Annotated in this window: 91 protein-coding genes, 1 tRNA gene and 1 pseudogene (2 of these 93 running past the window's edge); 47 read left to right on the plus strand and 46 right to left on the minus strand. The window is 64.5% G+C overall.

The window, feature by feature from the left end:
* The 4 genes from SJY41_RS07505 to SJY41_RS07520 all read right to left on the minus strand — a co-directional run.
* On the minus strand, positions 1-40 hold the 5' portion of the coding sequence (locus SJY41_RS07505) for a reverse transcriptase-like protein (protein WP_380780452.1). Its footprint begins 350 nt before the window's first position; only the first 40 of its 390 coding nucleotides appear in the window; its start codon is at positions 38-40; its stop codon lies beyond the left edge, outside the window.
* A complete protein-coding gene (locus SJY41_RS07510; RefSeq protein ID WP_380780454.1) occupies positions 40-1,188 on the minus strand; it encodes a YihY/virulence factor BrkB family protein in 1,149 nt (382 codons plus the stop codon). The genes SJY41_RS07505 and SJY41_RS07510 overlap by 1 nt, the downstream gene beginning before the upstream one ends.
* 160 nt (positions 1,189-1,348) lie before the next feature.
* Positions 1,349-3,847, minus strand: a complete 2,499-nt coding sequence (locus tag SJY41_RS07515) for an ABC transporter permease (RefSeq protein ID WP_380780455.1) — start codon at positions 3,845-3,847, stop codon at positions 1,349-1,351.
* Positions 3,844-4,518 (minus strand): ABC transporter ATP-binding protein, encoded by a 675-nt coding sequence (locus tag SJY41_RS07520; RefSeq protein ID WP_380784083.1) that lies wholly within the window; start codon positions 4,516-4,518, stop codon positions 3,844-3,846. The genes SJY41_RS07515 and SJY41_RS07520 overlap by 4 nt, the downstream gene beginning before the upstream one ends.
* A 138-nt stretch (positions 4,519-4,656) precedes the next feature.
* On the opposite strand from SJY41_RS07520, the gene SJY41_RS07525 reads away from it, so the two are divergent.
* Both SJY41_RS07525 and SJY41_RS07530 read left to right on the plus strand, forming a co-directional pair.
* Positions 4,657-5,337, plus strand: a complete 681-nt coding sequence (locus SJY41_RS07525) for an arylesterase (protein WP_380780457.1) — start codon at positions 4,657-4,659, stop codon at positions 5,335-5,337.
* A 149-nt stretch (positions 5,338-5,486) separates the two neighbouring features.
* A complete protein-coding gene (locus SJY41_RS07530) occupies positions 5,487-6,224 on the plus strand; it encodes a Crp/Fnr family transcriptional regulator (RefSeq protein ID WP_380780460.1) in 738 nt (245 codons plus the stop codon).
* A gap of 14 nt (positions 6,225-6,238) precedes the next feature.
* Here SJY41_RS07530 and SJY41_RS07535 read toward each other — a convergent pair whose 3' ends face one another.
* The 3 genes from SJY41_RS07535 to SJY41_RS07545 form a co-directional block, all read right to left on the minus strand.
* A complete protein-coding gene (locus SJY41_RS07535) occupies positions 6,239-6,574 on the minus strand; it encodes a hypothetical protein (protein WP_380780462.1) in 336 nt (111 codons plus the stop codon).
* 89 nt (positions 6,575-6,663) lie between these two features.
* Positions 6,664-7,479 (minus strand): transglutaminase family protein, encoded by an 816-nt coding sequence (locus SJY41_RS07540; protein ID WP_380780464.1) that lies wholly within the window; start codon positions 7,477-7,479, stop codon positions 6,664-6,666.
* A 14-nt stretch (positions 7,480-7,493) separates the two neighbouring features.
* Complete coding sequence (locus tag SJY41_RS07545) at positions 7,494-8,408, minus strand: transglutaminase domain-containing protein (RefSeq protein ID WP_380780466.1); 915 nt, start codon at positions 8,406-8,408, stop codon at positions 7,494-7,496.
* Between the two features lie 15 nt (positions 8,409-8,423).
* Between SJY41_RS07545 and SJY41_RS07550 the strand changes: the two genes are divergently transcribed.
* From SJY41_RS07550 to SJY41_RS07560, 3 genes are all read left to right on the plus strand, one after another.
* Positions 8,424-9,218: an N-formylglutamate amidohydrolase gene (locus SJY41_RS07550; protein ID WP_380780468.1), complete on the plus strand. Its 795-nt coding sequence runs from the start codon at positions 8,424-8,426 to the stop codon at positions 9,216-9,218.
* Positions 9,219-9,365: 147 nt separating this feature from the next.
* A complete protein-coding gene (locus SJY41_RS07555) occupies positions 9,366-12,233 on the plus strand; it encodes a PAS domain-containing protein (protein WP_380780469.1) in 2,868 nt (955 codons plus the stop codon).
* A 141-nt stretch (positions 12,234-12,374) separates the two neighbouring features.
* A complete protein-coding gene (locus SJY41_RS07560) occupies positions 12,375-14,561 on the plus strand; it encodes a TonB-dependent receptor (RefSeq protein WP_380780471.1) in 2,187 nt (728 codons plus the stop codon).
* A gap of 51 nt (positions 14,562-14,612) precedes the next feature.
* Here the strand turns inward: SJY41_RS07560 and SJY41_RS07565 are convergent, their stop codons facing one another.
* From SJY41_RS07565 to glgX, 5 genes are read right to left on the minus strand one after another with little or no spacing between them, the layout of a single operon-like run.
* Positions 14,613-14,819 carry a molybdopterin-binding protein gene (locus tag SJY41_RS07565; RefSeq protein WP_056063255.1) on the minus strand — a complete coding sequence of 69 codons (207 nt, stop codon included), beginning with the start codon at positions 14,817-14,819 and terminating at the stop codon, positions 14,613-14,615.
* A gap of 44 nt (positions 14,820-14,863) precedes the next feature.
* Entirely contained in the window at positions 14,864-17,287 is a 2,424-nt protein-coding gene (gene treY, locus SJY41_RS07570) for a malto-oligosyltrehalose synthase (protein WP_380780473.1), read from the minus strand.
* Positions 17,284-19,257: a 4-alpha-glucanotransferase gene (gene malQ / locus SJY41_RS07575; protein ID WP_380780475.1), complete on the minus strand. Its 1,974-nt coding sequence runs from the start codon at positions 19,255-19,257 to the stop codon at positions 17,284-17,286. Before malQ ends, treY begins: the two co-directional genes overlap by 4 nt.
* Positions 19,254-20,960: a malto-oligosyltrehalose trehalohydrolase gene (gene treZ, locus SJY41_RS07580; RefSeq protein ID WP_380780477.1), complete on the minus strand. Its 1,707-nt coding sequence runs from the start codon at positions 20,958-20,960 to the stop codon at positions 19,254-19,256. Before treZ ends, malQ begins: the two co-directional genes overlap by 4 nt.
* The gene (gene glgX, locus SJY41_RS07585) at positions 20,957-23,059 is read right to left on the minus strand and encodes a glycogen debranching protein GlgX (RefSeq protein WP_380780479.1); all 2,103 of its coding nucleotides are present in this window, start codon (positions 23,057-23,059) and stop codon (positions 20,957-20,959) included. The genes treZ and glgX overlap by 4 nt, the downstream gene beginning before the upstream one ends.
* A 186-nt stretch (positions 23,060-23,245) precedes the next feature.
* Here glgX and SJY41_RS07590 point away from each other — a divergent pair, with 186 nt between their 5' ends.
* Positions 23,246-24,349 carry an NADH:flavin oxidoreductase/NADH oxidase gene (locus SJY41_RS07590; RefSeq protein WP_380780481.1) on the plus strand — a complete coding sequence of 368 codons (1,104 nt, stop codon included), beginning with the start codon at positions 23,246-23,248 and terminating at the stop codon, positions 24,347-24,349.
* Positions 24,350-24,488: 139 nt separating this feature from the next.
* Here SJY41_RS07590 and SJY41_RS07595 read toward each other — a convergent pair whose 3' ends face one another.
* From SJY41_RS07595 to SJY41_RS07605, 3 genes are read right to left on the minus strand one after another with little or no spacing between them, the layout of a single operon-like run.
* Positions 24,489-25,292 carry an SDR family NAD(P)-dependent oxidoreductase gene (locus SJY41_RS07595; RefSeq protein ID WP_380780483.1) on the minus strand — a complete coding sequence of 268 codons (804 nt, stop codon included), beginning with the start codon at positions 25,290-25,292 and terminating at the stop codon, positions 24,489-24,491.
* Between the two features lie 55 nt (positions 25,293-25,347).
* Positions 25,348-27,174, minus strand: a complete 1,827-nt coding sequence (locus tag SJY41_RS07600; protein WP_380780485.1) for a glycoside hydrolase family 15 protein — start codon at positions 27,172-27,174, stop codon at positions 25,348-25,350.
* Entirely contained in the window at positions 27,167-27,958 is a 792-nt protein-coding gene (locus SJY41_RS07605; RefSeq protein ID WP_380780486.1) for a glucose 1-dehydrogenase, read from the minus strand. The genes SJY41_RS07600 and SJY41_RS07605 overlap by 8 nt, the downstream gene beginning before the upstream one ends.
* A 170-nt stretch (positions 27,959-28,128) precedes the next feature.
* On the opposite strand from SJY41_RS07605, the gene SJY41_RS07610 reads away from it, so the two are divergent.
* Both SJY41_RS07610 and SJY41_RS07615 read left to right on the plus strand, forming a co-directional pair.
* Complete coding sequence (locus SJY41_RS07610; RefSeq protein ID WP_380780488.1) at positions 28,129-30,273, plus strand: catalase; 2,145 nt, start codon at positions 28,129-28,131, stop codon at positions 30,271-30,273.
* A gap of 17 nt (positions 30,274-30,290) precedes the next feature.
* A pseudogene (locus tag SJY41_RS07615) lies at positions 30,291-30,686 on the plus strand (glycosyltransferase); the annotation flags it as partial.
* Positions 30,687-31,196: 510 nt separating this feature from the next.
* Here SJY41_RS07615 and SJY41_RS07620 read toward each other — a convergent pair.
* Genes SJY41_RS07620 through SJY41_RS07630 form a run of 3 tightly spaced genes read right to left on the minus strand, consistent with a single transcriptional unit; the run spans position 31,197 to position 33,374 of the window.
* Positions 31,197-31,784: a class I SAM-dependent DNA methyltransferase gene (locus SJY41_RS07620; RefSeq protein WP_380780491.1), complete on the minus strand. Its 588-nt coding sequence runs from the start codon at positions 31,782-31,784 to the stop codon at positions 31,197-31,199.
* On the minus strand, positions 31,774-32,466 hold the full coding sequence (locus tag SJY41_RS07625; protein ID WP_380780493.1) for a PIG-L deacetylase family protein: 693 nt from the start codon (positions 32,464-32,466) through the stop codon (positions 31,774-31,776). The genes SJY41_RS07620 and SJY41_RS07625 overlap by 11 nt, the downstream gene beginning before the upstream one ends.
* A gap of 47 nt (positions 32,467-32,513) precedes the next feature.
* Entirely contained in the window at positions 32,514-33,374 is an 861-nt protein-coding gene (locus SJY41_RS07630) for an acyl-CoA dehydrogenase family protein (RefSeq protein WP_380780495.1), read from the minus strand.
* A gap of 411 nt (positions 33,375-33,785) precedes the next feature.
* Between SJY41_RS07630 and SJY41_RS07635 the strand changes: the two genes are divergently transcribed.
* A complete protein-coding gene (locus SJY41_RS07635; protein WP_380780496.1) occupies positions 33,786-33,941 on the plus strand; it encodes a hypothetical protein in 156 nt (51 codons plus the stop codon).
* A gap of 10 nt (positions 33,942-33,951) precedes the next feature.
* Here the strand turns inward: SJY41_RS07635 and SJY41_RS07640 are convergent, their stop codons facing one another.
* Positions 33,952-34,215 (minus strand): hypothetical protein, encoded by a 264-nt coding sequence (locus SJY41_RS07640; protein WP_380780497.1) that lies wholly within the window; start codon positions 34,213-34,215, stop codon positions 33,952-33,954.
* 129 nt (positions 34,216-34,344) lie between these two features.
* Between SJY41_RS07640 and SJY41_RS07645 the strand changes: the two genes are divergently transcribed.
* The 3 genes from SJY41_RS07645 to SJY41_RS07655 all read left to right on the plus strand — a co-directional run bounded on the left by SJY41_RS07645 (position 34,345) and on the right by SJY41_RS07655 (position 35,385).
* Positions 34,345-34,434: transfer RNA gene (locus SJY41_RS07645), tRNA-Ser, on the plus strand.
* A 206-nt stretch (positions 34,435-34,640) separates the two neighbouring features.
* Positions 34,641-34,997, plus strand: coding sequence for a hypothetical protein (locus SJY41_RS07650; RefSeq protein ID WP_380780499.1), 357 nt, complete (start codon positions 34,641-34,643; stop codon positions 34,995-34,997).
* Between the two features lie 13 nt (positions 34,998-35,010).
* Positions 35,011-35,385: a hypothetical protein gene (locus SJY41_RS07655; protein ID WP_380780501.1), complete on the plus strand. Its 375-nt coding sequence runs from the start codon at positions 35,011-35,013 to the stop codon at positions 35,383-35,385.
* A 1,073-nt stretch (positions 35,386-36,458) separates the two neighbouring features.
* Here SJY41_RS07655 and SJY41_RS07660 read toward each other — a convergent pair.
* The 8 genes from SJY41_RS07660 to SJY41_RS07695 all read right to left on the minus strand — a co-directional run bounded on the left by SJY41_RS07660 (position 36,459) and on the right by SJY41_RS07695 (position 46,835).
* The gene (locus tag SJY41_RS07660; protein WP_380780502.1) at positions 36,459-36,917 is read right to left on the minus strand and encodes a hypothetical protein; all 459 of its coding nucleotides are present in this window, start codon (positions 36,915-36,917) and stop codon (positions 36,459-36,461) included.
* A 313-nt stretch (positions 36,918-37,230) separates the two neighbouring features.
* Positions 37,231-37,632: a hypothetical protein gene (locus SJY41_RS07665; protein WP_380780504.1), complete on the minus strand. Its 402-nt coding sequence runs from the start codon at positions 37,630-37,632 to the stop codon at positions 37,231-37,233.
* 229 nt (positions 37,633-37,861) lie between these two features.
* Positions 37,862-38,608 (minus strand): hypothetical protein, encoded by a 747-nt coding sequence (locus tag SJY41_RS07670; protein ID WP_380780506.1) that lies wholly within the window; start codon positions 38,606-38,608, stop codon positions 37,862-37,864.
* 461 nt (positions 38,609-39,069) lie between these two features.
* Positions 39,070-41,019, minus strand: a complete 1,950-nt coding sequence (locus tag SJY41_RS07675; protein WP_380780507.1) for an AAA family ATPase — start codon at positions 41,017-41,019, stop codon at positions 39,070-39,072.
* A gap of 149 nt (positions 41,020-41,168) precedes the next feature.
* Positions 41,169-41,363, minus strand: coding sequence for a helix-turn-helix transcriptional regulator (locus SJY41_RS07680; protein ID WP_380780509.1), 195 nt, complete (start codon positions 41,361-41,363; stop codon positions 41,169-41,171).
* Positions 41,364-41,975: 612 nt separating this feature from the next.
* Positions 41,976-44,039, minus strand: coding sequence for an antiviral reverse transcriptase Drt3b (gene drt3b / locus SJY41_RS07685; protein WP_380780510.1), 2,064 nt, complete (start codon positions 44,037-44,039; stop codon positions 41,976-41,978).
* Positions 44,032-45,378: an antiviral reverse transcriptase Drt3a gene (drt3a, locus tag SJY41_RS07690; protein ID WP_380780512.1), complete on the minus strand. Its 1,347-nt coding sequence runs from the start codon at positions 45,376-45,378 to the stop codon at positions 44,032-44,034. The genes drt3b and drt3a overlap by 8 nt, the downstream gene beginning before the upstream one ends.
* A gap of 215 nt (positions 45,379-45,593) precedes the next feature.
* Positions 45,594-46,835: a tyrosine-type recombinase/integrase gene (locus SJY41_RS07695; protein ID WP_380780514.1), complete on the minus strand. Its 1,242-nt coding sequence runs from the start codon at positions 46,833-46,835 to the stop codon at positions 45,594-45,596.
* A gap of 394 nt (positions 46,836-47,229) precedes the next feature.
* Here SJY41_RS07695 and SJY41_RS07700 point away from each other — a divergent pair, with 394 nt between their 5' ends.
* Complete coding sequence (locus SJY41_RS07700; RefSeq protein ID WP_380780516.1) at positions 47,230-47,790, plus strand: DNA-3-methyladenine glycosylase I; 561 nt, start codon at positions 47,230-47,232, stop codon at positions 47,788-47,790.
* A 40-nt stretch (positions 47,791-47,830) separates the two neighbouring features.
* Here SJY41_RS07700 and SJY41_RS07705 read toward each other — a convergent pair whose 3' ends face one another.
* Positions 47,831-48,688 carry a LysR substrate-binding domain-containing protein gene (locus SJY41_RS07705; RefSeq protein WP_380780518.1) on the minus strand — a complete coding sequence of 286 codons (858 nt, stop codon included), beginning with the start codon at positions 48,686-48,688 and terminating at the stop codon, positions 47,831-47,833.
* A 115-nt stretch (positions 48,689-48,803) separates the two neighbouring features.
* Between SJY41_RS07705 and SJY41_RS07710 the strand changes: the two genes are divergently transcribed.
* The 9 genes from SJY41_RS07710 to SJY41_RS07750 all read left to right on the plus strand — a co-directional run bounded on the left by SJY41_RS07710 (position 48,804) and on the right by SJY41_RS07750 (position 58,819).
* Positions 48,804-49,613 carry an ABC transporter permease gene (locus tag SJY41_RS07710; protein WP_380780520.1) on the plus strand — a complete coding sequence of 270 codons (810 nt, stop codon included), beginning with the start codon at positions 48,804-48,806 and terminating at the stop codon, positions 49,611-49,613.
* Positions 49,610-50,368, plus strand: coding sequence for an ABC transporter ATP-binding protein (locus SJY41_RS07715; protein WP_380780521.1), 759 nt, complete (start codon positions 49,610-49,612; stop codon positions 50,366-50,368). The genes SJY41_RS07710 and SJY41_RS07715 overlap by 4 nt, the downstream gene beginning before the upstream one ends.
* A 27-nt stretch (positions 50,369-50,395) precedes the next feature.
* Positions 50,396-51,508 carry an LLM class flavin-dependent oxidoreductase gene (locus SJY41_RS07720; protein WP_380780523.1) on the plus strand — a complete coding sequence of 371 codons (1,113 nt, stop codon included), beginning with the start codon at positions 50,396-50,398 and terminating at the stop codon, positions 51,506-51,508.
* On the plus strand, positions 51,505-52,101 hold the full coding sequence (locus SJY41_RS07725) for a cysteine dioxygenase (protein WP_380780525.1): 597 nt from the start codon (positions 51,505-51,507) through the stop codon (positions 52,099-52,101). Before SJY41_RS07720 ends, SJY41_RS07725 begins: the two co-directional genes overlap by 4 nt.
* The gene (locus SJY41_RS07730) at positions 52,098-53,333 is read left to right on the plus strand and encodes a rhodanese-like domain-containing protein (RefSeq protein ID WP_380780526.1); all 1,236 of its coding nucleotides are present in this window, start codon (positions 52,098-52,100) and stop codon (positions 53,331-53,333) included. Before SJY41_RS07725 ends, SJY41_RS07730 begins: the two co-directional genes overlap by 4 nt.
* Positions 53,334-53,343: 10 nt before the next feature.
* Positions 53,344-53,988: a glutathione S-transferase family protein gene (locus tag SJY41_RS07735; RefSeq protein WP_380780528.1), complete on the plus strand. Its 645-nt coding sequence runs from the start codon at positions 53,344-53,346 to the stop codon at positions 53,986-53,988.
* Positions 53,989-54,139: 151 nt separating this feature from the next.
* Entirely contained in the window at positions 54,140-56,515 is a 2,376-nt protein-coding gene (locus SJY41_RS07740; RefSeq protein ID WP_380780530.1) for a TonB-dependent receptor, read from the plus strand.
* A 32-nt stretch (positions 56,516-56,547) separates the two neighbouring features.
* Positions 56,548-57,477: an ABC transporter substrate-binding protein gene (locus SJY41_RS07745; RefSeq protein ID WP_380780532.1), complete on the plus strand. Its 930-nt coding sequence runs from the start codon at positions 56,548-56,550 to the stop codon at positions 57,475-57,477.
* 19 nt (positions 57,478-57,496) lie between these two features.
* The gene (locus tag SJY41_RS07750) at positions 57,497-58,819 is read left to right on the plus strand and encodes an LLM class flavin-dependent oxidoreductase (protein WP_380780534.1); all 1,323 of its coding nucleotides are present in this window, start codon (positions 57,497-57,499) and stop codon (positions 58,817-58,819) included.
* 21 nt (positions 58,820-58,840) lie between these two features.
* Here SJY41_RS07750 and SJY41_RS07755 read toward each other — a convergent pair whose 3' ends face one another.
* On the minus strand, positions 58,841-59,725 hold the full coding sequence (locus SJY41_RS07755; RefSeq protein ID WP_380780535.1) for an HpcH/HpaI aldolase/citrate lyase family protein: 885 nt from the start codon (positions 59,723-59,725) through the stop codon (positions 58,841-58,843).
* 167 nt (positions 59,726-59,892) lie between these two features.
* Here SJY41_RS07755 and cysD point away from each other — a divergent pair, with 167 nt between their 5' ends.
* From cysD to SJY41_RS07770, 3 genes are read left to right on the plus strand one after another with little or no spacing between them, the layout of a single operon-like run.
* Entirely contained in the window at positions 59,893-60,798 is a 906-nt protein-coding gene (gene cysD, locus SJY41_RS07760; protein ID WP_380780537.1) for a sulfate adenylyltransferase subunit CysD, read from the plus strand.
* Positions 60,798-62,735 carry a sulfate adenylyltransferase subunit CysN gene (gene cysN, locus SJY41_RS07765; RefSeq protein ID WP_380780538.1) on the plus strand — a complete coding sequence of 646 codons (1,938 nt, stop codon included), beginning with the start codon at positions 60,798-60,800 and terminating at the stop codon, positions 62,733-62,735. Before cysD ends, cysN begins: the two co-directional genes overlap by 1 nt.
* An 8-nt stretch (positions 62,736-62,743) precedes the next feature.
* Complete coding sequence (locus SJY41_RS07770) at positions 62,744-63,481, plus strand: 3'(2'),5'-bisphosphate nucleotidase CysQ (protein WP_380780540.1); 738 nt, start codon at positions 62,744-62,746, stop codon at positions 63,479-63,481.
* A gap of 180 nt (positions 63,482-63,661) precedes the next feature.
* Here the strand turns inward: SJY41_RS07770 and SJY41_RS07775 are convergent, their stop codons facing one another.
* Both SJY41_RS07775 and SJY41_RS07780 read right to left on the minus strand, forming a co-directional pair.
* The gene (locus tag SJY41_RS07775; protein ID WP_380780542.1) at positions 63,662-66,100 is read right to left on the minus strand and encodes a TonB-dependent receptor; all 2,439 of its coding nucleotides are present in this window, start codon (positions 66,098-66,100) and stop codon (positions 63,662-63,664) included.
* Positions 66,101-66,443: 343 nt separating this feature from the next.
* Positions 66,444-66,641, minus strand: a complete 198-nt coding sequence (locus SJY41_RS07780; RefSeq protein ID WP_380780544.1) for a hypothetical protein — start codon at positions 66,639-66,641, stop codon at positions 66,444-66,446.
* 281 nt (positions 66,642-66,922) lie between these two features.
* On the opposite strand from SJY41_RS07780, the gene SJY41_RS07785 reads away from it, so the two are divergent.
* Positions 66,923-67,339, plus strand: coding sequence for a cupin domain-containing protein (locus SJY41_RS07785; protein ID WP_380780545.1), 417 nt, complete (start codon positions 66,923-66,925; stop codon positions 67,337-67,339).
* The gene (locus tag SJY41_RS07790; RefSeq protein WP_380780547.1) at positions 67,336-68,304 is read left to right on the plus strand and encodes an SDR family oxidoreductase; all 969 of its coding nucleotides are present in this window, start codon (positions 67,336-67,338) and stop codon (positions 68,302-68,304) included. Before SJY41_RS07785 ends, SJY41_RS07790 begins: the two co-directional genes overlap by 4 nt.
* Before the next feature lie 80 nt (positions 68,305-68,384).
* On the opposite strand, the gene SJY41_RS07795 is transcribed toward SJY41_RS07790, so the two are convergent.
* A complete protein-coding gene (locus tag SJY41_RS07795) occupies positions 68,385-68,570 on the minus strand; it encodes a hypothetical protein (protein ID WP_380780549.1) in 186 nt (61 codons plus the stop codon).
* 69 nt (positions 68,571-68,639) lie between these two features.
* Between SJY41_RS07795 and SJY41_RS07800 the strand changes: the two genes are divergently transcribed.
* A complete protein-coding gene (locus SJY41_RS07800) occupies positions 68,640-69,149 on the plus strand; it encodes an SDR family NAD(P)-dependent oxidoreductase (RefSeq protein ID WP_380780551.1) in 510 nt (169 codons plus the stop codon).
* Here SJY41_RS07800 and SJY41_RS07805 read toward each other — a convergent pair whose 3' ends face one another.
* Positions 69,150-69,992, minus strand: coding sequence for a PhzF family phenazine biosynthesis protein (locus tag SJY41_RS07805; protein ID WP_380780553.1), 843 nt, complete (start codon positions 69,990-69,992; stop codon positions 69,150-69,152). It lies immediately after the preceding gene.
* Positions 69,993-70,006: 14 nt separating this feature from the next.
* Positions 70,007-70,327 carry a UrcA family protein gene (locus SJY41_RS07810; protein WP_380780555.1) on the minus strand — a complete coding sequence of 107 codons (321 nt, stop codon included), beginning with the start codon at positions 70,325-70,327 and terminating at the stop codon, positions 70,007-70,009.
* A gap of 101 nt (positions 70,328-70,428) precedes the next feature.
* Between SJY41_RS07810 and SJY41_RS07815 the strand changes: the two genes are divergently transcribed.
* Positions 70,429-71,889, plus strand: coding sequence for a PLP-dependent aminotransferase family protein (locus tag SJY41_RS07815; protein ID WP_380780557.1), 1,461 nt, complete (start codon positions 70,429-70,431; stop codon positions 71,887-71,889).
* Between the two features lie 148 nt (positions 71,890-72,037).
* Here the strand turns inward: SJY41_RS07815 and SJY41_RS07820 are convergent, their stop codons facing one another.
* Positions 72,038-74,302: a TonB-dependent receptor gene (locus SJY41_RS07820; protein WP_380780559.1), complete on the minus strand. Its 2,265-nt coding sequence runs from the start codon at positions 74,300-74,302 to the stop codon at positions 72,038-72,040.
* A 161-nt stretch (positions 74,303-74,463) separates the two neighbouring features.
* Positions 74,464-74,799, minus strand: a complete 336-nt coding sequence (locus SJY41_RS07825; RefSeq protein ID WP_380780560.1) for a GFA family protein — start codon at positions 74,797-74,799, stop codon at positions 74,464-74,466.
* Between the two features lie 361 nt (positions 74,800-75,160).
* Here SJY41_RS07825 and SJY41_RS07830 point away from each other — a divergent pair, with 361 nt between their 5' ends.
* From SJY41_RS07830 to SJY41_RS07855, 6 genes are all read left to right on the plus strand, one after another.
* The gene (locus tag SJY41_RS07830; RefSeq protein WP_380780562.1) at positions 75,161-77,476 is read left to right on the plus strand and encodes an adenosylcobalamin-dependent ribonucleoside-diphosphate reductase; all 2,316 of its coding nucleotides are present in this window, start codon (positions 75,161-75,163) and stop codon (positions 77,474-77,476) included.
* Between the two features lie 200 nt (positions 77,477-77,676).
* Positions 77,677-77,997 (plus strand): HNH endonuclease, encoded by a 321-nt coding sequence (locus tag SJY41_RS07835; RefSeq protein WP_380784084.1) that lies wholly within the window; start codon positions 77,677-77,679, stop codon positions 77,995-77,997.
* Between the two features lie 488 nt (positions 77,998-78,485).
* Positions 78,486-79,445: an alpha/beta hydrolase gene (locus SJY41_RS07840; protein ID WP_380780565.1), complete on the plus strand. Its 960-nt coding sequence runs from the start codon at positions 78,486-78,488 to the stop codon at positions 79,443-79,445.
* A 68-nt stretch (positions 79,446-79,513) separates the two neighbouring features.
* Positions 79,514-80,185: a DUF6445 family protein gene (locus tag SJY41_RS07845; RefSeq protein ID WP_380780566.1), complete on the plus strand. Its 672-nt coding sequence runs from the start codon at positions 79,514-79,516 to the stop codon at positions 80,183-80,185.
* A gap of 103 nt (positions 80,186-80,288) precedes the next feature.
* Positions 80,289-82,037: an adenylyl cyclase gene (locus SJY41_RS07850; protein WP_380780568.1), complete on the plus strand. Its 1,749-nt coding sequence runs from the start codon at positions 80,289-80,291 to the stop codon at positions 82,035-82,037.
* 16 nt (positions 82,038-82,053) lie between these two features.
* A complete protein-coding gene (locus SJY41_RS07855; protein ID WP_380780569.1) occupies positions 82,054-82,869 on the plus strand; it encodes a family 16 glycosylhydrolase in 816 nt (271 codons plus the stop codon).
* On the opposite strand, the gene SJY41_RS07860 is transcribed toward SJY41_RS07855, so the two are convergent.
* A complete protein-coding gene (locus SJY41_RS07860) occupies positions 82,866-84,086 on the minus strand; it encodes an MFS transporter (protein ID WP_380780571.1) in 1,221 nt (406 codons plus the stop codon). The two genes, SJY41_RS07855 and SJY41_RS07860, sit on opposite strands and share 4 nt — an antisense overlap.
* 346 nt (positions 84,087-84,432) lie before the next feature.
* Positions 84,433-86,691: a glycoside hydrolase family 3 C-terminal domain-containing protein gene (locus SJY41_RS07865; RefSeq protein ID WP_380780573.1), complete on the minus strand. Its 2,259-nt coding sequence runs from the start codon at positions 86,689-86,691 to the stop codon at positions 84,433-84,435.
* Positions 86,692-86,893: 202 nt separating this feature from the next.
* Here SJY41_RS07865 and SJY41_RS07870 point away from each other — a divergent pair, with 202 nt between their 5' ends.
* The 6 genes from SJY41_RS07870 (at position 86,894) to SJY41_RS07895 (ending at position 96,066) form a co-directional block, all read left to right on the plus strand.
* On the plus strand, positions 86,894-89,941 hold the full coding sequence (locus tag SJY41_RS07870; RefSeq protein ID WP_380780575.1) for a TonB-dependent receptor: 3,048 nt from the start codon (positions 86,894-86,896) through the stop codon (positions 89,939-89,941).
* Positions 89,942-90,181: 240 nt separating this feature from the next.
* Positions 90,182-91,762 carry a tryptophan halogenase family protein gene (locus tag SJY41_RS07875; protein ID WP_380780576.1) on the plus strand — a complete coding sequence of 527 codons (1,581 nt, stop codon included), beginning with the start codon at positions 90,182-90,184 and terminating at the stop codon, positions 91,760-91,762.
* Positions 91,762-92,472, plus strand: coding sequence for a SapC family protein (locus SJY41_RS07880; RefSeq protein WP_380780578.1), 711 nt, complete (start codon positions 91,762-91,764; stop codon positions 92,470-92,472). The genes SJY41_RS07875 and SJY41_RS07880 overlap by 1 nt, the downstream gene beginning before the upstream one ends.
* The gene (locus SJY41_RS07885; protein WP_380780580.1) at positions 92,465-93,496 is read left to right on the plus strand and encodes a cupin-like domain-containing protein; all 1,032 of its coding nucleotides are present in this window, start codon (positions 92,465-92,467) and stop codon (positions 93,494-93,496) included. Before SJY41_RS07880 ends, SJY41_RS07885 begins: the two co-directional genes overlap by 8 nt.
* Positions 93,493-94,992, plus strand: a complete 1,500-nt coding sequence (locus tag SJY41_RS07890) for a tryptophan halogenase family protein (RefSeq protein ID WP_380780582.1) — start codon at positions 93,493-93,495, stop codon at positions 94,990-94,992. The genes SJY41_RS07885 and SJY41_RS07890 overlap by 4 nt, the downstream gene beginning before the upstream one ends.
* Positions 94,993-96,066 carry a LacI family DNA-binding transcriptional regulator gene (locus tag SJY41_RS07895; protein WP_380780585.1) on the plus strand — a complete coding sequence of 358 codons (1,074 nt, stop codon included), beginning with the start codon at positions 94,993-94,995 and terminating at the stop codon, positions 96,064-96,066.
* Positions 96,067-96,347: 281 nt separating this feature from the next.
* On the opposite strand, the gene SJY41_RS07900 is transcribed toward SJY41_RS07895, so the two are convergent.
* Together SJY41_RS07900 and SJY41_RS07905 are read right to left on the minus strand one after the other, a co-directional pair.
* Positions 96,348-97,913, minus strand: coding sequence for an alpha-L-rhamnosidase (locus tag SJY41_RS07900; protein ID WP_380780586.1), 1,566 nt, complete (start codon positions 97,911-97,913; stop codon positions 96,348-96,350).
* Positions 97,910-99,514: a glycoside hydrolase 43 family protein gene (locus tag SJY41_RS07905; RefSeq protein WP_380780588.1), complete on the minus strand. Its 1,605-nt coding sequence runs from the start codon at positions 99,512-99,514 to the stop codon at positions 97,910-97,912. The genes SJY41_RS07900 and SJY41_RS07905 overlap by 4 nt, the downstream gene beginning before the upstream one ends.
* A gap of 336 nt (positions 99,515-99,850) precedes the next feature.
* Between SJY41_RS07905 and SJY41_RS07910 the strand changes: the two genes are divergently transcribed.
* Complete coding sequence (locus SJY41_RS07910; RefSeq protein ID WP_380780590.1) at positions 99,851-103,006, plus strand: TonB-dependent receptor domain-containing protein; 3,156 nt, start codon at positions 99,851-99,853, stop codon at positions 103,004-103,006.
* A 25-nt stretch (positions 103,007-103,031) separates the two neighbouring features.
* Entirely contained in the window at positions 103,032-104,603 is a 1,572-nt protein-coding gene (locus SJY41_RS07915) for a glycoside hydrolase family 28 protein (RefSeq protein WP_380780592.1), read from the plus strand.
* A gap of 75 nt (positions 104,604-104,678) precedes the next feature.
* Here SJY41_RS07915 and SJY41_RS07920 read toward each other — a convergent pair whose 3' ends face one another.
* A complete protein-coding gene (locus tag SJY41_RS07920) occupies positions 104,679-105,155 on the minus strand; it encodes a GAF domain-containing protein (protein WP_380780594.1) in 477 nt (158 codons plus the stop codon).
* A 100-nt stretch (positions 105,156-105,255) separates the two neighbouring features.
* Here SJY41_RS07920 and SJY41_RS07925 point away from each other — a divergent pair, with 100 nt between their 5' ends.
* Positions 105,256-105,702 (plus strand): hypothetical protein, encoded by a 447-nt coding sequence (locus tag SJY41_RS07925; RefSeq protein ID WP_380780595.1) that lies wholly within the window; start codon positions 105,256-105,258, stop codon positions 105,700-105,702.
* A 165-nt stretch (positions 105,703-105,867) separates the two neighbouring features.
* Positions 105,868-109,065 (plus strand): diguanylate cyclase, encoded by a 3,198-nt coding sequence (locus tag SJY41_RS07930; protein ID WP_380780597.1) that lies wholly within the window; start codon positions 105,868-105,870, stop codon positions 109,063-109,065.
* Positions 109,066-109,149: 84 nt separating this feature from the next.
* On the opposite strand, the gene SJY41_RS07935 is transcribed toward SJY41_RS07930, so the two are convergent.
* Together SJY41_RS07935 and dinB are read right to left on the minus strand one after the other, a co-directional pair.
* Complete coding sequence (locus SJY41_RS07935; protein WP_380780599.1) at positions 109,150-109,731, minus strand: alpha-ketoglutarate-dependent dioxygenase AlkB; 582 nt, start codon at positions 109,729-109,731, stop codon at positions 109,150-109,152.
* Positions 109,728-110,822 (minus strand): DNA polymerase IV, encoded by a 1,095-nt coding sequence (dinB, locus tag SJY41_RS07940; protein WP_380784085.1) that lies wholly within the window; start codon positions 110,820-110,822, stop codon positions 109,728-109,730. Before dinB ends, SJY41_RS07935 begins: the two co-directional genes overlap by 4 nt.
* A gap of 163 nt (positions 110,823-110,985) precedes the next feature.
* Here dinB and SJY41_RS07945 point away from each other — a divergent pair, with 163 nt between their 5' ends.
* The gene (locus SJY41_RS07945; RefSeq protein WP_380780602.1) at positions 110,986-111,489 is read left to right on the plus strand and encodes a peptide-methionine (S)-S-oxide reductase; all 504 of its coding nucleotides are present in this window, start codon (positions 110,986-110,988) and stop codon (positions 111,487-111,489) included.
* Positions 111,490-111,546: 57 nt separating this feature from the next.
* Here the strand turns inward: SJY41_RS07945 and SJY41_RS07950 are convergent, their stop codons facing one another.
* Together SJY41_RS07950 and SJY41_RS07955 are read right to left on the minus strand one after the other, a co-directional pair.
* Positions 111,547-111,843, minus strand: coding sequence for a hypothetical protein (locus tag SJY41_RS07950; RefSeq protein ID WP_380780604.1), 297 nt, complete (start codon positions 111,841-111,843; stop codon positions 111,547-111,549).
* A gap of 164 nt (positions 111,844-112,007) precedes the next feature.
* Positions 112,008-112,307, minus strand: coding sequence for a hypothetical protein (locus tag SJY41_RS07955; RefSeq protein ID WP_380780606.1), 300 nt, complete (start codon positions 112,305-112,307; stop codon positions 112,008-112,010).
* A 273-nt stretch (positions 112,308-112,580) separates the two neighbouring features.
* Here SJY41_RS07955 and SJY41_RS07960 point away from each other — a divergent pair, with 273 nt between their 5' ends.
* Positions 112,581-114,902 (plus strand): GH92 family glycosyl hydrolase, encoded by a 2,322-nt coding sequence (locus SJY41_RS07960; RefSeq protein WP_380780607.1) that lies wholly within the window; start codon positions 112,581-112,583, stop codon positions 114,900-114,902.
* A 67-nt stretch (positions 114,903-114,969) separates the two neighbouring features.
* On the opposite strand, the gene SJY41_RS07965 is transcribed toward SJY41_RS07960, so the two are convergent.
* Positions 114,970-115,343 carry the end of a putative bifunctional diguanylate cyclase/phosphodiesterase gene (locus tag SJY41_RS07965; protein WP_380780609.1) on the minus strand. Its footprint extends 1,768 nt past the window's final position, so 374 of the gene's 2,142 nt are visible here — the last part of the coding sequence; the start codon falls outside the window, past its right edge; it ends in the stop codon at positions 114,970-114,972.

The following is a 115,343-nucleotide window of genomic DNA, read 5'->3' on the forward strand; positions in this document are numbered from 1 at the left end:
CGCCGTCGAAAAACACCTTGGTCCGAGGGGTAGCGGCCATCAGATCTTTGCCTTCGAGCCCGACGCGGGACTATCGACCGGCGGACGCTTGTGCCACGCCAACGCGGCGCCGACGCTGACCAGCATGATCCCAGCCACGGTCGAACCGCGTCTTAAAGATCGCAGGCCGCCTATCGTCAGCAATGTCGCCGGGAGTCCTGCATGTACACCGCTCAGGCGAACGATCGCCAATGCCGCTGTCCCGCCCGGCTCCGGCGTTTTACCTGAAGGATCAGTCTTGGGCGCCTCGGTAACGACGGTATCCGCAACGGTGGCGCCCCGCGCGCCCATCGGCTTTGCCGGGCCCGTTGTCGTATCGGCCTTGGTCTGATGCTCGAGCTCCGAATTGAGTTCAGCGCCTAGCAGGAAGACATAGGCGGACAGCCACAGCCAGGTCAGCAACACGACGACTGCACTGAGCGATCCATAGGTCGCGCCGTAATTGCCAAAGCGCGATACGTAGAACCCAAACCCGACCGTCGCCGCAAGCCAGATCAGAGTCGCCGCCAACGAACCAGGCGTCAGCCATGCCCATTTCGCCTTCTGACGGTCAGGACCGAACCGGTACAAGCACGCCGCCGCGCTCATCCCCAACGTTGCGAGAACCACGTAGCTAACCAGACGTATTGCAAACAGGACAATCGCCGGAGCTTGGGGGATCAATCCATCGAGCAACGCGAACGCGGCTGTCGACAGCGCTGCGAACAGCGCCAGGGCCACCGCGCCGAAGGTGATGGCGAACGCGAGCACGTTCAGCGCGATGAACCCACGCTTCTCCTTCTCCTCATACGCGATGTTGAGCGCGGTCACGATCGACGACGCGCCTTTGGTACCGCCGTACAAGGCGATGCCGAGCGCGATGACGAGGCCAAAACCCTTCTTGCCCTCCGAGGTACCGACGACGGTGGCGAGCTGATCGCCGATCAGACGCGCCGCGTCATCGGGAAGAACGCCGAACAGTGCCCGGATATTGGCGACCACCGTCGCCGTATCGGCAACCAGGCCGTAGATCAATACGACCGACGCTAGCAGAGGCACGATGGCGGCAAACCCGTAGAATGCCGTTCCAGCCGCAATGAGACTTATGTTGTCCTCGCCGGCTTCCGCCCATGTCCGTTTCAGAACTTTCCACCATTCGTCCGTCGACATGCCCCAGGGGCTGGTTGCGGCGTGCGGTAGTCGAACGTCAGTGTCGGCCAGTGTCTTGCTCCTCGGTAGCATCGGTTCTGGCGAAGCAAACCCGCCTCGCATCCCCCTAACGCCGCGCGCGTCGAAACGTGCCGAGCCTGGACGCCGGGGAACTGCCGGGTCAGAGCTGGCGCAACGCGCGCGCCGGCCGGGTGCTCAGGATCGGCCACGCCCCCGCCAGTCCGATGGCCATCGTCAACCCGGCCCCCGCCAACAACGTCGCAACGACCGTCCCATAATCCGGCAGCCATTCGAAGGAGAAGACTTGCGTCACGACATACCACGCGCCGCTCAAGCCGAGCAGAAGCGCGACCACCGAGAGAATGACGCTCAGGAACGCATACTCCAGCGCCTGAACTGCCAACACCTGCCTCCGGGTAGCGCCGAGCGTGCGAAGGATGACGCTATCGTAGGTCCGAGCCTCGCGGGCGGCAGCGATGGCCCCGATCAGAACCGCGATACCGGCGAGGATCGCCACCGATGCCGCGGCCGTGATCGCGGCCGCCATTTGCGACACGATCATTCGGACCTGCCCCAGCACGCCGCGAACCTCGATGACCGAGACCGATGGGAAGCGCGGCAGGAGGGCACGCATCACCCTGCCCTCCTGCCCCGGATCGAGGTCGATCGTCGCGGCCAGATTGTGAGGGGCGTCCTGGATGGCGTTCGGAGAGAACACCATCACGAAATTGAAGCCGAGCGTGTCCCAACTGATCCGGCGGAACGATGCGATCGTGGCGGTCCGCTCGATACCGAGCAAGGTATAGCTCAGCGGATCGCCGATTTTCAGATCGAGCGCTTTCGCCAGGCGCTCGTCGATCGAGACCAGCGGCGGCCCGGCATAGGAACGCGGCCACCAATGGCCGGCGGTCAGCGAGCTTCCCTTTGGCAGCACTGCGGAATAGGTAAGCCCGCGTTCGCCGCGCAAGGCCCAGGCACCTTCGGGCAGGGTCTTGAGATCGGCGACGCGCGTCTTGGCATAGCCGGTGATCGTACCGCGCATCGCCGGCACGGTGCGGACGAGCGAACGGGTCGCCATTGACTCGATGGTACGTCGGAAGTCGCCTTCGCGGTCCGGGGGAACGTCGAGCGCGAACAGGGCGGGTGCGCGTTTCGGCACGGTTTGCGCGACATTGGCATCGATGCTGGTACGGATCGCGGCCAAAAGGACGAACAAGGTGAGGCCGAGACCCAGTGCGACGACCAGGGTCGCCGTTCGTGCGCCGGGCCGATGCAGGCCAGCCACCGCCAAACGGAGCAACGGGCGCGAAGACCGCGGCAACAGTGCGGCGGCTCGCCGAACACCGAGCCCAAACATCGCCAGGATGACGAGTACGCCAGCGACTGCGGCTAAAAATCCGGCGCTCAGGCCAGGCTGCTCCGCGGTAGCAAGGGTCAGCGCGACGATCGTGACACCGGCGCCAACCACCCATGGCAAAGTCTTCGAATACGGCGCTCGACGCTCCCCCGGCACCCCGCGCAACAGCCCGGCAGCCGGAATATTGCCCGCGTCGATCAGCGGTGGGGCGGTGCAGGCCAGCGCGATCAGCATTCCATAGGCGGCCGCCAGCAACAGTGGCACGGTCTGGATCGTGAACCGCGGTGCTACCGGGAGGACGTCACCCGCTATCCAGACGATCAAGGGGACCGCGAGGACCCCTGCAACCAATCCTGCGGCCACGCCCATCGCGGCGACCACCGCAACCTGGAGAACGTAGATGCGCGCGATAATTCCCGAGGTCGCACCGAGCACCTTGAGCGCAGCGATACTGCCCCTACGTGCCGCGAGGTACGAGGACACGCCGTTGCCGACGCCGATGCCGGCGATCACCAGCGCCGACAGCCCGACGAGCACGAGGAACTGGCCCATCCGGTCGACGAACCGTTCGGCCCCGGGCGCGGCGCGATCGCGCGTCTTCGCTTCCCAGCCGCCAGTGGCGAACCCAGCCTTGAAACGGTCGGTTGCCGCGGACGGCGATGCCCCCGCCGGCAAGCGTACGCGGTATTTGCTTTCATACAGGCTGCCCGGCTGGACAAGGCCGGTTCGCGCGATCCCCTGCAGCGAAACGATCGCCACCGGGCCGAGCGTAAATCCCTCGCCCAGCCGATCCGGTTCGCTCTCGACAATACCGCCGATCTTGAAGACCGCAATTCCCAACCGGATGCCATCCCCGGAGCGGACACCGAGCCGCTCCGCCAGCGCTGGAACGATGAGGACGGTGTTCGCATCGAGTGGTCCGGCAGCGGTTCCACCCCGCAAGGTCAGCGCTCCGTACAAAGGATACGCGGTATCGACGCCCTTCAGTTCGATCGGCACCGAATTCAGGCCGCGCACGGCCATCGATTGCATCCGTATGGTCTCGGACACCGTGCCAAGCCGTGTCATGGCCCGGCGTTCAGCGGAGGTCGCGCTACGCTGAGACGCAGCGAATTCGACGTCGCCACCAAGGATCGCGCTTCCCCGTGACGTCAGTTCGTCGTCGATCGCGTGTGTCAGGCTGCCGATTGCCGCCAAAGCGCCCACGCCGAGGAACAGGCATGCCAGCAGCAGGCGCAGTCCACGGAAGCGGAGATCGAGTTCACGTCGTGCAAGTCGCCATGCCAGCCGCCAGTCGCTCATCGGGAACGGTCGGTGGCGATGCGGCCGTCGGCGAGTTCAATGGTGCGATCGCAGCGGGCCGCCAGCGCCGGATCGTGGGTGATGACGATCAACGTCGCACCGGTCGCCGCCCGGCGATCGAACAGCAGGTCCATGATCGACGCGCCGGTAGCGGCGTCGAGGTTGCCGGTCGGTTCGTCGGCAAAGACGAGGTCGGGCCGCGGCCCCAGCGCACGCGCGATCGCCACGCGCTGTTGCTCGCCGCCCGACAATTGCGTCGGATAATGGCCGACCCGGTGCGCAAGGCCGACCGCGACGAGTTCGGCCTCGGCGCGCGCGAACGCATCCGGCATCCGCGCCAGTTCCATCGGGACGGCGACGTTCTCGAGCGCGGTCATCGTCGGCAACAAATGAAAGGCCTGCAGCACGATGCCGATCCGGCCACGCCGCGCACGCGCCAGATCGTCCTCGTCCAGCGCCCCGAAATCCAGTCCCGCGACGCGAACCAGGCCGCCACTCGCCTGTTCGAGCCCCGACAGGATCGCCATCAACGAAGACTTGCCGGACCCCGAAGGCCCGAGCAGCGCAACGCTGGTCCCGCGCACGATATCGAGGTCGATCCCTTTCAGAATCGTCGTCGCCGCCGTCGCCTCGCCCAGTGTCAGCGTGACATCCCGCACCGAGATCACCATGTCGGTAGCGACGGCTTCGGGCACGGTGTCGCGCAACGGCGCGGCGGGCTCTGGCGCGGTATCGGGCATAGGCAGGGGATCTTCACGTTGGAGCAGAATCGAAACACCGGGCGGTGGTCACGTTATGGGGTCGTCGCCGTGCTTCTCCAAGCCGCGTTGCTCGGCGGTTGCGACCGCGCGAGCGACGCCCCCTCCCCTGCACCGACGGCGAACAGCGTCGCCCCGGTCGTAGCGGCGCCCGCCCCCGCCGGTCCGTCGCGACTGATCCTCGCGTTCGGCGACAGCCTGTATGCAGGATACGGCCTGGATCGCGGCAGCAGCCTGCCCGATGCCCTTCAGTCGCGACTGCGGCGCGACGGCATCAACGCGACGGTGGTGAACGCCGGCGTTTCCGGTGACACCAGCGCTGCGGGACGCCAACGGTTCGCGTTCGCACTCGACAACCTGCCGCGCAGGCCGGACCTGATACTCCTCGGGCTCGGCGGAAACGACGTGCTACGGCAGATCGCGCCCGACGAGACACGTGCGAACATGACCGCGATGCTCGACGAGGCGCAACGTCGCAAGATCCCGGTCATGCTTACCGGCATGATGGCACCCCCCAATCTCGGTCAAGATTATACCTCCAAATTCAACAGCATCTGGCCCGATCTTGCCAAGTCGCATCAGGCGACGCTCTATCCGTTCATCCTCGAAGGCGTGATCGGGAATCCCGCCTTGATGCAGGCGGACCGGGTCCATCCCAACCGCGTCGGCGTCGACAAGATCGTAGGCCGCGTTGCGCCATTGGTGGAAACCGCGATAGGGAAGACCGACTGACGCGGACCGTAGACACATGCATAAGCCCAGTCGCTAGGCCTGTGGACGGTCGACTGCGCTCTTGTGAAGAACCCAGCATTTGGCAACGCGGGATAAAACCCTCGTGCAGGGTGTTGTGATGGAAGGGGATTTCTATGCAATTGAGTGGCTTGACCGCGCGTCTTGGGCGCAGCCTGGATCTCAGCGACGGGGAACGCGCCGCTATTGCACATATCGAACGCGGCGAGCGTCGCCTGAAGGCCGGCGACGTGCTGATGGCCGAAGGCGGCGCCAGCAACGCATTGTTCATCGTCCGGCAGGGGTGGATGCATTCGTCCGTCCGCCTGAACTCGGGCGGGCGTCAGATCCTGCGCTTTCACTATGCCGGCGATCTGATCGGGACGTCGAGCATCGCCTGGTCGCAGGCATCGACGACGCTCACGGCGATCTCGGACTGCCTGATCACCGACGTGCCGAAGACCGAGCTGGGCATGTTGTTCCAGGCGCAGCCGCGGGTCGCGGGGCTGTTGTACGCCATCGCCGCGGCTGAGAACGTCGCGATGAGCGACCGGCTGACGTCGATCGGGCGGATGGGCGCGACGGAACGCCTGTCGACCCTGTTGCTCGATATCCTGGCGCGGCTGCGGGTCACCGCGGGCGGCGTCGTCGACTCCTTCGACCTGCCGCTCACGCAGAGCGACATCGGCGACGCGCTGGGCCTGACCAAGGTCCACGTCAACCGGACGATCCGTGGCCTGGAGCGTGCCGGCATCATCGAACGCAACGGCCGGCGGGTGAAGATCGTCGATGAAAAGACGCTGATCGAGACGACCGGGTTCACCGATCGGTACGGCGAGATCGCAACCGACTGGCTGCCGTCGCTACCCTACTCGACCGGGAACGATTGAGGATCCTACGCCGGTCAGCTGCGATCGACCACGAACAGCGTCACGCGATCGTATTTGATGTCGCCCGGGTTGAAGATCGCATCGGCGACGAACGACCGGTCGGTGACCTCGATGTCCTTCAGTCCAGCAAGCTTGAACGTCCCGAGCTTGATTTCCTTGGGCGGCTGGCCGTCCCGCTCCAGCGTCACGGCGTCCACGAAGACGTCGTCATGCTTGGTGTACAGGATGTGCGGTGCCAGCGTGCAGGCCATCCGGTTGTAGGTGGCGGTGATGCACTTGCGCAGCGCGATCGCCTGGAGAAGCAGGGCGTTCGCGTTGTTCGGCGCGGTGGGATCAGGTGTCGAAGTCATGTTGTGCATCGCAGCATAAGTTTGAGGATCGGTGCCGTTAGGCCGAACGCGCCATAACTCACAAGGCTTAAGTTGCCGCAATCCGTGGTTTAGCCGTCTGCGACGACCTCCTCGGTATGGACGTCGAACCCGGTGAGTTGCGCACGGCCGAAGGTCGTGGTGAGCGCCGTATCGGTAGCATCGCGACCCCGCGCCATCAATATCCGTCCAATCCGTGGGCGGTTGTGCCGCGCGTCGAACGTATGCCACGCATTCCCCAGATACACGTCGAACCACGCGGAGAAATCCATCGGCGCGTCGACCGGCGGGATGCCGATATCGCCGAGATAGCCGGTGCAATAGCGCGCCGGAATGTTCATGCATCGGCACAGGGTTATCGCGAGGTGCGCAAAGTCGCGACACACGCCTTGCCGCTCCTGGTGAACGTCCCAGGCAGTCTTGGTCGGGCGTGCGTAATGATAGCCGAACTCGACATGGTCGTGCGTGAAATCGACGATCGCCTGGACGCGTTGCCACCCAGGTGGGACGTGACCGAACAGCGACCATGCCGTCTCCGTCAGCCGGTCGGTCTCGCAGTAGCGGCTGCCCAGCAGGAAGATGAGGATGTCATCCGGCAGGTCCTCGACCGCATGCTGGACCGCGTCCGGCGTGATCGGATCCGGGATGCCGCTGTCCTCGATCGTGAAGTCGCACGATAACGTCAGCCCGCCCTTGGGTACGGTGACCCGCGTGCAGACGTTGCCGAACGCGTCGAGATAATCGTACGTGGGCACGTCGGGCGTGGCGACGATCCGGTGCGGCGTCACGAGATCCTTGTTCCGGGACGGGTGCAAGCTGAGCATCGCCATCATCGGCGTCGCTGCCTCGGTTTCGAAACGTATGTCGTAGCCGGTCCGGATCAGCATAGAAGAGCCCCTGTTCAAGCCGTTTGCGTCGAATGGTGGTGGATCGCAGCGTCGCCCTCGTCATCGACGGTGATGTCGACCGAGACACTCATGTCCAGGAAGCTGCCGGGAAAGCCGCTCCAGGTGCCGGAGATCGGGACGGCCTGGTATATGTCGCGCGCCACCGCGACCCGGACCAGTCCGCGGTTGCCGACGATCCCGTTGGTCGGATCGAACTCCACCCATCCGGAGCCGGGAAGGTACACGCGAACCCAGGCGTGCGTGTTGCCGCCACCGGTACGCTGCTCGCGCTTGCTGGGATTGTAGACATAGCCCGAGATGAACCGCGCGGCGAAGCCGAGTGCGCGGACCGCCTCGATCATCAGCATCGCATAATCGCGACAGGTGCCCTTGCGCATCGCGAGCGTCTCCATTGGCGACTGCGTGCCCTTTTCGGGGCGGGGCACGTAAGTGAACTCGCGGCGGATCGTCGCGGTCATGTCGGACAGCATCGCCAGCGTATCGGTCGGCCCGTCGGTACGGACGAAGCGCCGCGCCCATGTGTCGATCTGGCGCAGCGGATCGTGATGCTGGCGCTCGATCGAGCGAAGGAGGTCGGGCATCTCTTCCGACGAGTAGGTGAACGGATAGAGCCGTGCGTAATCCTCGATATCGACGTTCTGCAGTTCCGCCGGCGTGTGCAGCAGGCGTACGCGACTGTCGAAGACGAGTTCCTTCGCGCGTTTGTCGAACGTCGCGATCGCGACCGAATTGCCGAACACGTCCTGTAGCCACCGGACGTCGGACGGCTCGGGGCTGATCGTCAACTGGGCGTCGATAAGGTGCTGATCGTAGCTTTCCCGCGGCCGAACCATGATCCGATGCTCGCCAAACGCGACCGGATGACGGTAGGAGTATCGGGTTACATGAGAGAGCGTTAGAGATGGCATCGAGGATCCGGTCGCATGAACAGCACTGACGGCAATTTGCTGCTAACGACCGAAGATGCCGCACCGGTCACCATGGTCAACCCCAAAGGCTCGTCATCGTTCCTGCTGATCGGCGATCATGCCGGAAAAAGGGTACCATCGCGGCTGGGATCGCTGGGACTGGACGAACTTGAACTCGCCCGGCACATCGGCTGGGACATCGGTGTCGGCGAACTCGGCGCGCTGCTCACAGACCGGCTGGACGCGGTATTCGTCCGGCAGACCTATTCGCGGCTGGTCATCGACTGCAACCGAAGCCCCAGCCAGCACGACGTGATCGCCAGCATCAGCGACGGAACCGTGGTGCCCGGTAACGCGGTGTTGTCGGCGGCCGAAGTCGCGGCCCGGTTCGCGGAGATCCACGAGCCCTATCACGCGGCGATCGCGGCCGAACTCGCGAGACGCGACGCCGCCGGCAGCGCGACCACGATCGTGGCATTGCACAGTTTCACGCCGGCGATGCGCGGCGCCGCGCCGGGTGCCGAGCGACCCTGGCATATCGGCGTGCTGCACGATGGCGGCGATACCGGGTTCGCGCACGCGCTGCTCGACGTGCTGTGCGAGGAGCAGGACCTCGTGACCGGCGACAACGAGCCGTATCGGATGGACCTGATCGACTACACCATCCCGCGCCATGCATACCCTGCCCGCCCCTATGCGGAAATCGAGATACGCCAGGACCTGCTCGGTTCGCCCGACCAGTGTGCGGCATGGGCGGACCGTCTTGCGCGGGTCCTGCCGACCGCGTTGGCCCGGCTACGGCGCGGCTGACGGCATCGATGCGTTTTCGGGGTGCCGTGCCGGGATCGTCTTCCCGTTTGGCGCGTTCGCTCGCCGGCCTTGTATTGTTAGGTCGCGCCCTCCGACGTTCGAGACATGATGCAGCGACCGACGACACGAATTGACGCGCTAACCACGGTGACACGTTCGGCGGAGGAGCGGTATCCGGCACTGCTCGACGCGATCGACGCGGCGTTTTGCGTCATCGAGGTTCTGTTCGACGGTAACGATGCCGTCGACTACCGGTTTCTCGAGGTCAATTCGCGGTTCGAGGGCCAGACCGGTCTTGCCGCTCCGGTGGGACGGACCGCGAGCGAACTGGTCCCCGACCTCGAAGCGTTCTGGTTCGAGACCTATGGCCGCGTGGCGGCGACCGGCGAAGCGGCGCGTTTCGACCAGGGGTCGGAGCAGATGGGGCGATGGTTCGAGGTCCATGCCTTCCGCGTCGGCAAGGCGGATGCACGGCAGGTCGCGGTCCTGTTCACTGACGTGTCCGAGCGCCGACTGTCCGCAACCGCCGCGCGCACGAGCGAGGAACAGCTGGGCCAGGCGCTCGCGGTCGGCAACGGGATTGGTACGTGGGACTGGGACGTGCCGAACGACCGGGTGACCGCTGACGCCCGATTTTCCGCCCTCTACGGAGTCCCGATCGAACTGGGCTTGGAAGGCGCGCCGATCGCCGAGTTCTTTGGCGGCATCCATCCGGACGACCGCGCCGCGGTACAGGACGCGATCCAGGACACCGTGCGCAACGGCGGCGATTTTGCGGCCGAATACCGGCTCGTTCAGTCCGACGGCGCATCACGATGGGTCGCCGCGCAAGGACGGTGCCGGCTCGGCGCGGACGGCAGGCCGCTCCGCTTCCCCGGTGTCAGCTTCGACATTACCGACCGCAAGCAGGCCGAACGCCGGCAACGTGCGCTGCTCGAGCTCAGCGATGCGATCCGCGAACTGACCAATCCCGAAGATATCGCCTTTGCCGCATCGGCGATCCTCGGCCAGGCGCTGGAAGTCAGTCGGGTCGGTTACGGCATCATCGACAAGACGAACGAGACGATCAGCGTCGAACGCGACTGGAACGCGCCGGGCGCGACGACCTTGGCCGGCATGCTGCATTTCCGCGCATATGGTTCGTATATCGAGGATCTGAAGGCCGGCCGAACCGTCGCGATCGCGGACGTCGATCACGACGACCGCACGCGCGACACAGCAGACGCCCTGAAGGACATCAGCGCCTGGTCGTTCGTCAACATGCCGCTGGTCGAACACGACGACTTCGTCGCGCTACTCTATGCCAATCACGCGTCGGCACGGTGCTGGAGCGATGCCGACCTGCTGCTGATGCGCGAAGTTGCCGAGCGGGTCCGAGCCGCGACCGAGCGGCTGCGGGCCGAAGAGGCGCAACGGGCGAGCGACGAGCAATTCCGGGTCTTCGCCGAAGCGGTCCCGAACCAGATCTGGGCGGCGCGACCGGACGGGTATCTCTATTGGTTCAACGAGCAGGTCTATGCCTATAGCGGCGCCGCACCCGGCGCGCTGGACGGACAGACGATCTGGGGCGGCCTGCTCCACCCCGACGACGTCGTCGAGGCCGACGCGCTGTGGCGACACTCGCTGGCGACCGGCGACCGCTATGCGATCGAGTTTCGCGTGCTCGGCGCGACCGGCGACTACCGCTGGTTCCTCGTCCGCGCCGAACCGGTGCGAAGCGCGGACGGCACCATCCTGCGCTGGGTCGGGACGAACACCGATATCGACGACAACCGCCGGCAGGCCGCCGAACTCGTCCGCTGGAACGAGACGCTGGAAGAGCAGGTCGCCGTCCGGACGCGCGAACTGATGTCGGCCGAGGAGGCGCTGCGGCAGAGCCAGAAGATGGAGGCGGTCGGCCAGCTCACCGGCGGGATTGCGCATGATTTCAACAATTTGCTGACCGGCATTACCGGCAGCCTGGAACTGCTCGGGATCCGCATCGCGCAAGGCCGGCTGAACGATGTCGAGCGGTATTCGCTGGCCGCGCAAGGGGCGGCAAAACGTGCGGCGGCGCTGACGCATCGCCTGCTCGCGTTCTCGCGGCGGCAGACGCTCGATCCCAAGGCGACCGACATCAACCGGCTCGTCTCCGGACTCGAGGATCTGGTGCGGCGGACGGTCGGGCCGGAAGTCGAGGTCGAAGTGGTCGAATCCGTCGGCCTGTGGGCCACGCTGGTCGATCCGAACCAGCTCGAGAACGCGATCCTCAACCTGTGCATCAACGCGCGCGACGCGATGCCGGGCGGCGGGCGGCTGACGATCGAGACCGCCAACCGCTGGATCGACGCCCGTACCGCGCGCGACCGCGATCTCGATGCCGGGCAATATGTCTCGCTGTGCGTGTCCGATACGGGCACGGGGATGACCGCCGACGTGATCGCGAAGGCGTTCGACCCCTTCTTCACGACCAAGCCGCTGGGGCTCGGGACGGGTCTCGGCCTGTCGATGATCTATGGGTTCGCACGCCAGTCGGGGGGACAGGTCCGGATCTACTCCGAGGTCGGCGAAGGCACCAACGTCTGCGTCTACCTGCCCCGACATTTCGGCGCTGCGGAACAGAGCGAGCCGGACCTCGAACTGTCCGATGCTCCTCGTGCGCAGGCCGGCGAGACAGTCCTGGTGGTCGACGACGAACCCACCGTTCGCATGCTGGTGGTCGAAGTGCTGGAGGAACTCGGATACGCGGCGATCGAGGCGGCGGACGGCGCCTCCGGGTTGAAGCTTTTGCAGTCCGATCTGCGCGTCGATCTGCTGGTCACCGACGTAGGCCTGCCCGGCGGCATGAACGGACGCCAGATGGCGGATGCCGCACGCGTCGGGCGACCCGAGCTGAAGATCCTGTTCATCACCGGCTATGCGGAGAACGCGGTCGTCGGCAACGGTCACCTCGATCCGGGCATGCACGTGATGACCAAGCCGTTCGCGATGGAAGCGCTCGCCGGACGGATCAAGGAGCTGATCGTCTCGGCGTAAGATCGGCTAGCCAAGCCCCCATCCATGTTGCAATGCGGCAACAGCACGTCGCGCATCGCCAACATGGCGTGATTGTCACTTGATATGTTGTATCATCAAATATACCCGCGGCGTCATACAGGGACGACACAAGGGAATTTCATGAAGACGATGCTGTTCGGCGCCACAGCCCTGGCCGCGCTCCTTTCCTCGCAGGCTTATGCGCAAGCCGCCCCGCAGGCCGGTACCGACGATGCTGCGCAGGCAGTTGCCACGCCTCCCACCACGACGCCGTCCGTCAGTTCGGCCAATCAGCGCGACATCATCGTCACGGCACCGTTGCAGACCAGCGAGCGCGACGTGTTGCAGGGTACGACGGTGTTGACCGGCCAGGAATTGACGCGGCAGTTGCGCCCGACGATCGGCGAGACGCTCGCGCGCCAGCCCGGCGTGTCCGCCACGTCGTTCGGCCCGAGCGCGTCGCGCCCGATCCTGCGCGGTTTTCAGGGCGACCGCGTTCGCGTGCTGACCGACGGGATCGGCTCGATCGACGTATCGAACACCAGCGTCGATCATGCCGTCATCATCGACCCGCTGCTCGCAGAGCGCATCGAGGTGCTGCGCGGGCCGAGCGCATTGCTCTACGGCTCGTCCGCAGTCGGTGGTGTCGTCAACGTGATCGACACCCGGATCCCGCGGACCGTGCCCAAGGACGGGTACCGCGTGAACGGGATCGGCACGTACGGCTCGGCAGCGAACGAACGCTCGGGCGGCATGGCCGGCGACGTCGCGGTCGGCGAACACCTGGTGCTGCATGCCGACGGATCGTACCTGAAGTCCGGCGACCTGCGGACCGGCGGTTACATCCTGTCGCGCGATGCCCGCGCCCAAGCGCTCGCGACCGCGGCCCTGCCCGTCGACCCCGCCGCCGAGGATCCGATCGACTACGCGGCGTCGGCATCCCTGAAGGGCAAGCTGCCCAACACGCAGTCCGAGACGTGGACCGCCGGTGCCGGTGCGTCGATCATCACCGACAATGGCAGCCTCGGCGTGTCGTACAGCCATTATGACAGCCTGTACGGTGTGCCGGTCCGCTACGCGACGCTGCCCGGGCAGGAGCAGGAAGCACCGCGGCTCGACATCGTCCAGAACCGCGTCGACCTGCGGGGTGAGATCGATACCGGTGGCGACGTCCTGAGCAAGATCCGCGTCCGCGTCGGGCAAGCGAGCTATCGCCATTTCGAGCTCGAAGAGGATAATTCGGTCGGAACCGCGTTCTACAACAAGGGTCTCGAAGGGCGGCTCGAAGTGGTGCAGGCCAATCGCGGCGGCTGGCAGGGCGCGTCCGGCGTCCAGTTCTACAACCGGATCTTCAACGTGGTGGGCGACGAAGCCTTCCTGCCGAAGAACGAGACCAATCAGACCGGCCTCTTCACGCTCCAGCAATATGAGTCGGGACGGTTCCGTGCAGAAGGCGGACTACGCTACGAGATCACCGATCTGGCCGCGCGGACGCCCGAGGACGATCTGCGGTTCTTCCGCGGCAGCAAGAGCTTCGATGCGGTGTCGGGGTCGCTCGGCGCCTCGTACGGCGTGACGGACGGCGTCCGGGTCGGGCTGAACCTGTCGCGGACCGAACGCGCGCCCTCAGGTGAAGAGTTGTTCGCGAATGGTGCCCATGCCGGCACGCAGGCGTATGAACTGGGCAGCGCCGACTTCAAGCTAGAGAAGTCGTGGGGGCTCGAGGGCACCCTGCACGCGCATGGCGACGGCTTCAGCTTCGACGCATCGGCGTATTACAACTGGTTCTCCAACTATATTTCGGAAAACCAGGTCGCGTCCTCAGTATGCCAGACTGCCGCCGATCCGTCGGGCCGTGTCGTCGACCTGCCGTGTTTCCAGTATCAGCAGGCCGACGCCCGCTATTACGGGTTCGAGGCGGACGCGTCCGTCAAGGTCGCGCAAGTCGGCGGCTACGCGATCAACGCCGACGTGCTGGGCGACTATGTCCATGCCAATATCGTCGACGAGGGCCCCGTACCGCGTATCCCCCCGATGCGCGTCATGGGCGGAATCGAGGCGCAGGGCGACCGCGTGAACGGCCGCGTCGAGGTGGAACATGTGTTCGAGCAGAACCGCATCGCGACCTTCGAGACGCCGACGGGCGACTATACGATGGTCAACGCCTCGATCGGCCTCAGCCCGTTCGGCAAGGACAGCAAGACCAGCCTGCTGCTCAGCGCGAACAACCTGTTCGACGTGAACGCCCGCCGTCATGCGAGCTTCCTGAAGGATTTCGCGCCGCTTGCCGGTCGCGACTTCCGCGCGACGCTGCGCTTCGGATTGTAAATCGGCCACGGGTCGCCCGCTTCCCCGGCCAACCGGGGAAGCGGGTATCGGTTACTTGCCGATCAGGACGTCGCTGGCCTTGATGAGCACGGTGACCGTGTCGCCGGTCGCGAGCGCGAGATCGGCGATCGCTTCCTCGGTGATGTTGGCGGTGACGACGTTGCCGCCGCCGATATCGACCTTGATCGAACCGTTGACCGCGCCGGGCGTGATCGAGACGATGGTGCCGGAAATCTGATTGCGCGCGCTGATCTTCATGAGTTTGCTCCTGTTGATAAAGCCACCGCTTAGCAACGACCTGTTCAGCCCGCTACTGGCTCCAGCAGCGTGACCGAGACGGCATCCTCGCCGAGCAGGTCGCCGATCTTTTCGCCGGTCGACAGCGCGGTATCGCCCCACCAATCCTCGATGCCGTCGATATGACGGTCCGCACAGCGTAAGGGGATTACGCAGCGCAGGCTGACGCCCTCATGCACCCGGTGGAAGGCGATGACATGGTCGGCACGGATGCCGGTGATCGCGATCGGTTTGTAATCCCCCGCCGCGAACAACGCGGGGTGCTGACGCCGAAGGGCTAGCAGTTCTGCGATGAGCGTCGCCTTTGGACGCGCTACGGTCTGCAACGACACGTAGTCGACCGGGCGCCGGTTGTCGGGATCGACCAGGCTCAGGTCGGCGATCTCGGTACCCTGATACAGATCGGGGACGCCCGGCACGGTGTAGCGTAGCGCGACCTGCGTCAGGCTGTTGGCGGCCGCTGCCGGCGTGACCCGGTCGACGAAACTGGCGAGGTCGTCGATGAAGTCGCTCGATCGATCCGGGTCGAGAAGCGCCCTCGCAAGATCGTGGCACCGGGTTTCATAGTCTTCGTCCGGCGCCTCCCACGACGATCGTAGCTTGGCTTCGCGCAACGCCTTTTCCTGCCACGCGACGATGCGTTCGGCATAGGCGGACAGGCCCTTCGAATCCCAAGCGGACAGCTTTGCGGGCCATGCGCCGAACAGCGTCTGGAGGAGCATATAGACGTCTGCGGGATCGACCTGGTCGGCGAAGGGCGCGGCCAGGGTCAGCCAATGCTCGACGCGGGTGCGCCAGAGGTCCGGGATCTCGCTCAGCACCGCGAGGCGCGCGCGGACGTCTTCGCCGCGCTTGTGGTCATGCGTCGCAGTCGCCAGCATCGCCGCGGGCCAGTTGCGCGCGCGGTCGATCATCGCGGCGTGGAACGCGTCGATCTCGAGCGACATCCGCGCCGCGTCGAAGCCGACGTCGTTGCGCGAAAGCAGGCGGCCGTAGCGATAGAAGGCGGTGTCCTCGACCGCCTTGGCCGCGATCGGCGCGGAGAGCTGCTGGAATTTCCGGACCGCCTCGGCGGCGAGCGTAGCGTCGCCGGGGCCCTCGCCTGCCAGCCATGACAGGATCCGGTCGACTACCGCGCCCTCGCCCGGCGGCACGAACTGCGCGACGCGGCGGCGGACGGCCTCGCGTATCGCGGCATCCGCTGCTGGGGCTGCATCGCCCGTTCCGTAGGTTCGGTACACGGGGAAAACCCAGAGCAGGCGCTCGATCGCACGGTGGAGCATGCCGGTTGTGAGGCCGTCGCAGTCCGAGGTGGAGCGGGCCAGCGCCACGAATGCCTCGACGCAGCGGCGGTGTTGCGCGTCGAACTGCCACGCGAGCAATTCCTGTCGCGCGCCCAGTTCTTCGGGCGCGAAGTCGGCGGACCGTCCGCTTATGTCCGCCCAGAGTTCGGCGAGCGGTTCGGCGCCGTCGGGCGCGTGGAGCAACGCCGTGACCTGCTCCATGAAGTCGTAGCCGCTGGTGCCATCGACGCCCCAGTCGGTCGCGAGCGGTTCCCCGTCGGCCAGGATCTTCTCGATGACGATATAGGCTGGGCCGGGTGGCGCATCGGCGGGGCGCTCGATCGCGTCGAGCCGCGCGCGGAGTTGGCGGCAATAGCCGGCGGGGTCGGTCAGGCCATCGACGTGGTCAACGCGGACACCGTCGATCAGGCCCTCCGCGTAGAGGCGGAAATAGAGCGCATGTGTGGCGTCGAATACCACCGGATCTTCCACGCGCAGGCCGGCGAGATCGTTGATGGTGAAGAACCGTCGCCAGTTGAGGTCGTCGTTTGCGACACGCCACGACGCGAGGCGGTAATGCTGGCGGTCGACCAGCGCGGCGATGTCGTCGGTCGCCGCCGTGGCCTGGTCTTCGTCGCGGATCGGGAGGCGATGTTCGCCGTATGCTTCGAGGATGTAACGGCCGTCGACCTGCTCGACCTTGAGCGCGCCGCTCGCCAGTGTCGCGGGGAGCGGGTCGCCGAGGATCGGGAGGACCAGCTTCTCGCGCCAGTCGATGTCGAAATAGCGGGCGAACTCGCTGGCTTCGCCCTTTGCGAGCACGTCGTTCCACCAGGCGTTCTCGCCGCCGGCGACGCCCATGTGGTTGGGGACGATATCGATGATGACGCCCATGTCGCGCGCGCGCAGAGCCGCGACGAGGCTACGGAAGGCGTCCTCGCCGCCGAGCTCGGGATTGATGCGGGTCGGGTCGACGACGTCGTAGCCGTGGGTGGACCCGCTCCGCGCCGTCGTGATCGGCGAGGCGTACAGGTGGCTGATCCCGAGCGTGTCGAGATACGGCACCAGCGCCTCGGCATCGGCGAAGGTGAAGTCCTTGTGGAACTGGAAGCGATAGGTCGCGCGCGGCGTGGTGGAGGGCGTCATAGGGGTCTCTTGGCGTTTAGCGTGTCGAGGCGGGCGGCGACTTCGGGGCGGGCAAGCAGCGCCTCGGTCGTGTCGGGCATGCGGCGGCGCCAGTTGGGATGTTCGTCGATCGTGCCGGGCAGATTGGGTTGCTCGACCAACCCGGCGAGATCTTCGACGGGGATGATCGCGAGGGCGCAGGGCGTGCTGGCGACGTGCGCGATGGCGGCGTCGACGACCGGGTCCGTGTCGTCGGGGGCGGGTTGCGGCGTGCCGGTGTCCAGGACGGACCAGAGCGCCTCGCGGTCCTCGGCACGGGCAGCGCGGTCCGCCGGTTCATCGGCGGCGTCCGACTTGCGACCAAGCTCCCAGGTCCAGTCGATATCGCGGCCTTTCCACCAGCCGGCGACGGTGGCGAGGTCGTGCGTGCCGGTCATCGCAACCGCGTCCTGCGACCATGTGGCGGGTGGGACGAAGCCGTCCGCGTCGCGCTCGAACCAGAGGACGCGCATGCCGAGCATCGCGCGCGCATCCATCGCCTCGCGGAACCCGTCGGGGACGGTGCCGAGGTCTTCGCCGATGACGATCGCCCTCGCCCGTTGCAATTCCATGGCGACGATCCGCATCAGGTCGTCGAACGGCATATCGAGATACGCGCCGTCGGCCGCGGATGCGCCCTCGTGAACGACCCAGAGGCGGCGGAGGCCGAACGCGTGGTCGATGCGGATGCCGCCTGCGTGCGCGAGCGCTGCGCGGATCGTCGCGATGAAGGGGGCGAAGGCGGTGTCGCGCAGGGCTTGCGGGTCGAAGCCGGTGATGCCCCAACTCTGGCCGTCGGGGCCGAGCGGATCGGGGGGCGCGCCGATCGACAGGCCGGTGAGCAAGTCGCCGCGCCGGCTCCAGCCGTGGCTGCCGCCGGGATCCATGCCGACGGCGAGATCGGCGATCAGGCCGATCGCCATGCCGGACTCCCTGGCCGCCGTCTGCGCGGCGTCGAGGTCGCGGCGGGCCAGCCATTGGAGGAACGCATAGAACGTCACGTCTTCGGCGTGATCGGCGACGAAACGCCGGACGGTCGGGCTAGCGGGATCGTGAAATCCGGCCGGCCATTGCTGCCAGCCCTTCGCACCGGTGGTGGCGAAGAAATGCGCGTGGAGCGCGTCGAACTCGGCATGGCGTTCGAGATCTTCGCCGCCTTCACGCCGGAATGCGATTAAAGTTTCGCTCAGTTGCGCAGCGTGTTGCGCGAAGGCGTTGCGAAGTCGTTCGAGCTTCGCAGGGATGGCGTGCTGCCAGTCGATCAGGTCTGGCACCGGGTCGTCCGATGGGACGCCGAACGCGGACGGGTTGCCGTAGAGGCCGTTGAGGAATTGCCGGCTCGACGGTGCGTAGGGGCTGTAGCGGCTGGCGTCGGCCGGGAACAATGCGTGCGTGGGGCTGATCGCGAGGGCATCGGCGCCGCGCCGGCCGAACGCGCGGGCGGCATCGGCGAGCGTGCCGAAATCGCCGAACGCGGTTGGGGTCTCGTCGCGGAGGCTCGGGATCTGGACGGCGGGCGCCCAGAGTTTGTGCGCACCTACGGCATCGGCGATCGTGAAGCAGCGGCGTGGCGCGACCAGCAGGTCGATCACGTTTCCAGCGAATTCAAGCCGGTGATAGCCAGTCTGCGCGATCGGCTTCAGCGTACCGTGGTCGCTCGTGACCGAGGCGGACGTGCCGTCTTCCAAGATCAGCGCGGCCTCGCCCGAAGCCTCGGTCGAGAGCCGGATCGGGCGACCGACGTCCACCGAGAGGAAGCGCCCGCCGCGCGCGTTGCGTGCTGCGATCGCGGTCAGGCTGTCGGCGATCTGCTTCTCGTTGTCGGACGGATGCCCGAGCCGATCGAGGATCGTCCGCAACGCGTCGTCGGATACCGTCTGGCGGCGCCCCCCTGCGTCCTGCCATTCGGGTTGCAGGCCGGCGGCGATGGCGAGTGCCTGGATGTTGCTCATCGCTCCAGCCAGACCGTCACGCTGCCGGGCTGGCCAGGGTCGCCATCACCGAAAATAGGCGCGGCGCCGATCTCCGGGAAGGCCGCGGCACTGTCCCCGAGGTTCAGCGCAATCGTCAGGACCGCTCCGTCGCCCATCCGCCAGCGTGCGACGACGGCGCCCTCGCCGATCGCTTCGGCGCCGATCGACGTCGCGCCGCGCAGGCGAGGGATGATCGCTTCGTGGCGGATCTTCAGCAGGGTGCGGTACAGGTCCTGCCACGCCGCCGCATCGGGGCCGGGTTGCGCGCGCGATTGGTGGAACGTCGCATGTGCGTTCGGATCGGGGATCGCCTCGCGGGCTTTAGGATCGGCGAAGGCGGCGAACTTGGCGAATTCCTTGCGGCGGCCTTCGCGCACCGCGTCTGCCAGTTCGTCGTGGAAGTCGGTGAAGAACAGGAACGGGCTTTCGCTGCCGTGCGCGTCGCCCATGAACAGCAACGGGATCTGCGGGCCGAGCAGAAGCAGAGCGGTGGCGGCGCGGAGCTTCTGACGGTGGGTCAGCAGCGTCAGCCGCTCGCCCATCGCGCGGTTGCCGATCTGGTCGTGGTTCTGGAGGAACGCGACGAATGCGGTCGGCGCGAGGTGCGCGCTCGGTTTGCCGCGCGGCTTGCCGTCGTGGTTGGGTGAGCCCTCGCCCTGGTAAATAAAGCCTTCGCCGAGGCAGCGCGCCAGGCGTTCGGCGGGACGATCGGCGAAGTCGGCGTAATAGGCACTGGTCTCGCCGGTCAGCAGGACGTGCAGGACGTTGTGGAAATCGTCGTTCCACTGCGCGTCGAACGCCGCGGGGTGGAGCCGGTCGGCATCGTTCCCCTCGTTCTCGAGGACGAGGTGCACGTGGCGGCCGGCGGTCTTCTCGCGCAGTTCGGCGGCCATCGCGTCGAGGAAGTCGTCGTTCTCGATCGCGTGGACCGCATCGAAGCGGAGGCCGTCGAACTTGTACTCGTTCAGCCACATCAGCGCGTTGTCGACGAAATAGCGGTGGACCGGGGCCTGGTCGACCGCGACCGCGCCGCCCCAGGGGGTGTCGACTTCGGGGTGGAAGAAGCCCTTCGCATAGGCGCCGAGGTAGTTCCCGTCGGGTCCGAAGTGATTGTAGACGACGTCGAGGAACACGGCGAGGCCGAGTTCGTGGGCGCGGTCGACCAAGGCCTTCAGGTCGTCGGGCGTACCGTAGCTTTCGGCCGGGGCGTATGGGAGCACGCCGTCATAGCCCCAGTTGCGGGTGCCGCCGAACGCGTTGACGGGCATGAGTTCGATCGCGGTGATGCCGAGTTCGGCGATCGCCGAGAGGTGGTCCGCGACGCCCGCAAAGCCGCCAAGGGTGCCGACATGGACCTCCTGGATGATCATCTCTTCCCATGGTCGGCCGCGCCAGTCGGGAGTCCGCCACGCATAACTGTCGGGATCGGCGACCATGCTCCAGCCGTGAACGCCGCCGGACTGCGCGCGGGAGGCGGGATCGGGGACCGTCAGGTCGTCGGTCAGGCGGAACCGGTAGCGGGCCCCTGCCCCCACCGGCGCCTTCACGCTGAACCAGCCTTCCGGATCCCGGGTCATGGCGACCGGCTGACCGTCGGCAATCTCCAGCGTTACCGCGTCACGGGCAGGCGCCCATAAGCGGAAAATCGTCCCGTCTTCGGAAAGCGTCGGCCCCCAGGTCATGCTGCCGCGATCGTCCAGGCAAGCAACGCCGCGCCCTGCGGAGGCAGTTCGTAGCTGTTCTTGATCGGCGTCGCCGGCTGGTCGGGCTTGCTGCTGTCGATCAGGACGGTGCGCTCGACCTCTTCGGGCGGCGGCATGTGGAAGGTCAGCGGGCCTTCCGACGCATTGAGGAGGAGAGAGACCACCTGGACTTCACCGGATTCGAGTTCGCAGGCGCGACGCATCACCAGCGCGCGGCCGTTGGTGTTATCCCAATCCTCGGGCGTGAGCTGCTGGCCGCGCTCGTCCCACCATTCGATGTCCTTGAGACCCTCGGCCGGCGTGTCCTCACCGTAGAGGAAGTTACCGGCGCGCAGCATGCCGTATTCGCGGCGCAGAGCGATCAGGCGGGCGGTGAAGTCGATCAGCGCGTCGCCCTCGGGGGACTTGGCCTTGTTCCAGTCGAGCCAGCTGATCTCGTTGTCCTGGCAATACGCGTTGTTGTTGCCGTTCTGCGTGCGGCCGAACTCGTCGCCGGCGACCAGCATCGGCGTGCCGAGCGATGCAAATAGCGTGGTCAGCATCGAACGCATCACGCGCTGGCGGGTCTCGAGGATGTCGGGGTCCTCGGTCGGACCTTCGACGCCCCAGTTGCGCGAGCAGTTGTTCGAGTGGCCGTCGTTATTGTCTTCGCCGTTCGCCTCGTTGTGGCGCTCCTCGTAGGCGACGGTGTCGGCTAGCGTGTAGCCGTCATGCGCGCCGAGCAGGTTGACGCTCGCCCAGGGGCGGCGGGCCCGGCGGTCGAACAGGTCGGCCGATCCGGTCAAGCGGGCGGCGAGGTCGGCGCGCTGCGCGTGGTCGCCGCGCCAGAATTTTCGCACGGTGTCGCGGTATTTGTCGTTCCACTCGGCGAAACCGGGGGGGAAGTTGCCGAGCTGATAGCCGCCGGGGCCGATGTCCCAGGGCTCGGTGATGAGCTTCAGCTTGCCGAGCACGGGGTCCTGGCGGAGCACGTCGAAGAACCCTGCGCCGGGATCGAAGCCGGTGTCCGTCCGGCCGAGCGTCAGGCCGAGATCGAAGCGGAAGCCGTCGATCCCGAAGCTGGTCGCCCAGTAGCGGAGCGAATCCGCGACCATCTGGATCACGCGGGCCTTGGTAAGGTTCAGCGTGTTGCCGGTGCCGGTGTCGTTGATCGAGTAGCGCGGGTCGTCCTTGACGAGGCGGTAATAGCTCGCGTTGTCGAGACCGCGCCAGGAGAGCGTCGGGCCCTGCTCCGAGCCTTCGCAGGTGTGGTTATAGACGACGTCGAGGATGACTTCGATCCCGGCCGCGTGGAGACGGCGGATCGAGCGGCGCAGTTCGTCGTGGCTGTCGGTGGCAAAGAACGAGCGCTCGGGCGTGAAGAAATTGAGGGTGTTGTAGCCCCAGTAATTGCGCAGCCCCTTCTCCTGGAGGAAGCGGTCCTGGATGTAGGTGTGGATCGGCAGCAGCTCGATCGCGGTGACGCCGAGGCGCTTGAGGTGATCGATGACCTTGGGGTTGCCGAGCGCCGCGAAGGTGCCGCGTTCGGAGGGCTGGACCTCCTCGAACAGCTTGGTCAGGCCCTTGGTGTGCGCCTCGTAGATCACCGTCTCAGACCAGGGCGTGTTCGGGCGCACGTCGCGCGACCAGTCGAAATGGCTGTCAGTCACGACGCCCTTCGGCATCGTCAGGGAATTGTCGCGGCGATCGAAGCTCAGGTCGGCGCGCGGCGACTTTACCTGATAGCCGTACATCGCGTCGGTCCAGCGGAGTTCGCCGATCATCTGCTTGGCGTAGGGGTCGAGCAGCAGCTTGTTCGGGTTGAACCGGTGGCCTTCCTCGGGCGCGTACCGGCCATGCGCGCGGTAGCCGTAGACGAGGCCGGGCTGTGCGTCGGGGAGGTAGCCGTGCCAGACTTCGTCGGTCCATTCGGGCAGCGCGTACCGCTTCAGTTCGCGGCGGCCGGTCTCGTCATAGACGCAGAGCTCGATCTTCTCGGCATTGGCGGAATAGACCGCGAAGTTGACGCCGAGGCCGTCGAACGACGCGCCGAGGGGATAGGCCGAGCCGGCGTCGAGCGTGTCGGGCAGTAGATGCAATGCGAGGACCCTTTTCGTGCGTATCGTCTCGCTACAGGCGCGAGTTTATCGCGGTGCAGCATTCCTTGGCGTGAAACCCGCTCGCGGCTTCCTATGTTCCGCACAACGTGGCGAGTTTTCGCCGCATCCTTCCAGGTATCAAGGGGCCATCATGCGCATTCCTTCCACTCTCCGGCTGATCCTCGCATGAGCGGCCCGAAGCTGTTCGAGCCGCTTACGGTCGGCAATCTGACGCTCGCGAACCGCATCGTGATCGCGCCGATGTGCCAGTATTCGGCGGTCAACGGCTGCATGAACGACTGGCACCAGATCCATCTGGGACAGCTGGCACTGTCCGGCGCGGCATTGTTAACGATCGAGGCGAGTGCGGTGCTGCCGGAAGGGCGGATCACCTACGGCGACGTGGGACTGTACGACGATGCGACCGAGGCGGCGATGGCGGGCGTGATCGAGAGTGTGCGGCGCTGGTCCGACATGCCGATCGCGATCCAGCTTGCACACGCCGGGCGGAAAGCGTCGTGCGAGGTGCCGTGGAAGGGCGGTCTGCAGATCGCGCCGGGCGCGCCGAACGGGTGGCAGACCGAGGCGCCGTCGGCCGTGTCGTTCCTGCCCGAGGAGAACGCGCCGGTCGCGCTCGACCGTGAGGGGCTGGCGAAGGTGCGCGATGCGTTCGTCGCCGCGACGGTGCGCGCCGCACGGCTCGGGATCGACGTGGTGCAGTTGCACGGTGCGCACGGGTACCTGCTGCACGAGTTCCTGTCGCCGCTGTCGAACCGGCGTGAGGACGAGTATGGCGGCAGCCTCGAGAACCGGATGCGGTTTCCGCTCGAGGTGTTCGATGCGGTCCGCGCTGCGTTTCCGGCCGATCGAGCGGTGACGATGCGCGTGTCGGGCACGGACTGGGTCGAGGGCGGCTGGGATTCGGAGCAGACTGTGGCGTTCGCGAAGGCGCTGGAGGCACGGGGGTGCAGCGCGATCCACGTATCGAGCGGCGGGAATTCACCGGCGCAGCAGATCCCGGTCGGGCCGAGCTATCAGGTGCCGCTGGCGCGAGCGGTGAAGCAGGCGGTGTCGATCCCGGTCGTCGCGGTCGGGCTGATCACCGATTACGAGCAGGCCGAGGCGATCGTCGGGACGGGCGATGCGGACATGATCGCGCTGGCCCGGACGATCCTGTATGATCCGCGCTGGCCCTGGCATGCGGCGGCGCATCTAGGGGGCAAGGTGAAGGCGCCGAAACAGTATCTGCGGTCGCAACCGCGGCAGTTTAAGGACTTGTTCGAGGGGTAGGCAGCCAGGGGTAAGATTGAGAGCGGCCCGCCCCGCCACTTTCCCGTTCCCCCGCGGAGGCGGGGGTCCAGGGTTACGCACGGTACCGCCTGAGATCCTGGGCCCCCGCCTCCGCGGGGGAACAGGTTTGATCTTCGTGTTACCCAGCCACCGTCATTACCGAACCCGAGTCCACCCGAATGTCCGCGCCGTTGATGAAGCTCGCGCGCTCCGAGCACAGGAACAGGATCGCCGACGCCACCTCGTCCGCCTTGCCGCGACGCTTGAGCGTCATGCCGGGGCGTTCTTCCTCCAGGAACGTCTCGATCGCCTCGTCGAAGCTCATGCCCTTCTCGTCGGCGCGCTTCTGCATCATCTTGTCGGTCATCGGCGTCGCGATGAACGCGGGCGAGACGGTGTTCACCAGCACGTTGTCGCAGCCGTAAGCCTTCGACAGCCCCTTCGACAGGCTGGAGATCCCCGCCTTCGACGCGCAATAGGCGAGCTCGTCGACATAGGGCTGCACCGCGTCCTCCGAGCTCATCAGCACGATGCGGCCCCATTTGCCGGCGCGCATCGCCGGGATCGCCTCGCGGCAGACACGCACCGCGCCCATCAGGTTGATGTTCAGCGTCGAGTGCCAGCCCTCGTCGTCGACCTCCAGAAAGTCGCCGGTCGCACCGGTCACGCCCGCGCAGTTCACGAGGATGTCCGGATCGCCGAGCTGCGCGCGGACCTTGGCGAAGAGCGTCTTGACGTCGTCGAGCTTGGTCACGTCCGCCTCGACCGCGATCACCTCGCCGAGCGCCTTCAGATCCTCGATGCTCTTGGCGAGATCGCCGCCGGGCTGGTCGGTAATCGCGACGCGGACCCCCTCCTGCAACAGCATCCGGGCGGTCTCCTTGCCCATGCCGCTGTCGGCGCCGGTGACGAGTGCGATCTTGCCTGCGATATCGAGATTCATGGCGTATTCCTTAAAGTGTCGGAGAGCGTAACCCGTTCAGACGCCTAGAGTTTCCTCAGGCCCACGCCCTCGGCCCGCCATCGTTCAGCGCGCGGTCGAGGTAGAAGGCGGCGCTGATCAGTGCGAGGTGGCTGAACGCCTGGGGGAAGTTGCCGAGGAACGTCCCGTCCTGCGCGATCTCTTCCGCGAACAGGCCGAGGTGGTTGCCGTGCGCGAGCAGCTTCTCGAAATTGAGGCGCGCCTCGTCGAGCCGCCCTGCCCGTGCCAGACATTCGACGTACCAGAACGAGCAGGCGACGAACGTCCCCTCCTGCCCCGGCAGGCCGTCGTCGATCTTGTAGCGATAGACCTGTCCGTCGTCGGACAGGTCGTCGCCGATCGCCTTCAATGTCGCCAGCCATTTGGGATCGGTCGGGCCGATGAAGCGGACCAGCGGCATCATCAGCAGCGCGCCGTCGACTGCCATGTCCTCCGGCGTATCGCCTTTCGCGCGGACGAAACGGCCGAGATCGTCGTTCCAGAAATTCGCCCAGATCTCGTCGCTGATCTCGGTCCGCGTTTCAGACCAGCGGACCAGCGGCGCGGGGAGCGACCGTTTCTGCGCGAGGCGGACGGCACGGTCGACCGCGACCCAGTTCATCAGCCGCGAGTGGAGGTATTCCTTGTCTGGTCCGCGCACTTCCCAGATGCCCGAATCCGGATCGCGCCACGTATCGCAGACATGGTCGACGACGCGGATGATCGCCTGCCAGGAATCATGCGCAAGCGGCTCGCCGTATTTGCTGCCGAGATAGGTCGCATCGAGCAGCGCGCCGTAGATGTCGTGTTGCGTCTGTCCGTTGGCGTCGTTGCCGACGACGATCGGCGATGCGCCTTCGAACCCGGCGAGATCGAGCTTGCGTTCGGATGCTACGTCACCGCCGTCGAGCGCGTACATCACGCCGAGATGGCCCTTCGAACAGGACTGCGCGCGGTCCATCGCCCAGTGCATGAAACCGACCGCCTCGTCCTGGAAGCCGAGCCGCAGCAGTGCGTAGACGGTGAACGAGGAATCGCGGATCCACGTTGCGCGGTAATCCCAGTTGCGCACGCCGCCAGGGGCTTCGGGCAGGCCGAACGTCGCCGCCGCCGCGATCGAGCCGTGCTTGCGCGAGGTGAGCAGCTTGAGCAGCATCGCCGAGCGCTCGACGGTCTCGCGCCAGCGTCCGCGGTAGAGGGACTGGCGGCTCCACTTGCGCCAGTAGGCGATGTCCTTCTCGACGATGGCGTCGAGCGCGGTCGCGTCGAGCGACACGTCGTCCGGGTTGCCGAGCACCAGCGAAACGGTGTCGCCTTGCGCCAGCACGATCTCCGCGGTCAGGTCGCAGCCATCGGCGACCAGCGTGCCGTTGCCGTGAAAGGTCAGCGCGAGCCCGCATTCGTGATCGAACTTGCCGCGCGACACCTCCGTCTCGCGGCTCGTGACCGACGCGGTTCGCCCCTCGGTCCCGTAATCGAACCGCGGCGCACAGCGGATGCGGATCGTCGCCTCGCCGCGCGTGCACGTGATCCGGCGAACCAGCCGCGACGGCACGTCCTCGTCCGCGTTCCCCACCGGCATCAGGTCGACGAGGTCGATGCTCGCCTGCGCACCCATCCAGCGGGTCATCAGGATGTTGGTCTCGGGCAGGTACATCTGCACGACGCGCGCGTCCGGCAGGTCGGGTTCGATCGCGAAATGCCCGCCCTTGTCCGCATCGAGGAGGCGCGCGAACACTGTCGCGCTGTCGAGGCACGGCCAGCAGAGATAGTCGATGCAGCCGGTCGTATCGACGAGCGCGATCGTCTCCAGATTGCCGATCGCGCCGTGGTCGGCAATCGGCGTCGTGGCCAACTCAACCATTGTCGCGGAAGCCGGGATAGAGCGACATGCCGCCGTCGATCGTCAGCGTCGAGCCGACGATATAGTCCGCCGCATCCGACACGAGGAACAGGGCCGCGCGGGCGACGTCTTCCGGGTCGCCGATGCGGCCATAGGGGATCAGCTCCAGCAGCTTGTCCTGGTCGGCGGTCGCATCCTCGTTGATCTCGGTGGCGATCGCGCCGGGGGCGATGCCGTTCACGCGGATGCGGTCCCCCGCGATCTCCTGCGCGAGCGTGCGCATCAGCATCCCGCTGCCGCCCTTCGACGCAGCGTAATTGGCATGGCCAGCCCAGGGGATGACCTCGTGCACCGAACTCATGAACAGGATCTTCCCGATCGAGCGGCTGAACCCGCGGTCGCCCTGCTGGCGGAACCGACGCACGGCTTCGCGCGAGACGAGGAACTGGCCAGTCAGGTTGACGTCGATGACGCGCTTCCAGTCTTCCAGCGTCAACTCGGCATAGGCTGCATCCTTCTGCATGCCGGCGTTGGCGAAGACGATGTCGACCCCGCCGAAGCGCTCGACCGTCTCGTCGAACAGTTTGAGAACCGCCGCCTCGTCCGACGTGTCCGCTTCGCAGGCGAATGCCTCGCCGCCCGCCTGCTCGATCGCCTCGACCACCGCGCGCGCCTTGTCCGCGCTGCTGTTGTAGTTGACCGCGACCTTCGCGCCCGCCTTGGCGAAGGCGATGGCGGAGGCGCGGCCGAGACCGGAACTCGCGCCGGTAACGATCGCGGCCTGGCCGGTCAGGTCGATGTGCATGGCTGATCTTTCGCTGGGGATTATCGCGGGTTAACGCGCGCCCTTCGGCATTTCTCCCTAGCCCCCGCCCCCCCGGCCAATCTTGCTGATCTGCGTTAACCCGCCTTTTTCGGTGCAACTCTTAGCCCATGCCGCGCGCTGTGGGTCCTGAGACGCTACGAGGACGGCACATGACCAAGACCATCGCCAAGGATACCGGCACACCGCCGCAGGGCGCCACGTTTGAAACGCAGGTCGGCGAAGGCGGCGAGCTGCACCAGATCGCGAGTGGCGACGGCGACGTGCTGACCACGCAGCAGGGTATCCCGGTCGCCGACGACCAGAACTCGCTGAAGGTCGGCGACCGCGGCCCGACGCTGCTCGAGGATTTCCATTTCCGTGAGAAGATCTTCCACTTCGACCACGAGCGGATTCCCGAGCGCGTCGTCCACGCGCGTGGCTATGGCGCACACGGCACGTTCACGCTGAACGAGAGCCTGGAGGAGTTCACCAGCGCAGGCGTGCTCACCGAAGTCGGTGAGCAGACGCCGATGTTCGTCCGCTTCTCGACGGTCGCCGGCAACAAGGGCTCGGCCGATCTGGCGCGCGACGTGCGCGGCTTCTCGGCGAAATTCTACACCAAGGAAGGCAATTGGGACATTGTCGGGAACAACATCCCGGTGTTCTTCATCCAGGACGCGATCAAGTTCCCCGACCTGATCCATGCCGCGAAGCAGGAGCCCGACCGCGGCTTTCCGCAGGCACAGACCGCGCACGACAATTTTTGGGACTTCATCAGCCTGACCCCGGAATCGATGCACATGGTCATGTGGATCATGTCCGACCGCACCATCCCGCGCGGCTTCCGCTTCGTCGAGGGTTTTGGTGTTCACACGTTCCGGCTGATCAATGCCGAGGGCAAGGGCACTTACGTCAAGTTCCACTTCAAGCCGAAGCTAGGCCTGCAGTCGGTCGCCTGGAACGAGGCGGTCAAGATCAACGGTGCCGATCCCGACTTCCATCGTCGCGACCTGTGGGACTCGATTAGCCAGGGCAACTTCCCCGAATGGGATCTAGGTGTGCAGCTGTTCGACGACGAGTTCGCCGACAGTTTCGAGTTCGACGTGCTCGACGCGACCAAGATCATTCCGGAGGAGCAGATCCCGGTTCGGATCATCGGCAGCTTCAAGCTCGACCGGCTCGTCGACAATTTCTTCGCCGAGACCGAGCAGGTCGCGTTCTGCACGCAGAACGTCGTTCCGGGGATCGGCTTCACCAACGATCCGCTGCTGCAGGGGCGTAACTTCTCGTATCTCGATACGCAGCTGAAGCGGCTCGGTAGCCCGAACTTCACGCATATCCCGATCAATGCGCCGAAGATCCCGGTGAAGAACTACCAGCAGGACGGTCACATGGCGATGCGCAACCCCAAGGGTCGCGTGAACTATGAGCCGAACAGCTGGGACGGCCCGCGCGAAAGCCCCTCGAAGGGATACAAGCATTTCCCGTCGCAGGAGACGGGGCGCAAGGCACAGGTGCGTTCGGCGACGTTCGCCGATCATTACAGCCAGGCACGGCAGTTCTTTATCAGCCAGACCGCGATCGAGAAGAAGCATATCGGCGATGCACTGACGTTCGAGCTGTCGAAGGTCGAGCGCGTCGATATCCGTGAGCTGATGGTCGGGCATCTGCTCAACATCGACGAGAAGCTGGCAAAGACGGTCGCGACCGGGCTTGGCCTGAAGACGATGCCAAAGGCGGTGAAAGCTGCGGTCGAGCCGCGCACCGACCTGCCGGCTTCGGATGCGCTCAGCATCCTGAAGAACACCAGCGGCAGCTTCGAGGGTCGCAAGCTCGGCATCCTCGTCACCGACGGCGCGCCGGCGGCGATCGTGCAGGCGCTGGTCGATGGGATCGTCGCGGCGAAGGCCACGTACGAGATCATCGCACCGAAGGTCGCCGGTGCGACGCTCGACGACGGGACGCTCGCGGAGGGCAAGCAGAAGATTGATGGTGCGCCGTCGGTGCTCTACGATGCCGTCGCGATCGTCGTGTCGGCGGACGGTGCGAAGAAGCTCGGCAAGGACAAGCCCGCCAAGGACTTCGTCAGCGACGCGTTCGGGCATGCCAAGTTCATCGGCTTCAACGCCGACGCGAAGCCGTTCCTGGAGAAGGCCGGCATCGAGGACGAGGACATGGACGACGGCGTGATCGCACTTGGCGGCAAGGGTGACATCGACACGTTCCTGAAGACGCTGGGCAAGCTGCGGATCTGGGAGCGTGAACTGAACGTCGACCTGGATGCGGACGCGTTCGAAAACCCCGAGGCTGCTTGAACGCTTCGGTGATACCGATGACACCGCCATCGTACGCCCGGCGTACGGTGGCGGTCGCCATTCCGGTCAAGAACGAGGACGGGTACCTACCCGCCTGTCTCGACGCGCTGGACCTTGCCGCCGGGCGGTATGGTGGCCGCGTGACGATCGTCGCGATGGCGAACAACTGCACCGATCGCACCGTCGAGATTCTCGCTACATGGCGTCCGCGGCACGCAACGCTCGCGTGGGCGGCGGTATCGCTGCTGCCGGGCGCGCGTCATGCCGGCTGGGCGCGGCGGCTCGCGTTCGATGCCGCCGCCGACCTGTTGCCGCACGATACCGACCTGCTGTTGTCCACCGATGCCGACACGAACGTCGCGCCCGACTGGATCGTCCGGGCAGCCGCGCATATCGATGCGGGGAACGATGCGGTTGCGGGGCGCGCGCTGACGCTGCGCAGCGACCGGGCGATGCTGGGAACGACCGCACGGCGGCGGCTCGACCAGCTAGGCCGCTATTATACAGCGCTGGATTATTTGCGTGCGGTCGGCGCGCCGGTCGCGGACGATCCGTGGCCGCGGCATTATTATGAAGGCGGCGCGAGTATCGCGATGACCCGCGCAGTCTATCGGCGGATCGGCGGCGCACCGACCCCGCCCGTTGCCGAGGATCGCGCGCTGTTCGATCGTATTCGCCAGGTCGGTGGCCGCGTGCGTCATCCGCTCGACGTTCGCGTCTTCACGTCCTGCCGGATTGCCGGGCGGGCACCCGGCGGGATGGCAGACGCGGTCGCGCGGTGGATCGACCAGCCGTTGCACGCGCCGTTGCACGAGACCTATGCGGTCGGTGCCGCGCTCGATCCCACCGCGGCGACGGCCGGGGATCAGTTGAGTTTCGCGACGCTGCCCGTAGCGATCGCCGAGGCCCAGGGGTTGATCCGTCTATCCCGCCGGCCTCAACTGCCACAGGTCGAGCCGATACGCTTCGTGCCGGTCGCTGCGAAGAACCGTGACGTCGCCAAGCGCGGCATGGAGTTCGGCGACGGCATCGTCCCCGCTTTTGGGATAGTCGGTCTCACCGACCCAGTGGACCAGCAGCAGATGTCCGCCTGACGTCACCGCGCCGCGCAGATAGGCCGCGAGACGGACGATGTCGGTGCTATCCCAGTAATAGACGACCTCCGACAACAGCACGAGATCGAACCGGCCTTCGGGGGCCTCGTCAGGCAGGCGGCGCTGCTCGATCGTGATGTTCGGCTGATCCGCACAGCGCGCGCGCGCCGAAGCCAGCGCGGTTTCGGACACGTCGACGGCCAGCAAGGCATCGCACCGAGGACCGAGTTGCGCGGTGAGCACACCGTTCGCACAACCGACTTCCAGCAATTTCTCGAACCGGGAGGCAGGCAGTGCGGCGAGCGTCTCGGCGTATTTCGCGGCTTCGTATGCGCTGGTTTCGAAGTCCCAGGGGTCGCCCTTGTCCTTGTAGAGCGCCTCGAAATAGGCTGGCTCGATCGAGTGTTCACGGCGCACGGGCAATCTCCAACAGGAGGGTGGTCGGCCGGTCGAGCAACCGGAGCATCATCTTCGGCAATCGGAAGTTCTCTGCCGCCCCGACGATGCGACCGCCGCGCTGGCTGCGATGACAGGCCATCGCGCGGCGTTGCTGCGGCCGCCCTGCGCGCGTGTCGATCGAGATGACGCGGTGGTTACGGACGCGGCTGGCAAGGTCCGGAACGGTCCAGCCCCACACGAGATACTGGTACAGCCCTACCGAAATGCGCTGCGCTACCGCGGTGGCCAGCGCGGCGGCGGCTTCGTGATCGCAGTGCGGCTCGCCGTCCCACGTCACCGCGATCTGGCGGATACCGCGCGACCGGCACCATGCCGCCAGCCGATCCGCGGTCCGTTCGAACGCGGGGTCGCCGGGCTTGGACGGCGCGGCATCGGGCCAGTCGAGATGCAGCGCGGGTTCAGCGTTCAGGACGTGCAGTGCCGCCGCGGCCTCGGTTCTGCGCAGTCCGGCGATCCGCTTGCGGCTCCAGCCCGGGGCATCGGGATGCGAGCCTGCGCCGTCGGTGACGAAGGCGGTGTAAGCAATTCCGCCCTCCGCCGAGATGGCCGCGATCAGCGCACCACAGCCGAGCGTCTCGTCATCGGGATGCGGTGCGAGGATCAGCCAGGGGCCCTGCGCCGCCGCTGTCGCCGCAGCCATCGGTCGGGCGCGACGGAAAAGCGTTCTCCAGGCGCGGTGGCCCGGCGCTACCACCACCGATCGTCGCCCCAGCAATCATCCTCCAGCCACGCCGCCGCCGCCCGGTCGCGCGCCTGATCCGGCACCGGCTGGCGCAAATACAAGCCGAGGTCGCGCGTGATCCGGTCGATCCGGCTGGCAGCGAAGAACGACGCGGTGCCGACCGATCGCGCCGCCGCCTCCATCGTCTTCAGACCCGCCTCTTCGACGACCCCGCGGGTCATTAGCACGAACGGAATCGCCTCCGCTGCCTGCGTCTCGGCCAGGTTGGCGGCGCGGCGAACCCATAGGCCGGCGCTCCGCGTCTCGGTCAGGCAGGTCGCGAACCGGGCGCGCTGGATCGGATCGGCGCCCTTGCCGGTCTGGACGAGGTGATCGCGCAGATGGCGCACCAGCGCCTCGATCGCGCCGAGCTGGACCGCCGTGAACCGCCACGCGCCGGCGCTGAAACGCGGTTCCCGTTCATAGTCGCCGGGCCCGCCGATCAGCGCGTCATTGCCCAATACCAAGCCGGAAAAGTCGAACCGGCCGCTGCAGGTGCCGCGCATGCCACGGACCTGCCACCCGGCATTGTCGGCGCGTTCGGTTTCGCCGGCGATCGGCACCAGAACGAGCTGCTTCAGACCTTCCGGGTTGCGCGCGGTCACCAGGATGCGGTCGAGATGACCCGCCCCCGTCGCAAAACTCTTGGCGCCGCCCAATACCCAGCGCAGGTCGCCATCCGGGCGAATTTCGAGCCCCGGGTTGGGCTCGGTATTCCAGACCCCGTAAACGCTTCCCGCCGCCAGGTCGGCGTCCAACGTCTGTCGCTGATCGTCGGTGCCATAGGTCGCGACGAGCTGGACCGCGTTCACATGTCCTTCGAACACGCGCCCGAGACTGAGGTCCGCTCCACCGATCGCCCGCAGGACGTCGAGCAGCGCGTCCGTCTCGCCCGTCGTTGCGACCGTCGTGAATGCCGACAGCGCGCCGGCGCCGTACAGCGCGGTGATCCGTTCGGACGGAAACCCCTCGTGCGTGTTGTCCTGATCCCACGCCGCAGCGAGATGACGGACGGTTTCGAGGACGGTCCAGTCCGATGGATATGTGGTCAGCTGACGAGCCCCCGGCAGAGTGTTGGCGTATCGCCATGGTCAGCAGAGAACGCCGGAACGGCGCGAGCGTTGCACCATTGCAGCGACGCAATCGCAAACCGTCTCCCAGGGACAGAACGCTACCGAACCTTTGGTTAACGCTTGTCAGCCATAGCCGCGGCGATCGATCACAAGGGACAGAGTTCGATGGCACGCAAACAGGACAGCTTCGCCCTGATCGGCAGGCGCATGGCGATGGGATCCGCGGACCGTCATGGCAGGACCGGCGCGAGCGACATGCCGCCGATCGCCGACCTGATCCGTCGGATCGAGCGCGCGCTGCTCGAACGTCGCGCGGCCTAGTCCGGGCCGCCTAGTCCGGGCTGCCGGCGGCACCGATCGCGGCGGCATAGAGTTCGGCCGCACGTCGTTCGCGCGGATCCTTGAACGCCTTGGCCGGGTCCGGCGCGTCGCCCGTCGCCCGCAACACCGCCCATAGTGCGAACCGGCGACCGGACTCGCGTTCCGTCCCGAACGCGATCGAGACGCGGTCCCGACCGGCATCGAGCGCAGCCGCGTCGAGTGTGTCGATGTCGGTGGTACCGAAGAAATGCTGCGATATCGCGTCGAGGTCCATCGCCCGTGCATGGCGCCCCACCCGATCAAACGCAATCCGGCCACGCGCGCCGCCCGTCGTCGAACGGCGTAATCGGGCGGTTGCGATCCCCTCGGCGACCTTCTAGATGCGCCCCACACGCAAACATCCGGACGGGTGGCCGAGTGGTTTAAGGCAGCGGTCTTGAAAACCGCCGTAGGGGTAACTCTACCGTGGGTTCGAATCCCACCCCGTCCGCCAGTCAAGTCTGCTAAGTGTTGTGAAACCATAGCTTTCGTGATTTAGATGGCGAGTGACTCACCAAAATCACTAACCAACCGATACATCATCCTTCCTCTCCGTTCCAGCCATTCCGCTTACGCGCAGTTCCCGACATTAGCGGCTCACGCTATCGTCGCCGATTGCCGCCATACATTCAGGCGCACAAAGCGGGATTAATCTGCTCTATGGACCAAGCCGTATTCGTCAAACTGGTGCGCGCGTTGGTGGTCGAACCAGCTGCCAGTGACACCATTTCCCAGATTTCAAATCCGTCGGGCAGGAACTTATCAGAGGAAAGGAAGCGGCGTGCCGCTTGGTTTAACGGGCTCTCAGCCGACCAACGCGCGAACGTAGAATACGCGGTCGCCGACGGCGCGAGGGCTGCCGCATTCGGTCTGTTCTGCGTCCTCGACGGCGCGAGAGTGATCGAGAACGGGCCAAGCCGTGGCCATCTTGAACTGCGCTACATCAACGCGGTGTCTGACACGTTACTCGCTTCCAGCGCTGCTGATATGCCAACATCGCTACATGAGCTTATCTAATCGTTCGTAATCCATGATCGCGAAAGACCGCCCAGTTGTTGCCGTTCTGAACCGTGAGGCGCTTGCTCGAATGCGGCCATTCGTTCAGCATCGCTCGATGACGGATCGAGAGCCCTTCCATGCCTTGATGACAGAGGTTTGCGTAGAACGCGGTTGGTGCGGATCGGTCGTCGATGACCGCCCGATTCACGTCACCGATTTCTTCCCTGATAGAGGAATGGTGACGGTCGATCAGTTCGTCGGGTGGCTGTTCGAAGCCGATGGCGTTGATCCGAGCGGAGACCTCCCAAAATGGCAAAAGCACATCGATGGGCTTCGCGACGCGTTCATACGCCACATGGGCAGCACTTCCGTCGATGTCGAACGTTTGGCCTGGTTCGACAGCTAACGCCCACTTGCGGTCATTACGCTGTTGACCCACGATACCCCAACTGCCGATGTTTGTGTTAGCGAAACAGGAATTCGCGCGTGCTTCCAAAGTTGGCGATACTCGCAAGTGTAGCATTGTGCCTCGGCAACGCACCCGTTGCGCCGTTAGCCGAGGGAACTTTGAACGGTATCCTCAGTGCCGCAAAGGCGGCGCGTCAATGTGGATTGAAGCAAATGCGGATTCAAATCCACGAAGAAATAACGATGATCTTTGACGAAGGCGGACCAAGCTATGGGGGAACCCAAGCCAATCTATCATGCTTCGCCAAATGGACGGGAAGGAACGAGAAGAACTTGGCTATTTCGTGGGTTGGTCCGTCTACATATGACCGCTAACTCCGCTCGCCGAGCGACCGCTTTCCTTCCCATATGCGACATTCGGCCCTGAACTGCCCGCCTGTGTAGGTCGATCCGATCCGTAACAAAGTTGCGTGAAAATAATCTCTCTATTTCAGAGGGGTTTGGACAAAACGGGTGCGCAGGTCACTATTCGACCGTAATGTGCTACCTTTCCACTCGAAAGTTCAGCGTTGCGCTGGTCGATACCGTGAAGGACTGGTTCATGTAGACGCGACATCGTGACGCTGCTTGTTCACGTCCATGCGCTCGATCTACGCGAACGACGAAGTAGATGTTCTCCAAAGGGGGATTGGGCTTTTATCGCGACTTTGCGCCCTACACGCACTCAGTTCGTCGCGCGCATGTCGTTAACCCCGACCACACCCCCTTGTCGTTCGCTTCTCATTGGTTGATCAAGATGGGGTTGTGATCGGCATTGGACCCAATGTCCGATGGCAACTGGCTCCCGAAGGGGGCGGTGAGGTAGGCGTCAATTCCCTGCAAGGACGGATGCCATTAACGACGGCGACCGCAGCGCCTACCTCACCGCTTCCCCGGACATTGCCACGGTTACCCGCCAAGCGACAACCGCTTTCGAAAACGTGATGTCCGAACAACGGCGGCAGTGGTGTCAGCGTTGCGCTGGTTCGATCGACGCCCATCCCCTCCCATTCCGGCCATTCCGCTTACGTTTTATGTTCGGCTGATTTTGTCCGTTGTAAGTAGTCGTGCAATCATCAAATCGGCATATTCCGGTGCGTGCTGTTTCCATTGCTCACTGATAAACATCTTATGCTCGCCAGTAGCATCCAAAGTCCTACTTGCGACCACTCGACACACTGCAACTATTGTTTCTTGTAGCAAAGAACGATCGCCGCCATCGAACAGGGCCATGAAATGCTTACCAAACGCGTTGACCTTCAGCGTTGGGTTCGTCCGGTAAAACCATTCGGCCAAGTCAGTTATCATCAATCCGTCGACATATAACGTATCGTTCCGAACGCCCCAATCGCTCATTGGAGTACCGCTTAGGGTTTGGACTACCGTGGCGGCAGGGTTGATTGGTTTCTGCACGTTCCTTTGTATTCCGAATATTTTACCGTTATCTATAGCAATGTAGATATTCGGTTTGCGGACATAGATTATTTCCATTTGTTCACCTGTACGTGTGCGCGATATAATTCGCTCGCTTCGTTGATCGTTGCATCAGCGGGAATATCGGTGCTGATCAAATCTAGTGCCTCGCAAACGTCACTTCGCAGCCTGGGACCGACTGGAGCGGCAAGCGACCGTTCGTACGCCTCCCCGTCCTCGCCGCTATAATCCAGCTTCGGGCGAGCGCTCCGCCACCGTTCGTATTCGGCCCGTAGGTAGGGCGGCAGGCGTTCCACGCGTGCGGCTAGGCTGTCATATGGCTGGAGGGTTTCCCGGAGCGCCCGAAGGCGGCTCCGGAGGGCTGCACGGCTCATTTTGCAACCGCACGTTCTAGTTCATCGATCCGTGTCTTCAGATCGTCCAGTTCCGCTAGATCACGCAGCTTTGCCAACGCCGCCGCAAGGTCCTTAGCTTCGGCCGTCGTCAGATCCCCGTTTGCGACTGCATCGGATATCGCCAACGGATCGGTGGAGAACAATTCAACCGTGCGACCTTTCGGAAGGATGCGATCAAGGCAAAATGCGATGGCCTGCATGTCGCCCGCCTGGATACGAATGCGTAGGGCGGCGAGTGCTTCGCTCGACATGTCCTTGACCGCCTGCATTGCAGCGGACGATACCTTGTTCCGTGAACCCGGCACGCGCCCGCCGTTACCGGGTCCAAACCGCCCCAACGCATCGCGATCCGTTGAAATAGGGAGATTATCGGCCATGATTATATCCACCGAACGTCGACGCCATGCGCCGTCAGCCAAGCTGCAACGTCGGCGGTTTTTGTAACCGTCCTACGCCCGCGCCGCACGGACGGCGGGAAGCCGTGACGCAACCTCCAAAGCGATAGGAGCGCGCGAGATGCTCCACCGAGCGCCCGCGATAACATCCTACTGTCGATCGTCTGTGCGGTCGTCAGCGCGACTTCAGCGGGAAGCGTTGGACCGACACTCACGCGATCAACCGATTGAATGCCTGATCAACCCGTTCGCCAGTTGCCAGCGCGATAAATGGAATGATCGTGTTTAGCGATGCTTCCGCGTCCGCAACCACCGTGCGCCGCGCTTCGTGCCGTTCAACGGCGGCTTCCGCTGCCCGCATTGCGGCGGCTTCGTCCGGTCCGGTCGCGGTTAATTCGTTGATCGTTGCTTTGCGCTCATAGTCCGCCTGCAAACCGGTACGCTTCACATGATTTAGCGTGATGTAGCGCTGTTCGATCATGGTCCAAACAGCGTCCGGAAGGCGCGACACAGCTTGTCCACCTTCCATCAGCGCGGCTAATTCTTCGTGGGATGCGATCCCTACCCGATCCGATTGTTCGGCAAGCGATCGACCGCGCCAGTCCGTGCGAATTTCCGACCGTAGAGCGCTGTTTCCCGGCTCCACAGCGCGAAGGATCGTATCGGCGGCGGCAATGGCGCGACGTTCGGCCTGAACAGCCTGTATGGCCGCCTTGGCGGCTATGGTGACGGGCGGCAGGGTGCGGCGTGCTTCGTCGGTAAGCGCTTCGGGCTTTAAAAGCTGGTCTAACGTGACCAAATGATTTCCGTATCGATCGACCTCCATCCCGATAGCGGCGAATTGCGCGGCGAAAGGGACCGTATTCGGGAAGGTCGCGACGTGGGCGGTTGCGCCAGCGCTATCGCCGTCGAGATGCAGAGCGGTTCCGCGATCGGTATTTGTCTTCGAAAACTTCATAGCAATGGTCCTGTGTTAACCGGTTGACCATTCGTAATTATCGCAATCGAAAACTCTTAAAAGATACGGCATCTGTATCCATACAGGATCACTACCGAGGGTGAATTTATAGACAAACCGTGTGGCGGATCGTCCGACTTTGACTTTGACGCACCATTCAACGGACCATTCGGTTAGCTGACGTGGTTAGCTGCATCATCACCGACGTAATTTATCGTGTGGTCTGAATGCGATAATTCCGAACCGTGGCGGACGCTGCGTCCGTTTATCATTTGGATGGTTATAATTTATCGATCGTGATGGTTTAAAATTATGGTCCGTAATTATGGATTATGATGGTGTGGCGGCCCGAAGCCGCCCGCACTATCCCAGGGGGTATGGGGGATATGATGGGCGGGGGAGTTTCGGGGGAGATGCGGGGTAGTTGCGGGGGAGATGCGAAGCGTCCAAAATTCATAATTTCAGGCAATTTCGATAAATTTTCGGCTTTTACCGTTTTCCATAATTTCTGAAATTTTGATCCGCTTGGCTGAAAACAGATTTTCCATTGCTGATTTCAGCGCTCGCTTGGTCATGCCCTCGCTTCCGGGATGCGCGGCAAAGATGCTTGGCGCATAATTTGGGCCGCTACTCGCATTCACGAACCGCCCCTGTTCGGAGAACGTCCCTAGGAGCGCGAGAAAGACCTGTTCGGCCTTGGCTGCGTTGTCGGTGCCGCCGGACGTGGGATCGGCCACAAACATGCCCTCTCGATAGGTGACGGTAATTTCCGCTCCGGTCCGCCCGTAGTTAGATTTCAGGACCTTTAGCCGGCGGGCGTCCACGTTCGATTCATAGCCATCCACGGCGATGCGTTCGAAGTAGAGGCGCGATCGAACGGAATTGCTCCAGGCGGTCGATCCGGACGTTCCAGCGCCGCTATTAAGGCCGGACAGCGACGGGTGCGATAGAAGCACGACAGCGCATTTATGACGGATCGCCAGCCCCCTTAGCATCCCGATAAACTGCCGCGCTTGCGCACGGTCGTTCTCGTTGCCGGGGAACAGGTCCGCCAGCGTATCGAGAACAACTAGCCGAGGGGTGATCGCGGCAACTTGCGTTTCAAGGTCGTGGAACAGTTTGGACGGTTGCAGCACGCCATCGCGCCCCAACGTCGCCAAAAGCGCGTCCTGTCCGGCCAAGCTGGCGAGTGTAAGCGCCTTAAGATCACCTATCGTTACGCCGCAAAGTCGTGTGATATCTGTCAGGCGGCGATGTATTTCGTCCCGGTCGTCTTCAGCGCTGACGTACAATGCCGGCCCACCGACCACAAATCGATTGATCCATAGCCGGTTCAAGCATGACGATACGGCAAGTTGCAGCGCTAGTAGTGATTTACCTGTGCCGCCATCGCCGCCAAGTAGCGTAACGGTTCCGATCGGTACGATATCATTTACCAACCATTCACGTACGGCGGGCGTTGTTCCATCGAACGCGGTCGCAGGGAAGAATATGGAAAGCGGTTGAACGATATCACGGCTACGATCGATGAAACCAAGCGTGATTTCAGCCTTAATTACAGCCGGTGTACGTCCATACAGATATTGCCAACCTATCGCTGTGCCGTCGTCCATCGATCGCCACAGCTTTTCATTGTCGGCTAAATCGTTCTTTTCATATTGCGCGCACCATTCATTGAACGCGTCTTTAACCGTTGCTTCGTCAGCTAGGCCGGTTGCACATTGCCGATAGGCCATCCCGACGTTGCGCCATTCATCATAGCTATCAGGGTTATCGATGCCGAACAGCGCTCTATGCGCTGCGTCGAATGATGGTGCACATAGCGAGCCTAATGGCTGGCGATCGGTGCGAACCGTCCCGCCGGTCGTCAACCACAGTGGAGCGGGCGCAAGCGGGGTAGCAACATCAAAACCGTAATCGACGATATAGCCGCCGTCGCCGCGCCTATCGAGACCGGAGCCAAGCGCGCCGCTATCGGTCGGACAATGCGTCCCAGGCGGCGCACGGTACAGATAATGATGCCCGCCGGTTAGCGTCTGCTGCCATGCGGTCGAGGTAAGGGTGTAGCCGTTCGCCTGAATCGTCGCGCTACCGCTCTTGTCGTTCTTTTCGTCGCTATCGAGAACGATTAAGCCGCCCGATGCTGCGCCCGCTGCGATGCCTATCCACGCGTCGGGAAATGCCGTCCACAATCGCGCAATGGTCGTCGGGTCCAACGTTGCCAGCCTGCACCCGCCTAGGCCGGTCGGGGGCGGGGGAACGCCTAGGACGGTTGATACAGTGTCATCGCTGTACGGTGCCTTTGATCCATCCGGACGGACCGGAAAGACCGCATAGCCATGATGTGCGAGCAACAGCGCTCGATCGGATCGCGGGTTGTGCGCCGCGATCGGGTGAATTATCTCTGTCATGCTGAAGTTCCCGCCCGATGCGTCTTGCCGGACGCGTCGGGCTTTTTATTGGGTTCGAAGGAGCCTCGTTCCGCCGTTTCTGTTGAAAACGTTCGGAAATTATCGAGACTGACCAATGTAGCTAGCCAAATACGGCAACCGGGCAGGCATTACGCCCCGGCGGCTTCGTATCGGCTCGCCACGTAGGCTTCGACTTCAGATTTCAGGTAGCCGACCCGGCGCTGACCGATCTTGATTTTACGGGGAAAGTCGCTGGCGGTCTTTGCGTATCGACGGAGCGTCGGTTCGGAAATGGTCAGGCGTTCACAGACCTGATCGACGGTAAGAATGGTGCAGTCGGACATGGGATGCCGTCCTTGATTGTTCGTCACCGTTGGGCGCGAAGAATGTTGGGATTTGCCGGCATCCACCGACCTCACGTCCTAACCGCTGCGAAGGCCATCCAGCCCGCCACTTGGGCGCTTGTCGCAGTCCGTCAGGACTGTGCATGGCTATACAAATACGCTCGTGAACGGTCAACACGCTATCCCCGACGGTACTCTGATACTTGGAGGATAGCTGCCCACTCGCCTTGGCCACGCCGATCATGAGGCAAGGTCGCTTGCTTCTAGATAGGGCAGGTCGGGTATGACACGAGCTATCGGGCGATCCGGACGAGATGGCGATGCCCAGAAGATTGTTTAAACGCCCTTGAGGCGGGTCAACCTAACTCTCTCCAAACGCAAACCGATCACTCAAGTCGGCAGATGGACGGGCGGCCCATAACACCAGCTTTCTCGTTTTACGATGGAGCCGATTACGCTGTGTAACCTGCTAAGCCAGAAAGATTAATTAGCCGGAAATATGGCGGCCCGCTCCTACCGCCATGGCAAGATCCTCCCAATGTATACAGGAGGATCCAGGGCGCTTGTGTGTAAGCTGCCTACAGCCATAACGGGCAAAGCGGAGCGCCGTTATCAATATACCTGCCTGCCACGCTTGGCGTCCAGTTCTTTTCCTAGATCGAAATTGTTGCCCCAAGCGGTGAACCAATGGGAATTTTTGTCCGCGATCGACTGCCACATTGTGTCATCGATTTTAAACAACGCAGCCATTCCGAGCTTCGTACCGTCAGCAATGTAAGGGCAGACGAGTAGATCAAGAAATAGCATCATGGATTCCGCATCACCGTGACAGTGCTCCTTACTGTGAGTCAGTTTCTCTACGGCGTGAGCTTCTACGAAAGACCGCAATCTATTATAGCGAACCTTGTCCTTCATGTAAGTTAGCAAAACGGTAATAGAAAAATGGTTGAGAAACTTTTCTCTCGAAAATTGCTGCGTCTTATCGTCAACCTTTATACCGGCATATCGTCGTAGAACTTCCTCGGGAAGCCAGTACTCCTTACCTGTCGAGCCCAATGCAAGTAATAGATAGAGAGTCTCTACCTCCCGGTACCGGTCCATCTGATTTTTCTCCAACAGATGAACGATATTATCGTGAATATATTTAAGGACTACGTGGCGGAGGTCCTTCGAAATATTCCTTTTCTCCATGAAGGTCCCGATGGACGAACACAGCCTTGTTAGGCGGATGGTATGGTTAACCTTCGGACTACCCGAGTAGGCAAAAAAGGAGAATTCAAGAATCGCGCTTATGCCTTTTATAAGCCTGCGCTGATTGTCTATCGAATCATCGACCTCATCATAGAGTGCAAGAAGTTTAGCTGATTTCCGCTCGACAATTGCAAGAGTATAATTAAGCAAATCGTCATATGAAACTGATGTGCTATGCAAGATTGTCTTGTATCGGACAATTAGTCGGTTTGCGTTAAGAGACCCAACTAAGATTGTGACGTCGCCTTCTTCAGCAGAAGTCGCGGTAATTGTCTCAACGTCAAAATTAAAGTCCGCGTTGAAAAGTTCGGAAATAGCTTCTTTTGCGAGAGTAATCGGAGTTATTATCGGCCTCTCATACGTCTTCGTTTTAGCAGCGTTGATACTTAGCTTAAACTCCCTCAAAACGGCCTGAAGGGTTTCTAAGAACGCAAGTTTAGTAGATTCTTTATTAAAAAATACAAAGTAATCGTCCACATACCGATACGTGCGGTAGTCAATCTTATGCGTTATGTTGCAATCACGGAGCAACACGTTCTGCACACGTACATCTACTGCCTGCAAAATGATTTCAGCAAATATACGGGAGAACTCGGGGCCAATAACAATACCATTAGTTTCTTTGTTATTCATGTTTTGCAACAAAGCATCAAACCGGCCGCCGAAGGTCGATTTTGAAAGTTCCAACTCATTTTTGACCTGCTCTTTACCCATAGTAGCCCACGGCAAGGAGTGGGTGTAAATACTATCGAAGCAACGACTAATATCTATTTGCACCATTGAATCGAACTTTTTTTCGGAGCGATGGTACGAGTAAGACTCAAAAAATCGATGTATGTTGCGGTATTTTGTGTATGTGAAGTAAGAGCCTGTCTGATCATACTCACGATCATCTATTTCAATTCCAGATCCTGACTCTCTTCTCTGATCATGCAGTGAGTCGGAAAAGTAAGAGAACTTTGCCACCCCGGACGGGCGACGAATTGAATATTCGCTCAGACCAGTATGATACAAGATAAGCGACGAATACCAATGATAGAAGTCAGCTACTTGAAGCTGATTGCGCGGATGGACGACCGCTAGTACGCGGCCCTCAATATGATGGGCGATCTTGAATGCAAATGGGTTTGTGTCCATTCGACACTTATTGAGTGAAACAGATCTAACCGTCTTCACTTTTCCCCATTCAGACACGACGGACGTGGATATCAAGGCGTCGTCCTCGACCCCAAATAAAAGAAAAACTAGCCTGTCAATATCGGGGGAAACCCACCGTAGTGTACGATTAGATATTTCGATGGAGTTTCGCCGAATAAAGCGGTAGAATCCACGGTTAGAGAAAGTCGGCGGCACTTCGAAGGGCAGCATGTCCGTTAGAAGAGACCGTTGTTTACGATCTTCAAGTAGTACCGTTATCTTACTCATCGCGCCATGCTTTCGTTATTCGGCTTAGCTCTTGCGTCGTAAAGTTTGAATAGGGCCTATTCACGAATCCATTAGTGAATGTGAGTAGCTTCAAGCGATTACGCAGCGCCTTCCTTCTGATTCCCTCCACCCGCTTCTTTAGCATTTTATCCAGACGCCGAAATGTGACTAGATCATTTACTAGCGGGTTGCCGTAGTAAATTCCAACGGTTGCGCTAGCCTTATTGTTAAGTAGTCGGGCATTGGTAGTTAAGAAGCGGACTCTTGCTACTAGATTCCGATACGCCTTTTTGGCACTGACGTGGATGTCACGATCATATTGCTCAAATGAAGCCTGCACACGCCGTTTGTACTTCAAAAACTTTGTTGCACTCGGCCGGATAGAACATCCTTTAGAGTCGACAGCGAACCGGTATCCGAGATATGTGAACTTGGCAGGCTTCGAACTGCCTAACACTAACGATTGAGTCTTGTCAGGGTTAGTGGTTAAGCCACATTTTTCTACACCCTTTACTACCAAATCTTGGTAGGAACCGACTTCCTTCCCGGTGACAGGGCGAGCGAAAACCGCCAGAATATCGTCCACATACCTGCAGTAAAGAACCACCCCTGGAAGAGACCGAATTTGGTTATCGACCGGGCGTAGTGCAAGTTCACCAAGAAACGCACTGAGGCCAATACCTCTGGGTATCCCCTTAGCAGATCCCGACAGAACACCGTAGGCATCCAAGGTTTGCTTGATGTAGTTTTTTGATACAGTACTCAATAGTTGATCATCATCGATTTTTCTAATCAACTTTTTTCGGTCTACCGACTCATAAAATGTACGAATATCCGTACGAACCACCTCGAAGGGAAAATCGGTCGACAAAGTACGCGCCACTTGCGCCGCCATCTCGTTCCGATTGGACTGCTTTACAGCATAGATCCTCTTGATGTTCCGTTGGACCTGCTTGATGACAAAATAGGACTCTGGACTATCGTCGCTGACGTATATCGGCTTACCCTTCGGGCCAACTTTCTTCTTCAATGTGATCCGAAAACTCGATTTTGCAGCGTTACTGCTTACCGTTCGAAGTTCGGCGTCAATGACAGCTGAGCGGTCAAGCTTAAGCTTTTTTAAGTCATTTTTTGCAATATCTATTGCTGATTCGAGGTCAAGGTTTGGCAATGCTGCGGCATTACCGTTGATCTTCCTAATCTCGTGTATTTTGCTTTTTACGGCTTCTGTATACGGTTCGACGGACGGGAAGAATCGACCCGCTGGATCATAGCCTTTTCGATTTTCCTCGTCAAATATTACACGAAACGTCTCGGCCGTAAACATTTGATCCAGCAAGCTAGTCTCCCCTCGAACCGCGCGGCGAGCCAAGACGTAGCCTCATTCTCGACCGTTAGAAAGCGTGGCCCTTCGCTACACCGTATGTCGGCGGCGCTCGAAGCCCCCCCACGTTGGCACGCCCGCTTCATGCCTTTGTAGGTTGCATGCGCAATAGCCCCAGCAGCGCTGCGCGACGTCCCCCATGACGCGAATAGATCCTAACGACAGGCGAATTAAGTAGCTATCAAGACGGACCACTTTTCCGCGTAGAGCGCTTGGTCCATCATTAAGTAATCGCACCATTGTTGCATCAGCGCCTTGCGCCTCTCCAGCGCGTCACCACGGCGATACGCCTTTTCGGTCTTGTCGTTGATCGTATGCGCAAGCGCGAGTTCAGCGATGGTGTCGGAATGCGTTGTCGTTTCCGTCACCCAATCGCGAAACGCCGATCGAAAGCCATGCACTGTCAGGCCATCGCCTCGCATTCCGCGAAGCGCCTCCAACATCGCCATGTTCGACAGCGATTGTTCCTTTTTCATGCCGGGGAATAGGTGAGGGTTTCCCTCAATCGGTTTAAGCTGGTCCAGTAGTTGCAGCGCGACCGACGACAACGGAACACGATGGTCGCGGCCCGCCTTCATCCTTTCCGCTGGAATGGTCCAAACCGCGTCAGTGATTTCAGGTCGAGTTGCACCAAGCGTTTCATTGGTCCGTGTGGCGCATAGTATCGTGAATAACAGCGCTTTTGCGGAATAGTCGGTCTTAGCGGATAGTTCACGTGCGAACGCTGGAACCTCTTTCCAATCCATCGCCTTGAAATTGGACTTTACCTGTTTCTTGGTCCGTTCAAGACGTTTTTTAAGGTAGCCTTCCAAACGCGCTGGATTGCGATGGAATGTTTCGTCATCGGTCCATTCATTGTCGATCACGGCTTCCATCCGCATGCGGACACGTCGGGCAGTCTCCCGCGCTCCGTCCCAAAGCGACGTGCCTTTGTACGGCTGGTACAACACCGTCATTATGTCGTTCGTATCAACGTCGAGGATCGGTTTTTCTCCGATCAATGGGTAGGTGTAGGTTGCGAGCGTGTTTTCCCATTGCTGTTTGTGCTTCGGGTTTTTCCAACTGTCTGCAAACGTCGCGATGTAGTCGAGCGCTGCATCCTTAAACGTGCGTCCGGATGATTTGGTTGGTTCAGGTTCGATCGCTTGGCGATCACTCAAAGGATCGTCACCGGCCTTCACCCGCTTGCGAAGCGTTTCGGTTTCGAGTTCCAGTGCTAACAGTCCGGCCTTGTCGATCGTATCGGCTGGCGCGATCGTCATGACGCGGCGCTTGCCGTCCTTGAGCGAGTATCGGAACGCCCATGACGCGCTGCCGCTCTTGGCGATGACAAGATACAGTCCCTGACCATGCGCCCACATGCCGGGGGCTTCGGCTTTCACAAGTGCCTGAATGGTTTTGACGGTCAGCATTGGCGGATGATCCTATTGGTTAGTCGCCTTATCGACCACCCACCAATCGACCTAACCAACGCGCTTCAGGCATGACCGCTCATAAAGCGTCATACCCGAAGAAAGCTACGGATTATCAAGCCGATAGCGTCGCTAGTTAAGCCTTATGACGGCTAGTGACGCCTCGTATTTACGGACACCCCGTCCGCCAGTGCTGTGCATGGCCTGATCCAAGAACCGACGATAGGCGCGAAATACCGCGTCGCTCGGCGCGGTATATGACATACCCGCACGATCACGGCCGACGACGACGCGCGTTTCGGCCCTGTCCTGAGGCCTGTTCGGCGACGGTTTGCCGAAACCATCACCGCTCCGGCGATCGTCGGTCTTTTTGAACGAACGGGAGGATCCGCGGATGGACGGTAAACAGCGATGCCGGTGGGCGGGCTCGAACCCGTTGATGCAAAAGTATCACGATACCGAATGGGGCGTGCCCGAACGCGATCCGCGGATGCTGTGGGAAACCCTGATGCTCGAAGGATTCCAGGCGGGACTTTCCTGGGAGATCATCCTGCGCAAGCGCGATGGGTTTCGGGAAGCGTTCGCCGGGTTCGATCCGCGCGCGGTGGCGGCGTTCGACGAGGGGGACGTCGAGCGACTGATGGCCGATCCGGGCATCGTTCGCGCGCGCGCCAAGATCGAGGCGACGATCCGCGGCGCGCGGATCTTCCTCGACATGCAGGAGCGGGACGAGGATTTCGCGGACTATTGCTGGTCGTTCGTCGCGGGCACGCCACTCGAGGGCGACACGGCGACAACCCATACGGACCTTTCCGCGGCGATCTCCAAAGACCTGAAAGCCCGCGGCTTCAAGTTCGTCGGGCCTACGATCGTCTATGCCTGGATGCAGGGGGTAGGCCTGACCAACGACCACGAAGCCGGCTGCTTCCGTAGGCCACAGAGCCGCGAACAGTGAGACTTACGGTCGCGATGCGTGGCAGCAGGCCATCCACCGGTCAGTCGACGTGCAGGTCGAGCTCGCCGATATCCTGCACCCGCTCGGCAATCAGATCGCAGAGATGGACCAGCGCGGGTGGGAGCCGCGCGCGCTTGTGCAGGACATAGGACACCGATGGCAGGGCCGGCAGCGCGGGCCCGGCGATTTCGGGAAGGCCGCCGAACAGGTCGGTGCGGCAGGTAATGCCGACACCGCCGCGGACCGCCGCGCGCAAGACCGACAAGCTCGGCGTCTCGACCACCAGCTGGTACGGACGGCCCGCGGCCTCCAATGCCGCGATCGCCGCGTCGCGAAAACGACAGGGTCGCTCGAGGACCGCGAGCGGGATCGTGTCCCGCACAGGCAGCCCCGCATTGCCGAACCAGCGCATCGGTTCCTCGCGGATCGCCGCGGGATCGCCCGCCACGCCCATGCCCAGGATCACGTCGAGCCGGTCGCTCTCCAGGAGATCGAGCAGTTGCGGGGTTCCGCCGACGCGCACCTCCAGCCGAACGTCCGGATGCAGCGCAACGAGCTGCGCGAGCAGACCCTGCAACAACGTCTCGGCGAAATCCTGTACGAAGCCGATCCGCACCGGGCCGCCCAGTGCCTCGCCGGTGAGCGTCGCGACAATGCGATCGTTGAGCGCCAGCATTTCGCGCGCGAGGATCAATACGTCATCGCCCTGGGTGGTCAGCACGAGCCGCCGCCCTTCCCGCCGGAACAACGGGATCTGAAGTAGTTCCTCCAAGCGCTTGATCTGCAAGCTGATCGCGGGCTGGCTGAGGAAGACGCGTTCCGACGCACGCAGCATCGATCCGCCGTCGACCACCGCCACGAAACTGCGCAAGACATCGACGGGGAGATTGAGGGCCATGACGTCCTTATAAGCTCAACCAATCAGGCACGTGAGCAAATCTATATTGAATGGATAGGAGTTAAGCTGTCCTTTGTCGTCAGCCCGCTGGCATGCCGCCGGCGCTGGAGACGACATGGCCACGATCCTGCCCCATGACGACGCGCGACGGCCGCTTCTGACGCGCATCGGCGGTGCACGCTGGGTGTCGCCGCTGGTCCTTTTGTTGCTGTGGGAAGTCGGCGGGCGGACCGGCCTGATCCCGGCACGGACCCTTGCCGCCCCCTCGGCGGTGCTGGCGACGATGGGCGAGATGATCGCGTCGGGCGAGCTCGGGCACAACGTGCTCGTGTCGCTCGGTCGTGCAGGCGTCGGGCTGGCGATCGGCGTGCTCGTCGGCGGCCTGCTGGCGATCGCCGCCGGGCTTTCCCGCCGCGGCGAAGCGGCGATCGATTCGCCGGTCCAGATGCTGCGGACCTTGCCGACGCTGGCGCTGACGCCGTTGTTCATCGTCTGGTTCGGGATCGGCGAGACGCCCAAGATCGTGCTGATCGCGGTCGCGACGACGTTCCCGGTCTACCTCAACCTCTATAACGGCATCCGCGGCGTCGATGCGCGTCTGATCGAGGCGGCGCGCGCGTTCGGGCTGTCGCGGGGCCAGATCGTCCGCCACGTCGTATTGCCCGGCGCCCTGCCCTCGCTGCTGGTCGGCTTGCGCTACGCCTTGTCGATATCGGTGCTGATCTTGGTCGTCGCCGAACAGATCAACGCGGCGTCCGGCCTCGGCTACCTCATCAACAACGCGCGCGATTTCATGCGGACCGACATCATCGTCGTCTGCCTGATGGTCTACGCCACGCTCGGTCTCGGCGCCGATGCAGCGGTCCGATTGATCGAGCGACGCTCGCTCGCCTGGCGCCCGACGATCCTGGAGGCTCGCTCATGACCGCACCGATCCCATTCCCCACCCGCCCGCCGCCGGTCGTCGCGTTGCGTGGTTTCACCCGCCGGTTCGGTCGCAACACGGTGATCGACGCGCTCGACCTGGAGATTGCAGAGGGCGAATTCGTCGCGCTGCTGGGCCGCAGCGGATCCGGCAAGACCACACTGCTGCGCACGCTCGCCGGGCTCGACGGCCCGAGCGAAGGCGAGGTCCGCGTACCCACGTCCCGCGCGGTAGTGTTCCAGGATGCCCGGCTGCTGCCGTGGCAGCGGGTCTGGCGGAACGTGATGCTCGGCCTCGGCGGTCGCGATGCACGCGAGCGTGCGGAGAAGGCGCTGGCGGAAGTCGGGCTCGATCACCGCGCCGATGCCTGGCCGCTGACGCTGTCCGGCGGCGAGGCGCAGCGTGCGGCGCTTGCCCGTGCGCTGGTCCGCGAGCCGAAGGTGTTGCTGCTCGACGAGCCGTTCGCCGCGCTCGACGCGCTGACCCGGATCCAGATGCATGACCTCGTACTCGGCCTGTGGCGGCGTCACCGTCCCGCCGTGCTGCTGATCACGCACGACATCGACGAGGCGATCGCGTTGGCCGACCGCGTGCTGGTGCTCGACGGTGGCCGTATCGTCGCCGAGGAACGGATCGCCGACGCACGGCCACGCGCACCCGACCCAGGTCTCCGACACCGGCTCCTCGCCCGCCTCGGCGTCGCGCCCGCGTCGCCACCGGCCGTGCAGGACGAATGGGCCCAGGCCGCCGAATAATCCGCTTTTCCTTGAAGGAGTTTAGCCATGAGCCACCATCCCGACGCGCTCGAAATCCTCGGCATGATCTCGACCAATTACGCCTCCGAGACGCATGCGCCGACCGGCCCACAGATCGACCCTAGCTACACCGCGGCCTTTGCACTGGCGCATGAACAGGCCGGCTTCGACCGCATCCTGATCGGCTATCACAGTGCGGCACCCGACGGCTTCCAGGTCGCAGCCTATGTCGCGCAGCACACGACCAGGCTCAAGATCCTGCTCGCGCACCGGCCCGGCGTCATCCAGCCGACGGTCGCGGCACGACAGCTCGCCACGCTCGACCAGTTCAGCGGCGGGCGGCTCGCGGTGCATATCATCTCGGGCGGGTCGGACGCGGAACAGCAGCGCGATGGCGATTTCCTGACCAAGGACGAACGCTATGCACGCACCGACGACTATCTCGACGTCGTCAAGAAAACCTGGACGCAGACCATCCCGTTCGATCACGACGGCCCGTATTACCAGGTCCGCGACAGCGTGTCCGGCGTGAAGCCACTGCAAAAGCCGCATATCCCAATCTTCTTCGGTGGCGCTTCGGATGCGGCGGTTCGTGTCGCCGGGCGCCATGCCGAGACCTACGCGTTCTTCGGCGAGACGCTCGAACAGACAGCGGAGATCATCGGTCGGGTGCGCGCCAGCGCCGCCGCGAATGGCCGCCCCGCGCCGCGCTTCAGCGTGTCGTTCCGCCCGATCCTCGGCCGTACCGAGGCAGAGGCATGGAGCCGTGCCGAGCACATCCTCGCCGAGGCGACGGCGATCAAGGATGGCGGCGCGTCGCTCTTCCGCCGCGGCGGTACGCAATCCGAAGGCGCGCGGCGGCTTCTGGAAACCGCGGCGGGCGGCAAGGTGCGCGACAAGCGGCTATGGACCGAGATCGCCAAGCTGACCGGCGCGCCGGGTAATTCGACGTCGCTGGTCGGCACCGGCGATCAGGTGGTCGACGCGCTGCTCGACTATTACGACCTCGGCATCCGGACCTTCTTGTTCCGCGGCTTCGATCCGCTTGAGGATGCGATCGACTACGGCCGCAACCTGCTGCCGAAGCTGCGCGCCGCGGTCGCCGAACGCGAACAGCCGCTGGCGGTGGCGGCGGAATGACGACGGCACACACCCAGGCGGTCGACCGGCTGGTCGCCGCGATCGAGACGATCGTCACCGATCGGGACGTACGCGTCCCGGACGAGACGATCGTCGCCCGTGTTGCGACGCCGCTCGCCGCCCTTGTCGCCACCGACGACTGGATCGACCCGGCGTTCGCCGCGCCCGATCCCGACCGCTACCGCCAGTATCTGCTCCACCGCGATCCCGAAAACCGCTTCTCGGTGGTCAGTTTCGTATGGGGACCGGGACAAGCGACGCCGATCCACGATCACCGCGTCTGGGGCCTGATCGGCGTGTTGCGCGGCGCCGAAATCGACCAGCGTTATGCGCGGACCGACGATGGCACGCTCGTTCCGGTCGGCGCGCCCACCCGGCTCGAGGCCGGGGCGGTCGCCACGCTGTCCCCCGACACGGGCGACATCCACCGCGTCTTCAACGCCCATGACGACCGCGTGTCGATCAGTATCCACGTCTATGGCGCGGATATCGGCACCGTCGAGCGCGCGATCTATACCGAGGCCGGTACCGCCAAGCCGTTCGTGTCCGGCTACGCCGCCCCCGACGCCGAACCCGCAAAGGTTGCCGCATGACGCCGCAGGATATCCGCCACGCCTGGCTCGCCCGCAACGAGATCGCGGTGTTCGACCTGCGCGACGAACATGCCTTTGCCAGTGGCCACCCGCTCTTCGCGGCACAGCTTCCGCCGCACCGCATCGCGGTCGAGATCGCGCGCCGGGTACCACGCCTCGCCACGCCGATCGTCGTCTATGACGGAAAAGACGGCCTGATCGACGCGGCGATTACCCAGCTGCACGCGCTCGGCTACACCGACGTGTCCGCGCTCGACGGCGGCCTCGCGGCCTGGGCGGCGGCAGGGTATGAACTGTTCGAGGACGTCAATTCCTACAGCAAGGCGTTCGGCGAACTGGTCGAGGCGCGACGCCACACGCCCTCGCTGCCCGCTGTCGACGTGCAGGCGCTGATCGACGAGAAGGCCGACATCGCGATCCTCGACGCGCGCCGGTTCGACGAATATGCGACGATGAGCATCCCGACCGGCACCAGCGTGCCCGGCGCCGAACTGGTGCTGCGTGCCCGCGCCGCCGCACCCGATCCCGACACGCTGATCGTCGTCAATTGCGCAGGGCGAACCCGGAGCATCATCGGCACGCAGTCGCTGATCAACGCGGGGCTGCCGAACCGGGTCGTGGCGCTGCGCAACGGCACGATCGGCTGGACATTGGCCGGCCAGGCACTGGAGCACGGCCAGAGTCGCGACGTCGTGGCGATCGACCCCGAACAGCGCGACGAAGCGCGCGCCACCGCGCGATCCGTCGCCTATCGTGCCGGGGTCCGTCATATCGGCTCGGACGATCTGCGCGCACTCGCCGAAGACACAGGCCGGACGCTGTACCGGTTCGACGTGCGTACGCCTGCAGAACATGCCGCCGGTCATCCGCCGGGGTTCGTCGAGGCGCCTGGCGGGCAGCTCGTGCAGGAAACCGATGCGTTCGCGCCGGTGCGCGGCGCCCGCATCGTCCTGGCGGACGAAATCGGTCCGCGTGCCGACATGACCGCATCATGGCTCGCCCAGATGGGCTGGGACGTGCTGGTGCTCGACGGCGGTTTCGCCGGTGACGCAGCCGAGCCGCTCGAAACCGGCTCGACCGCGCTCCCGCCCCGCGGCCCGGGGGGTCGATACAAGCGCCCCTACGAAGGCACCGACAACGCGGCGGCGGCGATGCAGGCCTATCTCGACTGGGAATACGGCCTAGTCGATCAACTCGCGCGTGACGGCACGCACGGCTTCCACGTGATCTGAGGAGGGAAAAATGACGATCTCGCTCTATTTCGCGCCGAACAGTTCGGCGTTCGCGCCGCTCGTCGCGCTCGAGGAGGCATGCGCCGATTACCACGCCGTCCCCGTCAGCCTCGCCGCCGGCGAACAGCACGGCGCTGCCTATCGCGCGATCAATCCGCGGGGACGCGTTCCCACGCTTGTCGTCGACGGCACGCTGATCCCCGAGGTGATCGCGATCCTGACCTGGATCGCCGACCGCTATCCCGACGCCGGACTGTTGCCCGCGGACGCCGTCGAGCGGGCGCAGGCCTTTGCGGTAATGAGCTGGATCGCGAGTACGGTGCATGTCGCGCTCGCGCAGGTCCGCCGGCCCGAGCGCTACGCCGACGATCCCGCGGTCCGCCAAGCGCTCGACGCGCCCGGCCGCGCGGCTTTCGCCGCTGCGCTCGGCGAACTCGAAGCACGCTCGATCGCTACCGCATCGCCCTATTTGATCGGCGACCGGTTCGGCGCGGTCGATGGGTATGCGCTGGTCGTCCGCCGCTGGGCCGACGGGCTGGCGATCGACCGCAGCAGTTTCCCGAGTTTCGCCGATCGCACCGACGCGCTGTTCGCACGGCCATCGGTGCGCCGTGCCCTCGACCGCGAGGCGCTCACGCTTGCCGCCGCCGCCTGAAAGGACGCGCATGACCGGCGCCGCTGTACCCGCCGACTAGCGCCGCCCGCTGCGCCTGAGAACGACATACGACCCCGCGGCAGCCGCAGCGGGGAACGGAGACGCACGTCCGATCAACGGCGGCGCTCCCAGCATTCAGACAGGGATTTCGATGCACGCTCGCCTCTTCCATTCAGCCTCTTCCAGCCTCGCACTGCTCCTCGCAGTGGCCGCGTTCGGGCCTGCACATGCCGCCGAAAAACCTCGTGAGCCGGCCTCGCCTACCGTCGAGGCGGGTCCCGACGCCGTTCCGGCAGCGCCGTCCGACGACATCGTCGTCACCGCCCGGTACAAGAACGAGACGCTGCAGACGGTGCCGATCGCGATCACCGCGCTCTCGTCGGCGCAGATCGAGGCGATCGGCGGGCAGACCAGCCTCAAGAACCTGGCGGCGTTCACCCCGAGTGTCAGCATCCAGGGGTTCAGCGGTCGTAACCAGACGATCACGATCCGCGGGCTGGGCACCAATTCGGGCGGCACGAACGACGGCCTCGACCAGGGCGTCGGCCTCTATATCGATGGCGTCTACCGACCACGCACGGGCACGGTCATCAACGACCTGCTCGACGTCGACGGCGTGCAGGTCTTGCGCGGGCCGCAGGGTACGCTGTTCGGCAAGAACACCGTGGCGGGTGCGATCGACGTCCGCACCAAGCTGCCGACCTTCGCGCCGGAGTTCGCGTCCGACATCACCTACGGCAACTACAACTACATGCGCGCGCAGGCGTCCGCTTCGGGCGGGCTGACCGATACATTGGCGATCCGGCTCAGCGGCCTGGTCAGTGCGCGCGACGGGATCGTCTACAATACGACGCAGCACAAGGACTGGGACAATTACGAGAACGTCGCGGTCAAGGCGGACCTGTTGTGGAAGCCGAGCAACGCGCTGACCTTCCGCCTGACCGGCGATTATGCGCGCCAGACCGGCAACATGGGCTTCTATCTGTCGGGTCGGGTGCTTCCAACCACGCTTGCCAACGGTGCCGCGGTCAAGGGCTTCTACCAGCATGCGGCCGAGGTCGGTTACGTGCCGATCCCCGTCGATCCGTACCAGCGGCAGACCGACATCAACGGGTCGCAGGCGATCCAGATGCCGAGTGGCGGTGTCACCGCGCGGATCGACGCGACGCTCGGTGGGCATACCCTGACCTCCATCACCGCCGGACGCTTCTGGAAGTGGATTCCGAACTGGGACGGCGACCAGTTCGGCGCCGACGTGCTCGGCCAGGCGACGGTCGCCACCGACCAGAAGCAGTTCAGCCAGGAACTCCGCCTCACCTCGCCCAGCGGCGGGAAGCTCGAATACACCGCTGGCCTCTATTATTTCTGGCAAAAGGCCGATCTGGCGCAGGAAGTGTCATTCAAGAAGGACGCCGCCAAATGGTATCTTGGCCCCAATGCGCCCGATGCATTGCTGAACGGCCTCGACACGTTCAGCTACCTCGATCCCTCGACCAACAGCTATGCCGCCTATGGCCAAGCGACGTGGCACGTCACGCCGAGCACCAGCGTGACCGGCGGGCTACGCTACACCTACGAGAAGAAGGCCGGCAGCTATAACGCCGTGCAGGTCGGTACGGTCGCGCCGATCTCGAGCCTGCCGGTCGCATACCAGGCGACGGCGGCGGCGATCCGTGCGGCATACGCGCCATCGGGCGGCGCCTATGACGCGAGCCGGTCGAAGGGGACGCTGTCGTGGCTGCTCAGCGCCAACCAGGATATCGGCGACGACGCCCATGCCTATGCGAGCTATTCGCGCGGCTATAAATCGGCGGGTATCAATCTCGTCCGGAAGAACGCCGGTATCAACATCTTCGTCGAACCGGAAAAGGTCGACGCCTACGAAGTCGGCCTGAAGACGCAGTTCCTTGATCGGCGCGTACAGTTCAACACCGCGCTGTTCTGGACGATCGACCAGAATTACCAGGCCAATCTGTACGACGTGTCGAACCGGATCAGTTATCTGGGCAATGCCGGCAAGGTGCGCAGCCGCGGCGTCGAGGTCGACCTTCGCGCGAGCGTCGCCCGCGGGCTGACGCTGAGCGGTTCGGGCAGTTTCACCGACGCGAAATACGTCCGCTACACCAACGCGATCTGCCCGTTCCTCCAGTCCTACCAGACGTCGTGCGACATTTCCGGCCAGCGTCTGTCCGGCACGTCGAAATGGGCGGGCGCGGTGCAGGCTCGGTACGAGGCCCCGCTCAACGACACATTGGTCGCTTATACCGCCGCCGACGCCACCTACCGGTCCACCTTCTTCTCCGCGGTGAACGACGATCCGTTCTCGCGCATCAAGGGCTATGCGCTGGTCGGCGCGCAGCTCGGACTGCGCGCGGCGAACGGTCCGTGGGACGTCTCCATCTGGGGCCGCAACCTGTTCGACAAGGACTATCTGCTCACCTCCACGGTCAACGCGACCTGGGGCATCACGCAGGTCGGCGTCGGCGAACCACGCACCTACGGCCTCACGTTGCGCACGCGTTTCTGACGGTTCCCCCTTCCCTGATCGAGGATACTGCCATGCTTCACACATTGCTGACCCGCCGCACCGCGCTGGCTATCGGCGGCGCCGGACTGCTGGCCGCCTGCACCAAGGCGGCGGCCAAGACGCTGGTCATCGGCGACCAGCGCGGCGGGGTCCAGGCGCTGCTCGCCGCCTCGGGCGAACTCAAGAACGTGCCGTACGCGATCGAATGGGCGCAATTCCCCAACGCAGCGCCGCTGATCGAGGCCCTGGCGGCGGGTGCCATCGATACCGGCGTGGGCGGCGATGCGCCGTTCATCTTCAGCCTGCAGTCGAATGCCGGCGTGAAGGCGATCGCCGCGTTCCGCTCCAAGGGTCCGTCGACGACGATCCTGGTGGCGGGTAAATCGCCGATCCGGGACTTCGCCGGCCTGATCGGCAAACGGGTTGCGACGCCGCGCGGATCGATCGGCCATCATCTGCTGCTCGCCGGGCTGCAGCGGCTCGGCAAGCCGTTCGACGCGATCGACATCAAGTTCCTGTCGCCCGCCGACGGTCGCGCCGCGCTGACCAGCGGATCGGTCGATGCGTGGTCGATCTGGGATCCCTACGCGGCGATCGGCGAGCTGACCGACGGCCTGCGCATCCTCCCGGTGGACCGCGACCTGGCGCCGGGGATCGGCTTCGTGTTCGGCACCGAAAGCGCGTTGCGCGACAAGCGTGCGCAACTGACCGATCTCGTCGCACGCTTTGCCCGCGCGCGACGCTGGGCCGAAACGCACCGCGAGGCCTATGCGCAGATGCTGACGCAGCAGACCGGCGTGCCGATCGCGGCGACGCAGCGCTACATCAACCGTAGCGTCAACGTGCCCCTGCCGATCGACGCCAGGCTGATCGCCGAGGAACAGGGCATCGCCGACCTGTTCCACACCGCCGGGTTGCTTGCGAAGCCCGTCCAGGTCGCGCCGCACCTCGCGCAACTGTAACCAACGCCAAGGATTTTCGATGACCAAGCGACAATTGAAGCTGGGGCTGGTGACGACCGGCGTCGGCGGCCCTGGCGACAGCAACCGGTGGCTCGATCCCGAGATCCCCGTCGATGCGAGCGTGAGCATCGACTGGTATATCGATATCGTCCGCGAGGCGGAGGCGGCGAAGTTCGATCTCGTCTTCATCGTCGACAGCCAGTTCATCACCGCCGACTCCCCGCCGCATTACCTGAACAGGCTGGAGCCACTGACGCTGCTGTCCGCGCTGGCCGTCGCGACCAGCCATATCGGGCTCGTCGGCACGCTGACGACGTCGTACAACAACCCGTATAATCTCGCCCGCCGCCTCGCCTCGCTCGACCTGATCAGCAAGGGCCGTGCCGGATGGAACGTGGTGACGACCGGCGATGCCGGCACTGCGGGGAATTACGGTCGCGACGAGCATTTTGATTACGCGACGCGCTATGCTCGTGCGTTCGAATATCTCGACGTCGTGCGCGGGCTATGGCGCTCGTACGAGGATGGCGCGCTGGTCCGCGATCGCGCCACCGGCGTGTTCCTCGACAGGACGAAGCTGCACACGCTGAACCACAAGGGCGAACATTTCTCGGTCGTCGGCCCGCTCAACATCCAACGCTCTCCGCAGGGAGAGCCCGTGATCTTCCAGGCGGGAGACTCCGAACAGGGGCGCGATCTCGGCGCAACACTGGCCGACGCGATCTTTACGCACGCAAAGACCCTCGAGCAGGGGCAGGCCTTCTACGCCGACCTGAAGGCCCGTGCGGCCACGCTCGGTCGTGATCCGGACCATCTCGTCATCCTGCCCGGCTTCCACATCACGGTCGGCGATACCGACGAGGACGCGCGTGCGATCCAGCGTGCCTATCGGCGCGCGGACCAGAGTTTCGAACAGGCCCTGGCAGAATTCGGCCGCGCATTCGGTTGGCATGACTTCCGCCAATACGACCTCGATGCCCCCTTCCCGACCGCGGCGCTCGAACATGCGAAGACCAGCTTCTTCACGCAGGCGAAATCGATCACCGCCACCGCCATCGCGCGACGTTTCTCGCTACGCGAAACCGTCGAATTCGTGCGCGATCAGCACACCAGTCCGTTCGTCGGATCGGCCGAGACGGTGGCCACAGAGATCGCCCGCTGGTACGAAGGTCGCGCCTTCGACGGGATCAACGTCCATGCGGGCCACCCCAGCCAGTTCCGGCGCTTCACACAGGAGGTCGTCCCGCTGCTGCAGCAACGCGGGCTGTTCCGGTCGGAATACGAATACGCCACGCTGCGCGGTAACCTTGGCCTGCCGCCCTTGGCGCCGAACGTTCGCTGACCACGTGTGACGGGGCCAGGCCTATTCGCGAAAGTGCTCGAGGATCTTTTGCGCGCGCGCAAGATGGGGGCGGTCCAGCATGCCGCCGTTGAACGCGATCGTGCCTGCGTTCGGGTTTGCCGCGAAGAGCGCGACGATCTGCTGCGCTTCGGCGATTTCGTCGGCGCTGGGGGCGAACGCCGCGTTGATGACGTCGACCTGCGCCGGGTGAATCGCCAGCATACCGCGATAGCCATCGCACCGGACCTTCTCCGCGCGCGTCTTCAGGGCATCGAGGTTGCGGAAATCGGCCTGGATGGTCTCGATCGCGGTCACACCGGCGCTCGCCGCGCCGAGCAGGCACATCGATCGTGCGAGTTCGTAGGTGAAGGTGTAGGTGCCGTCGGGATTGCAGTTCGCCGTAGCGCCGATCGAGTCCGCGAGGTCCTCGGCGCCCCAGGTCAATGCGACCACACGCGGGGCATCCTTGTAGTCGCCGGTGTGGAACATCGATTCCGCGGTCTCGGTCACCAGCACGATGACGGGTGTCGATCCGGCCGGGATGCCGTGCGCCGCTTCAAAGGCCGACAGGTAGTGGTCGAGCCGGTCGACGTCCTGCCGCCCGGATACCTTCGGCAGCATGATACCGCCGGGACGCGCCGGCATGATCGCCGCGAGGTCGGTCAGCGTATGCGGCCCGTCGAGCGGATTGACGCGCACCCAGATCCGCGCGCGATCGGCGTCGTTGGCCTGTAGAAAGTCGTGGATCATCGCCCGGGCGGCCGGCTTGTTCGCCGGCGTTACCGCGTCCTCCAGATCGAGGAGGACGACGTCCGCCGCGCTCGCGACCGCCTTGGTCATCTTGCGCTCGCTGTCGCCCGGCGCGAACAACCAGGAACGCATGGTGAGCGGCAGGGCGTCGGTCATGGCAGGGGGTCCTCGATCGGTCGGCGTATCGTGTCAGCGGGTACGGCGTCGGCGATCACGGAGCAACCATCGCCGTCCGGGCGAATAGGCATATGATCATGGGCCCAACAATGGATTGATTGCTGGCCTCGGCGGTTCCGGGCAAGTCGGCCGCGGAGACACTATTCATGCGCAGACCCCTTACTCATCTCGAACGGCTCGAAGCCGAAGCGATCCACGTCATGCGCGAAGTGGTCGCTGAAGCGGACAAGCCGGTGATGCTGTATTCGGTCGGCAAGGATTCCGCCGTGATGCTGCACCTCGCGCGCAAGGCGTTCTATCCGTCGCCGCCGCCCTTCCCGTTGCTGCACGTCGACACGACCTGGAAATTCCAGGAGATGTACCGGCTGCGCGACCGGATGGCGACCGAGAGCGGCATGGAACTTCTCGTGTACCAGAACGCCGAGGCGGCGGCGCGCGGGATCAATCCGTTCGATCACGGCGCGCTCCACACCGACATGTGGAAGACCGAGGGACTGAAGCAGGCGCTCGACAAGTACGGCTTCGACGCGGCCTTTGGTGGTGCCCGGCGCGACGAGGAGAAAAGCCGCGCGAAGGAGCGCATCTTCTCGTTCCGCACCGCCAGCCATGGCTGGAACCCGAAGGCCCAGCGCCCGGAACTGTGGAACCTGTACAATGCGCGCAAGAACAAGGGCGAGAGCATCCGGGTCTTCCCGATCTCGAACTGGACCGAGCTCGACGTCTGGCAATATATCCAGCTGAACGACATCCCGATCGTGCCGCTGTATTTCGCCGGCGTGCGCCCCACCGTCGAGCGCGACGGGATGCTGCTGATGGTCGACGACGACCGCTTCCCGCTCGCACCCGGCGAGGTTCCGGTCGACCGCTCGATCCGGTTCCGTACGCTCGGCTGCTACCCGCTCACCGGGGCGGTCGAGAGCACTGCCTCGACGCTGTCCGAGATTATCCAGGAGACGCTGCTCACCACGACGAGCGAACGGCAGGGCCGCGCGATCGACAAGGATGCCGGCGGGTCGGGCATGGAAAAGAAGAAGCAGGAAGGGTATTTCTGATGACCGACATCCTGCAACACGACCATGCCTACCAGCCCGAGGCGTTGATCACCGAGGATATCGAGGTCTATCTCGATCGACACCAGCACAAGACGATGCTGCGCTTCATCACCTGCGGGTCGGTCGACGACGGCAAGTCGACGCTGATCGGGCGCCTGCTGTATGATTCCAAAATGATCTTCGAAGACCAACTCGCTGCGCTGGAGGACGACAGCAAGCGGGTCGGCACGCAAGGCGGCGCGATCGACTTCGCGCTGCTCGTCGACGGGCTGGCGGCAGAGCGCGAACAGGGCATCACCATCGACGTCGCCTATCGCTTCTTCTCGACCGAAAAGCGCAAGTTCATCGTCGCGGACACGCCCGGGCACGAGCAATATACCCGCAACATGGTCACCGGCGCGTCGACCGCGGACCTCGCCGTCATCCTGATCGATGCGCGCAAGGGCGTGCTGACGCAGACCAGGCGCCACACCTACCTCGCGCACCTGCTCGGCATTCGCAATCTGGTGCTCGCGATCAACAAGATGGATCTGATCGACTATGATCAGGCGCGCTACACGACGATCCTCGATGACTATACCGCGTTTGCCAAGAGCATCGGCATCGAGGCGTTCACGCCGATGCCGATATCGGGATTCAAGGGCGACAACATCTCGCAGCGCTCGGACGCCATGCCGTGGTATGACGGGCCGACGTTGATCGAGCATCTCGAAACCGTCGAGGTCGGCGTGGACGAAGCGCAGGCGTCGCCGTTCCGGATGCCGGTCCAGTGGGTCAACCGCCCCAATCTCGATTTCCGCGGTTTCTCCGGGCAGATCGCCAGCGGCATCGTCAGGCGGGGTGATGCGATCCGCGTGCTGCCGGGCGGCAAGCGGTCGACGATCAGCCGGATCACGACGCTCGACGGCAATCTCGACGAGGCGGTCGCGGGCCAGTCGGTGACGCTGTCGTTCGCCGACGAGATCGACTGTTCGCGCGGCAACGTCATCGCGACCGCGGATACGCCGCCGGAAGTGGCAGACCAGTTCGAATCGACGATCATCTGGATGGACGACGAACCGCTGATCGTCGGTCGCTCCTACTGGCTGAAGCTCGCCACGCAGATGGTGTCGGCGACGGTGCGCGAGCCGAAATACCAGGTCAACGTCAACACGATGGAGCATCTGGCCGCCAAGACGCTGGACCTCAACGCGATCGGCGTGGCCGAGATCACGACCGACCGCCCGATCGTCTTCGAGCCGTATTCGGACGGCAGCAAGGGGCCGAACAAGGAGCTCGGCGGCTTTATCCTGATCGACAAGATCACCAACGCCACGGTCGCCGCGGGGCTGTTGAACTTCAGCCTGCGCCGTGCCCAGAACGTGCATTGGCAGCCGACCGACATCGCCCGCGGCGACCATGCCGCGCTGAAGAACCAGACGCCGCGCGTGCTGTGGTTCACCGGCCTGTCGGGCTCGGGCAAGTCGACGATCGCCAACGAAGTCGAGAAGGCGCTGGCGCTGATGAACCGGCACACGTTCCTGCTCGACGGCGACAATGTGCGGCACGGCCTCAACAAGGATCTGGGGTTCACCGAAGCGGACCGGATCGAGAACATCCGCCGCGTCGGCGAGGTGGCAAAGCTGATGACCGACGCCGGCCTGATCGTGCTGACCGCCTTCATCTCGCCGTTCCGCGCCGAGCGGGACATGGTGCGGGCGATGTTGCCGGAGGGCGAGTTCATCGAGATCTTCGTCGATACGCCGCTGGACGTTGCCGAGGCGCGCGACGTGAAGGGCCTCTACCGCAAGGCGCGCGCCGGCAATCTGAAGAACTTCACCGGCATCGACAGTCCGTACGAGGCACCGGTCAATCCCGAGATCCGCGTCAACACCGTCGAAATGACCCCGGCCGAAGCGGCGGCGCACATCGTTCGCCAGATCATGCCCCTCAAGTGAAAGACGCCATGACCGACGCCGAACTCGCCGCCCACCTTGCCACGACTGCGGGCGAACTACTGTTGTCGGTTCGGAACTCAGGCGTGTTCTCCGCCGGCGCGCTCGGCAAGGCGGGCGACCAGACCGCGAACCAGTTCCTCGTCCACGCGCTGCGCGACCAGCGGCCCGACGACGGGCTGTTGTCGGAGGAGATGAAGTGCGACGGCCTGCGCCTGGCGCAACGCCGCGTCTGGATCGTCGACCCGGTCGACGGCACGCGTGAATATGGCGAGGGACGCGACGACTGGGCGGTCCATGTCGGCCTCGCGATCGACGGCGTCGCGGCCGTCGGCGCGGTCGCCCTGCCGGGGCTTGGCGTCACGCTTAGCACCGACGATCTGCCGCCGCTTGCGCCGATCCAGTCGCCGCCGCGGATCCTGGTCAGCCGTACCCGCCCCGCCCGCGAGGCGATCGCGGTCGCCGAGGCGCTCGGCGGCGAACTGGTGCCGATGGGCTCGGCAGGCGCGAAGGCAATGGCGGTCGTTCGCGGCGAGGCGGAGATCTACCTGCATCTCGGCGGCCAGTATGAATGGGACAATTGCGCGCCGGCAGCGGTGGCTCGCGCCGCTGGCCTGCACGTCAGTCGTGCGGATGGCACGCCGTTGCGCTACAACCGTGCCGATCCCTACCTGCCCGACCTGCTGATCTGTCGGACCGAATTCGCCCGACCCGTGCTCGATCTGGTCGCGCGCATGGCGTCTGAATGACCACCTTGCGCAACACCTGATCTCACCTTCAGCACGTCATCCGGGCGGAGCCGCGTTCGTTCCGGGAATGCCGGGCGCGTGTCGACCGGCGAGATCAGGGTATGCCTGATCCCGCCGGTCTCCGCGGTCGACGCGAGGATGGCGCAGGCCCGAGCGGCTCGCGCCTTCCGGGCATGTACGTCAGAACCCGACGCTGACTGTGCCGAACCACTGACGCGGTGCCAGCGGGAAGAAGTTGTACGTGCCCGACGCCTGCCCGACGGCCAGCGTCGATTCCGCCTTCTTGTCGGTGATGTTGGTCACGTTGAGGCTCAGCGTCAGCTTGCGCACGGCGAAGCCCTGCGACAGCGGCACGTCGACCGCGATCCGCCCCGACATCGTGAAATAGCTTTTGACTGCGAGGTCGTTGGTGAAGGTCGCGTAGCGCTTGCCGAGATAATCGCCGATCAACTGCACGTCGAACGGCGCAACCGACAGCGTCGCCACCGTCTTGTTCAGCCAGTCGGGCGAGCCCGGCACCTTCTTGTCCTTGGTCAGGATGGTCGTCGTGCCGCTCAGATAGTTATCGCCGAACCGCGAGTTGTTGTACGACAGCGCATTGTACAGCGAGAAGGTCTGGCCGAACCTGAGCGTACCGGCGACGTCGACGCCATCGGTTTTCACGCTGCCGACATTCTGCAGGATCGTCGCGCCGCTCGCGATCGCGGTGATCGTCTGCGTCGGGCTGATCGCGAGCAGCCGGTTCGAGAAATCGACGTGGTAGTAGCTGATCTGTCCCTCGAACGCAGTGATCGGGCCAAGATCCAACGCATGGTGCGTGCGCAGGCCCGCTTCGTACGTCCAGCTCGTCTCGGGCTTGGTGTCGTCCTTGAAGAACTCGAACAGGCTCTGGCTGCCAAGCGCGAACGGCGACTGGCCCGCAGCAGCGCTCGTCTGGAACTGGCGGATGTTCTTCTGCGCGTTGACGAAGATCTGTTCGTTGTCCGTCGCTTCCCACAGTGCGCCGGCCTGCGGCAGGAAGATGCGGCTGGTGTCCAGCTTGCCCGTCGGCAACTCGCGCGATCCGGTGAACGATCCCGGGATTGGCTGCACCGGCACGGTCTGGCGCGCCTTCTGGAAGGTGCTCTTGAAGCCGGCCTGCAGGGTCAGGGTCGGGATGACCTTCCACGCGTCCTGCACGTGCGTCTGGATCTCGTCGACGCGGATTTCGCTGTGATATTGCGTGATCAGCGGCTGGGCGAGGTCGAGCGGACGGTCATAGGGCGTCGACGGATTGGCGACGTCGAACGCGTACCAGCGGCGCTTGGCGGACGAACTCTGATGCTCGTACCAGCCGCCGATCTCGATCGTGTGATCGCCGATCTCCGCCCGCAGCGTCGAGATTCCGCCGACCCGGTCGATCCGGTATTCGGTCGTCCGCGTCGCGATCCCCGATCCGCCGAAAATCCGCGTGAGGCGCGTGAGGTTGGCCGCGGAGGTCGGGCTGCTGCCGGCTGCGCCCGAATAATAATAGGAGAACAGCAGCGGCAGGCCTGCCGCGGTGATCGGCCCCGCCACGACGCCGACGCCGTCGTTGTGATGGAAATACGCCTGGTTCGACCAGGTGAGGCCCGGCGCGACGTTCCAGTCGTACTTGGCATAGCCGAGGTAATCGGTCCGCTGCGCGTCGCTGTAGTAATTGCGATAATTGGCACCGGGCGCGGCGTTGATCGCGGCATATTCCGGTGAATTATAATAGGCGGTAGCGGCGGCGGCATTGGGGTAGATGAACGGGCGAACATATGGCGCGACGCCGCGGTTGTCGACTGCCGCGGTCGTCGCGGTCGCGGGCCGCACGACGATCGAGGTAGCATCCTCGTTGGGCTCGGTCTTGTCCGAATAGGCGAAGTACGCGGTCAGCTTGCCGTTCGAGTCTTCGCGCACGAGCTTGGCGTTCGCCTGATAGCCGCCCTGCTTGGCATCGAAGTCCCAGGCCCGTGCCTTCTGCCGAACGCCCGAGACGTAGAGCCGCGTGCCGTCGCCGAGATCGCCCGTGTCGATCCGGCCATAGGTCCGCAGCGCCGAATAGCTGCCGACCGTCTGCTGTACGCTGACGCCGAGATCGCGCTTCGGATCGTCGGAGAACACGTCGATGGTGCCGCCGAGGTTGCTGGTCGACGGCGTTCCCAGATCGCCCGCGCCGGTCGCCAGCGTGATCCGGCCGACATTCTCCGAAATCACCGCGCGCTGCGGCGACAGGCCGTTGAAGTTGCCATAGGTCTGGTCGCCGAGCGGTATGCCGTCGAGCGTATAGCCCAGCTGCTGCTGGTTGAAGCCGTGGATGAACAGCGAGATATTCTGTTCGTTGTTGCCCCATGGGTCCGCGGTTAGAAACGTGACGCCGGGCAGCGTCTGCAACGCCTTCAACGGGCTGACGCCGGGCAGGACCTTCTGGATTTCCACCGCGCTGACCTGGCTGACCGAGCGGGTCGTCTTGCCCGTCACGACGATCTCGGCGTCGGAACCGGTCTGACCCTGTCCGGGCTGGGGATCCGTCGTCTGTGCGGCGGCGGACGAGATGAACAACGCGGTAACGGCAACGCCGCAGAGAAGCGGCGCGATGGCCGACTTGGATAGCATGATGATGTCAGTCCCCTGGGTGCGGACTCCGATCCGCTTGTCCGGCGGTTAGGGGACGTTTGCGACCGGGGTGCTACAGCGCGGTGACACTCTTGTGTCAGTCGACGATCGACCGCGGCACGACGCGCTTCGGTGGCTCGCGCGGTGAACCGGACGGCCACGCAGTTCGCCCGTCATAGGGATCCAGCCTTGCCGGATACACGTCACGCGCGCCGCCGGCCCAGATCCGTCTGCGCGCGGAACTGGTATCGTATGGATGAAGTTCGACGTTGATTGGTCGGCACAGTATTGGCGGACCGACGACTGCTTGCAGCAAGGCGACAGGCGCGCCCGCCTGCAAGCGTCACAGCGTGATGTTGCGCCTGTCCATTTCAGCGGCAGCAAGAATGCTCAGCGGAGTCTGTTTGTTGCCCGCGAATATATCAGCAAGATCGAGTAGGTCTTCGTTGCCGAGCGAAGTGATCGATTCTTCGATACTGGCGAGGCGGCGTAGTGCGAGGGCTTGGTCGGCGTCACGGCGTTTTATTCTGGTTCTGAGCATATCGCACGACGATAGCAGACGTTCCCATTAATGGCAGCGCAGAATCGTGGCGAATTTGCAACCCGGCAAAACTACCCGGATGCGGGAATTTCGTCAGCGACTCTAGGCGATTAGCTTGCAGCGGTCGCGCATTTGAAAATCCGCGTTACGATTTCCTGCAATATCGACATGAACCCCGGCGTGGAGCAGCGCACGCGCGAATGATCCGACGTCGGGCTCGCTCGGGTTGGAACGCCCCTGCCCTTCATTCGTCCAGACATCGAACAGAATGGGAGTTGGAAATGGCGATCTTCAACAAGGACATGGTCGAACTCGCAGGCAAGAACGAGCTTTGGCAAAAAGAGGTCTACCGCGATCCGAAGGTACAGATCGTGTTGATGAGCATTCCTGCCGGCGAGGAGATCGGCCTGGAGACGCATCCGGCCGACCAGACCACCTTCATCGTCGCGGGCGAGGCGCAGGTCGTCATCGACGGGCACTCGACCAAGGCGGGACCGAACCATCTGGTCGTCGTACCCAAGGGCGCGGAGCACAATATCGTGAACAAGGGTGCGGGCGCACTCAAGCTGTTCTCGGTCTACGCCCCGCCCGCCGAACCCGAAGGCGCGGCGTTCAAGACCAAGGCAGACGCCGAGGAAGCGGAAAAGGGCATGGTGGCGAAGGTGGTGGATGCGGTGAAGTCGGCGATCGGCCAGTGAGCGAGCCTTTGCGGATCGTCATCACCGGCGCCTCCAGCGGCATCGGCGCGGCAACCGCGATCGCCTTCGCCGAGCAAGGCGCGCGACTGGTACTCGGCGCGCGCGGCGAGACGGGCCTCGAGGATATCGCCCGGCGATGTCGCGAGGCCGGGGGATCGGCGGAGGTCCGCGTCGTGGACGTCACCGATGCCACAGCCGTCGCCGCATTCGCCTCGCAGGCGCGCGAAACGCTCGGAAGCATCGACCTGTGGTTCAGCTGCGTCGGCGTTGGCGTACTGGGCAGATACCAGGACGTGCCGATCGCCGATCATACCAGGGTGATCGAGGCCAACCTCACCGGCCACATGAACGATGCGCATGCCGTGCTGCCGATCTTCCTCGCGCAGGACCGGGGCATCTGGGTCAACATGATCTCGGTCGGCGGCTTCTTCGCCACGCCCTATGCGGCAGCATATTCGGCGAGCAAGTTCGGGCTGCGCGGCTTCAGCGAGGCGCTGCGCGGCGAAGTGTCGAAACACCCGCATATCCACGTGTGCGACGTCTATCCGACGTTCGTCGACACGCCGGGCATCGATCATGCCGGCAACTATACGGGCGCAAGGCTGTCGCTGCCGCCGGGTGCGCTCGCGCCCGAGACGGTCGCCAAGGCGGTGGTGCGGCTTGCCCGGCGACCGCGTAACACGACGGTGGTCGGCGCGCCGGCGATCGCGTTGAAGCTGGGACAGTTCGCGGTGCCCAGTCTGGGTGCCGCGATGATGAACGGTTTCATGGACATATGGTCCGACAAGGCCGATCCTGGCGCCGATACGAGCGGAGCCCTCTTCGACGCGCCCACTGATGTCAGCGGCGTTGACGGAGGCCGACGGCATCCGGAACGGCGTCGCATCGCGATCGCGACGGCGGGCGCCACGGCGGGACTGGGCGTGGCGGCGATCGCCGGATGGTTCTGGCAACGCCGACGATAACCTAGGAAGCGCGCCTCAACCGCGGCGGTGCCGCCGAGCGGCGTCGCGGTCGAGGCTTACACGGCACACATCGCAGGCAATCAGTGATAGCCGCCCTCTCCACGTTCCTCGGCACCGTCCTTCTGCGCATCCTCGAGGTCGGCTGCGTCCTGTTCGCTGGTACGAGGGTTTTCCTCGAGACTGTCTTCCGACCCCTTGTCGGTTTGCGGCAGTTCGTTGACGTCGGTTTCAAAACCGGGCTCTTCGTCGCGCGGCGTGGTCGCCATGATCATTCTCCTTCGTCCGTCGAACGATCGGGGGCGCCGGTCGGTTGCTCCCGGTATGGCTCGGCCCGGATGCCAACGACCTCGCCACGGCTACACGGCAAAGCCGGCTCATCCGTCCGGCGCGACAAGCGAGTTGCGCCAGCCGGCCAGGAAGAAATCCACGGCGCGATGCGCCCTGGCGCGCTCTACGGCATGAAGTATCAGATTCCCGCCATGCTCGAGGCGGGCGGCGGCGCGATCGTCAACATGGCCTCGATCCTGGGTGCCGTGGCATGGGCAGGGAACGCGGCGTATGTCACCTCGAAGCACGCCATGATCGGCATGACCAAGACGGCGGCGCTCGATTATGCATCACAGGGCATCCGCATCAACGCGGTCGGACCGGCGTTCGTCGATACGCCGGCCTTGCTCAAGGATATGTCGGAGGACGAGCGCGCGGCGCTGGCCGGCCTGCACGCGCTGAACCGCCTCGCGCGTCCCGAGGAGATCGCGGGCTTCACCAGCTTCCTGCTGTCGGATCGCGCGTCGTTCATGACGGGGACCTATTACCCGGTCGATGGCGGCTATCTCGCCCGTTGATCACGTCTGGGATTGGCCGTCGAACAGCGTTGCGGTCCGACCGCCGACCCAGACCTGACCCTGCAGGTCGTGCGAGACGTGCACGCGTCCGTTGCGGCCGATGCAGCTGCCCTGCGCGGCCACGTAACGCTCACGCGCGCGACCGCTTGCGAACAGCCACTGGCCAACCGAGGCGTTGAGGCTCCCGCAGACCGGATCCTCGATCAGTGCGCCATGCGCGTCGCTGAAGATCGCGCGGATCTCGAACGCGGCGTCGCTACCCGCCGGGTGAGGGCCGACGATGCCGATGTCGATGCGACGAGCGTGATGGCGGGCATGGTCGACCGCCAGCACCGCCGCGGCGGAACCGAGCATCACCGCGAGCCAGCCCGGACCATTGTCGACCCACTGCGCATCGACGATCACAGCGCGGTCGATGCGCAACAGTCCGGCGACTTCGGCGATCTCGGCCTCTGTGGGCGTGCCGCTGCGGATCAGCGGCGGGGCCGCGAACGCGAGCCGATCATCGTCGCGACGGACCTCGACCAGGCCGATGCCGCATTCCTGGACGATCATGCCGCCGCGTTTCGGCGTGCCGCCTGCCTCCAGCCACGCGTGACACGTACCAAGCGTCGGATGCCCGGCGAAGGGCAGTTCGCGGGCGAGCGTGAAGATGCGTACGCGGTAGTCGGCCCGGTCGTCGCTTGGCGGCAGCAGGAAAGTGCTTTCCGACAAGTTGAGCCAGCGCGTGATGGCCTGCATCTCGTCGGTCGAGAGGCCCTCGGCACCGGCTATGACCGCGAGCGGATTGCCGGTGAACGGGGCAGTGCCGAACACGTCGACGAGCTTGAAGGATCTGGTCATGGGCATGTCTCCGGTCAGCGGCGATCTTCAAAGGCTTGCGACAGCAAAGGCGCGTCGATCTGGCGGACCGCATTACCGACCGCCACGCGCCAGCAGGCGGAGGCCTGGACCGCCTTGGTGACTTCGTGGAGGCTGCCCCCGCCCCCGCCGCACGCAGCGGTCGCCGCCCGGTCGATCCGCCGCAGCGCGCGGCGCGCCGCGGCCGGCGTGGCCGACTGAAGATGTGCGCGTGCCACGCTCACTGCATAACGATGGGGACCGACCTCCACCCCCTGCGCCATGGCCGGGACGGACAACGCGGCAGCGAGCAACGCGGTGGGAACGACAATCTTCATGGGAACCTCCTGTGCGAAGACCAATGTCGGATCGTGACTGGTCATGACAGGGACGGAGGCGTACGATCAGGCCGAACTGTATTGGTCAAGAGAACGGTACGATGGCGACGAACACGCTACCCGAGACGCGGACCGGACAGGTCATGCACGTCATCCGCGACCGGATCGAGCGGCGGACGCTGACGCCCGGTGCCCGCCTGCCGTCGGTGCGCGCGATGGCCGAGACGATCGGGTTCTCCAAGTCCACCGTGGTCGAGGCGTATGACCGGTTGGCAGCCGACGGCACGATCCGATCGCGGCCGGGCTCCGGGTTCTACGTCGCCTCGCCGCTCGCCCCGCTTGCGCTCGACCGGCTGGGCGGCGCGGTCGAGCGCGAGGTCGATCCGCTGTGGATGCTGCGCCAGTCGCTGACCAGCCAGGCGCTGCGCATCGATCCGGGGACCGGTCAGTCGGAACCCAGCCGTTCGGGCGCCGATGGCGGCAAGCGACTGATGCCCGGCTGCGGTTGGTTGCCGGAGGAGTGGCTGGCGGGCGATGCGATCCGAAAGGGGTTGCGTGCCGCTGCGCGCGACACACGCAACGGATCGTTGACCGGCTATGCCTCACCCCAAGGATCGCTGCCGCTGCGTGTCCTGCTCGCCCGGCGGCTTGGTGGACAGGGTATCGATGCCGCGCCCGAGCAGATCCTGCTGACCGACAGCAGTACCCACGCGCTCGACCTCGTCTGCCGGTTCCTGCTCGAACCCGGCGACACCGTGCTGGTCGACGATCCGTGCTATTTCAATTTCCTCGCCCTGCTGCGGGCGCACCGCGTCAACGTCGTCGGCGTGGCGATGACCCCGACCGGACCGGACATGGCAGCGTTCGCAGCGGCGCTCGCCGAGCATCGTCCGCGCTTCTACCTGACCAACTCGGCGGTCCATAATCCCACGGGTGCGACGCTCGCCGCCGCGACCGCGCACAAGCTGCTCAAACTCGCCGACGCACATGACCTGGTGATCGTCGAGGATGATATCTTTGCGGATTTCGAGCACCTGACGGCGCCGCGGCTCGCGGCATTCGACGGGCTCGACCGCGTGATCCGGATCGGCAGCTTCTCCAAGTCGCTGTCTGCGGCGGTGCGCTGCGGGCATATCGTCGCGCGTCCCGACTGGATCGAAGCGCTCACCGACCTGCGGATCGCGACCTCGATGTCGGGCAACCCGCTATCCACCGACCTGCTTCACGGCGTCCTGACCGACGGCAGCTATCGGCGCCATGTCGAGACCGTCCGGGCCCGGTTGGCACGCGCAATGGCAGCCACAATAAAGCGGCTGCGCGCGGTCGGGATCGCGCCGTGGTTCGAGCCCGACGCGGGGATCTTTATCTGGGCACGCCTGCCCGACGCGATCGACGCGGTCACGCTCGCCCGCGCGGCACTGGCGGAGGGCATCGTGCTCGCGCCCGGCAACGTGTTCAGCACCAGCGGCGCGTGGAGCGACTATCTGCGCTTCAACGTGTCGATGTGCGACGACGAGGCGCTGTTCGTTTTCCTGGCGAAAGCCTGCTGCCCGACCCGCTGACGCAGCTGGTCGTCGCGCCTGTCATCGACCCTGGGCGTGCGACGAATATCTCGCATGTCCGCCAAGCATGTTCGACCGCCACGACGCCTTGAGCCACGTCCCGCGCCGAAATGGCGATCGAACACTGTCCGTCAGGCCGACGGCCTCGTCAGAACGCGACCTTGAACTGACCACCGATGATCCGAGGCTCGTTGATCATGCCAGTCAGATTATTGAAATCGATCGCGCTGATGCTGCGATACTGGTTCGTGATATTGCGAACGAACGCGCCGATCTCATAGCCCTGCGGCGACTTGTACGCGGCTTTCAGGCCACCCTCGAACGACGACTTGCCGCGAAACTCGACCGCATCGTACAGGAAGAAGTTGATGCTGCTGCGGTAAACCCAGTCGGTATAGGCGTATATCTCGCCGCCATTGGCGAGCGGGATGCCGTAGCGTGCCGTCCCGTTGGCGATCCACCGGGGTGCCTGGGGCAGGTCGTTGCCGTCGATTACCGCGCGGCCGTCGACGATCGGATCCAGCACGGTGCAGGTGGCGCAGACGCCGACGCTGATACCCCGATCGCGGATTTCGGTGAAGTTGTAGCTACCGCTCGCGGTCAGCGTGAGTTCGGGTAGCGGACGCGCTTCGAACTCGCCTTCGACGCCGTAGCCGATCGCCTTGTTCGCGCTGATCAGGCGCGCCGAGTTGGTGTTGCCACCGACCGCGGTGATCTGCAGATCCTTCGTGCTGTACCAATAGGCGTCGAGCGAGAAGTTCACCTTCCGGTCGAGCAGCGTCCCCTTGAAGCCACTCTCACCCGAGATCGTCGTCTGCTTCGGCGCGGTGCTCTGGACGCTGCCGAAGGTCACCCGGTCCTGAATCGCCGGGCCCTGATAGCCGGTCGCGAGCCTGGTATAGACGTTGATCGCAGGCGTCAGTTCGTAGGTCGCGCTGGCGTCCCACGTCACGTTCGAGGCGCGGACCACGGCGCGGGCGGGCAGCGTGTCGCTGATCCCGCTTCCGGGGAGCGGCGCGGTGACGCGGTCGTTGCGGTAATCATGCGAGTACCGAACACCCGCACGCAGCGTCAGCTTGTCGGTTGCCTTGGCCTCGACCGATGCGAACGCGCCGTAATTCTCGTTGCGGTTGTCGTGGAAGATATCCTGGTCGAGATCGGTGTCGCGCGACCCCGTTCCCCCGAACGCATAGTCGTATTGATTGTAGCGCAACGTCTGATGGAAGTAATACAGCCCGCCCTGCAGGCGGATGCCGTTCATATCCTCGCTGGCGTACCGCAGTTCCTGGCTGAACTCCCTGGGCTTGGTGATCCCGCCGGTGTTCGACGGGAACAGCCCGACATTGATCGCGCCGATCGTGCCGCCGAGGAAAGTATAGTTGTTGCCGCCATCGACATCGCCCGTGCTTTCGACCCTGGCCTGCTCATAGGCGGTGACCGAGTAGAAGGTGCCGATCCCTTCCGCATGATAATCGAGCCGCAGATTGGTGCCCCACTGCGTCAGGCTCTGGCTGGTATAGCCGTCGAGTGCGACATGCTTGGGGTCGAAGCCGGCGTTGAAATCGTTGGTGCCCGGCTTGAACAGCCCGGCGCGGAAGATCCGCGGCGAACCATTGAGATCGCGGACGTGCACGTTCAGCAACGCGTTGAAATCGCTGCTCGCGTAACTGAGCTGGAAGCGCCCGGCCACGTCGCGATAGCCCTCCAGCTTGCGGTCGGCATTGCCGGTCGCGGAGTCGTTGGTCACCCAGTCGTCGCGCGACTGGATCAAGCCCGATGCACGGAACGCAAAGCCGTTGCCGATCGGCAGGTTGATCGCCGCCTCGCCGTTGATCGTGTTGTAGGTCGCCCAGGATCCGGTCGCGTAGCCCGACGCCTTGTCGGCGTTCGGCTTGGCGGAGTCTATCTTGACCACACCGGCCGGGGTGTTGCGGCCGAACAGTGTCCCCTGCGGCCCGCGCAAGACCTCAACGCTTTGCAGATCGAAGACCGGGAACGACTTCAGCATCGGGTTTTCGAGCGCGACATCGTCATACACGACCGACACCGGCTGGGCGGCGTTCGGATCGAAATCCGTGTTGCCGAGGCCGCGGATATAGAAGCGCGGGAAGGTGCGGCCGAACGAGGATTCGACCTGCAAGCTGGGCGTGCGGCCGGCGAGGAAACGGATGTCGAGGCCGCTGGAGTTCAGCACATCGAGCTTTTCACCGCTGATGGACGTCACCGCGAGTGGCACGTCCTTCGACGATTCCTGACGGCGCGTGGCGGTGACGACGATTTCGCCCAGCCCCTGATCGTCGGCGGCGGCTGGTTGCGTCTGCTCCTGCGCAACGGCGGGGGTGGCGGCTAGAAGCAGAGTCGCGCCGACCAGCAGACGGCGGATGGCAGACGTACGAACGGACACGCGGCTCATGGATGTTCCCCCCAAAGATCCCCGGACATCCTCCCGTATCGGTCCGCGTGACCCGGACCTGTATCGGGATGGTAACACGCCTGTAACACGCGACAATAGCCTAATGAGTCGTCGTACGGCTTTTGCGGCGTACCGTGCCTCGCGACCCGATCTTCACGCGTTCAGTCCGCGTTGTCGACCTGTCGACGTGGCAGGCCGTGCCATAAAGCGGGTTCGAACATCCTGATATTGACCCCCATGCGCGGGTAGGTGGGATCGGTCGGCGTCCAGTGGGTCGTGCAACCACACGTCGCACAGTGCCACAGGTCGAGTGCGCGATCGCCCTGCTGGTAGGACTCCCCCTCTCCTTCCACGACGACGGCATCGGGACTGCAATAATGCCACAATCCGGCGGTCCGCCTGCACACCGAGCAATTGCATTCGACGAGCTCTACTGGCTCGTCGCGCAGGAGAAGTCGGATACGTCCGCAATGACAGCTACCGCGATGCTCACTCATGATGCATTCCAAACCGGGGTTGCGAACCGCAACGGCGACCGAGCCGCAGTCCTGGTCCGGGCCTCACTTGCCGACGCCACAGCCTATAGGGTCTGGCGACATCCGCAACCGAGCGACCCGACCAAGTCAGGTTTTGCACAATGGCCGATCGTTAGGCTGATGTACCGCTTTTCAACCGTTTCGCCCCGGCGTCGCAACAGCGAACGCTGCTTTCGCCTTCAACTGGTGGCGTTAGTGTCGCGGGTCATACACAACATGTTGCGCATCAGCCCGTTGAGAACCATAAAGGGTTAGAGGCCATTTCCGCCCTGGCGCAAGGGGCTGCCGAACGCTGGCCCGTACAATGAACGAAGGTTCGTCTATGACTTCCGATACCGCCATGGGCCCGCTCGACCAGCCCGTCACCGTCCATATCTGGCGCGAGAAATACCGCCACGGCAGCGAGGCGACACCGTCCGATACGTTCGCGCGCGTCGTCGGCGGAGTCTATGTGAACGATGCCGCGGCGCAGGGGGCGAAAGCGCTCGCCGCGCTCGAAGCCCGCGACTGGGTGCCGGGCGGCCGCATATTCGCCGGTGCGGGCACGACCAAGCGCGTGACGTGGATCAACTGCTTCGTCAGCCCGACGATCCAGGATTCGATGGACAGCGAACCCGGCCTGGACGGCGTCGGCATCATGCCCGCGCTTAACGTCGCGGCGTTCACGCAGCAGCAGGGCGGCGGCATCGGCATGGATTTCGGCACGCTGAGACCGGACGGCGCGGTAGTCGGCCGGACCGGATCGATCTCGTCGGGCGTGATCCCGTTCATGGCGATGTGGGACGGGATGTGCGTCACGATCCGGTCGAGCGGGTCGCGGCGCGGCGCGATGATGGGCGTGCTGCCGGTCTGGCACCCCGACGTGCTGGCCTTCATCGCTGCCAAGACGCGCAAGGATTTTCTCAAGAACTTCAATGTGTCGGTGACGGTAACGGACGATTTCATGGCGGCGCTGGAGGCTGGCGCGGACTGGGACCTGGGCTTCCACGTGCCGCGCGCGGACGGCGAGCATGTCGCGGTCGGCGAAAAGGACGGCCGCCCCTGGTACGTCTATCGTCGCCTGCCCGCCGCCGAGCTGTTCGACCTGATCACGCGCACGACCTATGACTATGCCGAGCCCGGCGTGATCTTCATCGACCGCGTCAACCGGCTGAACAATCTCAATTATTGCGAGACGATCGCCGCGACCAACCCGTGCGGCGAGCAGCCCTTGCCGCCCAATGGCGACTGCGATCTCGGCCATGTGAACCTCGCCAACATGGTCCTGCACCCGTTCACGGCCGACGCGGCGGTCGACTGGGACAGGCTGCGCAGCGCGGTGCAGGTCGGCGTCCGATTCCTCGACAACGTCCTCGACACGTCGCCCTTCCCGACCCCGGAACAGCGCGGGGAAGCACTCGCCAAACGTCGCATCGGTCTCGGCTATACCGGTCTCGGCAACCTGCTGCAGCAGATGCGGGTGCGCTATGGCCGTACGGCAGCGGCGCTGGTCGAGGAGATCGGCAAGGCGATCGCGATCGAGGCCTACCGCACATCGGTGGCGCTCGCGCGCGAACGTGGCGCCTTCCCGGCCTACGACACGGAGGCCTTCGCCCGCGCACCGTTCCTGACCAAGCTGCCGGCCGACCTGGTCGCGGACATCCGCGCTTACGGCATCCGCAACGGCGTGCTGCTGACGCTGGCGCCGACCGGGACGACGTCCATCTTCTACGGCAATGTCAGTTCTGGCGTGGAGCCGACCTTCAGCTGGCATTACGACCGCGCCGTCGTGATCGAACAGACCGCGACCGAGCAGACGCTCGAACGCTTCGAGGTGCAGGATTACGGCTGGTACCTCTATAGCCGGATGCCGGGCTTCGACCCCGCCGCCGCCCTGCCCGACTACATGGTCACCGCACTCGAACTGTCGGTGGACGATCACATCGCCGTCGCCGCCGCCGCGCAGGCGTGGGTCGACGCGGCGATCTCGAAGACGATCAACTGCCCTGCCGACATGCCGTACGAGGCGTTCCGCGAGGTCTACCTCACCGCCTACCGCGAAGGCATGAAGGGCTGCACGACCTATCGCCCGAGCGGCATTCGCGGGTCCGTGCTGTCGGTGAAGAGCGACGCCGCCGAAGCCGAGCCGGTCGTCGCGCCGCCGTCGACCGCGGCGTCCGACGTGCTCACCCGCCCGCAGGTGCTGAGCGGCAAGACGGTGAAGATCAAATGGCCGATCGATGGCGAGAATTACTACCTTACCATCAACGACTATGTGCACCCCGATGGCCGCCGCGTGCCGTTCGAGATCTTCATCTCGACCAGCTCGGTGGAGAATTTCGAGACGATGGCCGCGCTGACCCGGACGCTGTCCGCGGCATGCCGGCGCGGCGATGCGACCTTCCTGTTCGAAGAGCTCGAGCGCGTCCATTCGCCTAAGGGTGGCGCGCTCGTACGCCTCGATCACGAGACCAAGGGCAGCTATGCCCCCAGCCTGATCGCGCTGATCGGCCGCATCCTGCGCCAGCATTCGGAGCCGGAACCCGCACTCGCGTTCGAAGCGACCGGCGAACAATGCCCGAACTGCAAGCGGCATACCGCGCACATGCTCGAGGGATGCCTGACCTGCTATCAGTGCGGGTACAGCAAGTGCGGGTGAACGCGGTGCCTTCGCGCGTCCCGTGTTCCGAGCGAGGTAGCTGATCGGAGGAACGCGTCCTCCGTCGACGTGGCCGATCGGCCGTCGCGACGGAGGGCCACGTTCCGCGCTTCTGGAAAGTGACACCAGCTCGCGACATCCGCCCTCGTAAGTGACTGCGTAACCATCATATAATGTGCATGGGTGGTCGCGTAAAACGGATGGTCGGACTGGCCGAAGCGTCGGCAAGGGCGGCACGAGAACCGCTGGACGTCAGTTGCGCGCTGTGCGGCCGGCTACTCGGGCAGCGCGTGGAGCGGCATCACGTCGTGCCGAAGAGCGAGGGCGGCACGCAGACCGTGCCGGTCCATCCTATCTGCCATCGTACCATCCATGCCTTCGTCGCGAACCGCGAGCTCGCGACGTCGTATGCTACGATGGAGCAGTTGCGGGAACGCGACGACATGCGTCGATACCTGCGGTGGATCGCCGACAAGCCGCCGGATTTCCGGGCGCCGACACGGCAGCGGACCACGCCTTGACCCAGCCCCGCTGAGCGCTCCCTCTCTTGCCACCGGTTCGGCATGCATCGCGAGCACGGAACGGCGTGTACGGTCCCGGGCTATCCCAATTCGATCGTGACGGATCATACGCATCACCGCGCGCTGCGGCACGATCGTCATAGGCATAGGCGCCCTTTCTCGACGTACTCGGTCCGGGAAGCCCCGCGCAGCGACGGCGATCGGCTGCACCTGCGGACCTCGTCACTGCACGCCAGCAATGATCCCGGACGAATTAATGCATCCTCACAGGACAGAAAGCGCGGCACCGTTATCGGCGTCCGGCTGGGCGGTATGCGAAGCCCGCCTTGCGTGAGACTGGCCTTGTCACCGCGACTGGTATTTTGCGAAGCGGTGCTATCGACGGTCAAGCGGGTTTCCTGCATTCGTTCATGCGCAGGGCGTGGTACGGTCGCCACGACCGATGGCAGAGCTGTGCTCGAATGCCACCAAGGCGAACTGGAGCGGAAATGCGCGTGATCCTCCTTTTGGCGGCCCTGCTGGCGACATCAGCGAACGTGGCGTCGGGCACAGATACACCGACGCACGCCCGATCATCGCAGGCGGTCGCGCTGCGCGGACGGCTCGAAGGTCCCTTCGAGCTCCACGCGCGGATCTATCCGGGTACGGTGCGGCGGTACTGGGTGTATGTGCCGGCGGCCTATAGTCCGACGCGCCCACCCAATTTGCTGGTGTTCCAGGATGGGCAGAGGGCGGTCGCACCGGGAGGATCGCTGAACGTGCCCGCCGTCCTCGACTCGCTCATCGCGCAAGGCGCCATTCCGCCGACGCTGGGGGTGTTCGTGACGCCGGGCAACGCCTCGCCGCATTATCCCGCTACCCTGGGCATGGACAATCCCGATCACCGGGTCGAGGAATATGACGCGCTGTCCGACGATTACGCCCGGATGACGCTGGACGAGCTGCTGCCCGCCGTCGCCCGCACGTGGCGCTTCGCGTCGGATCCGAAACGTCGGGCGATCGGGGGTACGTCGAGCGGCGCCATCGCGTCGTGGACCGTAGCGTGGCGGCATCCCGAGGCGTTCGGCAATGTCATCAGCTTCATCGGCAGCTATACCTCGATCGGCCTGAAGCTAGGGCCCGACGGACGGCCGCTGGCCTATGGTGGCGACACCTATCCCGGGCTCATCCGCAAGAGCCCGGTCCGGCCGCTGCGGATCTTCCTGCAGGACGGAAGCAGCGATCTCGACAACGAACACGGCAACTGGTTCCTCGCCAACCAGCAGATGCTGAAGAGCCTGGAATGGGCCAACGTGCATGCGGACGCGGGCGGGAGCGGCGGAGCGCGTTACGATGTCGATCATCGGTGGACGAGCGGTGGGCATTCGGACGCGGATGGCGGGGCGATCCTGCCCGACGTGTTGCGATGGGTATGGCGTGACCAGGTTCCCAGCCGAGCGGCGCAGTAAGCCCATATGGTACGGTATGATGACCAACCGGGGTCGCAGCGGCCGTCGATCATGATCGACGGTCAGCCATGACCATGCACGCTGTCACCAGACGACGGATCGGGAACGAAGCGGAGCCGCTGGTCGTCATCGACGGCTTTGCCAGCGATCCCGACGGATTGCGCGCGGCAGCCGGACAGTCCACGTTCGTATCTGCCGGACAGCATTACCCCGGCCTCCGCGCGGGCCTGCCCGATACGTATCTGCGCGATCAGCTTCCCCTGGTCGCTCGCGCGCTCGGGCGAGAGTTCGGGCCGTGCCGCCGCATCCGGGTCGTCGATGCGCAATTCTCGATCGTCACGATCGCGCCGGACGCGCTCGATATCCGCCAGCGCCTACCGCATGTCGATGCCTATGGACGCGACCGGATCGCGCTGGTTCATTATCTCTCGCCGACCAACCGTGACGGTACCGCATTTTTCCGCCATCGCGAGACGGGGTTCGAGACGATCGACGAAACGCGCGCACCCGCGTTCTTTGCGCGGCTCGGGAGCGAGGTGGAGGCGATGCAGCCGCAAGGATATATTACCGACGACACCGCACTGTTCGATCGCACGGCCCTAATCGATGCCGCCTACAACCGGGCATTGCTGTACCGCAGCTACGTCCTCCACAGCGGCGCGATTGCGGGCGATGCGGTACTTTCGGCCGACCCTGCGCTGGGGCGACTGACGGTTACCGCGTTCCTCGCGATCGAATGAGGCGGTTGAGCCGATCGCTCGCTTCGCCTAACCCGGTCGCGCTACCGGATCGGGTCCGCACGACGCGGCGACGGTTCCGGAGCGGATATTGGGGAGGCCTGCCTTGAACCACACGCGCCGGGCGTTTCTCGAAGGACTTGGCGGAACCGGCCTCGTCGCTGCGTTCCCGATCTCGGCCGCGACCGCACGCGAGGCTTTGCCGGATTTCGGCCCCAACGTCTTCGTCGTCGACCCCGCCATGCCGGCAGGCGCCGTACAGGCTCGGATGGACGCCATCTTCCGCGACCAGGAGCGCGCGCATTTCACCGACGCCCGTCATGCGATCCTGTTCAAGCCGGGACATTATTCGGTCGACGTGAACGTCGGGTTCTTCACGCAGGTCGCCGGGCTTGGCGCACTACCGGGTGACGTCGTGATCGACGGGCACGTCCATGCCGAGGCGGACTGGGCCAAGGGCATGGCGCTCGTCAATTTCTGGCGCGGTGTCGAGAACCTGGCGGTGCGTCCCGCCGACGGCGCGGACCGCTGGGCGGTGTCGCAGGCCGCACCCTATCGCCGCGTGCATCTGCAGGGCGACCTGGCGCTCGACGATGGCGGCTGGTCGAGCGGCGGGTTCATGGCGGACTGCCGGATCGACGGAACGGTGCGGTCGGGCACGCAACAACAATGGTTCACCCGCAACAGCCATATCGGAGCGTGGCGCGGATCGAACTGGAACATGATGTTCGCGGGTGTCGACGGCGCTCCGCCCACCAGCTTTCCCGAACCGCCCTATACCAGCCTGCCGACCGTGCCCCTGGTGAGGGAGAAACCCTTCCTCCATGTCACGCGCACCGGCGAATGGGGGGTTTTCGTCCCTGCCGTGCGACGCGACACGCGCGGGACGAGCTGGGGCGATGGCGCACCCGCGGGCACGTCCATTCCCCTGTCGCGGTTCCTGATCGCCCATCCCGATACGCCCGTGTCGGCGATCAACGCCGCGCTGGCCACGGGAAAGCATCTTCTGCTCACCCCCGGTATCTATCGCATGCAGGAGCCGTTGCGGATCGAGCAGGCCGGCACCGTGGTGCTGGGCCTGGGACTGGCGACCTTGCTCGCCGAACGGGGCTCGTCCGCGATCATCGTCGCGGACGTCCCGGGCGTCGCGATCGCCGGCCTGCTGATCGACGCAGGGCCGGTCGAAACGCCGGTTCTCGTCCAGGTCGGTCCCCGCGGTGCAAGGCGCGACCACAGCCGCAACCCGACGCTGCTCGCCGACCTGTTCTTCCGGGTCGGCGGCGCGACCGTCGGCAAGGCGCAGACCTGCCTGGAGATCAACAGCCACCACGTGATCGGCGATCATCTCTGGATCTGGCGTGCCGACCACGGCGATCATGACGGCGGACGCGTGCACGTCGGCTGGACTGAAAGCACGGCCGACCACGGCCTGATCGTCAACGGCGACGACGTGACCATCTACGGTCTCTTCGTCGAGCATTTCCAGAAATATCAGGTAACGTGGAACGGCGAACGCGGCCGGACCTATTTCTACCAGTGCGAACTCCCCTACGATCCGCCGAGCCAAGCAGCCTATATGGCCGGAAAGACGCGGGGCTGGGCCGCGTACAAGGTCGCGGATACCGTCACGGCACACGAAGCGACCGGCCTCGGGATCTACGCCAACTTCACTGCCGACCCTTCGATCGTGCTGGAAAGCGCGATCGAGGCACCGCGGCGGCCCGGCGTCCGCTTCGCCAGTATCACGACGATCTCGCTCGGCACCGGCCAGGGTACGATCGCGCATCTGGTCAACGATGCCGGCGCCGCTGCTCGACCGGGCGCCGTTCGCCAGACGCTGACACGCTATCCATGATGAAAAGGGCGATCCGATGATCCTGCTGATACTCGCCGCGCAAGCCGCCACCCTGGGCGCGACCAACTACAGCGCCACCGCGCCGATGGCCACGCCCAAGGGCACACCGAGCTTTGCCGACGAGTTCGACGGCAAGGCGATCGACCAGAGCAAATGGCGCTTCGACGTGTCGCGCAACGCCGAAGGCTGGTACAATCACGAGCGCCAATATTATGCGAAGGACCGGCCCGAGAACGCGCGGATCGAGGACGGCGCGCTGGTGATCGAGGCGCGGCGCGAGACGCTGGACAAGTCGCGGTTCGCCGATTGGGGCGGCCAGGCGTACACCTCCGCCAAGCTCGTTTCACGCGAGCCCCGCGGCAACGGCTTTTACGAGGTCCGTGCGAAACTGCCGTGCGCTCGCGGCAGCTGGCCGGCGATCTGGCTGCTGCCGTCGGGCGGCAAATGGCCCGACGAAGGCGAGATCGACGTGATGGAGATGGTCGGCTGGGATGCCGGCACCGTCCACGCGACGCTGCACACCGCCGCCTTCAATCACGTCAAGGGTACGCAGCGTGGCGCCCAGACGCAGATCGCAACGGCGTGCACCGCCTATCATCGCTATCAGCTCGACTGGCGGGCGGATGCGATCACCATCGGCGTCGACGGCCACGCGATCATGCGCGTCGCCAACGACCAGCCCGGTGGCAAGGCGGCATGGCCCTTCACGCGGCCGTACGATCTGATCCTCAATCTCGCGGTCGGCGGCGACTGGGGCGGCCAGAAAGGGATCGACGATACCGCCTTCCCACAGCGCATGGCGGTCGATTACGTCCGGTACTGGCGCGGTTAACGCCGACCCCGCGCAGCGAGAATTATCACGCCGCCGCACAGCGTCAGTGCGGCGAGCACCAGCATCACGGCATCGAAATCGGTCGGCGTCGCGAGCGCCCAGGTAAGCGTCGGCCCCAGCAATCCCGGCAGCGTGTTGGTCAGGTTGAGCAAGCCCAGGTCACGCCCGCGGTGACGGGGGTTCGGTAACAGCTGCATCGCGAACGACGCGTGCAGTGCCAGGAACACCGACGCGCCCGCGGTATAGACGCAGAACGCGACCGCGCCGCTCGTGAAATCCTCCGCGACGGCCATCCCGCACAGCCCGGCCGCGGCGACGACCGTCGCTGCGAACAGGAACGGCTTGGTTCGCCCGAACCGATCCGCAAGCCGTCCGACCAGCACCGCGATCGGCAGCGGCACGGTGTAGGCGACGATCATCACCGTCCCCATCCGCGCCGCGATCGTGACCGGTGCCACCGTCGGCGCGACGCTTTCGAGATAGTAGAAGAGATAGACGAACAGTGCGCTGCCCGCGACCTGCACGAACAGGCGCGCCCCCCAGGCGATCGCCAGATCCCGGCGGAGCACGGCCTTCAGCGGCGATGCGGGATCGATCCGCGCGACCGGTTGCGCCCGTGTCAGCAATAACGGGACGACACAGCAGGCCACCACGACCGGAACGATCGCCAGCCGCGCCGTTTCGCTCAGCGAGGCAATCGCCAGCAGCACCGCCGCCAAGGCCGATGCCGCCGGGCTCGCCATCGCCAGCAATCCGCCTGCCACGCCCTTTTGCGTATCGGGCACCTCGTCGGCCATGATCGCCAGCAATGGTGCCAGCAGCGCGTTCACGGAGATCTGGAACGCGACGACGGCGAGGATCAGCGCGGTCGATGTCGTCGCGACGGTCATCGCCGCATAGGAAATCGCCGTCGCGACCACGCCGCCGGCCAACCAGCCCCTGCGCCCCCCGCCCCGCGCGACCGACCGATCGCTCAGCCACCCGAACACGATGTTCGATGCGCTCGCCGCAACCGCGCCGACGACGACGATCGCGGTGAGCACGCCCAGCCGCCCTGCCCCTGCGACCACACCGACCTTGATCGGCAGCAACAGGGTCAGCAGCGGGAAATAGCCGACGACCCCACCGACATACGCGAGCGCGAAGATCAGCAGGAAGCCGCTGGAGCGATGGTCTGGAGTGGGCAAGACGTCGCGGGAAACGGGGGGACGCGCCATTCGCGCACCTAAGCCGGTCCCGGCCGGACAGGCAACTGCGCGCCTGTCCTTCGACCACGCTGCGGATACCGACTTGAGGACGGTCACGCCCGCGTCGTGTTCTCCCGCGAAGGCGGGAGCCCAGTCTGGATCCCCGCCCTCGCGGGGAAACATGAGTGTAGAAGGCAAGAGCACGTCGACGGTCGCCGGACTTTACTATCCTGCCCCGCCAGGGGGAGGTGGCTGGCGCTTGCCAGACGGAGGGGGCGGTATGCGATGACCTATCGTTCCGTGTCCTCCCCCTCCGTCGCCTTCAGCGCCACCTCCCCCTTGCGGGGGAGGATCGTACCGTGAGCGCACTGCGAACCTACGGCTTCATCGTCGTCGCATCGAGCTTGGCGGACAGCACCAACGCCCGGTCCTGCGCATCATGCGCCAGCGCCACGCGGTACGCGCCCCCCGCGATCCGCCAGCCGGGCAGTTTCGTGTCGTAATCGGCGACGATACGCGGTTCGGCGGTCAGCGTGATCCGCCGTGTCTCGCCCGGTTCGAGCATCACGCGCGTAAAGCCGGCGAGCCGCATCGGCATGGCTGCGCCGTCGCGCGCAACGTACATCTGCGGCACGTCGGCGCCAGCGCGCTTGCCGGTATTGGTGACCTCGAACGTGACGCTCAGCGCGCGCCCGCCCGTCACTACCGGGTTGCGATAGGCAAAGCTGGTGTAGCTGAGGCCGTGCCCGAACGCGAAGAGCGGACGCTGGCGCTGCTTCTCGTACCAGCGATAGCCGACGTTCGCGCCCTCGACATACTCGACCGGGAAGCTTGCGAGCTGGAAGGTCGACGCGTTCGCCGGATTGGCCGCCGCCTGCGCCTCGACCGACGTCAGCCGATCGAGCCCGACCGGGGCCGCCCGCGGCGCCTGCGAGGCAGCGGCGGGGAAGGTGATCGGCAGCCGGCCCGACGGGGAGACCTTGCCCGTCAGGATGTCGGCGATCGCCTCGCCGCCGCGCTGGCCGGGATACCAGGCCTGGAGCACGGTTGGCACCGCGCCGATCCACGGCATCAGCACCGGCCCGCCGGTTTCGAGCACCGCGACGGTTCGCGGCTGGGCCTTGGCGACCGCGGCGATCAGCGCGTCCTGGTTATCGGGAAGCGACAGGTCGGCGACGTCCTGCGCCTCGGTCGTCCACTGCGTCGCGAACACTATCGCGATGTCCGCACTGCGTGCCGCCGTCGCAGCCGCGGCGACGTCCTTGCCGTCGACGAACGTCACGGTCGCACCCGGCAGCGCGGCCTGGAGCGCCTTCAGCGGCGACGATGCGTGATAGGTGTAGCGCGCGAACGACATCGCCGCGCCTGACGTCAGCGGGATCTCGATCGGCGCACCGCCGACCGAGCGGACCTGGCTCGATCCGCCACCCGACAGCACGCCGACATCCGCCCGCCCGCCGATCAGCACGATGCGCTTCGCCGTCCGCGCCACCGGCAACAGGTCGCCGTCGTTCTTGAGCAGCACGATGCCGGCCTCCGCTGTACGCTGCGCGACTTCCGCGTGCGCGGCATAGGGCGGGGTCTGCGCGGTCGCCGGGACCGCGTCGTCATATGCACCGGTCTCGATCAGCCCGGTCAGATAGCGCGTGATCATGTCGTCGAGCCGTGCCGCCGGCACCGCGCCCGACTGGACCGCGGCCTTCAACGGCGCAGCGAAGTACATCGCCTTGTCGAGCTCCTGCCCCGATTGCTGATCGAGCCCCGCATTGGCCGCCTTGGCGGTCGAATGCACCGCGCCCCAGTCGCTCATCACCCAGCCGCGATAGCCCCAGTCGCCCTTCAGCACGTCGGTCATCAGGTGGCGGTTCTCGCACGCCCAGTCACCGTTGATCTTGTTATAGGCGCACATCACCGACCCCGGCCGCCCCTTCTCGATCGCGATCTGGAAGGCCAGAAGGTCGCTCATCCGGAAGCTCGCCTCGTCGATCCGCGCATCCACGACCATGCGTCCGGTCTCCTGCGCATTGAGCGCGAAATGCTTCACGGTCGACACGATGTGGTTCGACTGCACCCCGGCGATGTGCGCGCCGGCCATCTCGCCCGCGAGCAGCGGGTCCTCGCCCAGATACTCGAAATTGCGACCGTTCCACGGATCCCGCGTCAGGTTCACGCCGCCTGCGAGCAGCACGTTGAACCGCTTGGCGCGTGCCTCCGCACCGATCATCGTGCCACCCGCACGGGCGGTGGCGACGTCGAAGCTCGCCGCAGTCGCAAGACTCGACGGGAGGGCGGTGGCGACGTCGCCCTTGCGCTGCTCGACCTGGTTCGCGACGCCGAGCGACGCGTCGCTCTCTCGCACCAGCGGGATACCAAGGCGCGGGATGCCGTCGATATGGCCGGCCGACGGAATCAACGCGTTGGTGGTCTTGCCGGCGGCCATCGGCGGGAACAGCCCGTGCGCCAGCGCAATCTTTTCATCGAGCGTCATTCGCGCGACGATCGCCGCGGCGCGCGCCCGCGCATCGGTGGCGGCAGATGCCTGCGCCGCCGGTTGTCCGGTATTCCGAGCATCGACGGTACCGGCGATCGCCAGCAACGATGCGCCCAGCAGCGCCATTCTAAAGGTCTTCGACATGCCTCGGTCCTTTCCTGATCCGGCGACGGCTCTCAACGGCAGTCGTCCGGCGGCGTGTTGCGCCATAGTCACTATCAACAGCATATTTTGAGAACGTTCACAACGGTAGCGCTATCGTTCTTGACACTAATCGACGGACAGAGAAAGTGAACGTTCACGGGGAAGGCGCAGATCATAGCGTCGACTACAGGGGAGGATTACCATGCGTAGCTTCGCAGCTCGCTCGCTTTCGCGATTCATCATCGGCACGTCGGCACTGGCTCTGGTCGGCATGCCCGGTATCGCCATGGCGCAGGACGCCGCCGCAACGGTCGGCAATCCAGGCCCCTCGGACATCGCACCGCAGGCCACTCCTGCCGATCCGAACGAAACGACGGACGACATCGTCGTGACCGGCATTCGGGCGTCGCTCCGTGAGGCGATCGATATCAAGCGCAACGGCCAGGGTGTCGTCGACGCGATCTCGTCCGAAGACATCGGCAAGTTCCCCGACACGAACCTCGCGGAGTCGCTCCAGCGCATCACCGGCGTGTCGATCGACCGCTCGAACGGCGAAGGCTCGACCGTCACCGTCCGCGGCTTCGGTCCTGAATATAACCTGGTCACCTTGAACGGCCGCCAGATGCCGACCTCGACGCTCGGCGACGGTGCCAGTGCGCCTGCAACGCGTTCGTTCGACTTTGCCAATCTCGCATCCGAAGGCGTAGCCGCAGTCGAGGTCTACAAGACCGGCCGCGCGGCGGTGCCATCGGGCGGCATCGGCTCGACCATCAACATCCGCACCCCCCGTCCGCTCGACAAGCCGGGCACGCGCGGCAGCATCGCCGCCAAGGGCGTGCTCGACAGCTCGCGCAACGGCAAGGACCAGATCACGCCGGAAGTCTCCGGCATCCTGTCCACGACCTTCGCCGACGACCGCATCGGCGTCCTGTTCAGCGGCGCGTATCAGCGGCGCAAGGCGAGCAACAACTCGGCCAGCGTCGGCTTCCGCGACGGTTTTCTCGGTGCGGAGAACAACTGGGGCACGCTGGCGCAACCGGGCACCCCGGGCGCTGCGAACATCACCAACCGTCCCGGCCCGACCGACGTCTACGAAATCCCGCAGAGCGCCGCGTATGATGTCATCGACATCGACCGCGAGCGCATCAACGGCCAGCTGGTGCTGCAGGCCAAGCCGACCGACACGCTGACGGCGACGCTCGACTTCACCTATTCGAGCAACAAGGTCGAAGTACGCGACAGCAGCGTCGGCATCTGGTTCAACTTCGGCGACACGCGCAGCGCATGGACCAACGGTCCCGCCGCCGGTCCGGTCTTCTATTCGGAGAATTTCGCTCCCGGGAAGGATCTGTCGTACAGCAGCTCGCTGACCGCGAACAAATCCGAGAACAAATCGCTCGGCGGCAATTTGACCTGGGAGGCACCGGGCAACGTCACGATGTCGCTCGACGCGCATCACTCGACCGCGACGTCCAAGCCGACCAACGATTACGGCAGCAGCACGTCGATCGGCGGCGCGATCTTTGGCGTCCAGTCGCAGACGATCAACTTCGAGAAGGACCTCCCGGTCATCTCGTACCAGATGTATCCGGGGATCGACCCGCTCAACGCCGCGCTGATCACGCCGACCGGCAACGCGTTCCGCAACGCGTATTTCAAGGACGAGATCAACCAGCTCCAGTTGAAGGGGCATTACGACCACGACGGCGACTTCCTCGACAGCATCGACTGGGGCTTCTCCTACGTCGACAACAAGGTGCGCTCGGCCTACGGCTTCATCCAGAACGAGACCTGGGGCGGCATCGATCCGCGCGGCGCCTCGTTCGGCGCGGCCGCGGTGCCCGACGATTTCTTCCACCTCACCAGCTTGCCCGACAAGTTCAACGGCGTTGCCGGGTCGAACGATCCGGCGCTCCCGCCGTCGATCTACACGTTCAAATTCGAGCAGATGGCCGAGCTGCTGCGCACGCAGTATAATATCTGTAGCAAGCCGCAGACGGGTACGGCTGCACCGGGCACCTGCCTCGCCGACTATACCAATGATCGACGGATCCGCGAGCAGACGATCTCGCCGTACATTCAGTTCAACGGCAAGTTCGAGGTGCTCGGCCGGTCGGCGCACATCATCGGCGGCGTCCGCTATGACGAAACGCAGGTGAATTCGTCGGCGTTGGTACCGATCCCGACCGGAACGCGCTGGACGGGCGCAAACGAATTCGCGCTTACCTATGGCGCCAACTCGTTCACATCGCTGAAGGGCCGGTATCACAACTGGCTGCCAGCGGTAGATTTCGACATCGAACCGGTCCGCAACGTGAAGCTGCGCGCATCGTACAGCCACACCATCACGCGCGCGGACTATGGCAGCCTGCAGGGTGGCCTCAACATCGACTCCAACCCGCGTATCGGCGGCGGCACGGGCAGCCAGGGCAATCCGAACCTCCTCCCCTTCAAATCGAAGAACATCGATCTGTCGGCGGAATGGTATTATGGCCCCGAAAGCTACATCTCGGTCGGATACTTCAAGAAGGACGTCGAGAACTTCATCGGCACGACGCAGCTCAATACGCCCGCGTTCAACCTGCGCAACCCGGGCTCGGGCCCCCGCTACCGTCAGGCGGTGGCGGCGCTGGGGACGACCGACAACCTGCGCGTTCGCGATTACATCCTGCGCAACTTCCCGGCCTCGTCGCAGGTCACCGGCACGAGCGATGCCGGCCTGCTGAACGGCAACATCTTCGGCCTGCCCGAAGACGATCTATTCAACTTCCAGTTGAGCCAGCCGTTCAACAGCGACCAGACCGCGAACATCAACGGCTGGGAATTCGCGATCCAGCACCGGTTGTGGGAAACCGGTTTCGGCGTCATCCTGAACTACACGATCGTCAACGGCGACGCGAAGTACGACAACGCGCTCGACCCCAATCTCGGCCAGTTCGCGCTGACCGGGCTCAGCGACAGCGCCAACGCGGTCGCCTATTACGACAAGAACGGCATCCAGGCGCGCGTCGCGTACAACTGGCGCGGCGAGTTCTACGCCGGCGGCGCGTTCGACCCGACCTATGTCGAGGCGTACGGTCAGGTCGATGCGAGCGCGAGCGTGCAGATGACCAAGGGGCTCGCGGTGTTCGGCGAAGTCATCAACCTCACCGGCCAGGGTCGCCGCGGACATCGGCGCTCCGACAACTTCGTGACGTTCGCGCAGCCGGGCTACGCACGCTACTCGGCTGGCCTGCGCTTCAACTTCTGAGTTGGATCTTTGTGATCCTCCCCCGCCAGGGGGAGGTGTCGCCGAAGGTGACGGAGGGGGAGGTCACGCAACGGCGGTTGCTCCTTTCCTCCCCCTCCGTCTGGCAAGAGCCAGCCACCTCCCCCTGGCGGGGGAGGATCGTGAGATCGGTGACTCACCCCAAACTGACGAAACTATGGCTTTCATCGCGCCCGCAGCGCAGGTTGGAGCGGACTCACATGAGAGAGCAGGCAGCAAACGATGGCCGGAGATACGGGGCCTAGAGTAGCCGTAGACCACCCAATCGCCGAGGTCGTGATCGTCGGCGGCGGGACCGCGGGGTGGCTGGCTGCGTGCTTGATCGCCGCGCGCGCCGACCGCAGTGCCGCCCGCCCCCTCAATGTCACGCTGGTCGAATCCCCCGACGTTGCGACGATCGGGGTCGGCGAAGGTACGTGGCCGACGATGCGGCGCACGCTTGAACGCATCGGCATCACCGAGACAGACTTCCTCCTCGCCTGCGAAGGCGCCTTCAAGCAGGGCTCGCGGTTCGATGGCTGGCGGACTGGCGCACCCGGCGACAGCTATCTCCACCCCTTCACCGCGCCCGTCGATGGCGACCCGCGCGATCTCGTCGCGGCATGGACCGAGAGCGGTGGCAGATTCGCCGACATCGTCGGTGCGCAAGCCGAAATCTGTCGCCATGACCTCGCGCCGCGGCAGCGCGCGATGCCCGATTACGCCGGCACGTTGAACTATGCGTACCATCTCGACGCCGGCAAGCTCGCCGCGCTGCTGATGCGCCACGCCACCGGGCGGCTAAACGTTCGCCACGTTCTTGACCATGTCGTCGGTGTCGATACGCGCGAAGACGGTGACATCGAGGCTGTCCGTACGCGCGCATCGGGCACGATCGCCGGCGACCTGTTCCTCGACTGCACCGGCCACGCCGCGCTGCTGATCGGCGACCATTACGGCATAGGCACGGTCGATCGCGGCGGCGAACTGTTCAACGATTCCGCACTCGCGGTGCAGGTGCCCGTCGCGAGCAACAGCGCCATCGCGTCGCAGACCAATGCCACCGCACACGCGGCCGGCTGGATCTGGGACATCGGCTTGCCAACCAGGCGTGGGGTCGGCTGCGTCTATTCGTCCGCGCATCTGAGCGACGATGCGGCGGCGGACACGCTCATTCGTTATCTGCGTGAGACCATACCGGACGTGCAGGCGCCTTCGTTCCGCCACCTCACATTCCAGTCGCGCCACCGCGAACGGTTCTGGGAACGCAACTGCCTCGCGGTCGGGCTTTCGGCGGGGTTCCTCGAACCGCTGGAGGCGTCGGCGATCGTGCTGATCGAACTCTCGCTCGACGCGCTGCTCGACAATTTTCCGGCAACGCGCGGGGCGATGGACATCCACGCGGCGCGCTTCAACACGCTGTTCCGCTACCGGTGGGACCGGATCGTCGAGTTCCTGAAGCTCCATTACGTGCTCAGCGTCCGCGACGAACCCTATTGGCGCGACCACCGTGACGCCGCGTCGATCCCGCCGCGCCTCGCCGAGTTGTTGACGCTCTGGCAGCACCAGCCGCCATCGCGCGCCGACTTCCCGATGATCGACGAGATCTTTCCCGCGGCCAGCTATCAATATGTCCTGTACGGCATGGGCTTCCCCCCACCGTCGCGCGGCGCAATCGGCTCGGAAAGCGGATCGCAGGTGCGGGGATTGCTCGGGCACCTCGATCAGCGCAGGCGGACGCTCGCGGCTGGCCTGCCGAGCAATCGTGCCTATCTCGATGCCCTGCGGCATGCCACCTTACCCGCCATGGAACAGACCCACTGATGCCCGACCACGTCATCCTCACCGCCGACGACCACCGCGACCTGCGTATCCGGACCGAGCGCTCGCCCGAACTGGGTGACGCGGTGATGGCCTGCATCACCGTGCCGAGCGAGTTTCGCCGCGTGCAGACGCATTATCCGATCCTGTTCCAGCTCGACCAGGAGCGCGACGGCTTTACCGCGCTGGCGATGTTCGGGTTCGAGGCAGGCGAAAACCTGTTCCTCGCGGACGGCCGGTGGGATGCGCGCTATCGTCCGCTCGCGATCGACAGCCAGCCCTTCCTGGTGGGGCGCGGCGCGAACGACGTCCGCCAGGTGCATATCGACATGGCCAGTCCCCGCATCGGGACCGGCGAAGGCACGCGCGTGTTCGACGATACCGGACGGCCGACGCCGTATCTCGAACGGATCGCCGATCAGCTCCGCGCGCTCGATACCGACTATGTCGCATCCGCCGACTTCTTCGCCGCCCTGCGCCGCCACGAGCTGCTCGAACCGCTCACGCTCGACGTCACGCTCGATGACGGCGCGAAGAACCGGCTGGTCGGCTATCATGTCATCGACGAGGATCGGCTCACCGCGCTCGACGATGCCGCGGTTGCCGACCTGCATGCCGCGGGGCATCTGATGCCGATCTTCATGGCGCTCGCGTCGCTCGGCAATATCGGCGACCTGATCGCACGCAAGAACCGTCGGGCCGGTCATGGCTGACGCCGAACCCGGCATCTTCGCGAGCATGCCGCGCATCCGCGAGATCTCGGTCGGCGATTCCGCGGACCTGGACGCGCATCTGCGCGAGGCGACCACGCCGTTCATCATGCGCGGACTGATAGCGGACTGGCCAATGGTGCAGGCCGGCCGTCGATCGTCGCGAGCGGCACGGGACTATATCCAGGCGCACGCGCGCGACCTGCCTTTCGCCGTCTCCGTTGGCACGCCCGACAGCGGCGGTCGGCTGTTCTACGACGACGCGACCGGCATGAATTTCCAGATGCTGCGTGCCAAACTGCCCGAGATCTTCGCGCGGATCGATGCCAACGAGGGCGCGGCCGACGCGCATGCCATCTATCTCGCGTCGATCGACCTGCATCAGTTCTTCGTCGGATTGCACGAGGCGAACCATGTCGATCTCGGCGCCAGAACCCCGATCGCCAGCATCTGGATGGGCACGCCCACGCGGATCGCCGCGCATAACGACGTGCCCGACAATCTGGCCTGCGTCGCGGTCGGGCGGCGGCGCTTCACGGTCTTTCCGCGCGAACAGTTCCGCTACCTCTATCTCGGCCCCGTCGACAACACGCCGGCCGGGCGCGCCGTCAGCATGGTCGATTTCCATAACCCAGATTTCGCCGCGCACCCGCGGTTCCGCGAGGCGCTCAAGCATGGCCAAGTCGCGGAACTCGAGGCTGGCGACGCGCTCTACATCCCGGCGATGTGGTGGCATCACGTCGAGGGACTCGCGGCGTTCAACGTCCTGGTGAATTACTGGTGGCGCGAGACGCCGCGATGGCTCGGCCAACCGCAGGATGCGCTCAACCACGCGATGCTGGCGATCCGCGACCTGCCCGCGGACGAGAAGGCGCATTGGCGCGATATGTTCGAGCAGTATGTCTTCGCCAATGGTCCCGACGTCACGGACCATATCCCCGAGGCGGCGCGCGGCGTGCTCGCGCCCCTCACCGCCGACACCGCGGGTCGCCTCCGTGCCTTCCTCCTGAGAGCGCTCAGCCGATGACAACCACATCTGTTCGACGCGTCGTCATCGCCGGCGGCGGCACCGCGGGCTGGATGGCTGCCGCCGCGATCGCGCGCACGATGGGCAGCACGATCGAGCTGACGCTGGTCGAATCCGACGCGATCGGCACGATCGGCGTGGGGGAATCGACGATCCCGCCGATGATCACCTTCAACCGGCTGCTCGGGATCAACGAAGCCGAGTTCATGCGCGAGACGCAGGCGACGTTCAAACTCGGCATCCTGTTCGACGACTGGAAGGACCGCGGCGACAGCTATTTCCACTCCTTCGGGATCACCGGCAAGGATCACTGGTCCGCGGGCTTCCAGCATTTCTGGCTGCACGGCCTGACCAAGGGCCACGCGCAGCCCTATGACGATTACTGCCTCGAGCTGCGTGCGGCGTTGCAGGGCAAGTTCGCGCACCTGCCCGACGACCGAATGAACTATGCGTATCAGCTCGATTCGACGCGCTATGCCAAGTTCCTGCGGCGGATGGCGGAGGCCGATGGTACGCGCCGTGTCGAGGGCAAGATCGCGCAGGTCGAGCTGAACGGCGAGAGTGGCGATATCGCCGCGCTCGTGCTGGAGTCTGGCGCGCGGATCGAGGGCGACCTGTTCCTCGACTGCACGGGTTTTCGCGCGCTGCTGATCGAGGGCGCGCTCCACGCCGGCTTCGACGACTGGACGCATTACCTGCCATGCGACTCCGCGATCGCGATCCAGACCGAGAGCGTGCGGCCTGCGCTGCCCTATACGCGGGCGATGGCGCATGATGCGGGCTGGCAGTGGCGGATCCCGCTCCAGCATCGCACCGGCAACGGCATCGTCTATTGCAGCCGCTATCTCGACCGCGACGCCGCACTCGACCGGCTGCTCGGTAACATCGAGGGCAAGACGCTGACCGAGCCGAACGTGATCCGTTTCGTGACCGGCGCGCGGCGCCAGCAATGGCATCGCAATTGCGTCGCGATCGGCCTGTCGGGCGGGTTCATGGAACCACTGGAATCGACCAGCATCCATCTGATCCAGCGTGCGGTGCTGCGGCTGTTGCGGCTGTTCCCGTCGGGTGCGGTCAGCCCGCGCGACGTCGCCGAATTCAACGACCAGCAGCATACCGACATGCTGCAGATCCGCGATTTCCTGATCCTGCATTACAAGGCGACCGACCGCCGCGACAGCGCGTTCTGGCGGCAATGCGCGGCGATGCCGATCCCCGCCTCGCTCGAACAGAAGATCGAGCTGTTCCGCGAGACGGGCCGCGTGTTCCGCAAGAACGAGGAGCTGTTCGCGGAGAATAGCTGGGTGCAGGTGATGCTCGGCCAGGGCATCGTGCCGCAGAGCTATCACCCGATCGCGAGCAAGCTCCGCGATGACGAACTGGCGCGGCTGCTCGGCGGCTTGCGAGACGGCACCAACGCAACGGTCGCGGGATTGCCCGAGCATGCCGCGTACGTCGCGCGCTATTGCGGCTCCGTGCCCGCCACGGCCGGTTGAATGGCGAGGCGGCGGCAGGCGGTCACGATCAAGCACGTCGCGGCCGATGCGGGCGTGTCGCTGCAGACCGTCAGCCGCGTCGTGAACAAGGAATCGGGCGTCCGGCCCGAGATGATGCGCCGCGTCCAGGCGTCGATCGACAAGCTAGGTTACGTCCCGTCGATCGCCGCGCAACGGATGGGCGGATCGCGCTCGTACCTGATCCTCGCGCTGAACGACCGCGAACGGACGATCGCCGACTGGCGGGCACGGCAGGGTACGGACTGGGTCGACCAGATGTTGTTGGGCGGGATGCTGACGTGTGCCGAACACGGCTATCGGCTGATCGTCGAGCTGGTCGACACGCATAGCGACCATATCGAGCGCGAGTTGCTGGCGGCGATCGCCGCGCTGCAGCCTGATGGCGTCATTTTGACGCCGCCGCATTCGGGCAATCCGCTGATCATCAACCTGCTCGAAGCGCATGGCATCAGCTTTGCCCGGATCGGCTCGCTGACCGAAGGGCCCGGCATCCGGCTGATCATGGACGACACGCGCGCCGCCCGGATCGCGACCGAGCATCTCGTCGCGCTCGGCCATCGCCGGATCGGCTTCATCGCCGGCCCCGACGACTATGAACTGAGCGCGTGGCGGGTCGATGGCTGGCGCACGGCGATGCACGCCGCGGGCCTGCCGACCGACGACCTGCTTGCGCAAGGCGACTTCAGCCACGCGTCGGGCCGTGCGGCGGCGACCGCACTGCTGGCGCTGCCCGAGCCACCGACCGCAATCATCGCCAGCAACGATCAGATGACGCTGGCAACGTTAGAGTTGGCGCGGGAGCGGGGTTTGAGCATCCCCGCCGACCTATCGCTGATCAGTTTCGACGACACCCCGATCATCCGCCTGGCGCATCCGCCACTGACCGCCATCGTCCAGCCGATCGCCGAAGTCACCGCGCAGGCCGTCACTCTCATCATCGCCGATCAGGTCAAGGGATCCGCGCTGGCAACGCCGGTAACGGTACCCGCTGCGATGACGATACGCGAGTCCACGTCCTGGCCAGTTGGCCACGAGAGCGTCAGCCGGTCCTGAAATCGCGCCGCTCAGTACCGGGGGACGATGTGAGGCGTGCGTTGACTTGGAAGATCGTGGGAAGCGTCTCAGTCGCGTCCCGGCTCTCATCCGTTCGTGCACGAAACCGCATCTAGCCCGTCTTGAACGGCTCCGTTACACCGACCTCAGAACCGCCAGCCCATCAGCCATGCGCAGGCTCCTGCCCTTCCTCGCTTGTTTGCTTATCCTGACCGCGTGGGTTGGCGTGGCACACGGCCGAGGTCGATGGTTGTATCAAGACCAGCTAGTATGCGACGACGTCAAAGCGTAACCTGCTGATTGGCTCGAAGATCGACCGACAGGGAAGGCCGACCGGGTATCTTCAGGACGACGTGCTGTAACGCAGGGTCGACCCCGATCAGTGATTTGGGGACGCCGCGGCGGTCGGTGACCAACCGCGCGCTGCCACCTGTGATCCGGGCAATCGAACGGGCGTCCAAGGTCAGGTCGGCGCCCCCGATGCGATAGACGATCCGCGCTTCGGCGTTGCCGTCGGTCCGCATCGACAGGGTGGCACCGCTGGCCGCGACATGATCGGGCCGTATCGTCCATTCCAGCGTCTCATTCTCGTCGCGCACGCCGATCAACCGCCAGGTATAATCGACCATGACGAGCGCACAGGGCGAATAATCGGGCGCATCCGCACCGGCAGTGAATACTCCGGTCTCCGGATCGATCTGCTGGCGGAAACTCATGTCCGCCTGGATCGCCTCGCACCATTGGTTCATCATCGTCGTGAATTCGGCGGCACGACCATAGTGATCGAACCAGCGGCCGGCGCGCAGCGCGGTCAGCGCCTGGGCGGGGCCACCCCAGCTGTTGGCAACGATCGGCCGGACGAAACTGGGGTCGTCGGCAGCGATCGACGGTAGCGGGAAGCGCGTCCAGAACGCTTGCGGGTTGCCCAGCTGGCGCTGCCATATCTGGTCGAACATCGCTTGGTCGGGGACATGCTCGCCGCACATCCGGGTCAGGATATCGGAGCGGATGCGAACGAAACGGTCCTGCGCATCCCGATCGTAGAAGGCAGCGTCGTCGGCGAACCAGAGCCGCGCGAGGATCACCTTGCGCAACCTTTCCGCGCGTTCGGTCCAGGCATCGGCCTCGTCGCTACGCCCGAGGGCAAGCGCCATCGCGGCAAGCGCCTTGCGACCGCCGTAAACGGTGGCGGAAAGATCGGGACAGAGCCGCGGTAGCGAGGCGATCGGCGCATGCGTCTTCGCGTTCTTGTTCGGGCACTGGTTCGGGATGCCGCGCCAGCGCGGGCTGTTGTCGTGGCCGGTATCATAGGTGCAAAAGCCCTCGACCAGCCCGGTTCCCCTAGTGTTGCGATACCGCATCAGCCACCCGTCCCACGCCGATCCGCTGGCATAGGCGGTTCGGAGCAGCGCCTCGTCGCCGGTGGCGCGGGCAAGTTCCCAGGCAGTGGCGGCGATCGGCACGACCATCTGGATCTGGCCGAACCCGGTCTCGGTTTCCTTGTTGTTCGCCGGCAACTGCCCGTCCGCGCGTTGCAGATCGAAAAAGGTGAGATGGCTGTCGCGCGCGACGTCGGCGCGGAATTTGCGGTACACGAGTGCCTCGTGCGGGCCACATTCCTGCCAGATACCGCGGTAGACCGAACCCTCGATCAGCACGGGCTGGTCGATATAGGGCATGACCCGGACGTTGCCGGCAAGCACCGTGAGCGCCTTGTCGTACGCCGCTTGCCAGCGTGCGTTGGCGGTCTTGAACCGCGGCGCGCCGCTCGCCGCGGCGCTTGCGGGCAGCGCAAGCGCCGCGGCACCGGAGGCGCTGGCAGCGAGGAAGAAGCGGCGGTCCATCATCGTTCCCCCCCTTGCGGATGTTCGACCCGGACCCAGTCGACATCGACCGACCCACCCTTGGTCCCCTTCGTGAAACTGAACAGCGCAGGACGCGAGCCCTTCCACCAAGAGAAGCGCGCGAGGGGAATGGCGTCGCCCATCGACCGGAACGAGGCGCCGCCATCGTCGCTGTAGCTGTAACGGACCGTCTGGTCGGGGCCAACGTCGGCGCGCAGGTCGATCGTCCGGCCCGTGAACACCGGTCCGCCGGTCTCCACACCCTTTACCGCGAGCGTCACGCGACGCCGACCGGCGTCATCGACCAGCCCGATCCAGCTCGGACCGACACCGAACAACGACAGGCCTGCACGTTGGCCGTCACGCATTCCTGCCGGATCGATGCGGGTCGTGATGCGCGCACGCGGCCCCTGCAGGATCTGCGTAAGCGTGTTGCGCGCGGTCACCAGATGCTCGGCGGACCCCGCGCCAAGCCGGAGATACCCGGGACGCGCGGTCAGGCTCCAGCGGCTGTCGTCCGAATTGTGGTTCCATTCCCACTGCACGCCGAGCCGGGCACTGGAGAACGCATCGGATTCCTGCAGGGTATCCGTCGTGGGTCGGCTGCCCGTCTCAGGCAGGGCAAACCGCGCGACCGGTTGGCCGCCGGTGCCATCGGCGATCGGCGTGCCGATCAGCGGCCAGTCGTCCTTCCACACCAGCGGTTCCAGATAGGTGATCCGTCCGAACGCCCCCGTACTGTTGAAATGCACGAACCACCCCTGCCCCGACGGTGTCTCGACCCAACCGCCCTGGTGCGGACCTGCCAGCGCGGTCGTGCCTTGGCTGAGCACCACGCGCTGTTCATAGGGACCGGTGATCGTGCGCGACCGCAGCGCGACCTGCGCGCCCTTCTCGACCCCACCGAACGGCGCGAGGATGTAGTAATAGCCGTTGCGCTTGTAGAGCTTGGGCCCTTCCAGGATCGGCAACCGCGCCTTGTCCTCGACGATCACGGTTCCGCCGTCGAGAACGCGCCGACCGTCGGGCGACATGCGGTGGAGGATCAGCGGTCCAGCCCCGTGCCGCGAATGCACCAGCCAGGCGGTGCCATCATCGTCCCAGAACGGACAAGGATCCTCGAGTTTGGGGTGATCGATGACTTTGACCGGCGCGTCCCACGGCCCCTCCACATGGGCGGCACTGGCCATGAATATCCCTTCGTCGGGGGTCGCGAAATAGACGTAGAAGCGGCCGGCATGAAACCGGATCGAGGGTGCCCAGACGCCGCCGGCATAGCGCGTACCGCCGACCGGCTTTGACACAGCGTCGGTCAGCGTATGCGGACCGGGCATGTCGTATTCGGGTGCGAACGGAAGACGCGGAAGGACATGGCCGGCGATCGTCCAGTGGACGAGATCGCGCGATCGCAGGATCGGGATACCCGGCGAGAAGTGGAAACTCGACGCGACCATGTAATAGGTGTCGCCGACCCGGATGATGTCCGGGTCCGAATAGTCGGCATAGAGAATCGGGTTCTGGTAGGTTTCCTTCGCCAAGGCGACGTTATGCGGCGCGATGGCAAGGCCCAGCGCAAGCATTGTCACGACCGTCCATGCGTGCATCTCCATCTCCCTTGCCGCATCCGCGCCGGCTGGCCCGACGACTTGTTTCGATAGCGCTATCGCGGCGCTGTCATCGGAATTTCGTAGATACCAAGCAGGCGATTGCCTGCGTCGTCGTCTCAACCATAGTTGTCAGAATAATAGTACATGAAGCGATCGATACAAAAGGGCTCCTGGTGGTATCGCTACCGCTTGACATAAATGCTCTAGTCTATAATAGTCCATCCCACAATATGACACCAAGACGTGCAGTTGTGCAACAGACAAGGCGGGCCAAACCGTCAGTAATCAGGGACCAACAGCCGCACACGGCCGTGGTCGAACAGGGAGGATTGCATGAAGGACTCGGTCCAACGCCGTCGTACGCGCATCTTGTGCGGAACGATGCTCGCTTCATTCGGACTTGCGATTCAGCCCGCCGGTGCGCAGACCGCGCCGCAGCCGGGCGCAGCGACGACGCCGTCCGACGCAGCGGCGCAGGCCCTGCCCGGCACGGGCCAGGTCAACGCGGCAGCCATCCCGAATGCTGACGGCGATCCTGCCACCAATACCGATATCGTCGTCACCGGATCACGCATCGCCCGCACCGGCTTTGACGCCTCCACGCCGGTCAGCGTCGTCGATGCCCAGGACATCAAGCTGTCCGGCAACGTCAATGTCGAGCGCACGCTGTCGCAGATCCCGCAGGCGGTTGGATCGCAGCTCGGCGGCGCGACCTCGAATACGGTTCCCGGCGGCTATGCCGACGTCAATCTTCGCGGCTTCGGATCGACGCGCAACCTGGTGCTGGTCAACGGCCGCCGCTTCGCGATCTTCGGCCCCGAACAGGTCACCGATCTCAACACGATCCCGTCGAGTCTGGTCGAGCGGACCGAGATCGTCACCGGCGGGTCGTCGGCGGTCTATGGATCCGACGCGATCACCGGCGTCGTCAACTTCATCATCCGAGACGACTTCTCGGGCGTCGAGGCGCGCTCGCAGGTCAATATCGATCGCCCGACCGGCACGCCGGTCTACAATATCGATCTGACCGCCGGCACCAATTTCGGCGACGGCAAGGGCAACATCGTCGTCGCGGGCAACTATCTGAAGCGCGGCGCCATTACCCGCGGTCAGCGCGGCAACTTCGCCTATGACTCGCTCAACGACGGCTGCGTGACGCGCGACAGCGTCAGCGCCAACGGCAAGGGCATCCCGTTCACACCCGCCAGCGGTCTCGGCTGCGTCGCTGGCGGCGGCGCGCTCGGCTTCGTCGCAGGCGGCAGCGGCGACATTCCCAACGGCCGCTTCTCGGGCATCCCGGCGTTCGGCGGCGCCAATACGGCGCTCAACACCGCCTATGCCGCGGCCGGCCTCAACCAGTTGACGAGCCGCGGCTTCACCTTCAACGACGGCGGCACCGCCGCGCGGCCGCAGATCACGCCGCAGGACGATTTCAACCTCGGCCCCGACAATTACCTGATTCAGCCGATGAAGCGATGGATGGCCAACGGCTTCGCGCATTATGATTTCAGCGACGCGATCACGGCCTATACCGAGCTGCATTACAGCCGGAACACGGTCGATGCGCGTCTCGCACCGACCAATGTCGGTTCGCCGACGCTGTTCAATGTCAACAATCCCTATCTGACGCCGCAGCTGCAGGGCGTGCTCAACCAGCTCGACCTGGCAGAGACCGGTACGACGACCGTGACGAGCGGCACCACCAGCCGCACGACGGTACGCGGCGACGGGCTCGCGGTGCTGACCGCCGGGCGTCGCTATGTCGAGGTCGGCCCGCGTCTCGCGAGCGAGCAGCGTAACGTCTTTCGTGGTGCGTGGGGGTTTCGCGGCGCGCTCGGCGACGTGTCCGAAAACTTCCTGACCGACCTGAAATACGACGTCTATTACACCTATGCGCGCAGCAAGGACACGTTGACGCTCGACAACGCGATCTCGCGCAGCCGGCTGCAGGCGAGCCTGTTGTCGGCCGGCGGTGCGGCACCCGTCTGCAATATCTTCGGGCAGAACATCAGTACGGCCTGCGCATCGGCGATCGCGATCAGCGCGGTCAACACGACGGTCGCCTCGCAACAGGTCGCGCAGGGCAGCCTGACCGGCAATGTGTTCAAGCTTCCGGCCGGGCCGGTCGGCTTCTCCTATGGCTATGAGTGGCGCAAGACGAGCGCGCAATATTCGCCCGACGCGTTCCTGTCGTCGGGCGACGTGGCGGGCTTCAACCCCGGCCTGCCGACGCGCGGCAGCGTCAATGTGAAGGAGGTGTTCGGCGAGGTCCGCGTGCCGCTGATCCACGACACGCCGTTCATCGACAGCCTCGTCGCCAACGGCGCGTTCCGCTATTCCAAGTATAGCCTTGGCGGCATCGGCGGAGTGTGGACCTATCTCGGCGGGCTCGACTGGCGCGTGAGCCGCGATCTCGCCTTTCGCGGCCAGTATCAGCGCGCGATCCGCGCGCCCAACGTGTCCGAACTGTTCGGTGGCGTCACCCGCGTCGTCGGCGTCGCGACCGATCCCTGCTCGATCCGTGCGCCGGTCTCGCAGCAGACGGCGGCGGTGCGCGCAGTGTGCGTCGCGACCGGCGTGCCAGCGGCCAACGTCTTTACCTCGGTGGTGCAGCCCAACACGATCATCCCGGCCGATTTCGGCGGCAATAGCTCGCTCGGCGCGGAACGCTCGGATACCTACACGGTCGGTGCAGTCATCACGCCGCGCATGGTGCCGGGGCTGTTCCTCAGCGTCGACTATTTCAACATCACCCTCGACGGCGCGGTGTCGTCGCTCGGTGGCGGGCTGCAGAACACGTTCAATCTCTGCTACACCGTGCTGCAGGACGCGAGCAGCGAGTTCTGCCGGGCGATCGCGCGCAATCCCACGACCGGCGAGATCAACGACCCCTATGTCGCGCGCATCCTCAATGCGAACACGGGATCGCTGAAGACATCCGGGGTCGACTTCGCGGCACGCTATCGCTTCGATCTGGGCTTCGGGTTGCCGGGCTTCGGCAGCAGCAGCAAGCTCGAATTCGGTACCAACTATACCTGGCTGGCGGAGTTCACCTCGACCCCGGTCGCCGCCTTCCCCAACATCCAGAACAAGTGCGCCGGATCGTTCGGTCCGACCTGCGGGCAGCCGCTGCCGCGCTGGCGCGGGACATCGCGATTGACCTGGACGATCGACGATCTCAGCCTCAGCGTACGGCATCGCTACATAGGCCCGGTCACGACCGATCGCTTCGTCGTGCCGCTGCGCCAGGGCTCGGCCGCGACGCCGACACTCGACAGCATCTCGTTCCCCAAGCTCGGCGACGAGAATTATTTCGACGTCTCGTTCAGCTATGATCTCGCCAAGGGCGTGGAGGTGTTCGGCGGCGCCAACAACGTCTTCAACAACAACCCGCCGATCACTACCCAGGGACCGAGCGCGAACACCTTCGCGGCGACCTATGACGTACTCGGGACCGAGTTCTTCCTGGGTGCCACGCTGAAGTTCTGATCTGACGTCGACCGGAGTGACGTAAATGACCTTGGACCGCCGTTCGATCATCATGGGGGGCGCCGGCATCGCCGCGCTCTCCGGCGCTACCGCGGGTCGGGGGGGGCCCGGCGGACCGGAGGTTTCCGGGGGCTGGGTCGACGTCCGCCACCATGGCGCGGTCGGTGACGGCACGACGATCGACTCGCCCGCGATCAATCGCGCGATCGAGGCTGCGGCGGCGCGCGGTGGCGGCACCGTCCACGTGCCGGCCGGCACCTATGCATGCTACACGATCCGCCTGAAGAGCCGCGTGACGCTACATCTCGACAATGGCGCAACGATCCTTGCCGCCGCACCCAACAGCACGACCGGCTACGATCATGCCGAGCCCAATGCGTACGACGCGTTCCAGGATTTCGGCCACAGCCACTGGAAGAACAGCCTGATCTGGGGCGAGGGACTGCACGACATCGCCATCATCGGCATGGGGCTCATCTGGGGCAAGGGTCTGGGGCGCGGCGACGGCAAGGACAATTGGCTGAAGGACGCGAACGGGCCCGGCACCGGCAACAAGGCCATCGCGCTGAAGAACTGCCGCAACGTCCTGCTGCGCGACTTCAAGATCCTGGAAGGCGGCTGGTTTGCGCTGCTCGCCACGGGCGTCGACAATCTGACGATCGACAATCTGCTGGTCGATACCAATCGCGACGGCTTCGACATCGACTGCTGCCGCAACGTGCGGGTGAGCAACTGCACCGTCAACGCGCCCTATGACGATGCCATCTGCCCGAAGAGCAGCTATGCGCTCGGCGAACCCCGGATCACCGAGAACCTGACCATCGCCAACTGCCTGGTCACCGGCAACTACCGGATCGGATCGGTGATCGACGGCAGCTGGCAGAAGATGCCGCCGTCGTTCGCCAAGACGATCCATGGCCGGATAAAATTCGGTACCGAGACGAATGGCGGTTTCCGCAACATCGCTGTCACCAACTGCATATTCGAGGACAGCCGCGGCCTCGCCTTCGAAACGGTCGACGGCGCCATGATCGAGGATGTCGTCGTCAGCAACATCACGATGCGCGGGATCGTCGATGCACCGCTGTTCCTGCGGGTCGGCAAACGGATGCGCGGGCCGCAGGGACGGCCGATCGGCACGATGCGGCGCATTCTCATCCAGAACATCGTCAGTTCGAACGCGACGTTGCTGCCATCGGTGATCGCCGGCCTTGCCGGGCATCCCGTCGAGGACGTCCGGATCAGTGACGTCTACCTGCATCATGTCGGCGGCGCGACGGCTGCGATGGCACGACTGCAGCCGCCCGAGGAGGAACTCGGCTATCCCGAGGCGACGATGTTCGGCGACTTGCCCGCCACCGGTCTGTTCGTCCGGCATGCGCGCAATCTCGAACTGAGCAATATCGAGATCGCCGTCGCGGCCGCCGATCCCCGGCCAGCGTTTGTTTTGGACGATGTCGCCGATGCGGACGCGTTCCGGATCAAGGTGCCGGCGGGAATCGGGTTCTCGCTGCGCGGCGTCACCGGATTTCGCAGCTTCGGCAGCCGTTCGGTCCCAGACCGCACGATCGCGGGCCCGTTCACCGGCACCGTATAAGATCACGACGCCCGGCAGGCGGCGTTCACCGCGAACGACTGCGCCACCGACTTGCCGTCGGTCGAACCGCCGGCATTAACCCGCCTGCAAACGCGCCGACAAGATCGCCGCGACGCGTGCTGCGCATGCCTGCAACGTCGATATGACGCCAGGCACGTTCAGGAGACGCGGATGGGGATCGATCGCGCAGAGCGTTCCATAGAACGACCCGTCGGCCAGAACGACAGGGAACGATGCATAGCTCTTGAACCCGTAGAGCAGCGGCGCCGGGTGGGTCAGCCACCGTTGATTGGACGAGACGTCGTCCACCACCACGGCGTTGCCGGATTCACGAATGTCGCTGCAGATCGTCGTCGAAACGCGCAGCTCATCACCGGGAGACATGCCGAAATCGATCTGATCGAGCACTTGGCAAGCAACCCAACGCGTGTCGGTAACCCGGGCCACTGCAACGAAGCCCATACCCGTCAAAGCGGCGACTTCGGCCAGGATCGTGCGGATGCCATCATCCTGGCCATCCTCCGTTACGCTGCTCACGATTTGATCAAGCATAGGCTACCCCCCCAGTTCCAGCACCTTAGCGGGATATTAGTGGAATAACCAAGCTTCGGCCAACGGCCGTATCGCTCGCCTGCTACCTCGGCTGTCGAAGATGCTGCTTGATCGTGATCGGCGCATCCGGATCTGGCGTTATTGCGTCGATCCTGTCGAGCTGCGCAATCAGATCGGCAAACGCGTCGTCGTCGTCGACGGAGAACAGCCGATGGAAGCCCGTGCCCAGGACATCCAGGTCGCGCTGAGTCAGCAGGCCTACGGCAACAATACGATCTTTGGTCAACGCTCGTCTCCCGGCCTAGGCAGGCGCAACGGGCGACGCGTCGATAAGTGCCATGCCATGCGGCGCTTCGTCGGCCTTTCGTCGTTCCAAGAAGACGGTGATCTTTGCGCTAACGGCGCGAGAGTCGAAGCCGCCAAACGAAAGGTCCCTTCTTCAGCGACTTACCGACCGCGATCTGATGACGTACCGCACAACATCGAGGGTCTAGCGCCGCTCGCCGGGTTGCACTTCGACACTGAGTACATCGGCCCATACAAGTAAGCGGTGCCAAGAATCGGCGAATACGTATCGAACTAAAGACCTGCCAAGTTTGTTAACTACAGCTCGTTATTTAGGCGTAATGACTATCGACCGACCGAATTTCAGTCAGATCGGCGCTCCGTGCAGCGTTAGCACGCGTATCGAACATGTAGGCTGTCGGTTGGAATGATACGCCTGGCCAGTCGTGGATGGTTCCGCCCTGCCCTGATTGCCCGGCGGGCCTTTAGCGGGTGGCTGGCCTGTGGATTGCTATGGAGCCTTGCCAGTGTTCCCGCCGATGCCGCGGAGCGCTGGACCGGCCTCGCCTCCACCGTGTTTCGTAATTACGGCCACGACCAGGGCATGCCGCATCCGGTCGCGACCGCATTGGTCCAGGGGCATGACGGCTTCATCTGGGTCGGCACGCAAGGCGGTCTCGCGCGGTGGGACGGCTATCGCTTCAAGGCATACAAGGCCGATCCGTCCGCGCCGGGCAGCCTGCCCGACACCTGGATCCAGACGCTCCACGTCGATTTGGCCGGCCGGCTCTGGGTGGGCACCACGTCCGGCCGGCTTGCGCGGTATGATCCCGTCCGCGACAAGTTCGATCCGGTACGGCTGGACCTGAAGCCGGGCCAGATCCATGTCGCGGCGATCGTCGATGATGGCGCCGGGGGGCTGTGGATCGGGACCGACGACGGGCTCCGCCATCTGAATGCCAACGGGCGATTGGTAGGCGTCGTGCACAGCGGCGCACGGGGATTGCCAGCCGGCCGCGCTCAGGCGGCGCTGCGCGATCGATCGGGAACGCTCTGGGTCGGCACGGCAACGGGACTGGCCCGCCGCACAGCGGAAGCGGCGGTGTTCGTGCCCATACCGCTCGGGGACGGCATGCGGGGCGTGTCGGCGCTGTTCGAGGGCGAGGACGGTCGCCTGTGGATCGGTACGGTCCGGAACGGTCTGTTCGTGATCGACCGGCCGAATGCCGCCCCCAGACCGATCGGCGCAAACGCGCACCTGCCGCCCAGCGCGGTCTCCGCGATCCGCGCGGCCGGACCGCATGAGATATGGGCCGCACTCCGCAGTTCCGGCCTCGTGTCTGTCGACACGTCGACAGGCTCGACAACGCTTATCCAGCATGACCGGACCGTGCCGACCAGCCTCGCGCACGACGACGTCTGGGCCCTGCTGCGCGACGACGCGGGCTCGATGTGGGTCGGGGGCACCGGCGGACTGAGCTATCGCCCTCGCACTTCCGGTCTGATCACTACCGTCTTCGGTGCGCAACAGCGCCCTGGGGCGATGAGCGCAAGCGATGTCGTGTCGATCCTCGCGACGCATGACGGCCATGTCTGGATCGGGTATATCGACGGCGGGGTCGACGTGATCGACCCCCTCCGCGGCAAAATCGCGGCGCTGCGACCCAGCCGAGCGTCACCGGACAGATCCCTTCCGCAGGAGACCGTATTCTCCATGGTCGAAGGACCTGGTGGCAGAGTCTTTATCGGTACCCGCCGCGGTCTCTACGTCTCGAACCTGGCGGCGCAGCAAGTCCGGTTGCTTGCGCCGAAGGGCCGCGATCCGCACAATCCAGTCAACGCGCTGCTCTACGACGCCGGCGTGTTATGGGTCGGCGGCGAATATGACGGGATCTGGGGTATCGTGCCGGGCGAGACGGTGCAGGCAACCGACAGGACCGTCTTCACGCCTTTGGATACGGCGAAGCTGACCAACCCTAACGTCAACTTGCTGCTGCGCGGTACACACCGCGATATATGGGTCGGCACCCGGGACGGGCTCAACCGGATCGACCTGGTCACCCACAGGATCGAGGCGATCCCGTCCGACCAAGCCGATCCACACGCCCTGCCGGCCGGTTTCGTCTCGTCGTTGCAGTTCGATCGAGCAGGACGGCTATGGGTCGGCACGTTTGGCGGCGGGCTTGCAGTCACGACCGGACGTGACGCTCGCGGCCGGTTGCGGTTCCGCCGCTTCGGCGTGGCCGATGGCCTGCCGCATTTCAATGTCGACAGCCTCTCGCTCGACGGCATGGGCATTCTCTGGGCCGGTACGGACGACGGGCTTGCCCGTATCGACCCGAACACGATGAAGATCCGGGCGGTGAGGCCAGCCGATGGCGGAGTGTTGCGGGACTATTTCGTCGGCGCACGCGGTTCGACCGCTGCAGGCGAGGCCCTGTTCGGCGCCAAGGACGGGTTCACGATCGTGCGCCCCGGCATGCCCCCGGCCTGGCGATTCCGACCCAGGATCGTGATCACCGATTTGCGGGTCGGCGAGAACTCCGTTCCGGTCGGACCGTACAACGATGCGCGCATGCCCGCGCAGCTTGTCCTCACGCCCGAGACGAACACCCTGACCGTCGAGTTCTCCGCACTGGACTTCACCGCACCCGAGCACAACCGCTTCGCCTATCGGCTGGACGGGTTCGACGAGCACTGGACCGAAACCGATCCGAGCCGGCGGTTGGCGGCGTACACGAACCTGCCGGCGGGCGACTACACGCTGCGACTGCGCGGGTCCAACCGCGAAGGACTATGGACGGAGCGGACGCTGGCGTTGCGGATCAGCGTGCTGCCGGCCTGGTATCAGCACCTCTGGTTCCGGCTGGCGCTGGTCGCGCTGCTGGTGCTGGCGATCCTGGCGCTGGTCCGATGGCGAACAGCCCATCTTCGCCGACGGCAAAGGGAACTCGAGCGCCAGATCGTGGAACGAACCATCGATCTCAGCGCGGCCAACGATCGGCTGACGCAACTCGCCCAGAGCGACGTGCTGACCGGCTGCGCGAACCGACGTCATCTCCTCGAGCGTGCCAACGAGATGATCCTGCTCGCGGCCCGCCACGATATGTCGCTCAGCCTCGCGGTGCTCGATCTCGACAATTTCAAGGGCATCAACGACGTTTGGGGTCACCCCGGCGGCGATGCCGTGCTGGCGGCTGCCGGGTCCCTGCTGCAGCAGCATGTGCGGTCGACCGATATCCTCGGACGGATCGGCGGCGAGGAATTCGCGCTGCTGATGCCGCACACGACGGCGCAGGGCGCGCGCCTGCTCGCCGACCGGGTACGGCAGGCGCTCAGCGATACCGGGGTCCCGGTCGACGCCGGCGAGATACGCGTCACCGCCAGTTTCGGCATAGCCGAGCTTCGCGCCGGCGAGGACTATGACGGTCTCTACGCCCGCGCCGATGCCGCGCTCTATGCCGCCAAGAATATGGGGCGAAACCGGGTGGAGATCTGTGTTCAGACAGAATTCGCCCGGATACCTGAAAGTGCGAACGACGATGGTATCCCGCTCCAGAGCGTTGTGTCCGCCAGTCAGGCGTATCTCTCCGTCGAACCGCTCGCGACGGTCGTCCTGAGTTAGCCGGGATCCAAAGGCAGGCGATCCCTGTCCCGTAGCAGATGGCATTTTTGAAGCCGCACCGCGACATTCGCAAACCCGTGCAGGCTACCGCGCCAATGTCCGTCGCCCGATCGCCGACAGACTGCGGAATGTGATCGACCACCGCGGTCGTTCCATCGCGATTATGCTGTGTTCCCAATCATGGCGAGCGGGACCGCTGAGATGATACGCGGCGCGCGGATCGAGTGGCGCCGAGGCCCGTTCGAAACCATCCTCGCGTCGACGCCTGAAGCGCATCGTTGCAGGTTCGCCGAGCGAGATACCGATGACATCCTCGTAGACCGGCCGATCGCGATGCCAGCCGATCCCCGCGCCGGGATCATACCGGATCAACAGGGCCTGGATCAGCAGGGTCGAATCCAGTCCGGCAAAGCGTGCCGCGCGGTCCCGGATCGGCAACAGCCATTCGGGAAGCGGCGCCGCGGCAACCGGACGCCCCGCCTCGAAGTCATAAGCCCAGCCGAATGAGGTGGTGAGACGCTTGCCCGTCCAGCCCTGGAACTTGAACGGCGTGGGACCGGTCGCATCGATCTGCTCGATCAGCATCCGCTCCTCGTCGCGATCGACGATGTCGGGTTGCGTTCCCAGGCCTGGCAGGCGCGGCGTATCGAACAGGTCGAGCATCATGCCGCCACGGGCTCTGCGAAGATCGCCAATTGCCCGCCGTCTCGCTCGGGCACCTCGGCAAAGTTCGAAACCGTGACGCCAACCAGCCTGATGCCCTTGGCGGCGGGAAATACCGAGCGCACGAGATCGACGGCGGCCTGCCGCAAATGCTCTCGGGTCATCACGACGATTGGCTGGCTACGGCTGCGGGTAACCTGCTGGAAATCGGCATATTTGATCTTCACGGTGACCGTGCGACCAAACGCCTGACGGCGTTCGCACCAGCTCCACACATCGTCCGCCATGTTCAAGACGCCTGCCTCGATCTCGCTCTCGTCGGTCAGATCGCGGTCGAACGTGGTTTCCGATCCGGACGACTTGCGGACGCGGTTCGGATTGACGGCGCGCTCATCCTGCGCCCGGGCGATGCCGTAATACCATTCGGCGGAGCTACCAAAATGGCGTCGCAGGAAATCCAGTGATTGCGCGCGAAGGTCGGCCCCGGTCTCGATACCGAGCCGCTTCATCTTGGCTGCGGTCACCGGACCGACCCCGTAGAACTTTCCGACCGGCAGTGTCTCGACCCACGCCGCCCCCATGTCCGGCGTGACCGCGAACTGCCCGTTCGGCTTGCGGTGATCGGACGCGATCTTGGCCAGGAACTTGTTGTACGAGATCCCGGCCGATGCCGTCAGTCCGGTCGCGCGCAATATGTCCGCGCGGATCGCCTTGGCGGTGATCCAAGCGGTCGGCAGGCCCGCCTTGTTACCGGTGACGTCGAGATACGCCTCGTCGAGCGAAAGCGGCTGGATCAGATCGGTATAGCGCCCGAACACCGCATGGATTTGCCGCGACACCTGCTGATAGACTTCGAACCGAGGCGGCACGAAGATCAGGTTCGGACAGCGTCGCAGCGCCGTCACCGAGGGCAAGGCGGACTTCACCCCGTATTCGCGCGCTTCGTAGCTGGCTGCCGCTACAACGCCCCTGGCACCGGGATGGCCGACCGCAACCGGCAGGCCGCGCAACGCTGGATCGTCCCGCTGCTCCACGGACGCGAAGAACGCGTCCATATCGACGTGAATGATCTTGCGGATGGGCTCGGCGACCATCGCCAAGCCATAGCGCAACCCGAACGAAAAGGGAACGTCGAACGCGCTGCTCGGATGTGTTGCCATCGGAAAACCATCCGCAACCGATCATTAAAAGCCGCATGCCGCATGACCATATCACCGATGGGACGGAGTATGGTTCGACCGGCCCGGGAGTTTAGCTGTGGAAAAGATCGGTTTTGGCGGCGGGTGCCATTGGTGCACCGAGGGCGTCTTCCAAGCGCTACGAGGCGTCGATCAGGTCGAGCAGGGCTTCATTCAGTCCGAAGTCCCCTCCGACTCATGGGCGGAAGGCGTCGTGGTGCATTTCGATCCCGCGATCATCAGTCTGCGAACCTTAGCCGAGGTTCATCTGCGAACGCATTCAGCGAGCGGGATCTACTCGCCGGGCGGCCGGTATCGCAGCGCGGTCTACGTTTTGGGCGCTGATCAACGCGAGGAAGCCGCGCAGACGATCGCCGCGTTCGCGGGAGACACGAACGGACCGGCGAGAACGATGGTGCTGCCGTTGCTCGGTTTCCGGCCTTCGGACGCGCGTTACCAGAACTACTACCGGACCGCCCCGGACAGGCCATTCTGCCGCCGCTATATCGACCCGAAACTCGACTATATCAGGCGGCATTTCGCGGACATCGCGCTACCGGCAACGACACGCGATTCGGGCTGAGCGATATCGCCAGACGGGGCGGTGTCGACTGGTTTTACCCAGCGGTACGGTCAGACGTCAGCCTGCATTTCCATGCGTTTCCGGCGGTCCGTCGTTCAGCGACCGAAGCTGCGCTTCGCGTACCGGGTCACCGTCGCCGTGCGGGACGGGAACGTCGATCGGACTGTTCGGCGTTTGCCCGCCGCTGGTCCTTCCCGACCCGCTGAGACGATCCGCGGCATCGGCGCCCCCCAACCCGCCACAGCCGGGCGTCCTGTCCATCTGCGCATCGTCCAGAACCGTTGCCGCGGTGTCGGCGTCGTTCGGCTCTGGCTTGGTATCGTCGGGTGCAACGTTCGGCTGTTCGGTCGCCATGTCGATCTCCTCTAGCTGGTCCTAGAACCCACGAGACAACCATATTCTCCCGCCAGTTTCGCGACTTTTTTCGGCTCCCGATCAACAAGTTGTCCGTACCCATGAGGGTGGCGGCGAACCCCGGACATGGCCGTCGGTCCGCCGAAACCAGATGCGCTGCCGCGTCACTCCGTCTTGGTCTTACGATAATCGAGCGGCGGCTTGCGATCGCCGAGCATCGCCTTGTAGATGAAGTTCGGCCCTCTCCGCGTCTCGAACTCCGCCTTTGCGGACGCGATCTCCGACGGGTTTCGGAAGAGCTCCGCGGCCGTCAGTGCCAGTGTCTTGGTGGCGACGATCGCTCCCTTCACACCGATAGTCGAACCAGCCGCGGCGACGTTCTGCCAGCTATGTCCCGCAGAGACCGGCACGAAGGTCGCCGTCGACAGCCCGACCGTCGGCGTGACCCAACTGACGTCCGACACGTCGGTGGACCCACCGATCGCCTTTGTCTCGAGCCGCGCCGAGCGCGGTCGAAAAGCATATCATGAAGGCCATCGAGCGACTCGCAGGTTCACTTCTCTGATGACCCTGCCCCGGTGACGCATGACGCCGCAGCGCAGGCGGCGTCATGGTATGCTATCGGCGTACGGGATTGCGCACGTGACAACGAAAAACAAAGCGCGCTTGGTCCTCGCGTCCAACTGAGATTGCGCTGCCGACTTCCACCGGGCGCGCAGCAATGCTCTAAGCGGATCATGATCATCGCCCGCCTACCGAAGTTGCTGACCGTAATCGCGGCGTTCGCCGCGACGCCGCTCGCCGCACAATCAACCTTCGACCAGGTCGATCCGATGATCGGCACGGGAGGCGAAGGGCACACCTTCCCCGGCGCGGTCGCACCGTTCGGCATGGTGCAGCTCAGCCCCGATACCGATACCGGCCATGTGATTCGCGACAGCTACAAATGGGCGGCCGGATACCGTTACTCCGATCCGACCATCGAGGGCTTCTCGACCACCCATTTTTCGGGCGCCGGGCATTCCGATCTCGGCGATTTCCTGGTGATGCCGGTATCGGGCGATATCGTGCCGCTGGAGCCGGGCGATGCGGCCAAGTCCGGGCCGGGATATCGCTCGCGGTTCAGCCACGCGAGCGAAGTCGCCAAACCCGGCTATTACGCTGTCACCCTTGCCGATCCCGGTATTCGCGCCGAGATGACCGCGGGTACGCGTATCGGTGTGCATCGCTATACCTTCGCGCCCGGCAAGACCGCGCACCTGGTGCTCGACATGCGGTCGTCGCTCTACAATTATCCCGGCAAGGTCTTGTGGTCGACGCTCCGCGTGATGCCCGACGGCACGCTCGTCGGTGAACGCGAAACCCGCGGTTGGGCGCCGGATCGCAAGCTCTATTTCGCGATGCGCTTCTCTGCACCGCTGACCGGGCACGCTTTCGTCAGCACCGAGAAGGACGTCGCTTACCGCGGCTTCCAGGGTCCGGGGCGCGGGACCGACGAGGTGACCGAACGCGGGGGACGTGCGCTCGTCGCGCGGCTCGACTTCGGTACAATGACGCGGCCGCTCGAGGTGAAGATCGCGATCTCGTCGGTCGATCAGGCAGGCGCGGTCGCCAATCTCGCCAGCGAACCCGGCGACTTCGACGCCATTCGCTCCCGCACGACGGCAGCATGGCGCAGCGCGCTCGGCGTGCTCAAGCTCGATGGTTCGGTCGGCATGCAGAAGAGCGTCGCCACCGCGCTGTACCACAGCCTGCTGGCGCCATCGGTCGCCGGAGACGCCGACGGCCGGTATCGTGGTCCCGACAATCAAGTGCATCACGCGACCGGCTACACGTTCCGCTCGACCTTCTCGCTATGGGATACGTTTCGCGCCGAACACCCGCTGCTGACATTGGTTCAACCGGCCAGCACCACGAACGACGTCGTACGCTCCCTCGTCGCAAGCCGTGAGAACAGCCCCGACGGCATCCTGCCGGTATGGCAGTTCCAGGGCCGCGAGACCTGGACCATGATCGGCTATCACGCTGCCGCGGTCATCGCGGATGCGTATCTGAAAGGCATTCGAGGGTTCGACGCGAACGCCGCGCTCGACGCGATGGTCGCGAGCGCGACCTATGCGCCGTATGGCGGTCTCGGCGACTATATGAAGCTTGGCTACGTGCCGATCGACCGCGAGCCCGAAGCCGCGTCAAAGACCGTCGAATACGCCTATGACGACTGGACGATTGCACGCATGGCGCGGGCCATGGGGCGTGACGACGTCGCCGTGACGTTCGAGAAACGCGCGCGCAACTGGCAGAACAGCTTCGACGCGAAGACGGGCTTCGTCCGCGCGCGTAAGGCAGACGGAAGCTTCCGCATCCCGTTCGACCCCACCGCTATAAATTACGGCTCGGATTACACCGAGGGCAATGCCTGGCAGTATAGCTGGTTCGTGCCGCAGGATCAGGCGGCATTGATCGGCGCGCTGGGCGGCGATGCCGCGACCATCGCCAAGCTCGATGCGATGTTCGATTACGACAACTCGAAACTGGACTACAGCCATGCCGAGGACATTGCCGGGCTGATCGGCCAGTACATCCACGGCAACGAGCCCAGCCATCACGTCGCGTATCTCTACGACTATGCCGGCGCGCCGTGGCGCACCCAGGCTCGACTGAAACAGATCGTCGACAGCCAATATCATCCGACACCGGAAGGTCTGTCCGGGAATGACGACCTCGGGCAGATGTCCGCCTGGCTCGTCTTCACGGCGCTGGGTTTCTACCCGGTCACGCCCGGCAGTCTGGAATATGTGATCGGTCGGCCATTCGTCGATCATGCAGTTCTGACGCTGCCCAATGGCAAGCGCTTGACCATCGTCGCGGACCAGCTCGACGACCGTCATCCCTACATCGGGTCGGTCAGCTTGAACGGTTCACCGGTAACCCACGCGTATCTGCGGCATGACCAGATCATGGCCGGCGGCGAGTTGCGCTTTGCCATGCAGTCGACGCCGAACACGGCATGGGCAGCTAGCCCGGCAGATCGGCCGTTTTCGAGCAGCCTTACGCGGTGATCCGAAGACTTGGTCGCCAGCATCCGACTGCAAATGACGACTGTCCAACCTAGGCGGTCGGGTCGGACTAGGAAAAGAGCTTCATCTCCTTCTGGCCGGCCAGCATGGAGGGGACGGTTGCAGACGGGCCGGCCCTGCCGAACAGATACCCCTGTCCATAATGGCACCCCCGATCGAGCAGATATTTGGCCTGAATTTCGGTTTCCACGCCCTCGGCGACAACTTCCATACCGAGTTTGTGGCCAAGCCCGACGACCGCGTCGATGATCGCGGCATCGTTCGGGCTCGTATCCAGGCTGCTGACGAAGCTGCGGTCGATTTTGATGACGTCGACCGGAAACGCCTTGAGGTGCGTCAGCGAGGCGTACCCCGTACCGAAATCGTCGAGCGCGATCTTCACACCCTCGCGGCTGAAGGCGTTCAGCGCCTGCGCAACCGAAT

Source organism: Sphingomonas sp. R86520 (genome assembly GCF_042466285.1).
Taxonomy (GTDB): Bacteria; Pseudomonadota; Alphaproteobacteria; order Sphingomonadales; family Sphingomonadaceae; genus Sphingomonas.

Coding starts and splice junctions, on each gene's coding strand:
- SJY41_RS07510 (WP_380780454.1), bottom strand. CDS start 1,188: ATGTCGACGGACGAATGGTGGAAAGTTCTGAAACGGACATGGGCGGAA.
- SJY41_RS07515 (WP_380780455.1), bottom strand. CDS start 3,847: ATGAGCGACTGGCGGCTGGCATGGCGACTTGCACGACGTGAACTCGAT.
- SJY41_RS07520 (WP_380784083.1), bottom strand. CDS start 4,518: ATGGTGATCTCGGTGCGGGATGTCACGCTGACACTGGGCGAGGCGACG.
- SJY41_RS07535 (WP_380780462.1), bottom strand. CDS start 6,574: ATGACTTCGACACCTGATCCCACCGCGCCGAACAACGCGAACGCCCTG.
- SJY41_RS07540 (WP_380780464.1), bottom strand. CDS start 7,479: ATGCTGATCCGGACCGGCTACGACATACGTTTCGAAACCGAGGCAGCG.
- SJY41_RS07545 (WP_380780466.1), bottom strand. CDS start 8,408: ATGCCATCTCTAACGCTCTCTCATGTAACCCGATACTCCTACCGTCAT.
- SJY41_RS07550 (WP_380780468.1), top strand. CDS start 8,424: ATGAACAGCACTGACGGCAATTTGCTGCTAACGACCGAAGATGCCGCA.
- SJY41_RS07560 (WP_380780471.1), top strand. CDS start 12,375: ATGAAGACGATGCTGTTCGGCGCCACAGCCCTGGCCGCGCTCCTTTCC.
- SJY41_RS07565 (WP_056063255.1), bottom strand. CDS start 14,819: ATGAAGATCAGCGCGCGCAATCAGATTTCCGGCACCATCGTCTCGATC.
- treY (WP_380780473.1), bottom strand. CDS start 17,287: ATGACGCCCTCCACCACGCCGCGCGCGACCTATCGCTTCCAGTTCCAC.
- malQ (WP_380780475.1), bottom strand. CDS start 19,257: ATGAGCAACATCCAGGCACTCGCCATCGCCGCCGGCCTGCAACCCGAA.
- treZ (WP_380780477.1), bottom strand. CDS start 20,960: ATGACCTGGGGGCCGACGCTTTCCGAAGACGGGACGATTTTCCGCTTA.
- SJY41_RS07590 (WP_380780481.1), top strand. CDS start 23,246: ATGAGCGGCCCGAAGCTGTTCGAGCCGCTTACGGTCGGCAATCTGACG.
- SJY41_RS07595 (WP_380780483.1), bottom strand. CDS start 25,292: ATGAATCTCGATATCGCAGGCAAGATCGCACTCGTCACCGGCGCCGAC.
- SJY41_RS07600 (WP_380780485.1), bottom strand. CDS start 27,174: ATGGTTGAGTTGGCCACGACGCCGATTGCCGACCACGGCGCGATCGGC.
- SJY41_RS07605 (WP_380780486.1), bottom strand. CDS start 27,958: ATGCACATCGACCTGACCGGCCAGGCCGCGATCGTTACCGGCGCGAGT.
- SJY41_RS07610 (WP_380780488.1), top strand. CDS start 28,129: ATGACCAAGACCATCGCCAAGGATACCGGCACACCGCCGCAGGGCGCC.
- SJY41_RS07625 (WP_380780493.1), bottom strand. CDS start 32,466: ATGGCTGCGGCGACAGCGGCGGCGCAGGGCCCCTGGCTGATCCTCGCA.
- SJY41_RS07635 (WP_380780496.1), top strand. CDS start 33,786: ATGGCACGCAAACAGGACAGCTTCGCCCTGATCGGCAGGCGCATGGCG.
- SJY41_RS07640 (WP_380780497.1), bottom strand. CDS start 34,215: ATGGACCTCGACGCGATATCGCAGCATTTCTTCGGTACCACCGACATC.
- SJY41_RS07650 (WP_380780499.1), top strand. CDS start 34,641: ATGGACCAAGCCGTATTCGTCAAACTGGTGCGCGCGTTGGTGGTCGAA.
- SJY41_RS07655 (WP_380780501.1), top strand. CDS start 35,011: ATGATCGCGAAAGACCGCCCAGTTGTTGCCGTTCTGAACCGTGAGGCG.
- SJY41_RS07660 (WP_380780502.1), bottom strand. CDS start 36,917: ATGGAAATAATCTATGTCCGCAAACCGAATATCTACATTGCTATAGAT.
- SJY41_RS07665 (WP_380780504.1), bottom strand. CDS start 37,632: ATGGCCGATAATCTCCCTATTTCAACGGATCGCGATGCGTTGGGGCGG.
- SJY41_RS07670 (WP_380780506.1), bottom strand. CDS start 38,608: ATGAAGTTTTCGAAGACAAATACCGATCGCGGAACCGCTCTGCATCTC.
- SJY41_RS07675 (WP_380780507.1), bottom strand. CDS start 41,019: ATGACAGAGATAATTCACCCGATCGCGGCGCACAACCCGCGATCCGAT.
- SJY41_RS07680 (WP_380780509.1), bottom strand. CDS start 41,363: ATGTCCGACTGCACCATTCTTACCGTCGATCAGGTCTGTGAACGCCTG.
- drt3b (WP_380780510.1), bottom strand. CDS start 44,039: ATGAGTAAGATAACGGTACTACTTGAAGATCGTAAACAACGGTCTCTT.
- SJY41_RS07695 (WP_380780514.1), bottom strand. CDS start 46,835: ATGCTGACCGTCAAAACCATTCAGGCACTTGTGAAAGCCGAAGCCCCC.
- SJY41_RS07700 (WP_380780516.1), top strand. CDS start 47,230: ATGGACGGTAAACAGCGATGCCGGTGGGCGGGCTCGAACCCGTTGATG.
- SJY41_RS07705 (WP_380780518.1), bottom strand. CDS start 48,688: ATGGCCCTCAATCTCCCCGTCGATGTCTTGCGCAGTTTCGTGGCGGTG.
- SJY41_RS07710 (WP_380780520.1), top strand. CDS start 48,804: ATGGCCACGATCCTGCCCCATGACGACGCGCGACGGCCGCTTCTGACG.
- SJY41_RS07715 (WP_380780521.1), top strand. CDS start 49,610: ATGACCGCACCGATCCCATTCCCCACCCGCCCGCCGCCGGTCGTCGCG.
- SJY41_RS07720 (WP_380780523.1), top strand. CDS start 50,396: ATGAGCCACCATCCCGACGCGCTCGAAATCCTCGGCATGATCTCGACC.
- SJY41_RS07725 (WP_380780525.1), top strand. CDS start 51,505: ATGACGACGGCACACACCCAGGCGGTCGACCGGCTGGTCGCCGCGATC.
- SJY41_RS07730 (WP_380780526.1), top strand. CDS start 52,098: ATGACGCCGCAGGATATCCGCCACGCCTGGCTCGCCCGCAACGAGATC.
- SJY41_RS07735 (WP_380780528.1), top strand. CDS start 53,344: ATGACGATCTCGCTCTATTTCGCGCCGAACAGTTCGGCGTTCGCGCCG.
- SJY41_RS07740 (WP_380780530.1), top strand. CDS start 54,140: ATGCACGCTCGCCTCTTCCATTCAGCCTCTTCCAGCCTCGCACTGCTC.
- SJY41_RS07745 (WP_380780532.1), top strand. CDS start 56,548: ATGCTTCACACATTGCTGACCCGCCGCACCGCGCTGGCTATCGGCGGC.
- SJY41_RS07750 (WP_380780534.1), top strand. CDS start 57,497: ATGACCAAGCGACAATTGAAGCTGGGGCTGGTGACGACCGGCGTCGGC.
- SJY41_RS07755 (WP_380780535.1), bottom strand. CDS start 59,725: ATGACCGACGCCCTGCCGCTCACCATGCGTTCCTGGTTGTTCGCGCCG.
- cysD (WP_380780537.1), top strand. CDS start 59,893: ATGCGCAGACCCCTTACTCATCTCGAACGGCTCGAAGCCGAAGCGATC.
- cysN (WP_380780538.1), top strand. CDS start 60,798: ATGACCGACATCCTGCAACACGACCATGCCTACCAGCCCGAGGCGTTG.
- SJY41_RS07770 (WP_380780540.1), top strand. CDS start 62,744: ATGACCGACGCCGAACTCGCCGCCCACCTTGCCACGACTGCGGGCGAA.
- SJY41_RS07775 (WP_380780542.1), bottom strand. CDS start 66,100: ATGCTATCCAAGTCGGCCATCGCGCCGCTTCTCTGCGGCGTTGCCGTT.
- SJY41_RS07780 (WP_380780544.1), bottom strand. CDS start 66,641: ATGCTCAGAACCAGAATAAAACGCCGTGACGCCGACCAAGCCCTCGCA.
- SJY41_RS07785 (WP_380780545.1), top strand. CDS start 66,923: ATGGCGATCTTCAACAAGGACATGGTCGAACTCGCAGGCAAGAACGAG.
- SJY41_RS07795 (WP_380780549.1), bottom strand. CDS start 68,570: ATGGCGACCACGCCGCGCGACGAAGAGCCCGGTTTTGAAACCGACGTC.
- SJY41_RS07800 (WP_380780551.1), top strand. CDS start 68,640: ATGCCAACGACCTCGCCACGGCTACACGGCAAAGCCGGCTCATCCGTC.
- SJY41_RS07805 (WP_380780553.1), bottom strand. CDS start 69,992: ATGACCAGATCCTTCAAGCTCGTCGACGTGTTCGGCACTGCCCCGTTC.
- SJY41_RS07810 (WP_380780555.1), bottom strand. CDS start 70,327: ATGAAGATTGTCGTTCCCACCGCGTTGCTCGCTGCCGCGTTGTCCGTC.
- SJY41_RS07815 (WP_380780557.1), top strand. CDS start 70,429: ATGGCGACGAACACGCTACCCGAGACGCGGACCGGACAGGTCATGCAC.
- SJY41_RS07820 (WP_380780559.1), bottom strand. CDS start 74,302: ATGAGCCGCGTGTCCGTTCGTACGTCTGCCATCCGCCGTCTGCTGGTC.
- SJY41_RS07825 (WP_380780560.1), bottom strand. CDS start 74,799: ATGAGTGAGCATCGCGGTAGCTGTCATTGCGGACGTATCCGACTTCTC.
- SJY41_RS07830 (WP_380780562.1), top strand. CDS start 75,161: ATGACTTCCGATACCGCCATGGGCCCGCTCGACCAGCCCGTCACCGTC.
- SJY41_RS07835 (WP_380784084.1), top strand. CDS start 77,677: ATGGTCGGACTGGCCGAAGCGTCGGCAAGGGCGGCACGAGAACCGCTG.
- SJY41_RS07840 (WP_380780565.1), top strand. CDS start 78,486: ATGCGCGTGATCCTCCTTTTGGCGGCCCTGCTGGCGACATCAGCGAAC.
- SJY41_RS07845 (WP_380780566.1), top strand. CDS start 79,514: ATGACCATGCACGCTGTCACCAGACGACGGATCGGGAACGAAGCGGAG.
- SJY41_RS07855 (WP_380780569.1), top strand. CDS start 82,054: ATGATCCTGCTGATACTCGCCGCGCAAGCCGCCACCCTGGGCGCGACC.
- SJY41_RS07860 (WP_380780571.1), bottom strand. CDS start 84,086: ATGGCGCGTCCCCCCGTTTCCCGCGACGTCTTGCCCACTCCAGACCAT.
- SJY41_RS07865 (WP_380780573.1), bottom strand. CDS start 86,691: ATGTCGAAGACCTTTAGAATGGCGCTGCTGGGCGCATCGTTGCTGGCG.
- SJY41_RS07870 (WP_380780575.1), top strand. CDS start 86,894: ATGCGTAGCTTCGCAGCTCGCTCGCTTTCGCGATTCATCATCGGCACG.
- SJY41_RS07875 (WP_380780576.1), top strand. CDS start 90,182: ATGGCCGGAGATACGGGGCCTAGAGTAGCCGTAGACCACCCAATCGCC.
- SJY41_RS07880 (WP_380780578.1), top strand. CDS start 91,762: ATGCCCGACCACGTCATCCTCACCGCCGACGACCACCGCGACCTGCGT.
- SJY41_RS07885 (WP_380780580.1), top strand. CDS start 92,465: ATGGCTGACGCCGAACCCGGCATCTTCGCGAGCATGCCGCGCATCCGC.
- SJY41_RS07890 (WP_380780582.1), top strand. CDS start 93,493: ATGACAACCACATCTGTTCGACGCGTCGTCATCGCCGGCGGCGGCACC.
- SJY41_RS07895 (WP_380780585.1), top strand. CDS start 94,993: ATGGCGAGGCGGCGGCAGGCGGTCACGATCAAGCACGTCGCGGCCGAT.
- SJY41_RS07900 (WP_380780586.1), bottom strand. CDS start 97,913: ATGATGGACCGCCGCTTCTTCCTCGCTGCCAGCGCCTCCGGTGCCGCG.
- SJY41_RS07905 (WP_380780588.1), bottom strand. CDS start 99,514: ATGCACGCATGGACGGTCGTGACAATGCTTGCGCTGGGCCTTGCCATC.
- SJY41_RS07910 (WP_380780590.1), top strand. CDS start 99,851: ATGAAGGACTCGGTCCAACGCCGTCGTACGCGCATCTTGTGCGGAACG.
- SJY41_RS07915 (WP_380780592.1), top strand. CDS start 103,032: ATGACCTTGGACCGCCGTTCGATCATCATGGGGGGCGCCGGCATCGCC.
- SJY41_RS07920 (WP_380780594.1), bottom strand. CDS start 105,155: ATGCTTGATCAAATCGTGAGCAGCGTAACGGAGGATGGCCAGGATGAT.
- SJY41_RS07925 (WP_380780595.1), top strand. CDS start 105,256: ATGCTGCTTGATCGTGATCGGCGCATCCGGATCTGGCGTTATTGCGTC.
- SJY41_RS07930 (WP_380780597.1), top strand. CDS start 105,868: ATGATACGCCTGGCCAGTCGTGGATGGTTCCGCCCTGCCCTGATTGCC.
- SJY41_RS07935 (WP_380780599.1), bottom strand. CDS start 109,731: ATGATGCTCGACCTGTTCGATACGCCGCGCCTGCCAGGCCTGGGAACG.
- dinB (WP_380784085.1), bottom strand. CDS start 110,822: ATGGTCGCCGAGCCCATCCGCAAGATCATTCACGTCGATATGGACGCG.
- SJY41_RS07950 (WP_380780604.1), bottom strand. CDS start 111,843: ATGGCGACCGAACAGCCGAACGTTGCACCCGACGATACCAAGCCAGAG.
- SJY41_RS07960 (WP_380780607.1), top strand. CDS start 112,581: ATGATCATCGCCCGCCTACCGAAGTTGCTGACCGTAATCGCGGCGTTC.